The sequence below is a fragment of the Streptomyces axinellae genome, assembly GCF_039532135.1.
GTDB classification, from domain to species: domain Bacteria; phylum Actinomycetota; class Actinomycetes; order Streptomycetales; family Streptomycetaceae; genus Streptomyces; species Streptomyces axinellae.
The window spans coordinates 1-112,102 of the sequence record NZ_BAAARJ010000023.1; the positions used below are offsets into that span (position 1 = coordinate 1).

At 72.0% G+C, this 112,102-nt stretch carries 97 protein-coding genes and 5 pseudogenes (1 of these 102 cut by a window edge); 52 read left to right on the forward strand and 50 right to left on the reverse strand.

Annotation, left to right across the window (positions count from 1 at the left end; genetic code table 11):
• Positions 1–234: 234 nt before the first annotated feature.
• Complete coding sequence (locus ABD339_RS28355) at positions 235–1,002, forward strand: creatininase family protein (RefSeq protein ID WP_344569990.1); 768 nt, start codon at positions 235–237, stop codon at positions 1,000–1,002.
• 13 nt (positions 1,003–1,015) lie between these two features.
• Here the strand turns inward: ABD339_RS28355 and ABD339_RS28360 are convergent, their stop codons facing one another.
• The 4 genes from ABD339_RS28360 to ABD339_RS28375 form a co-directional block, all read right to left on the reverse strand.
• Entirely contained in the window at positions 1,016–1,903 is an 888-nt protein-coding gene (locus ABD339_RS28360; RefSeq protein WP_344569991.1) for a LacI family DNA-binding transcriptional regulator, read from the reverse strand.
• A gap of 254 nt (positions 1,904–2,157) precedes the next feature.
• Entirely contained in the window at positions 2,158–5,286 is a 3,129-nt protein-coding gene (locus tag ABD339_RS28365) for a discoidin domain-containing protein (RefSeq protein WP_344569992.1), read from the reverse strand.
• Between the two features lie 316 nt (positions 5,287–5,602).
• Positions 5,603–5,779, reverse strand: a complete 177-nt coding sequence (locus ABD339_RS28370) for a hypothetical protein (RefSeq protein ID WP_344569993.1) — start codon at positions 5,777–5,779, stop codon at positions 5,603–5,605.
• Positions 5,776–5,973 (reverse strand): hypothetical protein, encoded by a 198-nt coding sequence (locus ABD339_RS28375; protein WP_344569994.1) that lies wholly within the window; start codon positions 5,971–5,973, stop codon positions 5,776–5,778. The genes ABD339_RS28370 and ABD339_RS28375 overlap by 4 nt, the downstream gene beginning before the upstream one ends.
• 105 nt (positions 5,974–6,078) lie before the next feature.
• Between ABD339_RS28375 and cas2e the strand changes: the two genes are divergently transcribed.
• Positions 6,079–6,393 (forward strand): type I-E CRISPR-associated endoribonuclease Cas2e, encoded by a 315-nt coding sequence (gene cas2e / locus ABD339_RS28380; protein WP_344569995.1) that lies wholly within the window; start codon positions 6,079–6,081, stop codon positions 6,391–6,393.
• A gap of 1,057 nt (positions 6,394–7,450) precedes the next feature.
• Here the strand turns inward: cas2e and ABD339_RS28385 are convergent.
• The gene (locus ABD339_RS28385; protein WP_344569996.1) at positions 7,451–7,747 is read right to left on the reverse strand and encodes a DUF5133 domain-containing protein; all 297 of its coding nucleotides are present in this window, start codon (positions 7,745–7,747) and stop codon (positions 7,451–7,453) included.
• 272 nt (positions 7,748–8,019) lie between these two features.
• Between ABD339_RS28385 and ABD339_RS28390 the strand changes: the two genes are divergently transcribed.
• Together ABD339_RS28390 and ABD339_RS28395 are read left to right on the forward strand one after the other, a co-directional pair.
• On the forward strand, positions 8,020–8,781 hold the full coding sequence (locus ABD339_RS28390) for a VOC family protein (RefSeq protein WP_344569997.1): 762 nt from the start codon (positions 8,020–8,022) through the stop codon (positions 8,779–8,781).
• Between the two features lie 133 nt (positions 8,782–8,914).
• Positions 8,915–9,964 carry an SDR family oxidoreductase gene (locus ABD339_RS28395; protein ID WP_344569998.1) on the forward strand — a complete coding sequence of 350 codons (1,050 nt, stop codon included), beginning with the start codon at positions 8,915–8,917 and terminating at the stop codon, positions 9,962–9,964.
• 62 nt (positions 9,965–10,026) lie between these two features.
• Here the strand turns inward: ABD339_RS28395 and ABD339_RS28400 are convergent, their stop codons facing one another.
• Entirely contained in the window at positions 10,027–10,248 is a 222-nt protein-coding gene (locus tag ABD339_RS28400; RefSeq protein WP_344569999.1) for a DUF2180 family protein, read from the reverse strand.
• 257 nt (positions 10,249–10,505) lie between these two features.
• Between ABD339_RS28400 and ABD339_RS28405 the strand changes: the two genes are divergently transcribed.
• Positions 10,506–10,868, forward strand: coding sequence for a DUF4180 domain-containing protein (locus ABD339_RS28405; RefSeq protein ID WP_344570000.1), 363 nt, complete (start codon positions 10,506–10,508; stop codon positions 10,866–10,868).
• Positions 10,869–11,030: 162 nt separating this feature from the next.
• On the opposite strand, the gene ABD339_RS28410 is transcribed toward ABD339_RS28405, so the two are convergent.
• Positions 11,031–11,219, reverse strand: a complete 189-nt coding sequence (locus ABD339_RS28410; RefSeq protein ID WP_344570001.1) for a hypothetical protein — start codon at positions 11,217–11,219, stop codon at positions 11,031–11,033.
• A 374-nt stretch (positions 11,220–11,593) separates the two neighbouring features.
• Between ABD339_RS28410 and ABD339_RS28415 the strand changes: the two genes are divergently transcribed.
• The gene (locus ABD339_RS28415) at positions 11,594–12,268 is read left to right on the forward strand and encodes an AIM24 family protein (protein ID WP_344570002.1); all 675 of its coding nucleotides are present in this window, start codon (positions 11,594–11,596) and stop codon (positions 12,266–12,268) included.
• A 72-nt stretch (positions 12,269–12,340) separates the two neighbouring features.
• On the opposite strand, the gene ABD339_RS28420 is transcribed toward ABD339_RS28415, so the two are convergent.
• Both ABD339_RS28420 and ABD339_RS28425 read right to left on the reverse strand, forming a co-directional pair.
• Positions 12,341–13,570: an NAD(P)/FAD-dependent oxidoreductase gene (locus ABD339_RS28420; protein WP_344570003.1), complete on the reverse strand. Its 1,230-nt coding sequence runs from the start codon at positions 13,568–13,570 to the stop codon at positions 12,341–12,343.
• Complete coding sequence (locus tag ABD339_RS28425; RefSeq protein ID WP_344570004.1) at positions 13,567–13,914, reverse strand: bifunctional 3-phenylpropionate/cinnamic acid dioxygenase ferredoxin subunit; 348 nt, start codon at positions 13,912–13,914, stop codon at positions 13,567–13,569. The genes ABD339_RS28420 and ABD339_RS28425 overlap by 4 nt, the downstream gene beginning before the upstream one ends.
• 251 nt (positions 13,915–14,165) lie before the next feature.
• On the opposite strand from ABD339_RS28425, the gene ABD339_RS28430 reads away from it, so the two are divergent.
• From ABD339_RS28430 to ABD339_RS28450, 5 genes are all read left to right on the forward strand, one after another.
• Complete coding sequence (locus ABD339_RS28430; protein ID WP_344570005.1) at positions 14,166–14,969, forward strand: IclR family transcriptional regulator; 804 nt, start codon at positions 14,166–14,168, stop codon at positions 14,967–14,969.
• Positions 14,970–15,179: 210 nt separating this feature from the next.
• Positions 15,180–16,265: an S-(hydroxymethyl)mycothiol dehydrogenase gene (locus ABD339_RS28435; protein ID WP_344570006.1), complete on the forward strand. Its 1,086-nt coding sequence runs from the start codon at positions 15,180–15,182 to the stop codon at positions 16,263–16,265.
• Positions 16,262–18,802, forward strand: coding sequence for a GcvT family protein (locus ABD339_RS28440; protein ID WP_425576123.1), 2,541 nt, complete (start codon positions 16,262–16,264; stop codon positions 18,800–18,802). The genes ABD339_RS28435 and ABD339_RS28440 overlap by 4 nt, the downstream gene beginning before the upstream one ends.
• Before the next feature lie 226 nt (positions 18,803–19,028).
• Complete coding sequence (gene solA, locus ABD339_RS28445; RefSeq protein ID WP_344570007.1) at positions 19,029–20,216, forward strand: N-methyl-L-tryptophan oxidase; 1,188 nt, start codon at positions 19,029–19,031, stop codon at positions 20,214–20,216.
• Positions 20,213–21,334 (forward strand): aromatic ring-hydroxylating oxygenase subunit alpha, encoded by a 1,122-nt coding sequence (locus tag ABD339_RS28450; protein ID WP_344570008.1) that lies wholly within the window; start codon positions 20,213–20,215, stop codon positions 21,332–21,334. Before solA ends, ABD339_RS28450 begins: the two co-directional genes overlap by 4 nt.
• A gap of 5 nt (positions 21,335–21,339) precedes the next feature.
• Here the strand turns inward: ABD339_RS28450 and ABD339_RS28455 are convergent, their stop codons facing one another.
• Positions 21,340–22,059, reverse strand: coding sequence for a nucleoside/nucleotide kinase family protein (locus ABD339_RS28455; RefSeq protein WP_344570009.1), 720 nt, complete (start codon positions 22,057–22,059; stop codon positions 21,340–21,342).
• 202 nt (positions 22,060–22,261) lie between these two features.
• Between ABD339_RS28455 and ABD339_RS28460 the strand changes: the two genes are divergently transcribed.
• From ABD339_RS28460 to ABD339_RS28475, 4 genes are all read left to right on the forward strand, one after another.
• On the forward strand, positions 22,262–23,002 hold the full coding sequence (locus ABD339_RS28460; protein WP_344570010.1) for an HAD family hydrolase: 741 nt from the start codon (positions 22,262–22,264) through the stop codon (positions 23,000–23,002).
• Between the two features lie 97 nt (positions 23,003–23,099).
• Positions 23,100–23,417 (forward strand): DUF3311 domain-containing protein, encoded by a 318-nt coding sequence (locus ABD339_RS28465; protein WP_344570011.1) that lies wholly within the window; start codon positions 23,100–23,102, stop codon positions 23,415–23,417.
• A complete protein-coding gene (locus tag ABD339_RS28470) occupies positions 23,414–24,985 on the forward strand; it encodes a sodium:solute symporter family protein (protein WP_344570012.1) in 1,572 nt (523 codons plus the stop codon). Before ABD339_RS28465 ends, ABD339_RS28470 begins: the two co-directional genes overlap by 4 nt.
• 1 nt (position 24,986) lies before the next feature.
• Positions 24,987–27,362 (forward strand): penicillin acylase family protein, encoded by a 2,376-nt coding sequence (locus tag ABD339_RS28475; protein WP_344570013.1) that lies wholly within the window; start codon positions 24,987–24,989, stop codon positions 27,360–27,362.
• 35 nt (positions 27,363–27,397) lie between these two features.
• Here ABD339_RS28475 and ABD339_RS28480 read toward each other — a convergent pair whose 3' ends face one another.
• On the reverse strand, positions 27,398–28,078 hold the full coding sequence (locus ABD339_RS28480; protein WP_344570014.1) for a DoxX family membrane protein: 681 nt from the start codon (positions 28,076–28,078) through the stop codon (positions 27,398–27,400).
• A 333-nt stretch (positions 28,079–28,411) separates the two neighbouring features.
• On the opposite strand from ABD339_RS28480, the gene ABD339_RS28485 reads away from it, so the two are divergent.
• A complete protein-coding gene (locus tag ABD339_RS28485) occupies positions 28,412–29,164 on the forward strand; it encodes an SDR family NAD(P)-dependent oxidoreductase (protein ID WP_344570015.1) in 753 nt (250 codons plus the stop codon).
• Positions 29,165–29,222: 58 nt separating this feature from the next.
• Here ABD339_RS28485 and ABD339_RS28490 read toward each other — a convergent pair whose 3' ends face one another.
• Both ABD339_RS28490 and ABD339_RS28495 read right to left on the reverse strand, forming a co-directional pair.
• Positions 29,223–30,191: a dihydrodipicolinate synthase family protein gene (locus tag ABD339_RS28490; RefSeq protein ID WP_344570016.1), complete on the reverse strand. Its 969-nt coding sequence runs from the start codon at positions 30,189–30,191 to the stop codon at positions 29,223–29,225.
• Between the two features lie 40 nt (positions 30,192–30,231).
• Positions 30,232–31,830: a sialate:H+ symport family MFS transporter gene (locus ABD339_RS28495; RefSeq protein WP_344570017.1), complete on the reverse strand. Its 1,599-nt coding sequence runs from the start codon at positions 31,828–31,830 to the stop codon at positions 30,232–30,234.
• A 188-nt stretch (positions 31,831–32,018) separates the two neighbouring features.
• On the opposite strand from ABD339_RS28495, the gene ABD339_RS28500 reads away from it, so the two are divergent.
• Positions 32,019–32,720 (forward strand): FadR/GntR family transcriptional regulator, encoded by a 702-nt coding sequence (locus tag ABD339_RS28500; protein ID WP_344570018.1) that lies wholly within the window; start codon positions 32,019–32,021, stop codon positions 32,718–32,720.
• Positions 32,721–32,830: 110 nt separating this feature from the next.
• Here the strand turns inward: ABD339_RS28500 and ABD339_RS28505 are convergent, their stop codons facing one another.
• Positions 32,831–33,964: an MFS transporter gene (locus ABD339_RS28505; RefSeq protein WP_344570088.1), complete on the reverse strand. Its 1,134-nt coding sequence runs from the start codon at positions 33,962–33,964 to the stop codon at positions 32,831–32,833.
• A gap of 264 nt (positions 33,965–34,228) precedes the next feature.
• Positions 34,229–35,461: a baeRF3 domain-containing protein gene (locus tag ABD339_RS28510; RefSeq protein ID WP_344570019.1), complete on the reverse strand. Its 1,233-nt coding sequence runs from the start codon at positions 35,459–35,461 to the stop codon at positions 34,229–34,231.
• A gap of 193 nt (positions 35,462–35,654) precedes the next feature.
• Between ABD339_RS28510 and ABD339_RS28515 the strand changes: the two are divergent.
• Positions 35,655–35,900 (forward strand): annotated as a pseudogene (locus ABD339_RS28515) (type B 50S ribosomal protein L31); the annotation flags it as partial.
• A 242-nt stretch (positions 35,901–36,142) separates the two neighbouring features.
• Here the strand turns inward: ABD339_RS28515 and ABD339_RS28520 are convergent.
• Entirely contained in the window at positions 36,143–36,805 is a 663-nt protein-coding gene (locus ABD339_RS28520; protein WP_344570020.1) for an NAD(P)-dependent oxidoreductase, read from the reverse strand.
• Positions 36,806–36,945: 140 nt separating this feature from the next.
• Between ABD339_RS28520 and ABD339_RS28525 the strand changes: the two genes are divergently transcribed.
• Positions 36,946–37,968, forward strand: a complete 1,023-nt coding sequence (locus ABD339_RS28525) for a helix-turn-helix domain-containing protein (RefSeq protein ID WP_344570021.1) — start codon at positions 36,946–36,948, stop codon at positions 37,966–37,968.
• Between the two features lie 151 nt (positions 37,969–38,119).
• Complete coding sequence (locus tag ABD339_RS28530) at positions 38,120–38,614, forward strand: hypothetical protein (protein ID WP_344570022.1); 495 nt, start codon at positions 38,120–38,122, stop codon at positions 38,612–38,614.
• Positions 38,615–38,745: 131 nt separating this feature from the next.
• On the opposite strand, the gene ABD339_RS28535 is transcribed toward ABD339_RS28530, so the two are convergent.
• The 3 genes from ABD339_RS28535 to ABD339_RS33900 are packed head-to-tail and all read right to left on the reverse strand — an operon-like array spanning position 38,746 to position 42,237.
• Positions 38,746–41,565: a beta-glucosidase family protein gene (locus ABD339_RS28535; RefSeq protein ID WP_344570023.1), complete on the reverse strand. Its 2,820-nt coding sequence runs from the start codon at positions 41,563–41,565 to the stop codon at positions 38,746–38,748.
• Positions 41,566–41,599: 34 nt separating this feature from the next.
• Positions 41,600–41,866, reverse strand: coding sequence for a hypothetical protein (locus ABD339_RS33895; RefSeq protein ID WP_425576124.1), 267 nt, complete (start codon positions 41,864–41,866; stop codon positions 41,600–41,602).
• Between the two features lie 32 nt (positions 41,867–41,898).
• Positions 41,899–42,237 carry an alpha/beta fold hydrolase gene (locus tag ABD339_RS33900; RefSeq protein WP_425576128.1) on the reverse strand — a complete coding sequence of 113 codons (339 nt, stop codon included), beginning with the start codon at positions 42,235–42,237 and terminating at the stop codon, positions 41,899–41,901.
• Between the two features lie 407 nt (positions 42,238–42,644).
• Here ABD339_RS33900 and ABD339_RS28550 point away from each other — a divergent pair, with 407 nt between their 5' ends.
• Entirely contained in the window at positions 42,645–43,700 is a 1,056-nt protein-coding gene (locus ABD339_RS28550) for a cation diffusion facilitator family transporter (protein WP_344570024.1), read from the forward strand.
• A gap of 516 nt (positions 43,701–44,216) precedes the next feature.
• Here the strand turns inward: ABD339_RS28550 and ABD339_RS28555 are convergent.
• The 4 genes and pseudogenes from ABD339_RS28555 to ABD339_RS28570 all read right to left on the reverse strand — a co-directional run bounded on the left by ABD339_RS28555 (position 44,217) and on the right by ABD339_RS28570 (position 48,257).
• Positions 44,217–45,128: a YceI family protein gene (locus ABD339_RS28555; protein ID WP_344570025.1), complete on the reverse strand. Its 912-nt coding sequence runs from the start codon at positions 45,126–45,128 to the stop codon at positions 44,217–44,219.
• A gap of 228 nt (positions 45,129–45,356) precedes the next feature.
• A complete protein-coding gene (locus ABD339_RS28560) occupies positions 45,357–46,253 on the reverse strand; it encodes a lytic transglycosylase domain-containing protein (protein WP_344570090.1) in 897 nt (298 codons plus the stop codon).
• A 126-nt stretch (positions 46,254–46,379) separates the two neighbouring features.
• Positions 46,380–47,465: pseudogene (locus ABD339_RS28565) on the reverse strand (MCE family protein); the annotation flags it as partial.
• Positions 47,462–48,257, reverse strand: a pseudogene (locus tag ABD339_RS28570) (MlaE family ABC transporter permease). The pseudogenes ABD339_RS28570 and ABD339_RS28565, both read right to left, overlap by 4 nt.
• A gap of 337 nt (positions 48,258–48,594) precedes the next feature.
• Here ABD339_RS28570 and ABD339_RS28575 point away from each other — a divergent pair.
• From ABD339_RS28575 to ABD339_RS28585, 3 genes are all read left to right on the forward strand, one after another.
• Complete coding sequence (locus tag ABD339_RS28575; RefSeq protein WP_344570026.1) at positions 48,595–49,305, forward strand: PucR-like N-terminal domain-containing protein; 711 nt, start codon at positions 48,595–48,597, stop codon at positions 49,303–49,305.
• On the forward strand, positions 49,253–49,690 hold the full coding sequence (locus ABD339_RS28580; RefSeq protein WP_344570027.1) for a hypothetical protein: 438 nt from the start codon (positions 49,253–49,255) through the stop codon (positions 49,688–49,690). Before ABD339_RS28575 ends, ABD339_RS28580 begins: the two co-directional genes overlap by 53 nt.
• A 121-nt stretch (positions 49,691–49,811) precedes the next feature.
• Positions 49,812–51,029, forward strand: coding sequence for an acetyl-CoA C-acetyltransferase (locus ABD339_RS28585; RefSeq protein WP_344570028.1), 1,218 nt, complete (start codon positions 49,812–49,814; stop codon positions 51,027–51,029).
• Positions 51,030–51,145: 116 nt separating this feature from the next.
• On the opposite strand, the gene ABD339_RS28590 is transcribed toward ABD339_RS28585, so the two are convergent.
• Positions 51,146–51,601 carry a VOC family protein gene (locus ABD339_RS28590; RefSeq protein ID WP_344570029.1) on the reverse strand — a complete coding sequence of 152 codons (456 nt, stop codon included), beginning with the start codon at positions 51,599–51,601 and terminating at the stop codon, positions 51,146–51,148.
• Between the two features lie 193 nt (positions 51,602–51,794).
• Positions 51,795–52,751, reverse strand: coding sequence for a helix-turn-helix domain-containing protein (locus tag ABD339_RS28595; protein ID WP_344570030.1), 957 nt, complete (start codon positions 52,749–52,751; stop codon positions 51,795–51,797).
• A 318-nt stretch (positions 52,752–53,069) separates the two neighbouring features.
• Here ABD339_RS28595 and ABD339_RS28600 point away from each other — a divergent pair, with 318 nt between their 5' ends.
• Complete coding sequence (locus ABD339_RS28600; RefSeq protein WP_344570091.1) at positions 53,070–54,455, forward strand: type I glutamate--ammonia ligase; 1,386 nt, start codon at positions 53,070–53,072, stop codon at positions 54,453–54,455.
• Positions 54,456–55,730, forward strand: coding sequence for an amidohydrolase family protein (locus ABD339_RS28605; RefSeq protein WP_344570031.1), 1,275 nt, complete (start codon positions 54,456–54,458; stop codon positions 55,728–55,730). It begins immediately after the preceding gene.
• Positions 55,731–55,879: 149 nt separating this feature from the next.
• Here ABD339_RS28605 and ABD339_RS28610 read toward each other — a convergent pair whose 3' ends face one another.
• The 3 genes from ABD339_RS28610 to ABD339_RS28620 form a co-directional block, all read right to left on the reverse strand.
• Entirely contained in the window at positions 55,880–56,395 is a 516-nt protein-coding gene (locus tag ABD339_RS28610) for a lytic polysaccharide monooxygenase auxiliary activity family 9 protein (protein ID WP_344570032.1), read from the reverse strand.
• Between the two features lie 309 nt (positions 56,396–56,704).
• Complete coding sequence (locus tag ABD339_RS28615) at positions 56,705–57,799, reverse strand: PP2C family protein-serine/threonine phosphatase (RefSeq protein ID WP_344570033.1); 1,095 nt, start codon at positions 57,797–57,799, stop codon at positions 56,705–56,707.
• Between the two features lie 242 nt (positions 57,800–58,041).
• Positions 58,042–58,932 (reverse strand): NAD(P)H-binding protein, encoded by an 891-nt coding sequence (locus tag ABD339_RS28620; protein WP_344570034.1) that lies wholly within the window; start codon positions 58,930–58,932, stop codon positions 58,042–58,044.
• A 402-nt stretch (positions 58,933–59,334) separates the two neighbouring features.
• Here ABD339_RS28620 and ABD339_RS28625 point away from each other — a divergent pair, with 402 nt between their 5' ends.
• The 6 genes from ABD339_RS28625 to ABD339_RS28650 all read left to right on the forward strand — a co-directional run bounded on the left by ABD339_RS28625 (position 59,335) and on the right by ABD339_RS28650 (position 66,867).
• Complete coding sequence (locus tag ABD339_RS28625) at positions 59,335–60,705, forward strand: OFA family MFS transporter (RefSeq protein ID WP_344570035.1); 1,371 nt, start codon at positions 59,335–59,337, stop codon at positions 60,703–60,705.
• Positions 60,706–61,175: 470 nt separating this feature from the next.
• Positions 61,176–62,306 (forward strand): pyridoxal-phosphate dependent enzyme, encoded by a 1,131-nt coding sequence (locus ABD339_RS28630; protein WP_344570036.1) that lies wholly within the window; start codon positions 61,176–61,178, stop codon positions 62,304–62,306.
• The gene (locus ABD339_RS28635; RefSeq protein WP_344570037.1) at positions 62,303–63,331 is read left to right on the forward strand and encodes a diiron oxygenase; all 1,029 of its coding nucleotides are present in this window, start codon (positions 62,303–62,305) and stop codon (positions 63,329–63,331) included. The genes ABD339_RS28630 and ABD339_RS28635 overlap by 4 nt, the downstream gene beginning before the upstream one ends.
• Positions 63,332–63,354: 23 nt before the next feature.
• On the forward strand, positions 63,355–64,413 hold the full coding sequence (locus ABD339_RS28640) for an ornithine carbamoyltransferase (protein ID WP_344570038.1): 1,059 nt from the start codon (positions 63,355–63,357) through the stop codon (positions 64,411–64,413).
• A gap of 76 nt (positions 64,414–64,489) precedes the next feature.
• Positions 64,490–65,422: a methyltransferase domain-containing protein gene (locus ABD339_RS28645; RefSeq protein WP_344570039.1), complete on the forward strand. Its 933-nt coding sequence runs from the start codon at positions 64,490–64,492 to the stop codon at positions 65,420–65,422.
• 149 nt (positions 65,423–65,571) lie between these two features.
• Positions 65,572–66,867 (forward strand): hypothetical protein, encoded by a 1,296-nt coding sequence (locus ABD339_RS28650; protein ID WP_344570040.1) that lies wholly within the window; start codon positions 65,572–65,574, stop codon positions 66,865–66,867.
• Here ABD339_RS28650 and thpD read toward each other — a convergent pair.
• Entirely contained in the window at positions 66,845–67,756 is a 912-nt protein-coding gene (gene thpD, locus ABD339_RS28655) for an ectoine hydroxylase (RefSeq protein WP_344570041.1), read from the reverse strand. The two genes, ABD339_RS28650 and thpD, sit on opposite strands and share 23 nt — an antisense overlap.
• 395 nt (positions 67,757–68,151) lie before the next feature.
• Between thpD and ABD339_RS28660 the strand changes: the two genes are divergently transcribed.
• The 3 genes from ABD339_RS28660 (at position 68,152) to ABD339_RS28670 (ending at position 70,742) form a co-directional block, all read left to right on the forward strand.
• The gene (locus ABD339_RS28660; protein ID WP_344570042.1) at positions 68,152–69,141 is read left to right on the forward strand and encodes a glutamate ABC transporter substrate-binding protein; all 990 of its coding nucleotides are present in this window, start codon (positions 68,152–68,154) and stop codon (positions 69,139–69,141) included.
• A 32-nt stretch (positions 69,142–69,173) separates the two neighbouring features.
• Complete coding sequence (locus ABD339_RS28665; protein WP_344570043.1) at positions 69,174–69,821, forward strand: amino acid ABC transporter permease; 648 nt, start codon at positions 69,174–69,176, stop codon at positions 69,819–69,821.
• Positions 69,822–70,070: 249 nt separating this feature from the next.
• Positions 70,071–70,742 (forward strand): amino acid ABC transporter permease, encoded by a 672-nt coding sequence (locus ABD339_RS28670; protein ID WP_344570044.1) that lies wholly within the window; start codon positions 70,071–70,073, stop codon positions 70,740–70,742.
• 88 nt (positions 70,743–70,830) lie between these two features.
• On the opposite strand, the gene ABD339_RS28675 is transcribed toward ABD339_RS28670, so the two are convergent.
• Positions 70,831–72,075: an MFS transporter gene (locus tag ABD339_RS28675; RefSeq protein WP_344570045.1), complete on the reverse strand. Its 1,245-nt coding sequence runs from the start codon at positions 72,073–72,075 to the stop codon at positions 70,831–70,833.
• A gap of 4 nt (positions 72,076–72,079) precedes the next feature.
• Between ABD339_RS28675 and ABD339_RS28680 the strand changes: the two genes are divergently transcribed.
• Positions 72,080–72,409 (forward strand): NHL repeat-containing protein, encoded by a 330-nt coding sequence (locus ABD339_RS28680; RefSeq protein ID WP_344570046.1) that lies wholly within the window; start codon positions 72,080–72,082, stop codon positions 72,407–72,409.
• A 45-nt stretch (positions 72,410–72,454) separates the two neighbouring features.
• Here the strand turns inward: ABD339_RS28680 and ABD339_RS28685 are convergent, their stop codons facing one another.
• Positions 72,455–73,015 (reverse strand): DinB family protein, encoded by a 561-nt coding sequence (locus ABD339_RS28685; RefSeq protein ID WP_344570047.1) that lies wholly within the window; start codon positions 73,013–73,015, stop codon positions 72,455–72,457.
• A gap of 196 nt (positions 73,016–73,211) precedes the next feature.
• Positions 73,212–73,559, reverse strand: a complete 348-nt coding sequence (locus tag ABD339_RS33905; RefSeq protein ID WP_425576125.1) for a LysR substrate-binding domain-containing protein — start codon at positions 73,557–73,559, stop codon at positions 73,212–73,214.
• A 73-nt stretch (positions 73,560–73,632) separates the two neighbouring features.
• Here ABD339_RS33905 and ABD339_RS28695 point away from each other — a divergent pair.
• Positions 73,633–73,737 (forward strand): annotated as a pseudogene (locus ABD339_RS28695) (dehydrogenase); the annotation flags it as partial.
• Between the two features lie 360 nt (positions 73,738–74,097).
• The gene (trxA, locus tag ABD339_RS28700; protein ID WP_344570048.1) at positions 74,098–74,502 is read left to right on the forward strand and encodes a thioredoxin; all 405 of its coding nucleotides are present in this window, start codon (positions 74,098–74,100) and stop codon (positions 74,500–74,502) included.
• Positions 74,503–74,574: 72 nt separating this feature from the next.
• Here trxA and ABD339_RS28705 read toward each other — a convergent pair whose 3' ends face one another.
• The gene (locus tag ABD339_RS28705) at positions 74,575–76,002 is read right to left on the reverse strand and encodes a carboxypeptidase regulatory-like domain-containing protein (RefSeq protein ID WP_344570049.1); all 1,428 of its coding nucleotides are present in this window, start codon (positions 76,000–76,002) and stop codon (positions 74,575–74,577) included.
• A gap of 173 nt (positions 76,003–76,175) precedes the next feature.
• Here ABD339_RS28705 and ABD339_RS28710 point away from each other — a divergent pair, with 173 nt between their 5' ends.
• Positions 76,176–76,964: a TetR/AcrR family transcriptional regulator gene (locus ABD339_RS28710; protein ID WP_344570050.1), complete on the forward strand. Its 789-nt coding sequence runs from the start codon at positions 76,176–76,178 to the stop codon at positions 76,962–76,964.
• Here the strand turns inward: ABD339_RS28710 and ABD339_RS28715 are convergent.
• Complete coding sequence (locus ABD339_RS28715; protein WP_344570051.1) at positions 76,931–77,998, reverse strand: ATP-dependent DNA ligase; 1,068 nt, start codon at positions 77,996–77,998, stop codon at positions 76,931–76,933. The genes ABD339_RS28710 and ABD339_RS28715 overlap by 34 nt on opposite strands.
• A gap of 51 nt (positions 77,999–78,049) precedes the next feature.
• On the opposite strand from ABD339_RS28715, the gene ABD339_RS28720 reads away from it, so the two are divergent.
• Entirely contained in the window at positions 78,050–79,585 is a 1,536-nt protein-coding gene (locus ABD339_RS28720) for an ATP-dependent DNA ligase (protein WP_344570092.1), read from the forward strand.
• An 86-nt stretch (positions 79,586–79,671) separates the two neighbouring features.
• On the opposite strand, the gene ABD339_RS28725 is transcribed toward ABD339_RS28720, so the two are convergent.
• The 5 genes and pseudogenes from ABD339_RS28725 to ABD339_RS28745 all read right to left on the reverse strand — a co-directional run bounded on the left by ABD339_RS28725 (position 79,672) and on the right by ABD339_RS28745 (position 83,869).
• Entirely contained in the window at positions 79,672–80,079 is a 408-nt protein-coding gene (locus tag ABD339_RS28725) for an HIT family protein (RefSeq protein ID WP_344570052.1), read from the reverse strand.
• Positions 80,080–80,098: 19 nt separating this feature from the next.
• Complete coding sequence (locus ABD339_RS28730) at positions 80,099–80,884, reverse strand: aldo/keto reductase (protein ID WP_344570093.1); 786 nt, start codon at positions 80,882–80,884, stop codon at positions 80,099–80,101.
• Between the two features lie 304 nt (positions 80,885–81,188).
• Positions 81,189–81,494: pseudogene (locus ABD339_RS28735) on the reverse strand (cytosine permease); the annotation flags it as partial.
• A gap of 574 nt (positions 81,495–82,068) precedes the next feature.
• Positions 82,069–83,025 (reverse strand): universal stress protein, encoded by a 957-nt coding sequence (locus ABD339_RS28740; RefSeq protein ID WP_344570053.1) that lies wholly within the window; start codon positions 83,023–83,025, stop codon positions 82,069–82,071.
• 313 nt (positions 83,026–83,338) lie between these two features.
• The gene (locus tag ABD339_RS28745; RefSeq protein WP_344570054.1) at positions 83,339–83,869 is read right to left on the reverse strand and encodes a ferritin-like domain-containing protein; all 531 of its coding nucleotides are present in this window, start codon (positions 83,867–83,869) and stop codon (positions 83,339–83,341) included.
• A gap of 170 nt (positions 83,870–84,039) precedes the next feature.
• Between ABD339_RS28745 and ABD339_RS28750 the strand changes: the two genes are divergently transcribed.
• On the forward strand, positions 84,040–84,696 hold the full coding sequence (locus ABD339_RS28750; RefSeq protein WP_344570055.1) for a TetR/AcrR family transcriptional regulator: 657 nt from the start codon (positions 84,040–84,042) through the stop codon (positions 84,694–84,696).
• 70 nt (positions 84,697–84,766) lie between these two features.
• The gene (locus ABD339_RS28755; RefSeq protein WP_344570056.1) at positions 84,767–87,145 is read left to right on the forward strand and encodes a HelD family protein; all 2,379 of its coding nucleotides are present in this window, start codon (positions 84,767–84,769) and stop codon (positions 87,143–87,145) included.
• Here the strand turns inward: ABD339_RS28755 and ABD339_RS28760 are convergent.
• Entirely contained in the window at positions 87,083–87,280 is a 198-nt protein-coding gene (locus ABD339_RS28760; RefSeq protein WP_344570057.1) for a hypothetical protein, read from the reverse strand. The genes ABD339_RS28755 and ABD339_RS28760 overlap by 63 nt on opposite strands.
• A gap of 216 nt (positions 87,281–87,496) precedes the next feature.
• On the opposite strand from ABD339_RS28760, the gene ABD339_RS28765 reads away from it, so the two are divergent.
• Both ABD339_RS28765 and ABD339_RS28770 read left to right on the forward strand, forming a co-directional pair.
• Positions 87,497–87,739 carry a DUF397 domain-containing protein gene (locus tag ABD339_RS28765; RefSeq protein WP_344570058.1) on the forward strand — a complete coding sequence of 81 codons (243 nt, stop codon included), beginning with the start codon at positions 87,497–87,499 and terminating at the stop codon, positions 87,737–87,739.
• A 258-nt stretch (positions 87,740–87,997) separates the two neighbouring features.
• Complete coding sequence (locus ABD339_RS28770; RefSeq protein ID WP_344570059.1) at positions 87,998–88,906, forward strand: helix-turn-helix domain-containing protein; 909 nt, start codon at positions 87,998–88,000, stop codon at positions 88,904–88,906.
• Positions 88,907–89,057: 151 nt separating this feature from the next.
• Here the strand turns inward: ABD339_RS28770 and ABD339_RS28775 are convergent, their stop codons facing one another.
• Together ABD339_RS28775 and ABD339_RS28780 are read right to left on the reverse strand one after the other, a co-directional pair.
• On the reverse strand, positions 89,058–89,894 hold the full coding sequence (locus tag ABD339_RS28775; RefSeq protein WP_344570060.1) for an SAM-dependent methyltransferase: 837 nt from the start codon (positions 89,892–89,894) through the stop codon (positions 89,058–89,060).
• Between the two features lie 151 nt (positions 89,895–90,045).
• Entirely contained in the window at positions 90,046–90,498 is a 453-nt protein-coding gene (locus ABD339_RS28780; RefSeq protein WP_344570061.1) for an ATP-binding protein, read from the reverse strand.
• A gap of 324 nt (positions 90,499–90,822) precedes the next feature.
• On the opposite strand from ABD339_RS28780, the gene ABD339_RS28785 reads away from it, so the two are divergent.
• From ABD339_RS28785 to ABD339_RS28800, 4 genes are all read left to right on the forward strand, one after another.
• Positions 90,823–91,680, forward strand: coding sequence for a helix-turn-helix domain-containing protein (locus ABD339_RS28785; protein ID WP_344570062.1), 858 nt, complete (start codon positions 90,823–90,825; stop codon positions 91,678–91,680).
• Positions 91,681–91,683: 3 nt separating this feature from the next.
• Positions 91,684–91,944 carry a DUF397 domain-containing protein gene (locus tag ABD339_RS28790; RefSeq protein ID WP_344570063.1) on the forward strand — a complete coding sequence of 87 codons (261 nt, stop codon included), beginning with the start codon at positions 91,684–91,686 and terminating at the stop codon, positions 91,942–91,944.
• Positions 91,945–91,974: 30 nt separating this feature from the next.
• Positions 91,975–92,799 carry an SAM-dependent methyltransferase gene (locus tag ABD339_RS28795; protein WP_344570064.1) on the forward strand — a complete coding sequence of 275 codons (825 nt, stop codon included), beginning with the start codon at positions 91,975–91,977 and terminating at the stop codon, positions 92,797–92,799.
• A 115-nt stretch (positions 92,800–92,914) separates the two neighbouring features.
• Positions 92,915–94,726, forward strand: a complete 1,812-nt coding sequence (locus ABD339_RS28800) for an acyl-CoA dehydrogenase (RefSeq protein WP_344570065.1) — start codon at positions 92,915–92,917, stop codon at positions 94,724–94,726.
• 35 nt (positions 94,727–94,761) lie between these two features.
• Here the strand turns inward: ABD339_RS28800 and ABD339_RS28805 are convergent, their stop codons facing one another.
• Positions 94,762–96,312: an FAD-dependent oxidoreductase gene (locus ABD339_RS28805; protein ID WP_344570066.1), complete on the reverse strand. Its 1,551-nt coding sequence runs from the start codon at positions 96,310–96,312 to the stop codon at positions 94,762–94,764.
• 259 nt (positions 96,313–96,571) lie between these two features.
• On the opposite strand from ABD339_RS28805, the gene ABD339_RS28810 reads away from it, so the two are divergent.
• Both ABD339_RS28810 and ABD339_RS28815 read left to right on the forward strand, forming a co-directional pair.
• The gene (locus ABD339_RS28810; RefSeq protein WP_344570067.1) at positions 96,572–97,765 is read left to right on the forward strand and encodes a DUF6227 family protein; all 1,194 of its coding nucleotides are present in this window, start codon (positions 96,572–96,574) and stop codon (positions 97,763–97,765) included.
• Positions 97,766–97,969: 204 nt separating this feature from the next.
• Positions 97,970–99,379 carry a transglycosylase family protein gene (locus ABD339_RS28815; RefSeq protein WP_344570068.1) on the forward strand — a complete coding sequence of 470 codons (1,410 nt, stop codon included), beginning with the start codon at positions 97,970–97,972 and terminating at the stop codon, positions 99,377–99,379.
• Here the strand turns inward: ABD339_RS28815 and ABD339_RS28820 are convergent.
• The 5 genes from ABD339_RS28820 to ABD339_RS28840 form a co-directional block, all read right to left on the reverse strand.
• A complete protein-coding gene (locus tag ABD339_RS28820) occupies positions 99,336–100,097 on the reverse strand; it encodes an ABC transporter ATP-binding protein (RefSeq protein ID WP_344570094.1) in 762 nt (253 codons plus the stop codon). The two genes, ABD339_RS28815 and ABD339_RS28820, sit on opposite strands and share 44 nt — an antisense overlap.
• A 41-nt stretch (positions 100,098–100,138) precedes the next feature.
• On the reverse strand, positions 100,139–101,269 hold the full coding sequence (locus ABD339_RS28825; RefSeq protein ID WP_425576126.1) for an ABC transporter ATP-binding protein: 1,131 nt from the start codon (positions 101,267–101,269) through the stop codon (positions 100,139–100,141).
• On the reverse strand, positions 101,266–102,066 hold the full coding sequence (locus tag ABD339_RS28830; RefSeq protein ID WP_344570096.1) for an ABC transporter permease: 801 nt from the start codon (positions 102,064–102,066) through the stop codon (positions 101,266–101,268). The genes ABD339_RS28825 and ABD339_RS28830 overlap by 4 nt, the downstream gene beginning before the upstream one ends.
• 107 nt (positions 102,067–102,173) lie before the next feature.
• Entirely contained in the window at positions 102,174–103,142 is a 969-nt protein-coding gene (locus tag ABD339_RS28835; RefSeq protein WP_344570069.1) for an ABC transporter permease, read from the reverse strand.
• Between the two features lie 26 nt (positions 103,143–103,168).
• Positions 103,169–104,761: an ABC transporter substrate-binding protein gene (locus ABD339_RS28840; RefSeq protein ID WP_344570070.1), complete on the reverse strand. Its 1,593-nt coding sequence runs from the start codon at positions 104,759–104,761 to the stop codon at positions 103,169–103,171.
• 282 nt (positions 104,762–105,043) lie between these two features.
• On the opposite strand from ABD339_RS28840, the gene ABD339_RS28845 reads away from it, so the two are divergent.
• Both ABD339_RS28845 and ABD339_RS28850 read left to right on the forward strand, forming a co-directional pair.
• Positions 105,044–105,865, forward strand: a complete 822-nt coding sequence (locus ABD339_RS28845) for an SAM-dependent methyltransferase (protein WP_344570071.1) — start codon at positions 105,044–105,046, stop codon at positions 105,863–105,865.
• Positions 105,775–108,003, forward strand: coding sequence for a putative bifunctional diguanylate cyclase/phosphodiesterase (locus ABD339_RS28850; RefSeq protein WP_425576127.1), 2,229 nt, complete (start codon positions 105,775–105,777; stop codon positions 108,001–108,003). Before ABD339_RS28845 ends, ABD339_RS28850 begins: the two co-directional genes overlap by 91 nt.
• 66 nt (positions 108,004–108,069) lie before the next feature.
• On the opposite strand, the gene ABD339_RS28855 is transcribed toward ABD339_RS28850, so the two are convergent.
• Both ABD339_RS28855 and lacZ read right to left on the reverse strand, forming a co-directional pair.
• On the reverse strand, positions 108,070–109,005 hold the full coding sequence (locus ABD339_RS28855; RefSeq protein ID WP_344570097.1) for an alpha/beta fold hydrolase: 936 nt from the start codon (positions 109,003–109,005) through the stop codon (positions 108,070–108,072).
• Positions 109,006–109,054: 49 nt separating this feature from the next.
• On the reverse strand, positions 109,055–112,102 hold the 3' portion of the coding sequence (gene lacZ, locus ABD339_RS28860) for a beta-galactosidase, LacZ type (protein WP_344570073.1). 159 nt of this gene lie beyond the right edge of the window; only the last 3,048 of its 3,207 coding nucleotides appear in the window; its start codon lies off the right edge, out of view; the stop codon is at positions 109,055–109,057.

Genomic DNA, 112,102 nt, shown 5'->3' on the forward strand with positions numbered 1-112,102 from the left:
AGCAGCACCTCCTCGATCAGCTCCCGATAGCGGTGCTCATGCGTGAGCCCGACCGGGGTGTCCCCCTCAGTCATGAGGATGAAGTCCATAACGCCCCTTCCACCAAATGTTAATTGCCGATAACGTAAGACGTAGTTCAGTCATGGTCAAGTCCCCGTCTAGAGCCCAAGCAGCGTTAGGTGTTGGTAACAACGGGGGCCTGTCCAGACCTGCCGCAAGGAGGAGTGACCACACGTGAGCGAGTTGCGGATCGAGCGCTTGACCTCGCCCGACATCGCGGATGCCATCGCGAGCGGCATGCGTACGGCGGTCCTGCCTTTGGGAGCCACAGAACAGCACGGCGCGCACCTGCCGCTGTCGGTCGACAGCGATCACGCAGACCGCCTGGGCGTCCTTGTCGCCGAGCGGCTTGGTGACGCGCTCGTGCTGCCGACGGTGCGGATCGGCTGCTCCGCGCACCACCTCGGCTTCGCCGGAACGCTCTCGCTGCAGCCCGAAACTCTTGAGGCGATCGTCGCCGACTGCTGCGCAAGCCTTGCCGCACACGGCTTCCAACGTGTGCTGATCTTCTCGGCACACATCGGCAACTACCCGTTGCTCAGTGAGATCGAGGCGAACCTCGCCCCAAGGCTTTCTACCGACCTGGACATCATCGCGTTCGCCGACTCAGCAGCGGTCCTCCAGGCATGGCGGGACGCGGCTCAACGCGTCGCCAGCCTCGCCGACCATGTCGGCGGCCATGCCGACATCGCCGAAAGCTCCATTATGCTCGCCGTCCAGCCGGACGCCGTGAGGAACGATCGCGCAGCCGCAGGCTTCACCGGGTCGATGAACGACGAACTGCTCGCCCGCGTATTCACCGACGGAGTCAAGGCTGTCGCGTCCAACGGAGTACTCGGCAACCCGCACGGCATGTCCTCTGAGCTGGGGTTTGCCTGCCTGAACGCCGTCGCCGACCTACTCACCACACACGCAACGATCCGTTATCGACGACTCACGTAAGCTTCGTACATGACTAGTGCTCTGACCGCATAGGTTCGCCGGGTCGCTCAAGCCGAAGCGCCGAGGGGGCGTCCGCCCCAGCGGATGCCTTTCTCGCTGCGGAAGCGGGCGCGTTCCCGGCGTGCGGCGGCCAGGACGTCTCGGTGGCGGGCGTCGGCGTTGCGCCAGCGTAGGTAGGTGTGCGGAGTACGGGTGTGCACGGGCCGGCCGCCGGTCCCCGGCCGGACGAACACGTCGGGCAGGAACAGACGGCGGCGGGCCCAGCCGGAAGTCCCGCTTCCTCCAGGCCCTTGAGGAAGCCCTGTTCACGGTCGGTGGAGGCCGGGGCCTCGTCGTCCTCGCGTACGAGCACGATCCGGCGGTGTCCGAGTGAGGCGAGGTGGGTGACGACCTCGTGGCTGGCGCTGATGTAGTCGGCGCCGACCCGGGCCAGGTCCTCCGGTTCATCCCTGCGGCCCAGGTGTACGACGGGGAAGCCGTCGGCCACCCTGCGGCCCAGCTCCCCGGCCGGTGCCTGCCGGCCGGGGAAGAGGCAACCGTCAGCGAGCCGTGCCCTGTCGAGCGCTCCGGCCCCAGCGGCCCCGGCTCCGCCGCCGGTGCTGGAGCCGGTGAAGAGCGCCAGGTCGTAGCCGCGTACGGCGGCCTCCTGCTCGACGCCCACCAGGAAGGGGTAGTACGAGTGCTGCACCTCGGTGGGGAAGGTGGCAGTGAAGCTGAAGACGCCGAGCAGGTGGTTGCGCGCCGCGGCGAGCCTGCTGGCTGCCGGATCGGGGACGTAACCGAGGCGGCGTACGGCGTCGAACACCTTGCGCCGGGTCTCCTCGGTGATCGTGGCGCCCGCCTTCCCGGCCCCGAGCACCAGCGAGACCGTGGCCTGCGAGACCCCTGCCAGCCGGGCCACCTCCGCCTGCCGCGGCCGGGACGTACGAGCCGCGGGTGCGGGCGTCCGACCGGGCCTGCCCCGCTTCCTGGGTTCCTCCACCATGCTCCTCCGGATGCATTGATGCGTATTAGTGATGCGCATCAATGACTGCCCTGAACTCCCCGCCGACCGCCGTCAAGAGAGCGGACACAACTTCTTTCCACCACGTCCCGCGGCCCCCGGCACCCGCCGGAGACGGATGCCGCGTGACACCGATGAACTGCGGTGCGGCCCTACGAGGTGATGGTGAGGGCCGTCAGGGCGACGCGCTTCCCGGTGGCGGGGAGGACGTGGAGTGCCACGTAGCGCGCCGTGCGGTCGGCGCGCAGGCTTCCGCGCGTCGGGAGCGGTGCCGCGGCGTCGTAGGCGCGGCCGTCCCGACTGAACTCCACTCGCGCGTCGGGGGCCCGGCCGCCTTGCCATCGGGTGTGGATCTCACCGATGCGCCGCTCCGAGCCCAGGTCGACGACCATGCGACCGCCGGGCGCGGTGGTCCACGTGGTCGCCTCGTCCCCGTCGACGGCGGCCCGCGGGTCCGTCATGCCGGGCGGCAACGGCGCTGTGGGGAAGGTGGTACGGCCGAGTGCCAGGTCAGCGAGGGGGTAGGGCACGGCACGCGGCACGGTCACCGTGGTCACGCGGCCCGCCCGGACCGTGGCGCCCACGCTCGCGCCCTGGGCCGTGATGGTGACGCGGCAAGCAGGCCCGCTCAGCCGCACGGTGCCGCCGTCGATGACCTCGGCCCGCAGCCCGACGAGGCGGCGGCCCGTGGACAGGACCATACGCGGCGGCGCCAGCACGGCCGAGGCAGCGGGCAGTTCGGCACGGTAGGCCGTGCCCGACCCGGTGAGGGTCTGGGTGCCCTCGTAGAGACGGATGTCCTCGGAGGACGAGACCGGGATCGTCACGGTGGCGGTCACCTGGGAGGAGGACAGGTTGAAGAGGCTCAGATGATGTTCGGTGAGGGCCGCCTTGAGATGCGCGGAGTCGGCCACCGGCGTCTTGCGGGCGGCGGCGGCGCGCAACTGTCGCGGTGTCGCGCCCGGAAGTCCTTCGATCAGCAGGTCGCCGGGCGGCCCGTCGGAGAGGACGACCGTGTCGCCGTAGACGGAGACCGGGTTGGCGGCGGAGCCCCGCACGACGAGACCGGCACGGCCGTCGACGTCCAGCCAGCCGCCCCTGCTGGTGAGGTCGGGCCGCGGCCAGGCCACCAGGTCGGTCCACTGCTGTCCGTCGGCCGATCCCTGCAGCCGGTACGCGCGGCCCGCCGCGCTCTCCCAGCGCAGCGTCACCCGGTCCACGGGCCGGGACGCGCCCAGGTCCACGGCGATCCAGCTGTCCGCTCGTGAGCGATCCGCGCGCGATACCGCCCAGCGGCTCGAACCGTCGCCGTCGATCGCGCGTGCGGGCTCTTTGCCCGGGTCGGACGAGGAGGCGGAGGCCGTCGCCCCCGTGCCGCGAGCCAGGTCGTCGCCGGTGGCGCCGTCGCGTATCTCGAACGCGTGGAGCGAGTAGCCGTACGAGGGGTCGGGTCGCACGCCCCGCATGCGCAGATGGCGGAACTCGCCACGCGGAAAGGTGAGTTCGTCGACGCGCGGGCCGGTGGACGGTGAACTCGCGGTCTTCGCCTCGACCGTCACGCTTCCCTCGGCCGACCGGTAGGTGCGGCTGCCGTCGAGGCCCGGTACGCCCGGCATGGACAGGTTGCGCACTTCCAGGTGCCCCTCGCCGTCCGCCGTACCGGTCGTCGCGTACACCACAGCACCGGACGGCAGCGAGGTGAACCCCGCATACCCGTTCTCCAGCGTCAGCAGGCTCGCGCTCCCGTCGAAGCCGTCCCGCAGCCGCGCGTACGCGGTCACACTCCGCTCCACGACCTTCGCCCGGGTGCTCGGCAGGAACATCGGCGTCGTACCGCTGAGCGCGAACAGCCAGTCGTCGTGGGCCGGCTGCCAGGCGAACTTGACGAAGTCCGGCTTGCTGACGACGCCGGCCCACGCCCCGGACGACTGATGGGAGAGCAGGCCAGGACCCGCGCCGTGGTCCTGGACGCCGCTCGCCTCCGCGAAGAGTTCCGCCTGCGACAGGGGCCGCACACGAGCCCGTCCCGAGCGGGTCCGCCACTCGTGCAGGAGATAGCTGATGGCCAGTTCGGCGCGCGCCTCCGGCTCGTACTTCGGCTCACCGGAGAACTTCGCGAGACGGTACCGCGGTGGATACCTCTGATACGCCTCCAGACGTTCGGCGAGGGCGAGTTCGCAGGCGGCCGCCGCCCGGTCGCCGAGGACCTGGGCCAGGAAGGCCAGCGGGATGACGTCGCGGCCGTAGAGGTGCTCCCGATCGGCGACCATCGGCATCAACGGCTCGCCCGCGTCGCTCATCACGCCGAGCAGCGTGCGCCACAGCGGGCGGGCGTTGGGCTGGGCTGTGAGCACCTCGGGCAGGGCCTTGCCCGCGGTGTGGAAGTGGACGGCGTTGCGCGCGGACGTACGCCACAGCTCTGCCTGGTAGTGCGGGCCGAAGGACCCGTGGTTCTCGACGATGAAGGTGTCGTACAGGTTCTGCGCGGTGTTCGCGCTGACGGGGACCCCGTCCACGCGGGCCGGGTTGGCGAGGTCGGCGGCCGGCAGGCCGGCTTCGTTGCGGCTCCAGCGGCCGAAGGCGGCGCGCCACGCCGCGTGCCGCCCGTCGTCGCCCGCCCCCGCCCAGGCCAGTCCGGGGGCGAGTGCCTGGGCGTAGATGCCCATCTCTTCCAGTTTGGTGTCCCCCCGGTGGCCGCCGGTGAGCCCGCCCGGACTCCAGTCGCCGGAGTCGGGATCGTCGGCCGTGCCCAACTCAGCGGTGTACTGGGCCTGTCCGCGGGCGATGGTGTCGATGTCGCGCCGGGTCGCCTCGTCCAGATCGTCCCAGAGCAGACGCGCGGCCAGCACGAAGTAGGACTGGAAGGTGGTGTCGAAGAACAGCCTGCGGCCCCACTGGGTGCCGCCGGCGAGCCGGTTCGAGGACGCGAAGTGCTTCAGCGTGGCGAGCGTCCGTGTGCGCAGGGTGTCCTTGTCGATCCCGGCGCGCTCGGCGTCGAAGGGGCCGCGGGTCAGCAGGACGGCGTTGCCGAGCACGACGGCGAAGCCGAAGTCCTTGTCGGTGTAGTGGCCTCGGTCCGAGTCCCACCGGGTCTCGGACCAGCGGGTGTGCGCGAGCAGGACGCGGTAGTACGTCTCGGCGATCTCGTCCGGCCCTGCCATCGCGTCCGGCTCGGCGGCCGAGGCCGGGCCGAGGGCGAGCGGGAAGGCGGCCGCGGCACCGGAAGCACCGAGCAGCCCCAGTGCCTGACGGCGGGTGAATCTCCGGACTTGTTGTGGCATGGCGGTGCGGCCTCCCGGGCGACAACGTTGTCAGAGTGCGGTCATTCTTGAAGTGCCCCGTGGGCACGTCAAGAGTCGCGGCACATCTGGGGTCACACCATGCGGCCGACGGGGTTCCCAACGATTCACCCCTGCTGGCGTGTTGACCTCCCGCAAAACGAGCCCCACCACGTCCCGGAACAAGAGGTCGACCACTCCACGCCCTGCCGCACGGGTTGAAGATCAAGCTGAGCCGGTGGCATCAGAGTTCAGCACCATCAAGCAACGGGCTCGAACGCGAACACGACAGCCGCCCCGCCGCTGCAGACCTGGGCCTTCACTGGGACGGCGGACCGACCGGGACGACGTTGTCGGCATCCGAGGCCGCCGCGGGGCCGGCCGGAGCCGCCCTCTGGCGTATGAGGAAGGCGTTGACGAAGGCCAGGCGGGTAACCAACTGGCATAGTTCCGCGACCTCTTTGCCCTGATTGATGATGGTCGTCTTGAGTTTCATGACGGTCTTCCGCTGTCACCCCTGGGCTTCGGCGGTCTGCTTGTCTCGGCGCGTGCGCGGGCCCGGGGCTCGGCCATGGCCTGGCTGATGTAGGTCTTGGTGGTCGCCGGGCTGATGACCGGGCGGTCGGCGATCTCGTCGTCGGGCAGACCGTGGGCGGTCAGAGCGACCGCCTTGCGTTCGCCGCTGGTCACTTCCTCCGGCCCGCTGCCGATGTGGGCGGGCCGCAGCTGGATGACGCACCGGGCGATGAGCTTACGGCTGCGGACTGCTCACCCCGGCACCGGAGGGCTGAACCGATGGCCACCATCGGCAAGCGCGGCGCATCCTCTCCCCGCGAAGTCTCCCCCGGCGTCTTCATCGCCAGCCCGTCAGCTCGCATCCGCGACGCGCTCTGGGCAGAGGTACGGGCATACGCGCGCGAAGGCCGAGCCCTGCTGACGTACAGCACCAACACCGAGCAGGGTTACACCTTCGAGACGCACGACCACCACTGGCAGCCCCTGGACCATGAGGGCATCACCCTCATCAGCCGCCCCACCGAACAACCCACCGCCCGCCCACCCCGACAGGGCTGGAGCACCACCGCCGAACGCCGCCGCTATGGGCGTTGAGGGCCCGCCAGACGCACTGGGCACGTCTTGAGCCTTAACCCGGCGTTACCTGCTACGTGCTACCTGCTACGTGGCAGGTAGAGAAGCGCCATCGCCGGGCGTCTGTTCCTCGCGCACGCGGGAAGCAGACGCCCGGTTGGTACGGCACGGTGGTGTGGCTGGGACCATCCCCGCAGGCGCGGGGAGCAGTCTCCCGACGGTGCCCGAGGCAGAAGACGCTCGGGTCCGTCCCCGCGTGCGCGGGGAGCAGTTGCTGACCTGGGCGTTTATCGGGAGACGAGGCCGTTCCGAGCAACAATCAGGCATTCGGACATTTCCACCCCTCGGTCAATGAAGCTCCCCCACACATCCCACTGAACGCAGGATACAAACGAGAAGTTCGCCTGTGCGGCTGACCGCAGCGACGTTCAACCAGTCCTTACTTCGGGCGCTCGCCCGCATGGCCGCTATCGACTTCGGATCGAGCCCGAGGTGTTCCGTGACGACGACCACGAGGGCACTCATTCGCTCCCAGAGAATAGACAGACGTCCATATCGATTTTTGCCCACGGTGATCGCGCATCGTACTGGAGCAGGGGAGAGCGTACGGGCGACTTGAAGGTCTTCCGGACCAGAGGCGGCCGGGCGACGGAGATACCGGGTGCGTCGGTCGCGGCGGAGCGGGAGCCGCAGTCGCTGATCGCCTCCGTTGCAGGCGCCAGAGAGCCCTCCCCAAGGGCAAGGCACCGGCACTTTCGAGCACGGCGGTGCCGGTGCCGGTGGTGAGCGTGCCGCGGCAGCGGCTGGAGGGGGCGCGGGGGGAGTCGCAGCAGCTCTACTTCGTCTACCGGGAGGGGTTCCAGAAGTTCACTTCGGTGCGGGTGCCGCCGCGCAAGGCGGTCGTGGCGGTGCGCCGCGCTGGCCGCCACCTGGCGCCCCGTCCGCGCGAGGGCGGGGTGCCACGGATACGTGGGCGGACGAGCGGGCTCCGGCGCGGCCCTGAGCAGGGCGCGTTCGGGGGTCTGCCACAGAGCGCGGGCCTCGGTCTGCCACGGGCCGAGGCCCGCGCCCGGTCTCATCAGGCCACGGCGCTCCGCCGCGCCGGGCCCGCCTGGGCCGGAGGTGCCGCGGGGGCGCCAGAGGCGGAGGCGGCAGGGACAGCCGGGGTAGCGCGGACAGCAGTAGCAGCCGGGACAACGGGTGTCTGGTCTATGTGCGCGCGGGCCGCCGCGAGCGCCTCCCCTATCTCACGTGTGGCGGTGGAGACACACAGCGTGTACGAGACGTCATCCAGCTTCTGGCGCTCGGCCGGACGGCCGTGCAGCGCCTCATAGCGTGTGAGCAGCTCTCGCAGGGTGTCGGGGTGGGCCATCATGGCGACTCTCCTCGGTGGCGCACGGCGGCGCGCGACGTGGAACGTTCGGAAGGCACGGCGAGCACGGCTCCCGCACTCGGTGCCACCCGGCCAGTTCCCGCGCCCGAATCCAGCAAAACTCTTAAAGTCGGACATTTCCATATTCGTTTCGCGTTGCCCGGCTCGGGGCACCCCGGCGCGCGGGGACCGGAAACACGCACAGGCGAAGAAGCCGAACCGGAACGAGCACGAAAGCGAGAGAGCGGGAAACGCAGGAGGCTAGAGGTGACGTGATGGATTCCGTACCCGGAGTGCCCTGCTGGGTGAGCCTTACAACCCGCAACCGGCAGGCCACCGAGGAGTTCTACGGAGCCGTACTGGGCTGGTCCTTCGAGGACAGCACGCTGGGACCCGGATTCCGCGTGGCGACGCGGGAGGGCGAGCCGGTGGCGGGTTTCAACGAGGGCGCTGTCTCCTGGCAGTTGCCGGTGCGCTGGACCGTCTTCTTCTCGGTCGAGGACGCGGGACGCGCGGCCGAGCGCATCAACGAACGCGGGGCGACCGTCGCCGTCGGCCCGATCCGGCTGGGCATGGGCCGCGCCGCGATGGCCGCCGACCCCTACGGCGCCCCCTTCGGCGTGTGGCAGGGCGCCCTGCCGCGCGGCTGGGGGCTCGGCGCCGGGCACGCACCAGCCTGGCTGGAACTGGTCACCCGGGACGCCTTCGCCGCCGCACTCTTCTACGGCGAGGTCCTGGAATGGGCCAAGAACCCCAGCCACGGGGTCAGTTACGAGGAGCAGGACGACGAGGTGCACATCCTCATCGACGGGGAGACCGTCGCGGGGCTGCGCGGCGGCGGCGTCGAGGCCGCACCCGACCCGCAGGCCCGCACCCGCTGGGAGGTGTTCTTCCGGGCCCTCGACCTCGACGGGGCGCTCGCCGCCGCCGAGCAGGCGGGCGGTGAGATCCTCACTCCCCCGGAGCGGGTGACCCACGGCCATGTGGCCTCGCTCCGCGACCCGGACGGCGGCTTGTTCTGCCTGCTCGGGCCGTGACGACCGGTATGCCGCACCGCCGCGCGCGGTGCGGCATTCCGCTGCCCGCTTCCGCTGCCGTACGGATTCCGGCGCGTCCAGCGGGTACCCGGCGGACCGGTACACAGGAGAGCGCCGTGGAGGTGTGGTGGCGATGAGGCAGCGGAAGCCCGCGAAAGCGAACCGAAAAGTGGACGACGGTGGCCGGGTGGTCGTGGTCACCGGCGCGAGCGCCGGAGTGGGCAGGGCCACGGCCCGCGCCTTCGGGGCACAGGGCGCCGCCGTCGCACTGATCGCGCGCGGCGAGGAGGGCCTGGAGCGGGCCGCCGAGGACGTGCGGGAGGCAGGCGGCGAGGCGCTGCCGCTCAGTCTCGACGTCAGCGACCACGAGGCGGTGCGGGCGGCGGCCGACCGCGTGGAGCGGGAGCTGGGCCCGATCGACGTATGGGTCAACGCGGCGTTCACGACGGTCTTCGCGCCGGTCACCGAAGTGGAGCCCGAGGAGTTCCGCCGCGCCACCGAGGTCAGCTATCTCGGCTTCGTGCACGGGACCCAGGCGGCGCTGCGGCACATGCTGCCGCGTGACTCCGGAACCATCGTCCAGGTGGGTTCCGCGCTGGCCTACCGCGGCATCCCCCTCCAGGCCGCCTACTGCGCGGCCAAGCACGCCGTCCAGGGCTTCCACGAGTCGCTGCGCTGCGAGCTGCTGCACAAGGGCAGCCGGGTGCGGGTCACCATGGTGCAGCTGCCGGGCCTGAACACCCCGCAGTTCACCTGGGTGCGCTCCCGGCTGCCGCACAACCCCCGCCCCGTGGCGCCCGTATACCAGCCCGAGGTCGCGGCGCGGGCCATCGTGCACGCCTCGGCGCACGCCCGGCGGCGCGAATTCTGGGTGGGCGGCTCGACGGTCGCCACGCTGCTGGGCGACAAGTTCGCGCCCGGACTCCTGGACCGCTATCTGGCCAGGACCAACATCAAGGCCCAGCAGACCGAGTACGACCGCTCCCCGCTCCAGCCCGACAACCTGTGGCAGCCGCCGGACCGGGAGAAGGACTACGGCGCGCACGGCGAGTTCGACGCCGAGTCCTCCGCGCGCAGTCCCCAGCAGTGGGCCTCCCGTCACCACGGGCTGCTCGCGCTGGGCGCGGGGGCCGCTGCCGCCACGGCGCTCACGGCCGTACGGCGCGCGGCGCGGTCGAAGTAGAAGTAGGGGTCGAAGTGAGCCCGAAGGGGAAGTGAGCCCGAAGTGAGGTGGGTAGCCCAGCGTCACTCGCCGGGTTCACCCATCACCGTACGGTGGCACTTCAGGCACACGAGGCGACGGGAGTCCCGCTGGGACCACACCCGCCCCGGACCGCCCCCGCTGCCACTGCGTACGGGCTCGGGATCGTCATGCAGGTGACGGGCGCACACGGCCGCCCCGCAATCGACACAGACGGCGACCGCCGGGGTGTCGGTGCCCTCGTTGGAGCAGTCGTAGCAGTTCATGCCGGGTCCCCTTCTCTCGGTGCGCGAAGGCTGTCCTCGCACGACAGGCCGGGCGGCATCCGGGTTCCCCCGCGCGGGGCCCCGCACGCGTCCCCGGTGAGGCCGCGCGGGCCGCGCCCCGCACTGTGGGCCCGCCGCTTCCCGGCCCGTCCCCCGGCACCCTCCCCCGCCACCGGTCGTCACCGCCCGTCACCACCCCGCACCGGCCCCGGAAAATGCGGTGCTCGCGGGTCGGGCGCGCGGCTAGCCTCCCCCTCATGAGCACCCTGCGGACGATCCACGATGTGCCCGTTTTCCTGTGCGCTGCCGAGGGCGAGGCCATCTGCGGCGAGCGGGAGGCCCTGGATCTCATCGGAAACGCGTCCTACCAGGGTGCCCAGTGGGTCGTGCTCCCCGTTGAGCGGCTGGCCGACCACTTCTTCCAGCTCTCCACCCGCGTGGCCGGGGACATCGCCCAGAAGTTCGTGAACTACCGCATGGGCCTCGTCGTGCTCGGCGACATCTCCCGCCACACGGCGTCCAGCACGGCGCTGCGGGACTTCGTCCGCGAGTCCAACCGGGGGCGGCAGCTGTGGTTCCTCACCGACCTCGACGAGCTGCGCGAGCGGCTGAAGCCCTAGCGTCTCTCCTGGCGAGCTTCTGCTGACGAGGTCCCACGGTCGATGTCCGGCCGGCGGTGGCCGGTCACTCGCCGGGATTCTCCGAGGGCGCCGTAACCGCTCCCAAGAGCGGCTCCGGCTCATCCCCCCGGCCCGGCGGGGCGCGGGGGATGAGCGGCTGCGCTACGGCTGGACGATCTTCCAGTGGCCGACCTCGCGGTAGGCGGAGTCGTAGATGGCCGAGCCGTCGCCCGGCACCAGCTCGTAGTGGTGGAGGTTGCCGCCCCAGTAGCGCAGGACGCGGCCGAGTTCGGCGACGGTCCGCCCCTTGTCGTGCGGGGTGTCGATGTCGACTTCGAGTACGAACTTCACTTCGGTCGCCTCCGGGGAAAGGGGAAAGGGGTCGGCATACGGGGATGCACGGGAAAGGGGCGGCCCGGTGGCGCCCCGGGGCGTGCCCGCTGCCGTTGCCTGCTTGCTTGCCTTCTATCGTTTCATTGAACTTCCCTTGGAGACTTTGAAGAGACATCGACGAGAGTCCGGCTTCCTGGGCGGGCTGATCGGTGCGGAGGCGGCCAGTGACTCCGGGGAAGGTCTCAAAGGCGGGTGACGGCGGCGTGGCACGTCTGGCGATGCGGGAGGTCTTCCGGGGCGAGGGCGGGGGTGTTCGCGCGCGGTGGCCTGGATAGGGTGCCGGAGGACGGGTTTGCCCTTGTTGACGACCGAGGAAGACCGGGGGAGCGTAGATGCAGAGTGAACTTTTCGCCTCGAAGAACATGGCCGAGCCCAGCACCATGGCGGGGATGGTGCTGCAGAACGACAAGTGCGTGAAGTACGCGGTGAACGGCGAGTGTTACGCCCGGCAGGGCTCGATGGTCGCCTTCCGCGGTGACCTGCGCTTCGACAAGAAGGGCCAGGGGGTCGGCAACTTCCTCAAGCGGCAGGTGACCGGTGAGGGGCTCGCGCTCATGACGGTCAGCGGCCAGGGTGAGGCGTGGTTCGCGCACGAGGCGGCGAACTGCTTCATCGTGGACATCGCCTCCGGGGACTCCCTGACCATCAACGGCCGCAACGTGCTGTGCTTCGACGCGGGCCTCCACTACGAGATCGGCGTCGTCAAGGGCGCGGGAATGAGCGGCGGCGGGCTGTTCAACAGCGTCTTCAGCGGGCAGGGCCGGCTCGCGGTGATCTGCGAGGGCTCGCCCGTCGTCATCCCCGTCTCGTCGCAGGCCCCGGTGTTCGTGGACACGGACGCGGTGGTGGGCTGGAGCGCGCAGCTGCGGACCTCGCTGCACCGCTCCCAGAGCATCGGCTCGATGATCCGGGGCGGCTCCGGTGAGGCCGTGCAGCTGCGGCTGGACGGAGAGGGCTTCGTGATCGTCCGCCCGAGCGAGGCCAAGCCGGCGCCCACCACCAACTAGCCCCGCCGCGCGGCGCGGGCCTGCCGGGCCGGTGGGGGCGGGCCTGCCCGGGCCCGCCCCGTGCGGGCTCTCTCAGACCGCGGCCAGGCCGCCGCTGCGCGACAGTTGGCGGCGCAGGCGGGCGAAGGGGCGGGGGCGGTTGGCGGCGAGGACGGCGGTGGTGGCTCCGTCGCGCTCGTAGACGGCGAGGAAGCTGCGGTCCTCGGGGGCGCCCTCGACCAGCCGTACGGTGTCCTCGGGCTGCGGGTGTCCGGCGAGTTGGAGGCGGATGCCGTACTGGTCGGACCAGAAGTACGGCAGGGCCGTGTACGTCTCAACGGTCGCCCCGGCCAGCAGGTTCCGCGCGGCGACGGCGGACTGTTCCATGGCGCTGGTCCAATGCTCGGCCCGGTGCCCGGCGCTGCGGGCGACATCGCCGACGGCCACGACTCCGGGAACCGTGGTCATGCCGCCGGCGTCGCAGAGCACGCCGTCGTCGAGCGGGATCCCGGAACCTTCGAGCCATCCGGTGGCCGGGCGTACGCCGATCCCCACGACGACGACGTCGGCGGGCAGATGCCGGCCGTCGGCCAGTTCGACCCAGGCGACCCGGGTGCGCCCGCCCTCGCCCCGCACGGCGCCCCCGCCGTGTCCGTCACCGGCGCGGTGCCCCTCCCGGCGACCGTCGCCGTGCAGCGCGCGCACCCCGGTTCCGGTGAGCAGGGTGACCCCGTGGTCGGTGTGCAGGTCGGCGCAGAACGCGGCCATGCGGGCGCCGAGTTGGGGCAGCAGCGGCTGCGCCGCGGCTTCGACGACGGTCACGTTGTGGCCCAGCGTGGCGCAGGAGGAGGCCACTTCGGCGCCGATGAAACCGGCGCCGATGACCACGACCCGCACCTGGCCCCGGCTCAACTCCTCGCGGAGCGCGGCGGCGTCGTCGAGGGTGCGCAGGGTGTGCACCCCGTCCAGCGGCTCGCCCGGCAGGGCGCGGGCCACGGCGCCGGTGGCCAGGACCACGCCGTCGGTGGCCAGTCTGCGGCCGTCCGCGAGCACCACGGTGCGCTCCGGGGGGTCGAGCCCCTCGGCGCGGGTGCCCAGCAGCCAGTCGGCGTCCAGCTCGCCGATCTCCCCGGCGTCGGCGAGGGCGAGCCGTTCGGCGGTGAGCGCGCCGGTCAGGAACTCCTTGGACAGGGGCGGGCGGTCGTAGGGGCGATGACGCTCTTCCCCTACGATCACCAGCCTGCCGTCGTATCCCTGCGCGCGCAGCGACATGGCAGCGTGCAGTCCGGCGAGGGAGGCGCCGATCACGGTGATGGTCCTCATGCGGCGGTCTCCTGTCCGGCCTCGGCGGCCTGCGCTGTTTCTGCGGGGGCGGCGTGCACCCACACGGTGCCGTCGAGCACGCTCACCGGGTAGGTGCGCAGGGCGCGGCGGGCCGGGAGACAGGTGGGGGTGCCGTTGCGCAGGTCGAATGAAGCCGCGTGGAGCGGGCATTCGATCAGGCAGCCTTCCAGCCATCCCTCGGAGAGTGACGCGTCCTGGTGGGTGCAGGTGTCATCGACGGCGTACAGCTCGCCGTCGGCGTTGAAGACGGCGATGGGAGGGTCGAGGTCGAGGCGGATGGACTCACCTGCGGGCAGGTCGTCAAGGCGGCAGACGGGTATCACTGTGAATCACCTCGCGAGCGGGTGCTGGATTCCCGGCCGGTCGGGGCCGGAGTATGCCGGGATGCGCTTCGCTACCATCCGAGTTCCGTATCGCGCACGATGGAGCGTGATGCGCAACAGAATCCAAGCGGGGAGGCTTCACGTCAAGCACTCGCCGATGACCTCCATCGATACTCCGGGGAGGGCGGCCCCCAGCCGTGCACCACGAACCGGGAACCACGACCAGGCCACCAGGCGGTGACGTTGAGCAGATGAGCGAAAAGACGGAGGACACGGGATCGGTAAAGCAACCGAGAGCCGCGGCCGGATCGGTCCAGTCGGTGGACCGGGCCGTCAGCGTGCTGGAGATTCTCGCCCGGCACGGCGAGGCCGGAGTGACGGAGATCGCCGAGGAGTTGGGGGTCCACAAGTCCACGGCCTTCCGCCTGCTGGGTGTGCTGGAGGCCAGAGGGCTGGTCTCCCAGGAGCAGGATCGCGGGAAGTACTACCTGGGCCCCGGGGTACTGCGGCTGGCGGGCGCCGCGGCCTCGCGGCTGGACATCTCGCAGGAGGGCGCGCCTGTCTGCCGTGAGCTGGCCGAGGACGCGGGCGAGACGGCGAACATCGCCGTCCTCGACGACGACGCGGCGGTCAACATCATGCAGGCGCGCGGCTCCTCGTCGGTGACGGCGCAGAACTGGCTGGGGCGGCGCACCCCGCTGCACGCCACCTCCAGCGGCAAGGCGCTGCTGGCGCACCAGCCCAAGTCGCTCCAGGAGAGCGTGCTGTCGCGCAAGCTGCCACGGCTGACGGATGCCACCGTCACCTCGCCCGCCGAGCTGCGCGAGGAGCTGCGGGGCGTGGTCAAGGCGGGGTTCGCGGTAGCGAGGGACGAACTGGAGATCGGTTTGCACGCGGTCGCGGCTCCGGTGCGGGCCCACGACGGGAAGGTGATCGGCGCGATCAGCGTTTCGGGGCCCTCCTACCGGCTGGAGGAGGAGCGCCTCCAGGAGGTGGCCAAGCGCACGATCGCGGCGGCGCAGGACCTCTCGCGCCGGATGGGCTACGCCTACTGACGTCCTGCACCAGCTTTCTGACGGGGCGTCAACCACGCTCCGACCACCGACAAGCGCGGGTACCGGCCTCGCCCGTGCCCGCGCTGTCGTTTCTGACGACCCGTCATGAACAGCTGATCCACAACTCTTGACGCGGCCCGTCCGGCATTCTCACTATGTTCCTCATAGCGCAACCAGTCGTGCACTACGCAACAACTGCGAGGTCTGGGAATGCCACACGAGGTCCGCGCTGTCATCGCGATGAAGAAGGACGCCCCGGCTGAGGTGCACACGGTCCTGGTACCGGACCCCGGCCCCGGCGAAGTCCTCGTATCCGTCCAGGCATGCGGCGTATGCCACACCGATCTGCACTACCGGGAAGGCGCGGTCAGCGACCAGTTCCCGTTCCTGCTCGGCCACGAGGCCGCGGGCATCGTGGAGTCCACGGGCCCCGGCGTCACCGACCTGCGCCCCGGCGACTTCGTCGTACTCGCCTGGCGCTCCCCCTGCGGCAGCTGCCGCGCCTGCCGCAAGGGCCGGCCGTGGTACTGCTTCGACTCCCGCAACGCCCGCCAGGCCATGACCCTGCTGGACGGCACCCCGCTGACGCCCGCGCTCGGCATCGGCGCCTTCGCCGAGAAGACGCTCGTGGACGCGGGCCAGGCCGTCAAGGTCGATCCCGCCGCGCGGCCCGAGGCCGCCGGGCTCATCGGCTGCGGCGTCATGGCCGGCTGGGGGGCCGCCGTGCACACCGGCGGCGTCACCAACGGCGACACCGTCGCGGTCATCGGCTGCGGCGGCGTCGGCAACGCCGCCATCGCCGCCGCCTCCCTCGCCGGAGCCCGCCGGGTGATCGCGGTGGACATCGACGACTCCAAGCTCGACACCGCCACCCGCTTCGGCGCCACGCACAGCGTCAACTCGCGCGGCACCGACCCCGTCGAGGCCGTACGCCAGCTCACCGGAGGCCACGGCGCCGACCTGGTGATCGAGGCGGTCGGCCGGCCCGAGACCTACCTCCAGGGCTTCGCCATGCGCGACCTGGCGGGCGTCCTCGTCCAGGCCGGGGTCCCCTCGCCCGGTGTCCACATCGAACTCCCCCTCCTGGAGCTGTTCTCCCGGGGCGGGGCCCTCAAGTCCTCCTGGTACGGGGACTGTCTGCCCAGCCGGGACTTTCCCGTACTGATCGACCTGTATCTGAGCGGCAAGCTCGACCTGGGCGCCTTCGTCACCGAGACCATCGAGCTGGACGAGGTCGAGATCGCCTTCGAGCGGATGCTGCGCGGCAAGGTCCTGCGATCGGTGGTGGTCCTGTGAGCACCCTCCCCGCCGGCTCCGCGACCGGGGGCGCCCCCTGCGCGGAACGCCGCACCGGACGCGTCGTGATCATCGGCGCGGGAATCGTCGGCTGCGCGCTGGCCGACGAGCTGACCGCACGCGGCTGGCGCGACGTCACCGTCCTCGAACAGGGCCCGCTCGCCTCCCCCGGCGGATCCACCTCCCATGCGCCGGGCCTGGTCTTCCGCACCAGCCCGTCCAGGACGCTGACGGCCTACGCGGCCTACACCGTCGAGAAGTTCAGCTCGCTGCGAGTCGAGGGGCGCTCCTGCTTCTTGCCGGTGGGCGGTCTGGAGGTCGCCGCGAGCGAGGAGCGCTGGCTCGACCTGCACCGCAAGGCCGGGCTCGCCGCCTCCTGGGGCATCCAGGGCGAGCTGGTCGGTCCCGCGCGGTGCGCCGAGCTGTTCCCCCTGCTCGACCCCGGCCGGGTGCGCGGCGGCTTCCACACCCCGGGCGACGGCCTGGCCCGCGCCGTGCTCGCCTGCCACGCGCAGACCGCGCGCGCCCAGCGGCGCGGGGCCCGCTTCCTGGAGCGGCACACCGTCACAGGTATCGAACGCGAAGGCGGCCGGGTCACCGGAGTCGTCACCGACCGGGGCGCCTTCCCCGCCGACCACGTCGTCTCGGCCGCCGGCTTCTGGGGCCCGGTCATCGGCGCCATGGCCGGAGTGGACGTACCGCTGCTGCCGCTGGCACACCAGTACGCGAAGACCGCGCCGCTGCCCTCCCTCAGCGGAGCGAGCGCCGGAATCGGGGGCGGGGGCGGGGGCGGACCGCGCGGCGCCGAAGCCGTCCGGCCCATCCTCCGCCACCAGGACCACGACCTGTACTACCGCGAGCACCTCGACCCCGCCGGCGGCGCGGGCCGCATCGGCATCGGGACCTACGCGCACCGCCCGCTGCCGGTCGATCCCCACGCGATACCCGCCTACGACGAGGCGCCCGTCATGCCCTCCTCGCTGCCCTTCACCGAGGAGGACTTCGCGCCCAGTTGGGCGGAGACCGGCCGGATGCTGCCCGCGCTGGCCGCCTCCCGGGTGGCGGAGGGCTTCAACGGCGTCTTCTCCTTCACCCCGGACGGCATGCCGCTGCTGGGCGAGTCCCGTGAGCTGCGCGGATTCTGGCTCGCCGAGGCCGTGTGGGTAACCCACTCCGCGGGGGCGGCGCGCGCCGTCGCCGAGTGGATGACCGACGGCCGCACGACCGTGGACGCGCACGAATGCGACCTGCACCGCTTCGAGAAGGCCCAGCGCTCCCCCGCGTATGTGCGCGAGCGCGGGCAGCGCAGCTTCGTCGAGGTCTACGACGTCATCCACCCGCTCCAGCCGCCCGAGCGGCCCCGGCCGCTGCGCACCAGCCCCTTCTATCCACGCCAGCGCGAACTGGGCGCCCGCTTCCTGGAGTCCGGCGGCTGGGAGCGCCCGCACTGGTACGAGGCCAACGCGCCGCTCGTGGCGGAGCTGGGCGTGCAGGTGCCCGAGCGGGACGCCTGGGCCGCCCGGTACTGGTCCCCGATCGCCGCCGCAGAGGCGAAGGCCACCCGCGAGAAGGTCGCGCTCTACGACATGACGCCGCTGCGCAGGCTGGAGGTCTCGGGGCCCGGGTCGCTCGACTTCCTCCAGCGCATGACCAGCAACAACCTCAAAAAGCGGGTCGGCTCCGTCACCTACACCCTGCTCCTGGACGAGACCGGCGGCATCCGCAGCGACCTGACGGCGGCCCGGCTCGGCCCCGAGCGCTGGCAGCTCGGCGCCAACACCCCGGCCGACCTCGACTGGCTCATCCGCCGGGCACCAGAGGGCGTACAGGTACGCGATGTCACCTCCGGCACCTGCTGCGTCGGGGTGTGGGGCCCGCTCGCCCGTGAACTGGTCCAGCCGCTGACCCCCGCCGACTTCTCCCACGAAGCCTTCGGCTACTTCAAGGCCCGCGAGACCTATGTCGGCCACGTCCCCGTCACCGCGCTGCGGCTGAGCTATGTGGGCGAGCTGGGCTGGGAGCTGTACGCCGACGCCGATGTCGGGCTGCGGCTGTGGGACACCCTGTGGGAGGCCGGGCAGCGGCTGGGGGTCGTCGCCGCGGGGCGCTCCGCCTTCAACAGCCTCCGGCTGGAGAAGGGGTACCGCGCCTGGGGCGCCGACATGACCGCCGAGCACACCCCGGAAGAGGCGGGGGTCGGCTTCGCCGTACGGCCCGCCAAGGGCGAGTTCACCGGGCGGGAAGCTCTCGCCGCACTCGGTGCCCCCGCGCGGCGGCTGGTGTGCCTGACCCTTGATGACCCTGCGGCGGTCGTGATGGGCAGCGAACCCGTCCATGTGGACGGCGTGCCCGCCGGCTATGTGACCAGTGCGTCCTACGGCTACAGCGTGGGGCGGTGTGTGGCCTACGCGTGGGTCCCGGCCGGGGCGGCTTCACCCGGGACACCCGTGCATGTGGAGTACTTCGGCGAGAAGGTCTCCGCGACGGTTGCGGCAGAGCCGCTTTTCGACCCCGAGATGGCCCGGATCCGCTGCTGAGTGCTCCACCGGAAGTGCCGAGGGTTCCGTCCCGGCTGCGACGCATCGTGGCTGGTCGCGCAGTTGCCCGCGCCCCTTCGGGGGACGGCCGAACCGCACCGGATTCCGGCGGGGCCGCTCAGTGCCCTTGTCCCAGCTGACTGGATTTCAGCCCGTCCGGGTGCACGAGCGCACCTCCCGGCCGAAGGCCGGCTGAGCGGACCGGGAGCCACAAGAGGAGGCTCAATTGAAGACGTCCCGCGACATCATCGTCATCGGCCTCGGCGGCATGGGCAGTGCCGCCGCCTGTCACCTCGCGGCGCGCGGCCAGCGCGTCCTGGGCCTGGAGCGGTTCGGGCCCGCGCACAACCGCGGCTCCAGCCACGGCGGCTCCCGCATCACCCGCCAGTCCTACTTCGAGGACCCGGCCTATGTGCCCCTTCTCCTGCGGTCCTACGAGCTGTTCGCCAAGCTGGAGCGCGACACCGGCCGCGACATCGCCACGCTGTGCGGCGGCGTCATGCTGGGGCGCCCCGACAGCCGGACCGTCGCGGGCAGCCTCCGTTCCGCCCAGGAGTGGGGCCTCCCCCACGAGCTGCTGGACGCCAAGGAGGTGCGCCGCCGCTTCCCGACGCTGACACCGGGCGAGGACGAGGTGGCGCTGTACGAGGAGCGGGCCGGGTTCGTACGGCCCGAGGCAACGGTCACCGCGCATGTGCAGCTCGCCCTCCAGGCGGGCGCCGAGCTGCGGTTCGAGGAGCCGGTGACCCGCTGGGAGGTGCTGCCCGGCGGCAAGGGCGTACGGGTGCACACCGCCGACGACGTCTACACGGCCGGGCATCTGGTGGTGTGCCCGGGGGCCTGGGCGCCGCGGCTGCTGGCCGGTCTCGGGATCGGCTTCGCCATCGAGCGGCAGGTCATGTACTGGTTCCAGCCGCCCGGCGGCACCGCGCCCTTCGAGCCCGGGCGGCATCCCATCTACATCTGGGAGGACGCCGAGGGCGTCCAGATCTACGGCTTCCCCGCCATCGAGGGCCCGGACGGCGGCGCGAAGGTCGCCTTCTTCCGCAAGGGCAGCGACTGCGACCCGGAGACCATCGACCGTACGGTCGCCGAGGAGGAAGTGGCGGCGATGGCCGCCCAGTTGGCGCCCCGGATACCGGCCCTGCCCGGCCGCCTGCGCAAGGCCGTGACCTGCATGTATACGACGACTTCCGACGAACACTTCGTACTGGCCCGGCATCCGGCGCACCCGGACTCGGTGACGGTGGCGTGCGGGTTCTCCGGGCACGGCTTCAAGTTCGTCCCCGTGATCGGCGAGATCGTCGCCGATCTCGCGCTCAACGGCACCACCGAGCATCCCATCGCCCTGTTCGACCCGCTGAGGGCCCCGCTGGGGCAGTCCGCGACTCCCGAGGGAGAGACCACGACATGACGACCGCCGTCGGCAGCCTGCTGGCGACCCTGCCAGGACACCGCTACACCGACCCGGAGACCTTCCGGCGCGAGCAGGAGCGCATCTTCGAGACCGACTGGTACTGCGCCGTGCGCGCGGCCGACCTGGACAAGCCCGGCGCCTACCGCACCGTCCAGGTCGGCCGGGAGAGCGTGCTGGTGACCCGCAACCGGCGAGGCGAACTGCGCGCCTTCTTGAACGTGTGCCGGCACCGGGGTGCGCGGCTGTGCACCGCGGAGTCCGGCGAGGTGCGGCGCAGCCTGCAATGCCCGTACCACGCCTGGACCTACGACCTGGACGGCAGGCTGACGGCCGCGCCGAACCTGACGCGGATGCCGGATGTGGACCGCGCCCGCTACGGGCTGCACTCCGTGCGGCTGCGCGAGTGGCTGGGCTACGCCTGGGTGTGCCTGGCCGGGGAGCCGCCCTCGTTCGAGGAGACGGTGATGAGCGAGGTGGCCGAACGGCTGGGCGGCGCCGACGTCATCGGGCACTACGCCATCGAGTCACTGGCCCTGGGCAAGCGGCACACCTACGACGTGGCGGCCAACTGGAAGCTGATCATCGAGAACTTCATGGAGTGCTACCACTGCGCCACCATCCACCCCGAACTGACCGAGGTGCTGCCGGAGTTCGCCGACGGGTTCGCCGCCCAGTACTACGTAGGACACGGGCCCGAGTTCGCCGAAGGGGCGGCGGGCTTCACCGTGGACGGCAGCGCCGGCTTCGGACGGCTGCCGGGCCTGCCCGACGCACACGACCGCCGCTACTACGCCCTCACCATCCGCCCCCAGGTCTTCGTGAACCTGGTGCCCGACCATGTGATCGTGCACCGGATGTTCCCGATGGCCGAGGACCGGACGGTCGTGGAGTGCGACTGGCTCTACGCCCCCGAGGTCGTCGCAGGAGGCGCCGACCTCTCGCGCTCGGTGGAGCTGTTCCACCGCGTCAACCTCCAGGACTTCGACGCCTGTGAGCGCACCCAGCCGGCCATGGCCTCCCGCGCCTACCGGGACGGCGGGGTGCTGGTGCCCAGCGAGCACCACATCGGCGAGTTCCACGAGTGGGTCACGGCCCGGCTCACCGCGGAGAGCTGACCGGGTCAGCGACCCGCGGTGTCCGGCCGGACGAGCAGATCGGCGCGGGCCCGGGTGCGGGCGATACGGACGGCGTTGGCCTGGTCGGGGCCGTGCGCCCAGGCGTGTGCCCGCTCCGGCGGCTTGCCGTAGGCGATGTGGCGCTCGACCAGGCGGCCGAGCCGCACCTCCTCCCCGGGCTCGACGTACCAGACCTCGTCCAGCAGCGGGCGCACCCGCGCCCAGGGGCCCTCGTCCAGCAGCAGGTAGTTGCCCTCGGTGATCACCAGTGCGGCGTCCGGGCCGAGGGCGATCTCGGCGGCCAGCGACTCCTCGAACTCGCGGTGGAAGCGCGGCGCGTACACCGTCTCGCCGGTGCTCCACGACTCGCGGATACGGGCCAGCAGCGCGGCGTAGCCGGCCGCGTCGAAGGTGTCGGGGGCGCCCTTGCGGTCGCGGCGGCCCAGTGCGGCCAACACCTCGTTCGACAGGTGGAAGCCGTCCATCGGCAGCAGTCCCGCACCGGGGCCCAGCGCGTTCACCAGCGCGTGGGCCAGTGTGCTCTTCCCGGCGCCGGGGGCGCCCGTGATGCCGAGTACCGCCCGCCCCGGCCGGTCGCGCAGGGCGCGGGCCCGGTCGAGGAGTGCGCCCGGTACGGCGGCGGCGTCGGGAGGTGCGGCGGCGGCGGCGGTGCCGGATGCCTCGGATGCGGTGCCGCCGGGGGGTTCGCTCGCGTGGTCGGGCATCAGCGCAGATTAGCCGCCCCACGCCCGCGCGCCCCACCCGGCCCGCACGCTCCGTTCCACGCTCCACACGGCCCCCGCGCACTCGGCCCGCGCCCGCGTGCTCCGGCCGGGGGCTCGGCGCGGGCCGGGGCAGGGCACATGGTTGAGTGGCGGGGTCAGCATCCGACGGCGGCAACGCGCCCCGCACCTTCCGGAGTCGCCCATGAGCAGCACCCCGCGCCGGACAGCGGATCCGGTCCCGGAGCCGGCCCCGACGCCGGCCCCGTCCCGCTCCCCCGCCCAGGTCCTGGCCGAGACGAAGCTGGTGGTCTTCGACTGCGACGGCGTGCTGGTCGATACCGAGCGGATCGGGCCGGAGGTGGTCGCGGCGATGACGACCGAGGTGGGCTGGCCGCTCACCCCCGAGGATGTGCGCGAGCTGTTCCTCGGCACCCCCGAGCCGTATCTGCTCGCGCAGGTACGGGCGCACACCACGGTGCCGGTTGACGAGAGCTGGCTGGCCGAGTACCGGAGGCGGGTCGCCGCCGCGTTCGACGCCGCGCCGCACACCATGCCCGGGGTCCGCGACCTGCTGGACGCGCTCGACGCGCGGGGCCTTCCGTACTGCGTCGCCTCCAGCGGCAGTCACAGCCGCATCCGTCACTCGCTGACGGCGACCGGCTTGTGGGAGCGCTTCGAGGGGCGGGTCTTCAGCGCCGAGGACGTGGCGCACGGGAAGCCGGCGCCCGATCTGTTCCTGTACGCGGCTGCCCGGTGCGGCAGCGCGCCGGCCCGCTGCCTGGTCGTCGAGGACAGTCCGGCCGGGGTTCGGGCCGCGCTGGCCGCCGGGATGCCCGTCCTCGGCTACACCGGCGGGCCCACCCCCGCCGACTGGCTGACCGAGGCCACCCACGGTGTCACCGACGACCTGCGCGCCCTGATCGACGGCGGAAGCGCGGCGTAACGCTCCGGCCCCGGTAGACCGCTGTGGCCGCCGGACACGGCGCTACGGTCGCCCGGTATAGCTTCGTTGATGTGACCCCCTTCAAGGAGCGCGTGCCATGCCTGAGCCCCAGCCGCCGGAAGGCGCTGACCCGCCGCCGCAGGGCGCGGACTTCCCCCGTGTCCGGGCGAGGCGCCCCGCGCTCTGGCTCCTGCTCGTCCCGGCCGTCCTCTACTGCGCGGCGCCCCTCGTCGCCAACCGCGTCGAACCCCGCGTCCTCGGCCTGCCCTTCCTCCTGTTCTGGATCGTCGCGGCGACGGTCGTGAGCCCGCTCGTCATCTGGCTGGTCTCGCGCCTGGATCCGGCCTTCCGGGCGGGCGCCGTCGAGCCGCTTCCCGTGGACGACCGGCCCGACGACCCGGGAGAGGGCCGATGAGCGGGTCCGCGGCAGTGGCGACGACGATCTTCGGGCTGGCGATGGCGGCGACGCTCGCGATCGGGGTGCTGAGCGCGCGCGGCAGGAACAAGGGGATGGCCGAGTGGTCGCTCTCCAGCCGGGGTCTCGGGGTGCTGTTCATCTGGCTGCTGATGGCCGGAGAGACCTACACGAGCTTCTCCTTCCTGGGCACGGCCGGATGGTCGTACTCCTTCGGCGTGCCGATCCTGTATCTGGTGGCGTATCTGACGGTCGGCTTCGCCGTGGCGTATGTCGTGGGTCCGGCGCTGTGGACGTACGCGAGCAGGCACAAGCTGCTGTCGATCGCGGACATGGCCGAACACCGGTTCAGATCACGGCCGGTGGGGATCCTCGTCGCGATCGTGGCGACGGTCTTCCTCGTCCCCTACATCCAGGTGCAGATCCAGGGCATGGGCGTGGTCGTCAACGCGATGACGTACGGCAGTGTCGGCCTGCGGGTGGCGGCGGTGGTCTCCTTCGTCGTCGCGGAGGCGTTCATCCTGGTCTCCGGGCTGCGCGGCTCGGCGTGGGTGAGCGTGCTGAAGGACGTCCTGGTGATCGCCGCCGTGGTGTTCCTCGCGGTGTGGGTGCCGACGCACTATCTGAACGGCCTGGGCGATTTCATGAACCGGATGGTGCGGGAGAAGCCGGAGTGGCTGACCTTCCCGGGCCACGATTCCGGGGGCCTGAACGGCACCTGGTTCGTCTCCACACTGCTGCTGAACGCCGTGACGATCTCCGTCTTCCCGACGACGGTCGCGGGCTATCTGAGCGCCAGGAGCCCCAACGCGCTGCGCCGCAACGCGCTGCTGCTGCCGTGGTATCAGCTGCTGCTGTTCATCCCGATGATGGTCGGCGCCGTCGCCCTGTTCGCGCTGCCCGCGCTGGACAACCCGGACCTGGCACTCTTCCGGCTCGTGACGGACTCGCTCCCGGCGCCGCTCGTCGCGGTGATCGGGGTGGCGGGCGCGCTGTCGGCGATCGTGCCGATGAGCGTGTTCATGCTGGCGATCGGCACGCTGTGCGGGCGCACCCTGCTGGGCGGCGGCAACGGCACCGACCCGCGCAGCCGCGCCCGCGGCCGGACCCACCGCGACACCGTGCCCGGCAGTCCGGAGGACGTACGCGTCAAGCGGCTGTCCCAACTGGTGTGCTTCCTGGCCGGACTCGTGGCGCTGGCGGGCAGCCTCTTCCACCCGGACACGCTGGTGCAGCTGTCCGTCCTCTCCTACGAGGGGCTGGCCCAAGTCGTGCCGCTGGCGCTGGTGTCGCTGTTCTGGCGGCGGATGACGGCGGCGGCCGGTGTCGCGGGGCTGTTCACCGGGCTGGGCGTGGTGCTGCTGCTGTGGGCCACCGACAACGACCCGTACCACGGAGTCAACGGCGGCGTCCTCGGCCTGGCCGCCAACTTGCTCGTCGTCCTCGCCGTCACCCGCGCACGGCCCGGCACCGTCCCGGTCCGGCAGGCGGACCAGCGGGACAGACGGCAGGCGGGCCGGCAGGACACGCGACCGGTGCCGCCGGGAGCGCGCGGCGAAGGAGAGTGAGATGACCACCCGTTTCGAGGTGCCCGGCCTCGCGGAACCCGTCGAGATCCTCGTCGACCGCTGGGGAGTGCCCCATCTGTACGCGAACTCACGCGCCGACCTCTTCCTCGCCCAGGGCTTCAACGCGGCCCGCGACCGCCTCTTCCAGCTCGACCTGTGGCGCCGCCGGGGGCTGGGGCTGCTCGCCGAGGTGCTGGGCGAGCGCTACGTCGAACACGACCGGGCGGCACGGCTGTTCCTCTACCGGGGCGACATGGCCGAGGAGTGGGCCGCGTACGGCCCCGGCACCGAGGAGATGGCCCGCTCGTTCGTCGCGGGTATCAACGCGTACGTGACCCTGTGCCGCGATACCTCCGGCGCGGGAGCCGGAATGCTGCCTCCCGAGTTCGCGCTGCTGGGGTACGGGCCCGCCCTGTGGGAGGCGGCGGATGTGGCCCGTATCCGCAGCCACGGCCTCTTCTACAACCTGCACGAGGAGGTGCGGCGCGCCCTGACGCTCCGCGACTTCGGCCCCGCGGCCGAGGAGTTGCGCAAGGTCCGCGAGCCGCACGGCCCGCTGAAGGTCCCCGAGGGCCTGGACCTGGACGTCATCCCGGACGACGTGCTGCGCGTCTACGAACTGGCCACCACAGCACCCTGGTCGCCGAACGCGCCCCGCCAGGGCCTGGACGGCAGCAACAACTGGGCGCTCGCCCCCTCCCGCACCGCGACCGGCCGCCCGCTGCTGGCGAACGACCCGCACCGGCCGGTCACCGTGCCCTCGCTGCGCTACCTCGCCCACCTGTCGGCACCGGATCTGGAGGTGATCGGCGCGGGTGAACCGGCGCTGCCCGGCGTGTCGATCGGGCACAACCGGCACCTCGCGTTCGGCTTCACCATCTTCCCCGTGGACCAGGAGGACCTGTACGTCTACCGCACGCACCCGGAGGACCCGCACTCCTACGCGTACGGGGACGGCTGGGAGCCGATGACGCGGGTGACCGAGGCGATCCCCGTACGGGGACGGGAGCCGGTCGCGGCCGAGCTGTGGTTCACCCGGCACGGGCCGGTCATCCGTGAACGCCCGGAGCGGCAGGCCGCGTTCGCGGTGCGGGCCGCCTGGCTGGGAGCGGGCATGGCGCCGTACCTGGGCAGCGCCGGCTACATGGACGCGCGGACCCCGGACGCCTTCACCGAGGCGATGCGCGGCTGGGGCGCTCCCGGTGAGAACCAGGTGTACGCGGCCCCCGACGGCACCATCGGCTGGCGCCCGGCCGCCCGGGTGCCCGTCCGGCGCGGCTGGGACGGGACGCTGCCGGTGCCGGGCGACGGGCGGTACGAGTGGGACGGCCTCCTCGCTCCGGAGGAGCTGCCGCAGGTGCGGGATCCGGCGGAGGGCTGGCTCGCCACGGCCAACCAGTTCAACCTTCCGCCGGACCACCCCCACGAGGAGCATCCGGTCACCTTCGACTGGTACGCGCCCACCCGCTACGAACGCTGCGCCGAGGTTCTCGCGGAGGCCCGGGAATGGACGGCAGCGGACTGCGTGCGGCTCCAGACCGACTACGTGAGCCTCCCGGCCCGCCGCGTCCTGCCGCTGCTGGCTGACTCGCACAGCGAGGAGCCGGGGGTGCGCGCGGGCCTGGAACTGCTGCGCGGCTGGGACGGCACGCTGTCGGCCGGATCGGGGGCCGCGGCCCTGTTCGAGGTGTGGTTCCGCCGTCACCTGCGCCCCGCCCTGCTGAGGCGGGCGCTTCGCCCGCTGGTCGGATCCGGGCGGGTGGAGGAAGCGCTGGCGAGGATACTGCCCGCCGAGGGCTCGGCGGCCGATCCGCGGGTGGAGCTGCGGCTGCTCGCCGCGCCGGATCCGGACGGTGAGCTGGAGGCGCTGCTGCTGGAGAGCCTCGGGGAGGCGGTGGACGCCGTGGCCGGGCTGCTGGGTGACGACCCGTCGGACTGGGCGTGGGGCACGCTGCACCGCGCCGAGCTGCGGCATCCGGTGGCGGCGCTGCTGCGCGCCGCGGGGACGGGGGGCGGGACGGGGGCAGGAGGCGAGGCGGGAGACAGGGCCGAGGCCGGGGCCGGGGGGACCGGGGTTCCCGGCTGGTGCGGGCTGGGGCCGCTGCCGCGCGGCGGCAGCGGGGACACGGTGGGTGCCGCCGCGTATCTCCAGGACTTCCGGCAGAACGGGGGCGCCAGCTTCCGGATGGTGATCGATGTCGGGGACTGGGATGCCTCGCTGGTGATGAACTCCCCCGGCCAGTCCGGCGATCCGCGCAGCGCGCACTACGCGGACCTGTTCCCGGCGTGGGCGGCGGACGAGGCGTTCCCGCTCGTGTGCAGCCGCTCCCGGGTGCGCGAGGAGACAGCGGCCACCATCTGGCTGACACCGCCGTGACCGGCCCCGTACGAACGCGGCGGCCGAGGCTGCCGCTACTTCCCGCGTCCGCCTGCACGGGCGAGGAGCTTGGGGGCACGCGAGCCGCCAGAGCCGCCGGAGCTTCCGGAGCTGCTTGAGCCGCTGGAGTTGCGCGTGATGCGTGAGCTGCCGGGGATGTGTGAGCCGATGGGGCCGTGTGCGGCACGTGGGCCATGTGCGCCGTGCGGGCCGCGGTGGACGGGGCAGCCGCTCTTGCAGTGCGGTGTGCCGCACTGCTTGCCCTGCTGCTTCGTCCGCGCCTTGCGGGCCCGCTCGTGCCAGGCGTGGGCGCGCGCCTGGTGGCTCGCGTCGCTGACGACGGCCAGCAGGCCGCCGAGGATGGCGACGTTCTTGCCGAGGTGGATCTGGTGACTCGCCCGCTCTCCCGGGTCCTCGTGCTCCCAGAAGGAGTGCCCGGCCAGCGTGGTCGGGAGCAGCGAGGCGGCCAGGGCCAGCGCCGAGAGCCGGGGCAGCTTGCCGAGGGTGAGCATCGCACCCGCCGCGACCTGCACGCCGGCGTTGATCCGGACGAGGAGCACATCGTCGTCCGGCAGCACGGACACCTGCGCGCGTGCCTTGTCCAGCAGCGGCTTCGCGACCTGGGCACGGGGGTCGGGGTCGCGCAGCGAGTCGATCCCGGCACTGACGAAGAACAGGCCGAGGAGCGGGCGGGAGGCCAGATTGAGCGGTGTCATGGGTGTCCTTGGGGTGCGCGGGTCCGGGGTCCGTCTTCAGCCATGTCACGCGGGACGGCGCCCGTACGCAAGCCGGACCCGCCGTACGGCTCAGTTCCCTCCAGTCCCGCACGCCTGGGCGGCGGCCGGGTGGAGGCTCACCCGTGCACGTGAATCAGGTCGTGCACGTGGATCAGCGCGTGGGGCGGAGTCCGCTGATGTCCCGCTCCTCCCTGCGGCCGGCTCGTCCGCCCGGCTCGTCCGCCCGGCTCACTTGCCGGCTCACCCGCTCGGACCCCGCCGCCCTGCGCCGTGGCATGCGGGCCGGGAGGGTGAGGGCGGGAGGTCGAACCGATGAGTGGTGAGTTCGAAGGCAGGGCAGCGCTGGTGACCGGCGCCGCCTCCGGGATCGGGCTGGCGATCGCGCGGCGGCTGGCCAGGGCGGGGGCCGCGGTGGTGGTGGCCGACTACGACGAGGACGGCGCCCAGCTCGCGGCCGGCGAGCTGGAGACCGCCGGGGCGCGGGCCGAGCCGGTGGTGGTGGACGTGACCGACCCGGACTCCGTCCAGGCCGCCGTGCGCTTCACCACGGACACCTTCGGCTCGCTCGACCTCGCCGTGAACAACGCGGGCGTGGGCGGACCCTCGCTGCCGACCGGCGAGTACGACGTCGCCGCCTGGAACCGTGTCATCGCCACCAATCTCACCGGCGTCTTCCACGGGCTGCGCTTCGAGCTGCCCGTGATGGCCAAGGCGGGAGCGGGCGCGATCGTGAACATGTCCTCGATCCTGGGCACCAACGGCTTCGCCGGCTCACCCGCGTATGTCGCCGCCAAACACGGGGTGGTCGGCCTCACCAAGTCGGCCGCGCTCGAATACGCCGAACAGGGCGTACGGATCAACGCCGTCGGCCCCGGATTCATCGACACTCCGCTGCTGCGCGAGACGGACAACCCGATGCGGGAGCGGCTCATCTCCCTGCACCCGCAAGGACGGCTGGGCGAGGCGAAGGAGGTGGCGGAGCTGACCGCCTTCCTCCTGTCCGACCGCGCCTCCTTCATCCAGGGCAGCTACCACCTCGTGGACGGCGGCTACGCGGCGCAGTGAGGCCCGTGCCGACTGCCCGGATCAGATCGGTGTGACCGATCAGGTCAGTCCGCCCGGATCAGACCGGGCCCAGCCCGGCCTCCGCCAGAAAGCCGGTCACGCGTTCGCGCTCGGTGACGGACAGCGGGCGCATCGGGAGCGGCGTGGCGGGAGAGGCGATCACTCCGCGCTGGTGGAGCGCTTCTTTGAAGGCGCCGATCGCGGAGGAATAGGCGCCGATCCGCCCCGGGTCGCCGACCCGGACCAGGCCGAACAGGCGGCGCAGGCGCTCCTGTTCGGCTGCTGCCTCCTTGAGGCCGCCGTGCCGCGCGGCGCGGTGAAGGGCGAGGAAGCCGTGCGGATCGACGTTGCCCAGGCCCGGAACGATGCCGTCCGCGCCGAGCGCGAGCGCCGTGTCGGCCATCGTCTCGGAGCCGGTGAGGACGGTGAAGCCGCCGCCGCGCGCGCCGTTGGCCTCGGTCAGCTCCAGCAGGGTGCGCAGGCCCTCCAGGTCGCCGCTGCTGTCCTTGAGCCCGGCGAGTACGCCTTCGGCGGCGAGTTCGGCCACGACCTGCGGGGGCAGCTTGTGCTGGACGTTGCCGGGGATGTCGTACGCCCACAGCGGCAGGTCCACGGCCTCGCGCACCGCGCGGAAGTGGTCGGCCATCTCGCCGGGGTGGGTGGGCGAGTAGAAGGGCACGGTCGCCACGACGGCGTCGGCGCCCGCGGCGCGGGCCGCACGGGCCTGGTCGATCACGCGGTTGGTGGTCAGGTCCACCGCCCCGGCGAGGACGGGTACGGAACCGGCGGCGACGGAGCGTACGACGCGCAGGGCCGCCAGCCGCACCTCGTCGGTGTGGTAGGCGAGTTCACCGGTCGAGCCGTTGACGAAGAGGCCGTCGACGCCTGCTTCCAGCAGGAAGGCGCACAGGCTTTCCAGCGACGCCGTATCCAGTTCGCGCTCCGCGGTCAGCGGGGTGCACAGGGGAGGGATGACGCCGCCGGAGACCAGGGGCCCGGTTCCGGCGGAGGTGGGGTGGGCGGGCATTGCGTCAGTCTCTCCTAGCGGTGCTCGTGCTCATGCTCGTTCATGGTGCGGGGTGGGGCGATCCGGGCCCGGCGGCGCCGGAGTCGGTGGCGGCGGACCCGGTCGCGGGCCCGGTCGCGGGCCCGGTCGCGGGCCCGGTCGCGGGCCCGGTGGCGGCGGACCCGGTGCCCGTACGGGCGGCCGGCCGTTCGGTCAGATCGCCCTCGGGCGCGGTCTCGCGGCCTCCTGCCAGCCGCTGGACGCGCAGCGGGGCGTTCACGGCGATCAGGATGATGACCACGAAGGTGAGCGCGAAGGTCAGCCACGCCAGCGAGGGCCCGAGGCTGCGCCCGCCGGCCAGGGAAGCGCCCAGGACGGGGGCGACAGCGCCGCCGAGCGAGCCGACGTTGTAGGTGAAACCGAGACCGGCCGCGCGCTCTGAGGTCAGGAAGTAGCCGCCGATGAGCTTGGGCAGCAGACCGGAGATGCCCTGGGCGAACATCTGCTGGAAGAACAGCAGCAGCGCGAGCCCGGCGGTCTGGCCGCTGTCCATCGCGAAGACCGGCAGGACGAAGACCACGGAGACGCACAGGGACAGGACGTAGGTGCGCTGGGTGCCCCAGCGGTCGCCGAGGAAGCCGACCAGGACGCAGCCGAGGACGTTGCCGAACCCGGCGAAGAACAGCACATCGCTCACCGTGCCCGGTGAGAAGTGCAGGTCCTCCTTGAGGTAGGTGGGCAACAGCGCCTGGATGGGCCAGGAATAGAGGAAGGCGCAGAAGACGGTGACCATGAGCGTCACCATCATCGGCGTACGCCGCCCCGCGAACTGCGCGGTGAACAGCACGAATCCGGCCGCGGTCAGCGCCACCAGGGGCTGGACGAACCCGCCGGCGCGCTCGGTGAACAGCAGGAACAAGCTCACGGCGACGACGGCGGTGGCGGCCAGGTTGAGCGGGGCGAGACGGCCCCGGTAGAGGAGGGTGATGAAGTCCCGTCGGGGTTCCGCCACCCCGCCTTTCCGGCGGCCCTCTTGCGCGCCGCTCCCGCCGTCACCTCCGCGGCCGCTCCGCGCTCCGGTCGCCTGCTGCCAGTCGTCGGACTCCTTGAGCCCGCGCCGCATCCACAGCGCCAGCGCGATCGGGATGACGCCGAGGAAGAACATCGCCCGCCAGCCCCAGGCGGGCACCACGAACCGGTACAGCTGACCGGCGATGATGGAGCCCACCGCGTATCCGGAGATGAGCAGGGCACTGGCGCGGTTGCGTGCCCTGGCGGGCCAGCTCTCGATCACATAGGTGGCGCTCGCGGCGTACTCCCCCGCCATGCCCAGGCCCAGCAGCAGCCGGGCCGCGAACATCGGCCAGTACCCCCAGGACAGGCCGCAGGCCAGGGAGCCGAGCGAGTAGAGCAGGATGCTGAGGATCATCGCGGGCTTGCGGCCGAAGCGGTCGCCGACGGCGCCCAGCGCCAGTCCGCCGAACCAGCGCGAGATGAACGCCGCCGAGACCAGCGTCGCGGCCGTCACCATCGACAGGCCGAAGTCGTCGGCGACCTCGGTCAGCACCAAAGTGATCAGGACGAAGTCGAACCCGTCCATCAGATATCCGAGCCAGGCGGCGAACAGCGCCTTCCCGTCCCGTCTCGTCAGCATCGCCATCGTTGCTCAACGCCCCTGTCTCGGCCGTCCCATGGCGCGAACCTCCTGCTTCCCGTCCCGGAAGTACGGGTGGTCTGTGCGCAGATGGGAGATGGGACATGGGATCTCTTACCCGCCAGACGGTACACTCGTCCCCGCGGACGAACAAGAGGTCGGCGCAACCACCGACATGAGGCGCGAGGGGCGACGTGGCACCAGGGATCCGGGAGCAGCTTGAGGACCGCATCACCGAGCTGATCTTCGAGATGGACCTCGCGCCTGGTGCCGCGATGCCCCCCGAAGCGCAGTTGATCGAGCGTCTCGGCGCGGGCCGCAACAGCGTCCGCGAGGCCCTGCGCGCCCTGCACACCCGCGGCATCGTGGACATCCGCCACGGCTACGGCACGTTCGTCGGCAGCGCCCCCCTGGCCACGATGGCCCCCGGCCTCCTCTACCGCACCCGGCAGTCCGTGCGGGCTGACCCCGGCGCGCTCCGCGACCTGGTGGCCGTACGCCGCGCCATCGAGTCCGGACTCATCACCGACGTGGTGGAGCAGGCCGACGAGCGGCTCTTCGACCGGCTGGACGCCGAGATCAAGGCCATGTCCGACCCGAACGGGAACGACACCGCCGACGCCGACCGGCACTTCCACCTCATGCTCTTCGAGTCACTGGGCAACAACCTGGCCACCCAGCTGATCGAGCTGTTCTGGGACGCGTTCCAGCGCGTGCGTGCCGACCTGGGTCCCGACAGCGACCCGGGCGACATCGCGCACTGGCACGGCGACATCGTCGATGCGCTGCGCGCCCGTGACGCGGACGCGGCCCGCCGCGCCGTCGTCGACCACTTCGACGACGTGGAATCGCGGATCGCCGCGCTGCCCCGCCCGGACGAGGGCGCCACGACCTGAAAACCCGGCTGCCGTACGGGTTTCGGACCGTCACCGGTTCAGCCGGTGACGGCCCGGACCGTCACCGGCCCAAGGGGTGACGGCTCAGCACCCGACCTCCGCACGGGAGGTCACGTGCGCCCGCTCAGCGCGGCGGCGTCCGCGTGGCGGGTGCGCCACAGATGGGCTCCCACCCCGGCGGCCAGCACGATGACGCAGACCGAGAAGACCAGGCCGGCGCCGCGCAGCCCCAGCCCCGTGCTCAGCGCGCCCACGCCGACGACCGGCAGCGAGATGCCGAGGTAGGCGACGACGAAGAGCGCCGAGATCGTGCCGCCCCTGTGCCTCTCGGGCGCGCGCCGGCTGACGGCCGTCATGGCGGAGCGGAAGGCGAGCCCCTGCCCGATGCCGCCGGTCACGGCCCCGGTCACCAGCAGCGGCAGCGAGGTGAGCAGCAGCGAGAGGCCCACCTGCACCATGCCCGCCACCAGCCCGAGGCAGCCCAGCGGCAGCGCCAGGACGACGCCCGCCTTGTCCATCAGCAACTGGCCGGCCAGCGAGGCGCAGAAGACCGAGAAGGCGACGGCACCGGACGCGGCCAGGTCGCTGATGTGCAGCGTCTCGGCCATGAATCCCGGCGAAACGGCGGTGAACAGGCCGAAGACGGAGAACCCCGTGAAGCAGGCCAGCGCCGCCGGGACGAAAACCGGCCGCACTTCGCGCGGCACCTCCATCCCGCGCGGACGCAGCGGCGGCCGGGGGGAGGCCCGGCGTACGGTCTCCGGCAGCGCGAGGGTCAGCGCGCCGGCCACCGCCAGCAGCCCCAGGTGCACGAGAAAGGGCAGCTTCAGTGGCGAGGGCGCGAACTGCGCGAGGATCCCGGCCAGCAGCGGTCCGCAGCCGAGGCCACCCATGTTCGCGGCGGTGGCCGCGAACCCCCCGCCGCGCGGCGCGAGTTCCAGCACCGCCGCCGTGGCGGCGCCGCTGAAGAGTCCAGCGGCGAAGCCGGACAGCAGGCGCCCCGTGAACAGCAGCGGCAGGCCGCCCTCCAGCAGGAAACAGACGGCGCTGGCAGCCGAGAGTCCCAGCGCGGCGAACAGCACCGGGCGCCTGCCCAGCACGTCGGAGAAGTCCCCCGCGACCAGGAGGGCGACGATGACGCCGACGGCGTAGACGGCGAAGACGACCGTCACCATCAGCTCGGAGAACCCGATCTGCTGGCGGTAGAGCCCATAGAGCGGCGTGGGCAAAGTGGTGCCCGCCATGCCCACGGCGAACACATAGGTGGCGGCGGCATACCACCGGCGCCGCCCCGCCTGTGCCGCGTCCGTCGGCGCCCCGTGGTCGTCCCCGTCGCTCCCGCCTGTGCCGCCTATGCCGCCCGTGCCGCCATCGGCGTCGTGACGCGCCTCGTTCGCGGTGCCGCGCTCGTTGCTCACGCTGCCCTTCCCACGCTCCTGTCGCTGCCCTCGTCCGGCCGGTCCGCGACCCTGGCCAGGTGTCTGCGGCTGGTGATCCGAGTCAGAGCACTAGGCCCGCGACCAGGCGTAGCGGACGGCGCCGGCGATCCTGCCGTGCTCCTCCAGCGTGCCGTCGGGCACGAAGACGACCTCCGCCTCGGTGGACAGCGCGAATTCCACCGTCTCGTCCACGATGTCGTCGCGCACCTCGCCCGCGTCGTCCACGTCGGCCTCGTCACCCACCTCGTACGGCTCGCCGCTCCCCACCGACTGCCCTGCCACCCCCGTCCCACTCCCCCCGGCCCCCTCCTCGCCGGCCTCGCCGCCCTCCTCGGGCAGTGGCTCCAGATGGCCGCCGGCCAGCCGTACCCGCTGGCGGAACGGCTCCTCGACGACCAGCAGCGCCAGTCGGCCTTCCTGCGCGGCCTGCCACACCTCGTCGATCCCGGCGACGAACTCCTTGCGACCGCGTGCCTGTCCGAGGCGTTCGAGCGCGCTGTCGGTGCGTGCGGTGAGGAGTTCGGCGCGCGCGGGGGCGATCGCGTCGAAGACGACCGAGGCCCGCGCATCGGTCAGACCACCCTTCGGCACGGTGGCGAGCGCGGAGCGCGCCGCATGTGTACCGACGTCCTCCAGCGCGCTCAACCCCTGTGCCAGTCCGGCGATGATCAGCGGCCTGGGTTCGTGCTCCAGCAGCTTGGCCAGGTCCGCGTCCACGGCGCGCAGGTGCTGGAGGGCGACCTCGTCGCGGTATCCGGTCGGAAAGTCCCCGGTGCGCGGGACCCATTCGCGCGCGGGCAGGTTCTTGTCCTGCTCGATGGGGAAGCCCTCGCGCCGCTCCTCGGCGAGGTCCTCGCCCGAGCCGCTCCACAGCCTGGCCCGGTCCTCGGCGAAGGTCAGCACCCAGTACGGCCTGTTCTGGGCCTTGGCGGCGACGAGGTTGCGGGTGAGGAAGGTGTCACTGATGACGATGCGCTCCACCGGCGAGGAGCGGGGCAGGTGCCAGAACTGGTGCTCTCCCCGCGCCGCGAACAGGACGAGGGTGTCCAGGGTGTACACCAGATCGACCTCGGCCTCGGCCTGCTCCAGATGTCCGACGACCTCGGCCCGCACCCGTTCCGGCACGGCCGGGTCCTCGTGCAGCCGCCGGCTCGCTTCGGCGATGAGATTGCGCAGCCGCACCGGGTCCTGCGTCTTGGCGGGCCGGGTGCGGTGGGTGGGCAGGACGAGGGTGACGGCGGGGTAGGGCCGCGGTTCGCGCAGCCCGGCGAGCACCTCGTTGGTCAGGTCGTTGGTGCGCATCCGTACCTCGTTCCGACGGGGATGACGAGAGCACCCTCCAGCATCGCGCGCCGCGTGCGGCTCCGCACGTCGGAGCCGCACGCACCCCGGCGCCCGGCCGGGGGAGTACCGGCGCCGGTAGCGCGCGGGATGCCGTCAGGGGCGGCCGGACGTAGCCTGGGCAGTGCCCTGCACCTCGGGGAAGGAGCGACGCGTGAAGCCCGAGACCCACCCCGACTACCGTCAGGTGGTCTTCCGTGACCAGGCCGCCGGATACGCTTTCCTGACGCGTTCGACGGCCACCAGCGACACCACGATCGAGTGGGACGACGGGCAGACGTATCCGGTCGTCGATGTGGAGATCTCCTCCGAGAGCCACCCCTTCTACACCGGCAAGGCGCGGGTGGTGGACTCGGAGGGCCAGGTTGCCAAGTTCCGCCGCCGCTACGAGAGCCCGACACCGGACAGCGTGCTGCACACGGCGCCCGACGGCGATCCGGCGCCCGAGGATGTCGTCCTGGCCTCCGGCCGCGACCTGACCGAGGCGAACCTGGAGTGGGCCCGCCGCCGCATCGCCTCGGAGGGCCGCTCCGCACTGGACAGGGAACTTCCGTAGCGGTCCGCTTCCCCCTACGGTCCGCTTCGGGGGGCTGGGCTGCCGTACGGCGCCGTGCGGCGGCGTCGAACGGCAGCGGTGTGGCCTCAGTCCCCCACCGTGAAGCGCTCCCCGACGTGCCGGGGGTGCTCGGCCTCGTCGAGCAGTGCGACAGCGTAATCCTCCATCGAGATACGGCTGTTGCCCTCGTCGTCCACGACGAGGTCGTCCTTGCCGACCCGGTAGGTCCCGGTCCGGGTACCGGCCTCGATGGTGGCGGCGGGGCTGAGGTTGGTCCAGCGCACATCGTCGACGGTCCGCAGGAAGTCGAGGGCGTCGCCGTGCGCGTGCATGATCTGGAGCACCGCCTCCGGCAGCCCCGTGGTGTCCCAGACCCGCTTGCCGCCGGGTGTCCGCAGCGAACCGGCGCCGCCGACGAAGATCAGCAGCGGAGCCGTCCTCCCGGCGGCCCCGAGCGAGCGCAGCCCGGCGACCAGGGACTCGGCCGCAGGGCGGATCGTGGCAAGGTGCCCCGGGCCGTCGCCGCCGCCGACGGCGCTGACCACGACATCAGCGCTCTTGGCCACGGCGGCCACCGATTCGGGCGAGAGCACGTCCCCGGTCGTGACCGTGAGCTTGCCGTGCTCCTCGGCGACGAACTTGGCCGGATCGCGCACGACTGCGACCGTCTCGTGCCCCCGGTCCAGCGCCTCGCGGACGATCCTGCTGCCGATGTGGCCGTTGGCCCCGAATACGGCGATCTTCGTCATGGTGCTCTCCTCTTGCGCGTGCGCCTGTCCGGTGCGGATCGTGGGTGGCACATTCCGCCATTGCCGTCCCTCTTAACAGGACGACACCTTCGAAGCTAACCGGCCACGGGTGACCCCGCGAGGTAAGGTCATGACCACCTATGGTGAAAAACGGACACGCACACGAATCCGCCGCCACGATTCCCGAGCTTCCCTACGCCCCCGGACCGGGCGCACCGGCCACCGGCGTGGAGGTCATGACACTGAGCGATATGCGCTCCCGCGCCGAGGCGCACGGGCAGCTGCTGGCCTCCCCGCAGCGTCCCGTCTTCCATCAGCTGTTCGCGGTCGAGACGGGGACGCTGCGCCAGTCCGTGGACTTCACCGAGCACGCGACACCGGCGGGTGCCTGGCTATGGGTACGACCCGGTCAAGTGCAGCAGTACGGCGACTTTGAGGACACCGAGGGAACCCTCGTCCTCTTCCAGCCGGCCTTCCCCGACCCGGCAACCGCGGCGGCCGTGGGCCTGGACGAGGCTTCCGGCACCCTGACGCACCACCCGGTGGGCGAGCGGGCGCGCGCGGTCCGGCTGGCGCTGGAGCATCTGCGCTTCGAATTCGCCGCCGCGCACTCCGCCCACCCGGACCACCCGGCCCCGGCGGCACCGCACACGGAAGTGCTGCGCCACCTGCTGGCCGCACTGCTGCTGCGCCTCGTCCGGCTGACGGGGCGGTACGGCGCGGACGGCACCACCGGGGCGGACGGTACAGACGGTGCAGAAGGGGCGGATGACCCGAACGGTGCGGGCCTCGCGGGTGGGACGGGCCCGATCGGCGGGGTCGGCGGCGCCGAAGGCGGACCGGCGGAGACCTTCCGGCGCTTCCGGGCCGCCGTGGAACGGGACTTCGCCCACACCCGCCGCGTATCCGACTACGCCCGCGCGCTCGGCTACTCCCCCCGCACCCTCTCCCGGGCGACCCGCGCCGTGGCGGGCCTGGGTGCCAAGGAGTTCGTGGACCGCCGGGTGATCCTGGAGGCCAAACGGCTACTGGCCCATACCGACAGCTCCTCCGCCCTGATCGCCGCCCAGCTCGGCTTCGCGGACGCGACCAACTTCACCAAGTTCTTCCACCAGCGCACCGGTACGGCCCCCGGCGCCTTCCGCACCTCGGTCCGCAGCTGACCCATCCGGTGCCGTGGGCCCACGGCACCGGAGGACCACGGCACCGGAGGCCGATACGCGACAGGCCACCGGCCACGAATGGGCCGATGGGCCGACGAACTGATGGGCCGCAACCGAAGACAAGCCCCGTCCGCTGTGATCACCTGGTGCCGTGGAAGCCATATGGACCAGCGTGGTGGCGGTGGGAGGCACGCTCCTGGGCGCGGTCGTCACACACGTCTTCCAGCGCCTCGCGGCCCGGCGCGGTGAGCAGTTCGCGCGTTCCGAGGCGCTTCGCCAAGAGCGCATCGCCGCCTACAGTTCGTTCGCCGCCACGGTCGAGGAGTACCGGCACGGGCAGGCGGCCCGCTGGTACCGCAAGCAGGAGGCCCCGGATGGACCGGGTGGACGGGGTGGACCGAGCGACGAAGCCTTCCTCGCGGCGCGGGACGGGGCTCACCACCTCCGGACAGTGACCCGGCAGGCGCTCTACCGCGTCAAGCTGCTGACGGACGACCGGATGGTGGTGCTCGCCGCCGAGCGGGCCTATCGGTGTACGCGCGACATATCGACTGCCCAGAGTCGTACGGAGCACAAAACCCTCGACTCCGACGCGCGGCGGGCCATCGAAGCGTTCATCTCGGACGCCTCCCCCTTGACCCGCTGACCCGCTGCTCCGCCGATCCACACACCCCCGCCGCCGCGGTACGGACAGCGGCCGGCCGGCGGGCGGCGCCGGCCGGTCGGTCGGCGGTTGGTCCCCCATGTCTCAAGCGGGACCGTCTCAGGGGTGCCGTCTCAGGGGGCCAGGGCCAGTTGGGCGGTCAAGCGGAAGTCGGCCGCGCTGCGGGCGGCGGTGAAGATGTAGGGGGCGGGCAGGAGTTGCCAGGTCTCGTGGGTTTCGTCCCAGGTCTGCAGCGCGCGTAGCGGGACGGTAAGGCGGGCCTCGGCGGATTCGCCGGGCTCGGCCTCGACAACCGCGAAAGCCACCAGCTTGCGCTCCGGACCCTCGGGGCCGAGGTAGAGCTGGACGACCTCGCGGCCCGCGCGGGGGCCGCTGTTGCGCACCCGGACGGTGACCTCGGCTGCCGGGATGTACGGGTCCTCGGCGCCTGCGGTGTCGGCGGCGTCCGCAGCAGTGACACCGGCCCCGGACAGGTCCGGGTCGGGCGGGGCGATGTTCAGTGCCTCGTAGTCCCACTCCGTGTAGCCGAGCCCGTGTCCGAACCAGTAGGCGGGCTCGGCACCCGCACGGCGCCAGGCGCGGTATCCGATGTACGGCCCCTCCGCATACGGCAGTTGGCCGTCGCCGTCCGGGAGGACCTGGCGCACGGGAAGGTCGTCCTCCGCCTCCGGCCAGGTGGTGGGGAGCCGTCCGCCGGGCTCCTCGTGGCCGAGCAGGACATCGGCGAGCGCGTCCCCGCCCGCCTCGCCGGGGAACCAGCACAGCAGCACCGCCGCGACCTCGTCGCGCCACGGCATCAGCACCGGGGCACCCGCGTTGACCACGACGACGGTGCGGTCGTTGATCGCGGCCACCCGCGAGACCAGTTCGTCCTGGCGGCCGGGCAGGGCCAGGGTCTCGCGGTCCACGCCCTCGCTCTCGGAGTCGTCGGTGGTGCCGACGAACACCAGGGCGGTGTCGGCCTCTTCGGCCGCGAACACCGCGCGCTGGATCAGCTCCTCGTCGGGGACGGCGGGGGCACCGTAGCCCAGTTCGAAGGAGACGAGCCCGAAGAGCGCCCCCAGGCCCTGGACCGCCACGGAGTGCACGAGGCGGATGGAAACGGTCTGCCCGGCCTCGGCGTCCAAGAGGAAGACCCGCTGCGGCGGGTTGAGGAAAGCGGCGGCCGGATCCTCGCTCTCGGGCAGGAGTTCCGCGTCGTACAGAACTCGCTCGCCCGCCTCCAGGCGGAAGTGGCCGACACCGCGCACCGCCAGCCGGTGGGTGCCGCTTTCGGCGGGAGTGAACTCCCCGGTCAGCTCGACGCGTCCGAGATCGGCGAAGGGGGCGCCGCCGGGCAGGCTGCCCATCCAGCGCACGCTGCCGTCGGCCTGCCGCACCCGCGCGAGTTCGGCGTCGTCCAGCCCGTGCAGTTCGGCAGTGAGCGCGAAGCCGTCCTCGGGGGCGGCGGGGGCGAGCCGCGAGCGGGGGTCCGGGCCCGGCTCGTATGACAGCGCGACGCCTGCGGGGAGTGCCTCGCGTAGTGCGCCCAGCGGGGTACTGACGTGCCGGGGGAAGACCTGCGCGCTGCCTCCGCCGCCGAAGCGCGGCGCTGAGGCGGGCAGGCCCGAGACGGCGACCCGGCGCACCGTGCCCGCGCCGGGGGCCTCCCCGCCGCGCGGGACGTCCAGGGGGAGAGCGGAGCGCTCGTTGCGCAGCAGCACGAAGGAGCGGGCCGCCAGCTCGCGCACGGTGGCCTCGCCGTCCAGGGGGCGGGGCACAGCGTGCGGGGGGACGGCGGGGGGCGCGCCGTCCAGCACGCCGGCGCGGGCGGCCAGCAGGAGCACCCGCCGGACCAGCGTATCGACGGTCTCCTCGGAGACCCGGCCGTCGCGGACCGCGGCGACCAGATGCTCGCCGTAGACCGTGTCGGGGCCCGGCATTGCCAGGTCGAGGCCGCCCAGGGCGCAGGCGGTGGTGGAGCGGGCGCCGGTCCAGTCGGAGACGAGGACACCGTCGAAGCCCCATTCGCCGCGCAGGACACCGTTGTTGAGCGTGTCGTGCTCGCTCATCGTGACACCGTTGACGCTGTTGTAGGCGGCCATCACGCCCCAGGGGCGGGCGGTGCGCACGATGCGTTCGAACGGGGCGAGGTACTGCTCGCGCAGGGTGCGGCCGTCGGCGCGTACGTCCACGGTGTAGCGGTCGGTCTCCGAGTCGTTGGCGACATAGTGCTTGGGGGTGGTGCCGACGCCGCCTTCCTGAATGCCCGACACCAGCGCGGCGCCGATGACGCCGGTCAGCTCCGGGTCCTCCGCGTACGCCTCGAAGTGCCGGCCGCCGTAGGGGGTGCGGTGGAGGTTGACGGTGGGCGCGAGGACGACGTGTGCGCCTTTGCGGCGGGCCTCCTGTGCGAGCAGGAGTCCGGCCTCGCGGGCGAGCGCGAGGTCCCAGGTGGCGCCGAGCGCGGTGGGCGAGGGCAACGCGGTACTGGGGTCCTCGGGCGTCCAGTTCTCACCGCGTACCCCCGCAGGGCCGTCGGACATCACCAGCCTGCCGAAACCGGCGCCGGGTTCGGGACCTACCGACCACATGTCGGTGCCGCCGAGCAGCGCCGCCTTGGCGGGCAGGCTGAGTTTGGCGAGCGCCTCCTCGACGGCCGTGGCCCGCGCGCGGGCATCGTGCAGGTCACTGGCGCCATGGGCGTCACCGCTGTCCTCAATGCCACTGCCGGCGGGGGCCGCGCCCAAGGATCCTCTGCCGTCGGCGGGTGCCGCGCCGTGGGAGGCAGCGCTGTGGGACGTGGTGACGGAGGCAGGGCCGTCGGGATTGGCTCCGGTGACGCCGGGATCGGCTCCGTCGTGGGAGTCAGCTCCGTCGTGGGGCGCGCTTCCGGACGTTGGGTTCACACCGCTCACATCACTCACACCACTCGTGTCGCTCATGTCGCTCATGTCGCTTGTGTCCATCGCTTGGCTGCCCAGCCTGTCAGATCCAGCCGTCGAGAGCCCTGAGAAAGCCGCCGAAGTCGTCGCGGTGAACGACGTGGCCGGCGCCGGGAACCGTACGCACCTCGTAGCCGCGCTCCACCAGCAGCGCCGCACGGTCGGGGCCGACCATCTCGCTTCCGTCGGCGAGGACGACCAGCGGCGGCACCGGCGGCTGCTGGGGCAGCAGGTCGATGCCCCGGAGCGGGTCGCGGAAGGCCGCGGTCGCCGGGTCCCACAGGCGCAGGGTCTCGCGCTCGACCGCCACGTCCTCGGCGGGCCAGCGGGGTGCCGCGGCGGCTATCTGCCGGGTGGTGGCGTGCCGGAGTTGGCCAAGGTCCGCGCCGTCGAACGGCCGCGCGTCGGCGGTCCGCCACGCCGGGTGCTCGTATACGGCGCGGGCGGGGCGCAGCCGCGTGACGGCCCGGGAGAGCGCGAGGCCGCCGAGGGAGTGACCGAGTGCCAGTTCGGCCCCCTCGGGCAGATTCTCGGCGAGGTCGTCGGCATGTGCCTCCAGGGTGTAGGCGGCACGCTCTGCCCGGGGCTGGCTCCGTGGCCGCGCAGATCGACGGCGAGAACGCGGTAACCGTGCTCGGCGAGTGCCGGGCCCGTCCTGCGGAATGTGCGGTGGTCGGCCATGATCCCGTGGATCAGCAGCGCGAGCCTGCCGCCCGAACCCCACTCGTGGAGATGCAGCTTCACTGTCGGCCTGCCCTTCCCTGGTGACGCCTGTACGGGTCAAGGGATAGCCGGTCGGCCCCCTCCCGGGGAAGCCCTGGTGAATGCGCCCGGCACGGTGCCGGACCGGGTCTCACCAGGCCCGCCACGTCCGGAGCGGGCCTGCGGCCCCCTCTTCGACATCACTCGTACGTGGGACTTCGCGCCGCTGCTCGCGACAACGAAAATCACTAAGAAACCGCAGGTCAGAGGCGTGTTATCGGTTTTGACAACGGTCACCGGTGCAGCCTTTGCACCTTTCGTCGCGGTGGGTTTCACTGCACTCAGCCGGCCGCCGCGTGGGCGGGTTCCGATGGGGAGGACGGACTGTGAGCGCAACGCACGAGAAGAGGGAGCAGACACCCGGCGGTGGGCACGCACACGGGCACGGACGGGAGGGTCATGGGCACAAGGGGCACGGGCACGGCGGTCACGGGCACGGGGGTCATGGACACGGGGTCTCCGCCGACGCCGACCGCCGCTGGTTGTCGACAGCGCTCGCGCTGATCGCCGTCTTCATCGTCGTCGAGTCCGTGATCGCCGTGCTGGCCGGGTCGCTGGCCCTGCTCTCGGATGCCGCGCACATGCTGACTGACGCCGTCTCGATCGTGCTGGCGCTGGTGGCGATGCGGCTGTCGGCCAGGCCGGCTCGCGGGGGCTACACCTTCGGTCTGAAACGGGCTGAGATCCTCTCGGCACAGGCGAACGGACTCACGCTGATACTCGCCGGGATCTGGCTGGGGTACGAGGCGGTGCGCCGGCTGATCAGCCCACCCGAGGTGACGGGCTGGCTGGTGCTGACGACCGCGCTCGTGGGGATCGCGGTGAATCTGCTGGCAACGTGGTGCCTGTCGAAGGCGAACCGCTCCTCACTGAATGTCGAGGGCGCCTACCAGCACATTCTCAACGACTTGTTCGCGTTCGTCGGCACTGCCATAGCCGGTCTCATCGTGCTGCTCACCGGCTTCGCACGGGCCGACGCCATAGCGACGCTGGCGGTCGTCGCGCTGATGCTCAAGGCGGGTTACGGACTACTCCGCGACTCGGGCCGCATCTTCCTGGAGGCAGCACCCGTGGGGCTCGATCCGGACGAGGTGGGCGACAAGCTGGCTTCGGCCCCCTCGGTGACCGAGGTGCACGACCTGCACATCTGGACCATCACCTCGGGCGAGCCCGCGCTGTCGGCGCATGTGCTGGTGGAACCGGGCGGGGACTGCCATCGAGTGCGCCGGGCGCTGGACCGGAGGCTGGCCGAAGAGTACGGACTGACCCACACCACGCTCCAAATCGATCACGTGCCCACCGACGCCCCGGAGCCCGTCGGCGCCGGACACTGTGCGACCCCGCACGGCCCCGTGCACCACGACGGCCCGCACTCGCACTGAACGGGCCCGGGGGCCGGGGCGGGGCAGAAGTCGGGGCGGGACGAACAGCGGCTGGAGACGCGGGAGCGGCGAGCAGCCGGAGAAGCCCAGTTGAAGGAGCCCAGGTGGAGGAGCCCAGTTGAGGATGCCTTCCCAGACAGGGCCGTTCGGCCCCTGCGGACGGGGGCTGCCCAAGGCACTCTGAGGTGCATCACCCCCGGGGGGCATGCCTCGGACCCCGGGACAGTGGGGGGAAGAAGGGGCCGGACCCGTTGCTGAGCGGCAACGGATCGGTCCCCGTACGTCCAGGCGTTACCCGTCGGCGCCTGGGCGTACGGCACCACAACCGCCGCCCGCGGCCCGTGGGGGGACCGCGGGCGGCCAGTACGAGGCGCGGGGAGGGCGGGCGGGTAGGGGCCGAAGGGGCTTCCGGCAGGCAGGACAGCCGGTCGCCCCCTGGTCCGAGAGCCGGGGGGATTCGGCCTGGTCCGAGGGCCGGTTGAGGGCCGACCCGCCCACCACCTGCCCGGAGAGGTCCTATTCCGGCGGGGTGGGCGTGCCCGCGTTGCGGTACATCGCCTGGATGTCCATCTCCAGCTTGACCGTGGGTCCGACGATGGCGATGCCCCGGGCGAGCATGTTGCGCCAGTTCAACGTGTAGTCCTCGCGGTGCAGTTCGGCCGTGGCCTGGGCGGCACAGCGCAGCTCTTCGGCGTAACCACCGTTGACGGCGCCGAGGTAGGTGGTGTCCAGGCTGACGGTACGGCTGACGCCGTGCAGGGTGAGCGTGCCCTGGACCGTCCACTTGGTGCCGCTGCGGTGGACGAGTCTGTTGCTGACGAAGTGCAGGTAGGGGAAGCGTTCGACATCGAGGAAGTCGGGGGAACGCAGGTGGTTGTCGCGGGACTTGTTGCCGGTGTCGATGCTGGCGGCGTCGATGGTGATCTCGATGTAGGAGTCCTCCATCCGCTCGGCGACCCGGATACCCCCGTCGAAGCGGGTGAAGCGGCCGTGCACATGAGCCATGCCGACGTGCCGGGCGACGAAGCGGATCGAGGTGTGCGGCGGGTCGAACATCCACACCCCGGTCTGCGGCAGCCCCGGTTGCTGGCCCGCCTCCATCCGCACCCGCTCGGGCACACCACGCGAGCCGGGGACGACCTCGACGGTGCGGTGCACCGGCTGGAGGCCCTCGATGGTCGCCATGAGCGTGTAGGAGCCCGGGGGCAAAGCGGCCGTTACCCGGCCGTAGGGGTCGGTGGTGGCCTTGACGACGCGCCTGCCGTTGGCCGCGTCGCTCAAGGTGACGTCCGCCCCGGGGAGGGCGTGTCCTGTCGGATCACACAGTTCTACGCTGAAGAGCCCTGCCCCTTCCGGGAGCCCGACCGCCTGCGGGCCCCCGGTGTCGGCGGTCTTCGGCTTCCTCCTCAGGAGTGTCCGGAGGCCCATAACTCTTCGCCCTACTTCCTGGCTGCTGTGCCGCATCGATGTGCGCGCCCGTGCGGGGACGGCCTGGTGTGGCCGAGTCCGATCGTACGTACGGCACTGATACTCCCGCACACCAGGTCCTGCCAGGCAAAGTTCCCGAACGGTTCGGCGATGTGGTTCAGCGGCGGCTCACCGGCGGCCGGGCCGGCTGCCGGTGCCCGACTCCCTGCCGTGAGCGGGGCGTTCGCGCTACGTACCGGGTGTCTCACAAGGGGGCTCGCTCGGGGAGCCGGTCGGAGTGGGCGTGGGCGACTCGGTGTCGGCCGGGCTCGGCGACGGGGATCCGGTGCCGTCCTGGCAGTCGGGCGGGTCGCTGGGATCGGTGTCTCCGGGGCCGGGGGAACCAGGATCCGCCGGGCCGGGTCCGTGGTCGCCCGGGCCGTGCTCGCCACCGCCGCCGCCCGTGCCCCCTCCCCCAGGCCCCTGGCCCCCCTTGCCCGTGCCCTTGCCGCTGTCTGCGTCCTTGCCCCTGTCTGCGTCCTTGCCCCTGTCTGCGTCCTTGCCCCTGTCCGGGGATTTTCCCTTGCCGTCCTTGCGGCTCCTCTTGCCACCGCCGTCGCCATCACCACCGCCGCTGCCCGCGCCGGGGCTGGAGGGGAGTACGCCCTTGCCGTCGGGTACGGCGTGGGTGCCCTTGCGGTAGAAATCCAGCCAGGCGAGGACGGTGTGCAGGTAGTCCTCGGAATGGTTGTAGCTGAGGATCGCCGCGCGCAGATCCGGCTTGTCGCCGAGATCACGGCCGCCAGCGCACAGGTAGCGGGCGGCGGCGAGGGCGGCGTCGTGGATGTTGTGCGGATCCTTCCGGCCGTCGCCGTTGCCGTCCGCGCCCCAGCCGCGCCAGGTGGCGGGGATGAACTGCATGGGGCCCACCGCCCGGTCGTACGTCCGGTCTCCGTCATAGACGCCGCCGTCGGTGTCGGTGATGCGGGCGAACGCTCCCCCGTTCAGTACGGGCCCGAGTATGGGTTTGCGTGTGGTCCCGTCGGCCCGTACGTCTCCGCCGCGCGCCTGGCCGGACTCGACCTTGCCGATGGCCGCCAGCAGTTCCCAGGGCAGGCGGCAGCCGGGTGACGTGGCCCGCATCATGCGCTCCGCGCGCTTGTACGCCTTCAGTACGGTGGCCGGGATGCCGGACTCGGTCTTGGCCTCGCTCCTCAGTGCGCGGACCGACAGCTTGCCCTTCGCGCCCTTCAGGGGCGGGAGTTCCGTGTGGTAGCAGCGTGCGGTGCCGCCGGTGTAGACGGGGGTGTCCTTGCCGGGCACGTACTTGCCGCGCGAGGGCACGACCTTCAAGTCCACGTGCAGGCCGGGCTCGTCCGTGCCCTTGCCGAGGGCCTTGTCCATGACGGGCACGAAGGTGGCCAGGGTGCGCAGAGTGCACGGGAAGGAGGGCGACTGCGCGGCCAGCGTGCGCAGGGTGGGCCGCCCCGCGCGGGCGAGGCGGATGATGTTCTCCTCGTTCTCCCGCAGGAAGGTGGTCAGCTCCCGTGCGGTGCCGGTGGTGGTGCCGTAGACGGTGGCCAGGTCGTCGGCCTTCTCCGCGAGGGTGCTGCTGGTGGTGGCGAAGTCGGAGAGGGCAGTGAGCACATCGGGCGCGGCCTCGGCGTACAGGTGGCTGACCTTGACGAGTTCCTTGATGTCCCGGTTGAGCGCGGGGAGTTGCGGGTTCAGCTTGCGCAAGTAGGCGTCCAGGGTGACGAGGTTGTCCCCGAGCTTGGCTCCCCTGCCCTCCAGGGCCTGTGCGACGGCGGTCAAGGTGGCGGAGAGCTTGTGGGGCTGCACGGCGGTGAGCGTGGGCAGCAGGTTGTCCAGGACCTGTCCCAGCTCGATGGCGTTGCGGCTGCGGTCCTGGGGGATGGTGGCGCCCGCCCGGATCGTCCGCCCGGTGGGGTGCTCGGGCGGTACGAGTGCGACGTAGCGCTGTCCGAAGACGGTGGTGGGCAGCATCTGCGCGGTGACATCGGCGGGAATCCCGTCGAGCTTGCCCGGCTGGAGCGCAAGGCGCAGCCGGGCGCCGGCCCCGTCCGAGTCGATCTCGCGCACCTGGCCCACCACGACGCCGCGCAGCTTCACATCCGCGGTGACGTGCATCTCGTTGCCCACCTGGGAGGTGCGCACGGTCAGTTCGGCCTCGTCGGTGAACTGCTTGTCGTAGACGGCCACCGAGAGCCAGATCAGCAGCGCCGGCACCAGCAGGAAGACGGCTCCCGCCAGCCTGCGTCGCACGACTCCCCCCGCCCCGGCGGCCCCCGCTGCCCCTGCCGCTCCCGCCCGTCGGCGGGGTGGCGCGGCGCTCATCCGGCCACCTTGACCGTGGTCGTCGCACCCCAGATGGCGAGGCTCAGGAAGAAGTCGGTGACGCTGATGAGCACGATCGCGTTGCGCACCGACCGGCCCACCGCGATACCGACCCCGGCCGGTCCGCCGGTCGCGCGGTAGCCGTAGTAGCAGTGGGTGAGGATCACCATGACGCTGAAGATGAGGACCTTGAGGAAGGAGAGCAGTACGTCGGTGGGCGAGAGGAAAGCCCGAAGTAGTGGTCGTAGGTCCCGGCCGACTGGTCGTTGTAGAAGACGGTGATGAAGCGCGAGGACAGGTACGAGCTGAGCAGACCGATGCCGTAGAGGGGGATGATGCCGACGACTCCGGCGATGATGCGGGTGGTGACCAGGTAGGGCATGGAGCGGATGCCCATGCTGTCGAGGGCGTCGATCTCCTCGTTGATGCGCATGGCGCCCAGCTGCGCGGTGAATCCGGCGCCGAGGGTGGCCGAGAGCGCGAGGCCCGCGACGAGGGGGCGATCTCCCGGGTGTTGAAGTAGGCGGAGATGAAGCCGGTGAAGGCTTCGGTGCCGATCTGGTTGAGCGCGGCGTAGCCCTGGAGGCCGACGACGGTGCCGGTGAACAGGGTCATCGCCGTCATCACGCCGACGGTGCCGCCGATGACGCCGAGGCCGCCGCTGCCGAACGCGACTTCGGCGAGCAGCCGTTGGACCTCGCGCAGGTAGCGCAGCAGGGTCTTGGGCACCCACAGCAGGGCGCGCAGGTAGAAGAGGAGCTGGTCGCCGGGCTGGTCGAGCCAGGCCAGCAGCCTGCCGGGGCGCGGGGCGCGCCCCGCTCGCCCGCCTGCGCCGCCGGGGCCGTTCTCCTGTGGGGTGGGCTCGGGCTCCGGGGCCCCGGCCCGGCCCGGCCCTTGTCGAGGAGCGCCATCTCAGGCTCCCTTCGGCGGGACGAGTCTGCGGTGCACGAGCACCCCGGGCCGTACCCCCCAGCGGCTCAGGTGTCGCCCCGCGCGGGCGCCCGGGAGAGGGGCACCGCGTCCGATCGGAACCGGCCGGCCGCGCAGGCCGCGTCCACACCGGACTCGTCCCCCACCCTGGCCGGTTGGCTTTCGCCACGCCCCGAGGCCGGCAGTGGAGGGTACGTCCATGGTGCACACAGCAGTTCCCCCGGTCCTCACCGAGGCGCCGGGTCCGCTCCCCCAGGAGCTGGCGGCCATCATGTGGCCCGAACTCCCCGCCGTCGCACAGGAGATGGCGCACGAGATCGGCCGGGCGGTGCCCGAATACCGCCCCTTGCTCGCGGGCCCGTACCGCACCGTCCTCCTGCACTGCGTGCAGCGGAACCTCACCACCTTCGTCGAACTGGTCGCCGACCCCGCCGCTTCCACCGCCCAGCGGGGCGCGATGTGCCGCAGGCTGGGCCGCTTCGAGGCGCACGAGGACCGGGGGCTGCACTGCCTCCAGTCGGCACTGCGCATCAGCGCCCGGGTGGGGCTGCGCCGCGCCAACAGCGTCGGCACCCGCTACAGCCTCCCGGCCTCGCTGATCATCTCCTTCGCCGACGCGGTCTTCGCCTGTACGGACGTGATCGAGTCGCTGTGCCGCGAGGGATATGTGGAGGCCAAGGGCGGCGGGGACGACGAGTGGGAGTCCCAGCGCGGCCGGCTGCTGCGGCTGATTCTGGCGAGCCCCCGCGTACGAGAGCGCCGGTCCTGGGCCGTCGTCCGCGGACGCCGGGCCGCACCCCACGCTCCTGGATCTGGCACAGCGCGTGGGCTGGCGCGTGCCGGAACGGGTGACGCTGGTGGCGCTCGCACCGCCACAGGAGCGAAGACGCTTACAGCTGACCGGACTTGACGACGACGTACTCGCCGACCTGGACGACCAGCGGCCCCACCTGCTGGTGCCCGGTGAGGTGGACGAGGCGCGGCAGGCGAGGCTGGATGCCGCGCTGGAGGGCCGGCGCACGGTCATCGGCGCGACGATCCGGCTGGGCGGCGCCGCCGACTCGCTGCGCTGGGCGCGGCGGACGCTCTCCCTGGTGGAGACGGGCGTCATCCAGGAGGCGCGCACCACGCGCTGCGAGGAGCACAAGGACGTCATTCTTGTCTGTGCCCGAGCAATTCACCGGGATTCTTCATCGGCCGCTGAGTACACGGAGCTCCCTTGTTCCCGCCGCGACGGCGAGCCACCTCGGCACGGACCGGCGGCGCCTACCCACCCGCCCCGACAGCTCACTTGACGCCGCCGTAGGGCGCCATTGATCCGGATCTCCTGCCGAATTACAGTCACTTCGCGACGGCCGACCGAGCCGCCGGTACGGGCCGGTGCCCATGGCCGGCCGGCGCCCAGGAAGGCCCCGCATGTCCGACATCGTCATCTGTGAGCCGCTGCGAACGCCCATCGGCGCGTTCGGCGGCGGGCTCGCCGGTCAACGGCCCGAGCGGCTGGCCGCGTTGGTGATCTCCGAGATCGTGTCGCGTACGGGCATCGAGCCCGAGCGGGTGGATGAGGTGATCCTCGGTCAGGCGTACCCCAGCTCCGAGGCACCGGCCATCGGCCGCGTCGCCGCGCTGGACGCGGGGCTGCCGCCGACGGTGACCGGCACCCAGATCGACCGCCGCTGCGGCTCGGGGCTCCAGGCGGTACTGGATGCCGCGATGCAGGTGCGCGCGGGCTTCAGCGAGGTCGTCATCGCCGGGGGCGTCGAGGTGATGAGCAGTGCGCCGTACTACACCCACGAGGGCCGCTGGGGCATCAAAGGGCCCGGCCTGCGATTCCACGACTCCCTCGCCCGGGGCCGTGTGACGGCGGGCGGCGTCAACCACCCGGTGCCCGGCGGGATGATCGAGACGGCGGAGAACCTGCGCCGGGAGTTCGCCATCAGCCGCGAGGACCAGGACGCGCTGGCGCTGCGCTCCCAACTGCGGGCAGCGCGCGCCCTGGAGGAGGGCCTGTTCGCGGCGGAGACGGTGCCGGTGACCGTCCGTACCCGCAAGGGCGAGACCGTCGTCGCTGCCGACGAGCACCCGCGTCCGGACACGACGGCGCAGAAGCTGGCCGGGCTGCGGCCGGTGCTGGGCAAGGAGGACCCCGGCGCGACCGTCACCGCGGGCAACGCGAGCGGTCAGAACGACGCCGCAGCCGCCTGCCTTGTCACCGGCGCCGGGACGGCCGAACGACTGGGCCTGACGCCGCTGGTGCGGCTGGTCTCCTTCGCCCGTGCCGGGGTCCCCGCGCGGACGATGGGCCTGGGGCCCGTCCAGGCGACCCGGGACGCGCTCGCCAAGGCGGGGCTCTCGCTCCCCGACCTCGATCTGATCGAGTTGAACGAGGCGTTCGCCGCCCAGGTCCTGGCCTGCACCCACGCCCTCGGGCTGGGCGCGGAGGACCACGAGCAGCGGATCAACGTCAACGGCTCGGGTATCTCACTGGGCCACCCGGTCGGCGCCACCGGAGCCCGCATCCTGACGACGCTCGCCCACGCGATGCGCCGCGGTGGTGCCCGCCTCGGTCTGGAGACGATGTGCATCGGCGGCGGCCAGGGCCTGGCGGCGGTCTTCGAGCGGGTGGCGGACTGAGCCCGGGGGCCCGAGAGCGCCGCCGGGGGGCGGTTGGTGCCCGCACGGGACGGACCGCGCCGGGGCCGACAGCCGGCAACGCGCCGATCCGGGCGCGGCCGGACCGGCCGATCCGGTCAGCCCGAACGGCCGGAGGGATCGGCGAAGATGCCGTCGAGCATTCCGGTGGCCTGCCCCACCTCGATCAGATAGCCGTCCGGGTCGCGGAGGTAGCAGCGCAGTTCGGCCTTGCGGTCGAGCGGCTCGGTCAGGAATTCCGCACCCAGCGCGACGGCGTTCCGATAGAAGGCACTGATGTCGGCGACCCGCACGTTGAGAAAGGACGAGACGGGGTCGCCCGGCTCGGGCGGGGCGAGGGTGACTCCTGGTTTGTCGGGGGTCGGGCCGCCGCCGGGGTTCATGATGATCCAGCCGTTGGCGATCTTCACAATGCAGGGGTTCTCGGCCAGCACCACCTCGCCACCGAAGACCTCGCTGTAGAAGCGGCGCGAGGCCGGCACATCGCGGACGGTGAGAAAGTGTGTCAGGACCAGGCCCTCGGCCGGTGCCGGCCAGTCGTCGCTCCGCGCCATCGGTGTCTTCCTTCCGGTCCGGCTGCGCCTCGCGTCCGGGACCGTCCGCGAGCAGCCCGCCTCACGGGGAGCAGCGGTGCTCCGGTCCCGTGCCGCTCTCCCGACACACGATCCCCGAAGCCGCGAAATCGCGCACAGCGGCCGGGGCCGAACGGGACACCCGCGCCGAACGGAGCCTCTGGCGGGCGGGGTGTCAGCTGCCGAGCAGGTCGCCGGCCGGAGCGGCCGGCGTCTCCTCCGCGATCTTGCGCAGCACCTCGCGGGTGGCGGCCGGCGGCAGCGAGCGCGTCACCAGCCGGTCGGTCACCCGCCGGTAGAACTCGATGTCGTCGGGCTCCTCCAGATAGCGGGCGCTGTCGAGCTGCTCCAGGAACACCACGTCGGGCAACTCGCTCTCCGGCAGCCGCAGCAGGGTGACGGGCCCGCCGGCCGCCGGGTGGCCGCCCGCGCTGAACGGCATGATCTGCACTGTCACATGGGGCAGTTCGCTCAGCGCCACCAGGTGGTTGAGCTGGGAGCGCATCGTCTCCGGGCCTCCGACGGGGCGGCGCAGCGCGGCCTCGTCGAGGACGGCCCACAGGTGGGGGGCGCGCGGGCCGAACAGGATCTGCTGGCGCCGCATGCGCAGTGCCAGGCGCCGCTCGATGCCCGCCTCCGGCTCTTCCTCGTGCGCCAGTTCGATCACGGCTCGTGCGTACTCCCTGGTCTGCAACAGACCGGGCACGAACTGCACCTCGAAGGTGCGGATCACGCTCGCCGCCTGCTCCAGGCCGATGTACGTGTGCAGCCACTCGGGCACCGCACCCTGGTAGGAGTGCCACCAGCCGGGGGTGTTGGCCTGCTCGGCAAGCGCGGTCAGCACCGCGCGCTCGTCCTCGTCGTCAACGCCGTAGATCGTCAGCAGGTCGCCGACGTCGCGCAGCGCGCAGCCGGTGCGGCCCTGTTCCAGTTCCTCGATCCGCTCGTGTGTGACCCGGATGGCCTCGGCCGCTTCCTGGCGCGATATGTACTGTGCCTCGCGGAGCTTCCGCAGCCTGGTGCCCAGCACCATCCGCGGGACCGCGGGGGATGCCGGGCCCCCCTCCCACGTGCCGTTCTTCGCGCCGTCCCTGGCATCCGCTTGGCTGCCGGAGACGTCAATGATGCGCATGCCACCGCTCCCGTACCGTAGCCGCATAGGTCTCGCCACCCTCCAAGTTTCCCTCCCCGCTCCGATGTCGTCACACCCGGGTACCTGCCCAACTGGCGCCGAAGTCAGGCACCTCGCCGCTCAGGTGCCTTGCCGATGGCACATCCACGGCCGAATCCCGTGGTCACACGCACGGCGGCTTGCCCCGGCCGCGCGGGCGGAGTAAACGCTCCGTGCATGGGAACCACACGGCGGACGCCCGAGAGCGACGCGGAGACGACAGCGAGCCCGGTGAACCCGGCGACCGCGGCAGATACTTCCGGCCACCGGCCGGACCGGATGCGGGAACAGGCGCACGGCGCGCACGGGCGGGCCGGCACCGCCGAGGAGGACGCGCGCGCCGCCGCCCGCCGGCTCGCGGAGGCAGGCGTGCACGGTACGGCGCTCACTTGGGTGGACAACGCGGGCATCACCCGCGTCAAGGCCGTCCCGGTGGGGCGGCTCCCCCAGGCGGTGAGCGCGGGAGTGGGCATGTCCCCGTGCTTCGACGTCTATCTCGCCGACGACTCCATGACCTCCAGCCCGCACGTGGGCGGCCCGGACGGCGATCTGCGGCTGGTACCCGACCTGGAGCGGCTGACCACGCTGGCCGCTCAGCCCGGCTGGTCCTGGGCGCCGGTCGATCGCTACGAGCAGGACGGCACGCCCTACGCCGCCTGCCAGCGGGGCTTCGCGCGGCGCATGGCCGCCAGGGCGCTGGACGAGCACGGCGTCGAGGTCCGGATGGGCTTCGAGACGGAATGGGTCCTCACCCGTGGTCCGCTGCCGCACGCGGGCGCCGCGCCCGAGTACGCGGGTACCGGGCCCGCCTACGGCATGGCGCGGCTGGTGGAGATGTCCGACTGTCTGCGCGATGTGCTGGCGGCGCTGACCGCGCAGGGGGTGGAGGTGCTTCAGATCCATCCCGAGTACGCCCCGGGCCAGTTCGAGGTGTCGGTGGCACCCGCCGATCCGGTGGGCGCGGCCGATCTGGCGGTGCTGGTGCGCGAGACCGTGCGTGCCGTCACGATGGGGCACGGGCTGACTCCGTCGTTCGCGCCCGTCGTGGAGCCGGACGGGGTGGGCAGCGGCGGCCATGTGCACCTGAGCCTGTGGCGGGAGGGGCGGAGCCTGTGCGGAGGCGGCGAGGGACCGTTCGGCATGAGCGCGGAGTGCGAGGCGTTCTTGTCCGGTGTGCTGCGGGAGTTGCCCGCGCTGCTGGCGCTGGGCGCCCCCACCCCGGCCAGCTATCTGCGGCTGCGGCCCTCCCGCTGGGCGGGGGCCTTCCAGTGCTGGGGCCTGGAGAACCGGGAGGCGGGCCTGCGCTTCATCGCGGCGGGCGCCCGCTCCCCCGAGGGGGCCAACGCGGAGGTCAAGTGCGTGGACGCGGCGGCCAATCCGTATCTGCTGGCCGGCGGGGTGCTCGCGGCGGGGCTCGCGGGGATGCGCGCGCCAAGGCCGCTGCCGCCTCCGGTGGCGGGCGATCCGGTGCACGCGGGTGTCCAGCCCCGGCTGCCCGCCTCGCTCGCCGAAGCGCTGGGCCACTTCGAGCGCTCCGGGGTACTGCGTGAGGCCCTGGGCGAGACGCTGTTCGGAGCGGTCGCGGCGGTGCGCCGCGCGGAGATCGAACTGTTCGAGGGGGCGTCTCCCCAGGAGATCGCCGCAGCAACCCGAGGGAGGTACTGAATGCCGGGATTTCCGCCGCTGATCGACCAGCACTGCCACGGCGTGCTCAGGTCGGGGCCCAGCCACGCGGCGTTCGAGACGTACTTGACCGAGGCGGACGTGCCGCCCCCGACGGCCCCGCCCCCGCACGCCGGCGGCCCGCCGCCGCCCCGAGGCGTGCCTCCGTACGACGGCGCGCTCCTGACCGGTGGCCCGCCCCCGTACCCCGGCGCGCCCCCTACCTCGGCCTACCCCGGCGTGCCCGCTGCCTCGGCGCACTCCCCCGCGCCGGGCACCACGGGGCCTTCCGTCAGCTACTTCGACACCCAGCTCGGCTTCGCCCTGCGCCGCTGGTGCGCGCCTGTGCTGGACCTCGCGCCACACTGTCCGCCGGAGGAGTATCTGGAGCGGCGGACGGAGCTGGGCACGGCCGAGGTGACCCGCAGAATGCTGCGGGCGAGCGGCATCTCCACCTTCCTCGTGGACACGGGACTGCCCGGTCCGCTGCTCACCCCCGGCGAGCTGGCCGAGGCGGCGGACGGCGAGGCCCATGAGGTCGTCCGCCTGGAGCGGCTCGCGGAACGCGCGGCGGACGTGGCGCGGGACACCCATACCTTCCTGGCCGAACTCTCCGACGGCGTACGGGAGTCGGTGCGCACGGCACGCGGCTTCAAGTCGGTGGTGGCCTACCGCATCGGCCTGGATTTCGACCCGGGCCCGCCGGGCACCTCGGAGATCTACTCCGCCGCCGAGCGCTGGCTGGACTCGCGGGTACCGGGCGGCCGGCTCTCGGACCCGGTGCTGCTGCGGCACCTGCTGTGGTCGGCGGTGCGCACCGGGCTGCCGCTCCAGCTGCACACCGGCTTCGGCGACCCGGACCTGCGGCTGGATCGCTGCGACCCGCTCCTGCTGACGGACTTCATCCGTGCGACGGCCCCGTACGGCACCCCGCTGGTGCTGCTGCACTGCTATCCGTATCACCGGGGTGCGGGCTATCTGGCGGCCGTCTTCCCGCATGTGTACGCCGACTTCGGCCTCTCCCTCTCGCACACGGGTGCCCGTGCGCGCGATGTGCTGGGCGAGCTGCTGGAGCTGGCGCCGTTCGGAAAGCTGCTGTTCTCCACCGACGCCTACGGTCTGCCGGAGCTGTACGTGGTCGGCGCCCGGCTGTTCCGGGAGGCGATGACGGAGCTGACACAGGGATGGACGCGGCGGGAGGAGTGGTCGCACAAGGACGCGGAGCGTGTGACGGCGATGCTCGCGAACGGCACCGCGGCCCGCCTGTACGGCCTCTGAGCGCGGGCTACGGGCTCCGAACGGGGCCCGCCAGGGCGCTTGGTCGCACCGCTGCCCGGCGCGGCGGGAGCGGGCGGCGCCCCCTCTGCCGCCGTGGGGAGCGGGGAGGGGGCGCGTGGGGCGTGGCCCGGTGGGCGGGAGGTGACGGGTCAGCCGATGTTCACGTCCACGCAGGCGTAGAACGCGTTCGCCGTGTCGGCGACGTTCCAGACGGCGAGCACCGTCTGCTTGCCGGAGAAGCTGCCGAAGTCCACGTTGTGCGACAGCTGCGAGGGCGGCTGCTGGCCACCCTGGTCGAACTCGGCGATCTTCTGACCGTCGATGTAGTACTGCCAGGTGGTGGTGCGGTGGGCGGCGGTCAGGGTCCAGTTGAAGGTGGCCGTCTTGCCGACGTTCGCGACGTTCCAGCCGTGGTTGTCGTCCCGCAGTTCGGCCCACTCGTCGTGGCCGCCGGCGCAGTCCTGGAGCCCCTTGGGCCCTTCGACGCTCTGGGGCTCGTACTTGATGGAGCCGCACTCGACGACCCCGGCCGCGCACTGGGCCTGCCTGCTCGCGGGGTCGCTGATGTATCCGTGTGCGCTCGCGGGGGTCACGGACAGTCCGAGGACGAGCAGCGGGGAGAGTCCCGCACCGATGAGAGCGGCCAACTTCCTCTTTTTGTGCATGTCAACTCCTTCACGGTCGAGGCCCGCACACGTCGCGCGTCGCGTCGCTGCGGCCTCGGTGGGGGGTCGCGGGTGCGAAGGCGCTTCCGTCGCCGGCACCGGCCGCAGCAGTCCCGTGAAGTTCTGACCAGCCGCGATCTGGCCGTAACGGCCCGCACTCGCCAATTGGTCTAGACTTTACTCGCTGTCTGTCCACGGTCAAGAGGCCAGGCACGGGGCAGAGTTGAGCAGGGAGTGACCCGAGAGGCCAACGCCCCCCGGAGACCCCAGGGGCCTGGCGCCCTGACCCCCTGGGGAGCCGGGAGAGCGTCACGCCTCCGGTTGTCCGGGGGTGCGGGTGAGGACGAGCACGGCCATGTCGTCCTGACGCTGTCCGCCCGTCCACCGGGTGACGGCCTGCACGACGCCGTCCGCCAGTTCGTCCGGCTTCCGCCGTCCGAGTTCCGAGAGCGCCCCGACGACGTCGAAGAACACCCCCCGCTCGTTGCGGGCCTCCGTGACGCCGTCGGTGACCAGGACCAGGGAGTCGTGCTCGGCGAAGGCGAAGGTCTCCTCGACGGGGGCGCCGTGCGCGGGGCCCAGGCCCGTGGACAGCGGAAGCTCCGGGTTGGCGGGCTCCAGACAGCTCACCTTGCCCTCGCTCACGAGATAGGGCGGCGGGTGGCCCCGGTTGAGCACGGTGACGGTCTCGCCGCTCGGCGGGATCTGCACCAGCAGCGCGGTCACGAACCCCTCGATGTCATCCAGGGTGGCCTGGCGGCGCGCGCCCTCCCGGTCGAGCGCGCGGTCGAGGCGGTCGGCCAGGCCGTGCAGGCTCGGCGCGTGTTCGGCCGCCTCCCGGAAGGCGCCCACCGCGACGGAGACCGCGGAGACGGCGCGCAGCCCTTTGCCGCGCACATCCCCGATGAGGGCACGGATGCCGAAGGGTGTCTCCTGAAGCGCGTAGAGATCCCCGCCGATGGCGGCACCCACCTGCGCCGCCACATATCGGTCCGCGACGGCGATCGCCCCGACGGCGGGCGGCGGCGCCGGGAGCACGGCCCGTTGCGCCGCCTCCGCGACCGTCAGCGCGAGGGCCAGATCCCGCCGCTGGCGGTCGGCGAACCATTTGATCCACAGCCCCACCAGGCCGATCACCAGCACCACGAGGACATCGGTGGCCTGCGCCGACTTCTCGCGCCCCGCGTACTGGGCCACGGCACCCGCCACCCCGCAGGCCAGCAGGGCGAACAGGGCGCTCGCCCGGAACGAGTACACCGTCCCGGCCACCAGCGGAGTACAGGCCAGCAGCGGCAGCCCGTAGTGGGGCCGGGGGGCGAACACATCCACCGCCGCACCCACGAGAAGGAGCAGCGGCGGCGCCAAGTACGGCAACTTGACCAGCGCGACCTCGGGGCGACCCACCCGGCCCTCCCTGTTTCCTTCTCGACGCGGGCGCGGAGTTCGTCTCTCCGTCTTGGCAATTCTCCCATTTGCTTATATTTCTGCACGTTCATGGTCAAGTCGGAAGGATGCGCGAGCGCCGCGGGGCGGACGACGGCGGCCGGGCAGCCCGGGAATTCATCCGTTCGGCCCCCGGCCCGTGGCGGGGAGGCCAGGGCGGAACGTCCAGCCGCCGGCCGCGCGTCGTCATGAAGCAGGTGGCGTCATGCGGCGGGCGCCGCCCGGAGCGCGGGGAGCAGGTGGGCGTGGGCCCAGGCCGCCAGCGTGGTGGGGGTCGTGGTGAGCACGGTGCGGGGGTCCTCCGCGCGGAAGCCGTCGCGCGTCCAGGCGGTCATCCCGACGACGCCCTCCACCTGCGCGGGGCCCAGCCCCGCCGCCCGCAGCCGCTCGCGCAGCGCGTCATCGGAGATCCGCTCGGCGCGCACCCGCCGCCCGAGTGCGCGGGTGAGGACCTCGGCGGCGCCGGAGAAGGAGAGGTCCTCGGGCCCGTGCACCGCCTGCACCCGCCGCCCCGTCCAGACGTCCGAGAGCAGACGGGCCGCCGCCACGTCGCCGATGTCGCGGGGATCGACCCACGGCATCGGCTCGTCGATGTCCATCGCGGTACGCAGCACGCCGTCCGTGCGCAGCGATTCCAGTTCGCCCAGGAGGTTGCTGAAGAAGTAGCCGCAACGCAGGTGGAGCACGTGGGCACCGGTCTCGTTCAGCAGTTCCTCGGTACGGCCGAGGCCGTCGATCTCCCCCGCGCCCGAGCGTTTCTCCGCTCCGACGCTGCTGAGGAAGACGGTGCGCGCGATGCGGTTCTCCCGTACGGCGCGCGCGGCGTTGGCCCCGGCCAGCGCATAGCCCTCCACCGGATTCTCGGCGCCGGTCGGCGGATCGACCCAGAAGAGCGCACCTACCCCCTCAGTCGCCCGCACCACCGATTCGGCGTCGCTCTGGTCGCAGCGCACCGTCGAGACGCGGTCGGCCAGTTGTGCGTCCAGCTTTGCCGGATCCCTCATCAGCAGCGTCGGCCGGACGCCGGCTTGGAGCAGCAGGCGGACGACCCGCGAGCCCACCTGTCCGTTGGGCGTGGTCACCGCGATCTTCATCGTTCTCCTTCTTCTCCTCGTGCTCTTCGCGCATCACATGCATCACACGCACGACATACGCCTCGTCACCTCGTGCTTCTCGTACAACGCGTGTGCCTTCAACCGTCGCCCGCCGGCTCACCGGAGTGCCGGGGCACCGGGGGTACTGGTCACGGGCAGCGCGACGAGCCGGGCCGCGCGGCGATTGTCCCGCCGGGCCCCGCCTCGCGCCGCACCGCTCGCCGTACGCCGCACCATCTTTCACGCGCGTACGTCCCCTGGACAGCGCGCGCCCTTTGCGGGATAACGAATTCCATACAGTATGAGTCGACTGTATGCGATCCATCGCTGCCCTCCCGCGACCACGGGGCCCGGCAGCCGCACTGCACGAGGCAGCACAACCTCCATGCGAAGGGTCAACAGATGGCACAAACCCACGATCCGTCGGCGGCAGTCGCCTACCGTGAGGTGACCGACCAGAACGGCCGCGTCTACCGGATCGGCGAAACGGACCGCGAACTGCTGGGCCACTCCCGCAAGATCATGGTGTATCTCCCGTGGATCGCGATGATGGCCATCAGCGTGTTCGAGTACGCGTACGGCTCGGCGGAGGACACCCTCTCCGAGGCACATCACTGGACGCAGAGCGACACCTTCTGGATCCTCAGCGTCTGGGTGTTCTTCCAGGCGGGCATCGCCTTCCCGGCCGGCTGGCTGCGCGAGCACCACATCCTCAGCCCGCGCCGGGCCATGTACATGGGCGCCGCGCTGGCGCTGGTCGGCTTCTTGTCCCTGTCCCACACCTCCAACGTGCTGCTGGCCATCCTCGGCTTCGGCCTGCTGGGCGGGGCGGGCTCGGGGTTCATCTACGCCACCTGTATCAACACGGTCGGCAAGTGGTTTCCCGAACGCCGGGGCGGCAAGACGGGGTTCGTCAACGGCGGCTTCGCCTACGGCGCCGTCCCGTTCATCTTCTTGTTCAACTACGCCTTCGACACCAGCAATTACCAGGGCATCCTGGACGCGATCGGGGTGTACGTGCTGATCGTGGTCGCGGTCTGCGCCTGGTTCTTCCGTGACCCGCCGCGCAACTGGTGGCCCGCCGACCACGATCCGCCGGCCCGCACAGGCAGCGCGAAGACGGTGGCGGCGCTGGAGAAGAACCCCCCGGCGACCCGGCAGTACGCGCCGATGGAGGCGATGCGCACCGGCATGCTGCCGCTCATGTGGTTACTGGTGGTGATGACGGCGGGAGTGTCGATCTTCGGTATCTCCTTCCAGGTGCCGTTCGCCAAGGAGGTGGGCTTCGGGCCGATGGTCGCCGCGTCCTCGATGGGCATCATGTCGATCATCAACGGCATCGGCCGGGCCTTCATCGGCTGGCTGTCGGACCGGTTGGGGCGCAAGACCACGCTGATCTTCGTCATCGTCGTGCTCGGCCTGTCCCAGTTCGGCGTCCTGTGGGCCGGAAACATCCACAATCAACTGCTGTTCCTTGTCTTCGCGTTCATATCCGGCTTCGGCAGCGGCGCGTTCTACCCGATGTTCGCGGCGCTGACCCCGGACTACTTCGGCGAGAACCACAACGCCACCAACTACGGCATCGCCTACAGCGGCAAGCTGATCAGCGGCCTGTTCGGCGGGGGTCTCGGCGCGATGGCCGTGGACTCGTGGGGCTATGACGGAGCGTATGTGCTGGCGGGGGCCATTTCGCTGCTCGCCACCGCGCTCGCGCTGCTGCTGCACCGTCCCGGGGCTCCCCGACCGCGCGCCGGGCAGCTCGCCGCGCGCTGACCAGCGGCACCCGCGAAGCAACGGCCCGGCCGGGCTCCCCCTCCCCGGCCGGGCCGTGCCGTATGTGCCGCGTGGTGGGTGCCGTGCGTGCCGTGCGTGCCGTGTATGCCGTGGGGTGCGGCGCGTGCGGCGCCAGTTCCAGTGGCATAAAGCCCATGCGCATATTCCGAATGCATCATGACGCGCCTGCCGCGTCGTCAACTCCCGTCAGCGAATGGCCAGAACGCGTCCTTGTGGGCGTCGAAACGAAAAACTACCGTAGGTAAAGTGACGCGCTCCCTCTACGGCTCGCGAGGAAATACCTCCGGACGATGGAATCAACGCACGGTGAGAAATTCACGCACTCTTCCCGTGCCATAGCACTACGTGCAGCGCAGTACGGTACGGCAGCGGGGCCACCGATCCGTGGAGTTGCCTTGGAACGGAGTTCTCGTACTCGACCCGCCCCATTGACAATACCGCTCACGCATATGCCGCCCACTCCGGTCATTCCGGTCCGCCTCTTCGTCGAGGGAGTGCCCCGGACGCTCTGGCTGAAGCTGGAGTCCTACAGCCCCTATGGGTCCATCAAAGGGCGTACGGCGCTGGCGCTTTGGGACGATGTGGCCGAACGGGTGGACCCCGACGCCGGCATCATCGAATCGACCTCCGGCAATCTGGGGCTGGCGCTGGCCGCCGTCACAGCCGCGCACCGCGTGCCGTTCACCGCGGTGGTGGATCCGCGGGCCAGCGCGTCGGTCCTGCACTCCGTACGGACCCTCGGGGCCCGCGTCGTCACCGTGGACAGACCGGACGGGGCGGGCGGATATCTGCTCAGCAGACTCGCCTACGTCGAGGGACGGGTCCGCCGGGAGCGGCGGCTGGTGTGGCCCAACCAGTACACGAACCCCGCCAACCCCCGGGTGCACGCCCTCTCGACAGCGCCGGAACTGCACTCGCAGGTACCGGAGGAACCCCTCGACGTCCTCATCGCGGTCTCCACGGGAGGCACCCTGGCCGGCTTCCGGGACTTCGCCGCCACCACGGCCACCGGCTGGCGGCTGACCGGGGTGGATCTGGCGGGTTCTGCCGCGCTGGGCGGGGATCTGGGGCCGCGTCTGCTGTCGGGCATCGGTGCCAGTCGGCCCTCCCGGTATCTGCCCGAGGATTTCGGCCCCGCTGTGCGCGTCACCTCGGGGGAGGCCGTACGCGCCTGTCTGTGGCTGCTGCGGACGACCGGACTCGCCCTGGGCCCGAGTTCGGGCGCCCTGGTGGCCGCCGCGCTCGCGCTCTTCCGCGCGGCGCCCGAGCGCGCGGACATCGCCTGCGTCTGCCCCGACGGCGCCGACCGCTACGCCGACACCGTCTACTCCCCCGCCTGGCGCCACCGCAACGGACTCGGCGGCACGCCGACGGGCCACGGCGACGCGTCCGCCGGGGCGGCGGAGGAGCAACGGGCGAGCGCTGTGGCGGACGGGAGGACGGAGGGCACGGCGGAGGACGGCGGAACGGGGCGGGGCGTCGAGGTCGTATCGCCGCTGCCGTATCCGCCGGGGGCCACGGAATCGGCGCAGGACGCGGCACAGGACGCGGTCAACGGCGGCGAGGGGGCACCGCGATGACGCCGGACGACGAGACCCGCGACTGGTACGCCAGAGCGGGGGTGCGCAGCGACCCCAGACGGCTGCTCGCCGGCGAACTGGCGGCCGGGCAGCTCTTCTTCCCCCCTGACCTGATCCCCTACGCCCGGCACCCGGCGGTACTCGCCCTGCCGCAGCCGCGCAGAGCGGAGCTGTTCACCCGGCATCTGTACCAGTACCTGGGCTTCACCGCGCAGTTCGAGACCCAGGTGGTCAACCGGGCCACCGAGCGCATCGCGGGCGGACGCAGCGGCCTGGAACTCCCCGGCGCCGTACGGCTGGACGCGTACCGCATCTACTGCGACGAGGGTTACCACTCGCTCTACAGCTTCGATGTCATCCAGCAGCTCTCCGTGGCCACCGGAACGACGCCCCTGCCCTACGATTTCGCGCCGTTCCTGGCCCGGCTGGACGACATCGGCGCCCGCGCGCTGCCCGGCGAGCCGGCGCTGGCCCAGCTGCTCCAGGTCGTGGTCTTCGAGACGCTGGTGACCGCCCTGCTCAACGACATCCCCCGGGACGGCCGTGTACTCACCGTCGTCCGGGACATCGTGCGCGACCACGCGCGCGACGAGGGCTGGCACCACGTCTTCTTCTCCCGGCTCTTCCGCCGGCTGTGGGCACAGCTCCCGGATGCCACGCGCGGTCGGGTGGCGCGCTGCCTTCCGGAGCTGATCCGCGCGAGCCTGCTGCCCGACCTGCGCCCCGTGCGGGCGTCGCTGACGGCCGCGGGGCTGGCGCCCGCCACGGTCGAGGAGGTCGTACACGACGCCTACCCCCGGGCCCAGGTGGACGCGGGAATCCGCAGCTCGGCCCGGCACTCGGTACGGCTCTTCGAGGAGACGGGCGTGCTCGAAGCGGCCGGCGGCGCCCGGGCGTTCGAGGCGGCGGAGCTACTGCCCCCGCCGGGCATGGGTACCGGCGCCAGGGCCCGCCACGGGCCGCCCGGTCCGGACGCACCCGGCCGGCCCGCGCCCCCGGGGAACCAGGGAACAGCGAGCACCTGACCCGCCGACCGAGAGAGGCACAGATGGACCAGGCAGCCAAGGGCGCGAGGGGCCGGGCACGTGAAAACGGCGCGGTCGAGGACGGCGCGCGCGAGGAAGAGGTGCGGCGGACCGGCGCACATCAGGGCCGGCCGCCCGGAGGCGGCGAAGGGCACGCCGCACGCGGGCTCTTCTCGCTCGCCGACCTGGCGGCGCCGGCCCTGCACAAACTGGTCAGCAGATCGGTCGAGCTGTTCCACAACCCCAAGGCCCACGAACTTCCGCTGGCGGGCCAGGCCGTCGGAGTGCTGTTCACCCGCACCTCCACCAGGACCCGTACGGCCTTCACCGTCGGCGCGCTGCGGCTGGGCGGCGCGCCCATCGGCTACGGGCCCGGTGATCTCCAGCTCAACACCGGGGAGTCGGTGAGCGACACCGGCAGGGTTCTGGGCGCCATGCTCGACACGCTGGTGGCGCGTACGGCCGGGCCCGTCGAGGAGCTGAAGACCCTCGCCCGGGCGGGCTCACTGCCGGTGATCAACGCGATGTCCACCGAGGAGCACCCGACCCAGGGAGTCTGCGACCTGGCCACCCTCGCCCTGGAGTACGGGGATCTGAGCGGCATCCACGTGCTGTACATCGGCGAGGGCAACAACACCGCCGTGGCACTGGCCCACGGGCTCGCCGCGGTGCCGGGGGCCCGGGTCACCTTCGCGGTCCCGCGCGGCTACGGGCTGCCGGAGGGGGCGTTGGCGGCGGCCGGTCGGCGGGCCGCGCGGACCGGCGCGACGCTCCAGGAGATCCACGATCTGGCCGAAGCGCCCGACGAGGCGGATGCCGTCTACACCACCCGCTGGCAGACCACGGGCACGGCCAAGGCCGACCCCGGCTGGCGGGAGGTCTTCCGCCCCTTCCACGTGGACGCGGCCTTGCTGCGGCGCTGGCCGCACGCGCGGTTCCTGCACGATCTGCCGGCGCACCGGGGCGACGAGGTGGCCGGTGAGGTTCTGGACGGCGACAGCTCGCTGGCCTGGACGCAGGCGGCGATGAAGCTCCCCAGCGCGATGGCGGTGCTGGAGGAGGTGGCGGCGGCGCCCCGCTGACGTATGCCGCGCGAGCGGCGCGGCCCCCGCGAGCCCGGACCCCCACGGCGCCCGTACCGACCGGAGTGAGGACCGTATGACGGACATCTCCTACGTCTCCCGCTACGAGCATCTGACGGCGGACGATCTCGTACCGCCCTCCCCCGGCATCTTCTTCGAGCCGGCCGACACCGAGATCGGCGTCTGGGTCGTCAAGGACCTGCTCCCGGCGCACGGCGGGGGCAGCGTGCTGGACCTCGGCTCGGGCAGCGGTGCCGCCGCCGCCGGCATGGCCCGCGCGGGGGCCGCCAGGGTGCACGGGGTGGACGCCAGCGAGGCGAGCGTCGCCTGGGCACGCAGGCATCACGCGGTCAACAACGGCGCCACCCATGTCACCTTCGCGCACGGCGACTTCGCCCAGTTGAGCGCCGAGCGGCTGCTGTCCACCGCCGGAGGGCCGCTGCCCCGGCCGCTGATCGTCACCAGCAACCCCCCGTATGTGCCGCTCACTCCGGAGGCCGACGCACAGCGCCGCTCCATCAGCGGCGGGCCCGACGGCCTCAAATGGGCGGAGGCCATCATCGGCCACGCCGAAGCGCTGGGCACGGACCTGGGGTTCACCTTCGGCAGCTACTCCAGCCCCAGGCGGGCGGTGGAACTGCTGGCGGACGCCGGCTACCGCGTCGCGGCGGTGACGCTGTGCCCGCTGCCACTGGGCGACTTCACCCGTGAGCATCCCGAGCGGATGACGGAACTGGAGCGGCAGGGAGAGGCCGTGGTGTGGCGCAACGGGCCCGAGGCGTCCGGGTACTTCATCGTCGGCCTGGCCTGCCGCCGGGCCGGTCCCGAACCGGTGAACGGTCATGGGCCCCTGACCGGCGACGGGCTGATGGAGCTTCTGCGGGCCGCCGCGGCCTCGCGCTCCACCCGGCTGGAGGCGCTGCACGGCGCCGCCGCCGCACCCTTGCCCTGGTCCGGCCCGCTCCGGGTCTTCGACCCGCCCGCGCCGCCGGCCCGCCATCACTGGTGACGTCACTGATGACGGGGCGTCAGAAGATCGCTGGTGACGAGGTGTAAGCGCCCGTACGAGTCGGCTGCCCCCTTCCCCCCTTTCTCCGCCGTCCTCGCTGCCCGTAACACCCACCCGTTCCCACAGGCCCTCCGTGGAAAGAGGCCCGCATGCCCGGATTCAACTCCCCCGACGCCCCCACCCCGCTCACCTCGTCGATCTCACCGCCCCGTCCCGCCTCACCGCCCCGTCCCGCCTCACCGCTCCGGCCCATCTCGCCCGTCTCGCCCGTCTCGCCCGTCTCGCCCGTCTCGCCCGTCTCGCCCGTCTCGCCCGTCTCGCCCGTCTCGCCGGTGAGCGTCACGGCCGGTGCCGTGGAGCACAGCATCGACTTCATCGGCCCGCAGCTGCGCGCCCGAACGCCTGAGCGTCTGGCGCTGTATGCCGGCGTCCAGATCAACGGGGCCCCGCACCTGGGCACCAATGTCATGCAGACGGCGGCCTTCCTGCTGGCCCGCGCCGCGAGGGAGCGCTTCGGCACACCGGCCGTAGTGCGGTTCGGCGCACTGGACAACACGGCGTACGAGACCCGGCGCTGCCCCGCGACCGGCACGCTCTACGAGCTGTCGTACCACCACGCGCTGGGCCCCGACCGGGTGGCGGAGCTGGTCGAGCGCTTCTACGGCGGCCTGTTCGACGCGCTCTCGGCCGCGACCGGGGTGCCGTACGAGGTCGAGACCTACACACGGCAACAGCGGAGCCGGACCTTCCGCGAGGAGCTGGCCGCCTCCCTTATCCGCCGCGAGCAGCTGCGCTGGGTGCTGGCGCCTTCGCACGGCAGAGTCCCGGTGAGCTTTCCCTGCCCCAGGTGCGGCTGGCTGCAGAAGTACGGGGAGCACACGGAACTGCTGTCCCTGGACAGCGACGGCGCCCGGTTCGCAGCGGTCTGCCTCGACCACGGGCGGTACGTGGCGGAGGCGGGTCCGGGCACGGACGCGTGGGTCGGGCTGACGACGCTGCACCGCAACCTCGTCAAGGAGCGGGTGGCGGCCAGGGACGCGGCGATGCCTGTCATCGTCAAGGGCGCGGACTGGGCGCCGGGCTGCCGCCTGGTGGACGAGGCGTTCTCGTACTACCCGGACGCGGCGGCGCCGCCGCGGGTGTTCACTCCGGTGATCCTCTCCGAGTCGGGGGCCAAGCTGTCCAAGACCCTGATCCGCGAGGGCGCGGCGCAGCTGTCGCCCGGCACCCGTCCGTGGATGCTCGACACCACGGCCTGGCCGGGCCCGGCCGGGGACTACGCGCACCTGCTGCACGAGCTGGTGTCCGGGATGCTGAGCGAGCCCCGCCACTTCGAGCGGGGCTACACCACGCTGGAGGTGGCCCGGCTCGTGCGGGAGTACGGCAGCGGCACGGATCGGGACCGCCCGCCGGGCACCTCCCTCACCGGCGGGGTACCGGAGTGAACCGGCGGTCCGCCAGGAAGCCGGGCCGGGGGGCCGGGGCGGCGAAGGGCGGGCCCAGTGTGTTGTCCACGCTGTTGTAGACGACGAAGAGGTTGGTGCGCCGGAAGGGGGAGACGTTCCCGGCCGAGGCGTGCAGACAGTTGCAGTCGAACAGGACGGCGGAGCCGGCGGACGCGGTGAGCTGCTGGATGCCGTTGTTCAGCGCGAGTTCGGTGACCACGGTGCGGTCGGCGGGCCCCGCCGGGAGAGCCTTCCCCAGCAGCGAGAGCTTGTGGTAGTCGGCCGGGGTCTCCCCCACCGAGGGCACGAAAGTGCGGTGCGAGCCCGGGATGACCATGAGGGGCCCGTTGACCGGCTGGTTGTCGGTGAGCGCGACGGAGAAGCTCAGCGCGCGGGGCGCCGGCATGCCGTCCTCGGAGTGCCAGGTCTCGAAATCGGCGTGCCAGCCGAATTTCGAACCGTCGAAGGCGGACTTGAGGTTGACCCTGCTCTGGTGCACGTACACCTCGGAGCCCAAGAGCTGCCGGGCCACGTCGGCCAGCCGCGCGGAGCCGACCACACGGGCGAAGACCTCGCTGAACGCGTGCACCTCGAAGACGGACCGGATCCCGTCCGCGTCCGGCTCGGGCGCCACCCGCCCCGAGGCCCGCATTTCGGGGTCCCGGCCCAGGCGTTCGGTCTCCTCCAGGCAGCCGAGGATCTCCTCGGCGCTGAGCAGCGCCTCGAAGGAGAGGAACCCGTCGCGGTCGAAGGCGGCCAGCTCCCCCGCGTCCAGCGGTCCGTCCGCCTCCGTGCCCCACACCACCGGGTGCCGCCGGGCGAAGGGGACCGACTCGCGCACGGCGCGGGTGGGGTACAGGTCCTCCACGGGCTCTGCAGCTGCGGTCATCGTCCTCCGCGCCCCCTTTCCGGGCTGACTGATGAGTCCCCGGAAACCTGCCCGTTACCTGATGCGAAAAACTCGGCGAATATCTGTGGCCGAATCGGCGGAATGATTTCCGCCAAGGTCGGAAATTCCGCTGGAGCAGTCCGTTCCGCACCTCGGCAGCCTTCTTCGAAAATGCCCCCGGCAATACCTGTTCCGTCGCTCTGAACCGGTCATGAACCGTCCGAAGACGTCCCGTTGAGCCGCCCGCCGCACACGAACGGCCGAATCGCGCCAGCGGGCCTGACAGCCTGTCACTGATACGATTACCTTCCTTCACCTGACTTCCGCTTCCGCCCTTTCCTCTTGCTCCGTCCTCTTGCTCCGCCGTCTTACACCGTCCGGCCCCGAGGAGTGACGTGACAGCCAGCAGGCGTCGATGGCCGCGCTGCGGGGCGGTGGCGATGACGGCGTGCGCGTTTTTGGCCATGGGGCTGGTGAGCAGCGGGTGCGGCAGGGAGGGCACGCCGGCGGGCAGCGTCGGCAAACTGATGCGCGGCGGCGGAAGCGAACCGGTCGCCTACCCCGTGGCATCCGGCGTGCGGGTGCCCGGCTCGCGCGCGTACGCTCGCGCCCAGAAGCGGGGCAGCATCCGCGTGGGGGTCAAGTCCGACCATCCCTTCCTCGGGTTCGAGGACCCGGTCACCGGGCAGCGCGCCGGCTTCGACATCGAGATCGCCAGCATGGTCGCCGCCGACCTGGGCTTCCCCCGCGACCGGATCGACTGGCAGACCGTCCCGCCCCAAGGCCGCGAGACCGCCATCGCGCAGGGCGACGTGGACTACTACGTCGCGGCCTACACCATCAACGACGAGCGCAAGAAACAGGTCGCCTTCGCCGGGCCCTACTACGTGGCGGGCCAGGACCTCCTCGTGGCGAAGGGCGAGGGCAAAGGCGAAGGCGAAGGCGCGGGCGCGGGCGCCAAGAACGGCGCACGCCATATCAACGGCATCAACGGCCCCCGCGACCTGCGGGGCAAGCGGGTGTGCACGGTGACCGGATCCACGCCCTACCAGCGCATCAGCAGTCCCACCTACGGCGCGCACGTCATCTCCCACGACAGCTACGCGCAGTGCGTGCAGGACCTGGTGACCGGGGTTGCCGACGCGGTGACCGCCGACGACGCCATCCTCAAGGGCTACGCGGCGCAGAACGAGGGCCGACTCCGGGTCGTGGGCCACCCCTTCTCCAAGGAGCCCTACGGTGTGGGCCTCGCACGCGGCGATGCCGGGCTGCGCCGCGCGATCGACGCCGCCTTGGAGCGCCATCTCCGAAACGGCGACTGGCTGCGCGCCTACCGGGCGACGCTCGGCCGCTCCGGTGCCCCGCCCCCGCGCCCGCCGCGCTGAGGTCCGCCTGAGCTGTCCACCGCGGAGGTGCCGTGCACGTACTGCTCGACAATCCCGACCTGTTCCGCCGAGGGTTCGTGGGGACCCTGGAGCTGACGGTGGTGAGCGCGCTGATCGCCGCCGTCCTCGGCGGGGTACTGGCGTTCTTCCGCGTCGGCCCGGTCCCCGTGCTGCGCGGCTTCGGTCGGGTGGCCGTCACGCTGCTGTGCAACACCCCGCTGACGCTGCTGTTCTTCGGAGTCACCGTGGGCCTGCCGCTGCTGGGGCTGACGACTCTGAGCTATTTCACCCTCGCGGTGGTCGCGCTCAGCGCCTATTCGGCCGCGTTCTTGTGCGAGGCGCTGCGCTCGGGCGTCAACACGGTCGATACCGGCCAGGCCGACGCGGCGCGCAGCCTCGGGCTCACGTTCGCGCAGACGGCCGTGCTGGTGGTGCTTCCCCAGGCGGGCAGGGCGGTGCTGCCCGCGATGAGCAGCGTGGTCATCACGCTCGCCAAGAACTCGGCCCTGGCAGGCGGTTTCAGCGTCTTCGAGCTGTTCAGCGTGGAGAAGACCCTGGTCGAACAGGGGTATGCGGTCGTGACGGTGTTCGTGTGGGTCGGACTGGCCTATCTGGTGGTCATCGCGGCGATCAGCACGGTCTTCCGAGTGCTGGAGAGCCGGCTGGCGGTGCCGAGGTGAGCGGCGCCGCCCCGGTCCTCTTCGACGCGCCCGGCCCCCGCGCACGGCGGCGGCACCGGCTGTACGGGGTACTGGCGCTGGCGGCGGGGCTCGCGGTGGCGGCTGCGGTGGTCCTCCGGCTGAAAGGGGTCGGTCAGTTCGCCGCGGACATGTGGGAGCCCTTCACCTACCGCGGGGTACAAGAGCGGGTGCTGCGGGGGGGCGCTGGACACGCTCAAGGCGTTCGGGCTGGCTGTCGTGGTGTCGCTGGTGCTCGGCGTAGTGCTGGCGACTGGGCGGCTCTCGGCGCACCGGCTGTTGCGCTGGCCCTCCTCGGCGGCCGTGGAGATCTTCCGGGCGCTGCCTCTGCTCATCCTCATCTTCGCGCTCTACAACATGGCGGGCCTGCGCGATGTGGTGGAGTCCGTGGCCGGCGCGATGCGTGACGGCCTGGGCGCGCCGGGCGGATGGCTGGCGACGCACTTCGCCTCCCCGACGCTGTGGGCCCTGGCGCTGGGAGTCGCGCTGTACAACGGGGCGGTGCACGCGGAGATCCTGCGCGCGGGCGCGCGGGCCGTTCCGCTGGGGCAGTACGAGGCCGCCTACGCACTGGGGATGCGCAAGACGCAGGTGATGAGCACGGTGGTACTGCCGCAGACGGTGCGCGCGATGCTGCCGGGGCTGGTGAGTCAGATCGTGGTGACCCTCAAGGACACCTCTCTCGGGTTCATCATCATGTACGAGGAGTTGCTGTACGCGGGCAAGCTGCTGGCGCAGAACATCGCGACGCCGCACGGGTATCCGTATCTGCCCGTGCTGTTCGTCGTGGGCACCTTGTACGTGGGCATGTGTCTGCTGCTCTCCCTGGTGGCCCACCGGCTGGCCGGCGAGCGCCGTCGGCGGATGGCCGGCCTCCACCGACGGCGCCCGCACCAGCGGTGACCCCACCCGGACCCCGCCCGCGGAGCTGACCTCCGGCCGCCGGGTGACAGTCCGCGGCACCCCGGATGGCGGAAGGGAGCCGGCCTGGTCATCTGTCCGGAGGCGGGCCTTCCGCGCTGCCGCTCGCCGCTTCGTCCGCCGGGCGGGCCGGAAGGGCCGGATGCGGTACGTGCGCCGTCCGGCGGCCGGAGACCGGCTCTGCGGGTGGGACGCCAGCGGCGGTGTGGGGCAGCCGGCCGAGACGGCCGAGCGCGGCCAGGGCGAGGGCCGACAGGAGTCCGATCGCCGCGCAGCTCGCCCAGGGGAGTCCGGGCCAGCCCGTGCGGCCCAGGTCCATCGTCCATCCGATGAGGCTGTTTCCGGCCGCCGCGGTCAGCCCTGAGACGACGTAGAAGAGGCCGAAGTAGGTGCCCGTCAGGCGCTCGTGGCCGAAGTGCGGGATCAGCTCTATCACCGGCGGGTGCAGCACCATCACACCGAGGTAGAGCAGCAGCGTCGCGGCCATCAGCGGGAGCAGCCACAACGCGGCCTGGCCCAGTCCGCCCGGCTCGCTCTTCCCCGCCGTCAGCAAGGGCGGCAGGAACCCGGCTGACATCACCAGCAGCCCTGGCACCATCCAGCGCGCGGTGCCGCCGCGCCGTTGCAGGCCGCGGGTGAGGCGCAGTTGGAGTGCCATGTTGGCCACGGCCCCCGCCGCGAGCAGCACGCTGACGGCCTCGGCGCGGCCGGTGGCCTGATGGGCGCCCTCGGAGATGAGCAGGTAGAGCTGGTTCTCCAGCGTGGTCATGCCCGCCATGGCCAGGGCGAAGGGGAAGAAGCCCCGGCTGCCCAGTGCCTCCCGCCAGTCCTGCCACAGCGCGGTGCCGCGCCGGCCCGGCTGGCGCTGGGGCATCGCGAACAACTGGGCGAGGAAGAGCGCCGCGAAGACTCCCGCCGCCACCAGGGCGCACACGCGGAAATCGAAGAGCAGCAGCACGCTGCCCAGCAGCATGCCGAGGAGTGAGCCGGTCATCGCGAAGACGTTGAGCAGGGCGAACGCCTCCGCCTTGCGGTCGCCTGCCTCGTGGGCCAGGTAGGAGCGGACGGCGGGGTAGAACAGGGCGCCCGCGAGTCCGCTGAGCGCGGAGGCGGCCACCAGCACCGGCAGGGAAGTGCCCAGCCCGAACAGGCCGAAGCCGAGGACGCGCAGTCCGCAGCCGGTGATGATGACGCTCCGTGGCCCGAACCTGTCGGCCGCCGAACCGCCGAGCACGAACAGGCCCTGCTGGCTGAGATTGCGCACACCCAGGACGACGCCGACGGTGCGGGCGCTGGCACCCGATGGGATGCTCACCACGGTGCTGGGCACCGGTGAGGCCGGGTACGACGAGGCGGGCACGGGCACCGCCACCCGCCTCGACCAACCACGCGGCCTCGACATGGACGCGGGGGGCACGCTGTATGTCGCGGACTCGCTCAACCGGCGCGTCTGCGTGCTCACTCCGGACGGCGCGGTGTCCACCGTCGCCGGTGGTCCGCCGGGCCACGAGGAGGACGGGGGCCCCGCGCTCGGCGCCGCGCTCGTTCTGCCGAGGGCGCTGCTGCTGGGCTCGGGCGGCGACTTGTTCGTCGCGGAGTCGGACAGCAACCGGGTGCGGCGTATCGCGCCCCGCCCCCGCCCCTCGTAGACGCGGGGCCGCGTCCGCCGGCCCCGCTCACCGGCTCACCCCGGCTCACTGGCCCACTCGTCCGTCGATGCGCTCGCGCAGCAGGTCGGCGTGGCCACAGTGCCGGGCGTACTCCTCGATCCGGTGCACCATCAGCTCCCTGCCCGCGATCCTCTCTTTCCCGAGGCGTTCGCCCAGGTCCGGATGGTCCGCCAGCGCGGCGTCCGTCGCCGCCTGTTCGCGCGCCAGCGCGGCGTAAGCGGAATCGACCACCTCCTGCTCGGCGACGGCTCCCTCGAAGTCCCCGTCGTTCTCGCCATACAGCTTCGGGAGCGGATCGCCGTCGCTGATCCAGTTGCGCCAGTCCCGTTCGGTCTCGGCCAGGTGCCGGAGCAGGCCCAGCAGTGACATCGTCGACGGGGGCACCGACCGACGGGCCAACTGCTCGGGGTCCAGGCCCTCGCACTTCATCCGCAGGGTCATCCGGTAGTTCGTCAGGAAGTCCTGGAGCGTGGCCAACTCGCCGTCCGGGCTGGGGCCTTCGCTGTTGCGGGGGTCGTCGTCCGGGTCGGCCCACATGTCGGGGTAGATGTTTGCCCGGCTCCATCGTCCGGGTTGCTCACTCATACGGCTCATGTTCGTCCGCGCCGACCCCCTGCGCCAAGGCCCCGTCCGGCCAGGGCCTCAAGGGCGAGGGCCGTCGCTCCACGGCAGTTCGATCGAGCGGAGAGTGAGGCGACCGTCTGGGAGCGGCTGCTCGGCGGCCACGCGATCACCGTGGTGACTTCCGGCGCGTCGAGGACGGGCACCGCGAGTGTTCGGGTCACTGCCAGGCACGGCTGGAGGCGGGGATGACCAGCAGGGTTTTGCCGGGCGCCACGAGCTGAGCGAGCTGCGACCGGGTGTGCACCTCCGGTCCGGGCCCCTCAGGGTAGGAGCCGTCGAGCCGGGGCCACCGGGCGATCGGGAGGTCCGGCACATCGCGGACGTCCGCCATCGTGAGCTGGTCGCGGGACGCGAGCGGATGCCCCGCGGGAAGGATCGCGACCTGGCCTTCGACGCAGAGGTCTTCGGTGTCGAACCCGGCGAGATCGTCGAACGGACGGTGCATGAGTGCCACGTCGGCGTGGCCGTCGCGCAGCAGCCGTGCCTGCTCGCCGACCTCGCACAAGAGGACTTCGTCGGTACCGCACCGGGTTCGCCCGCGAACCCGAGGAGCCGCCGCAGCGGCGGCGATCGTCGAGCGGACGCCCGGACAAGGCGCCGCGATCGCCATCCGGCTCGCCACTCTGCCGGATGACGGACCGCGCGGCGGCTTCTTCGACGACGAGGGCCCCGTCCCCTGGTGAGCCGGGTGAGCCGGCCGCTCGGCGGCTTCCGCGGCGTGGTCACCGTGGTGGAGCGGGCCCCGAGGAGGCGGGCGAAAAGCGTCACCGGTTCAACCGGTGACGCTTTGAGCACGGGGCAGGCCGTACCGAGGATCTACGGCAACCGAGGACGCGCACCGTGCGATCGGATGCTGACCGTGCGTTCCCGGCCCGCCTCGCATGGCCGGTCCGCTCGTCCCGGCAGGCAGGGATTCCGGCGTTCCGGCGAGAGTTTGCCCCGACCGTCCGGGGAACGCGGTACGGGAATGGCGGGCCGGCCCGCGATTGTTGCCACCGGCACCAGGGCGCGGCCCGCTCTGATGCCCCGTCGCAGGAGAGAACATGAGCACCATCGAGCTGACCAAGGACAATTTCGACGAGATCGTCCAGAAAAACGACTTCATCCTGATCGACTTCTGGGCGTCATGGTGCGGTCCCTGCCGTAGCTTCGGCCCCGTGTACGAGGCCGCCGCCGAGCGGCACGCGGACCTCGCCTTCACCAAGGTGGACACGGAGGCCCAGCAGGAGCTGGCCGCGGCTTTCGAGATCCAGTCCATTCCGACGCTGGCGATCATCCGGGACCGGACGCTGGTCTTCGCCCAGCCCGGCGCGCTCCCCGAGGCCGCGCTGGAGGACCTCATAGGCCAGGCTCGCGACCTGGACATGGACGAGGTACGCCAGGCCGCGGCCCAAGCCCAGGCCCAGGAAGGCGAGGTCCCGGCCCAGGAGGGCGGCGCCGCCGGCTGAGGCAGCGCACGAAGGCCGCCCGGTCACCGACCGGGCGGCCTTCGCATGTTCCGTCGCTTCTCCTGGGCGGGGTCAGTACCGCGCGGCGGCCTGCGCCCCCACCCCCGCCGGCGCGGGGCGCGGGGCCAGACGGAAGTCCTGGCGGACCGGGTGGCCGTCGCGCGCCTGGACGCGGGCGACGGCGGCGAGCCGGTCGGGGCCGCTGGCGATCACGTTGACGAAGTGATCGGGCAGACCGGTGGCCGCGTATTCGCCCTGCTCGTCGGTGCTGGCCCGCAGCAGTTCCCTGCCGTGGGTGCCGGTGACGGTGATCGCGACGCCCCGCAGCGGCCTGCCCCGCTCGTCGGTCACCCGGCCCTTGAGCGTGGGCTCCTGCTGGAGCAGCCGGTGGGAGTGCGGCGGGACGGCGCAGGGCTGCGGCAGCTCGAACGAGGGGTCCTCGACGGGCGGCTCCGCCTCCACCTCGGCCCCCGTCCGGCCGTCCTCGGCCTCCTTGCGGGCCTCGCGCCGCTCCTTCCAGGCGCCGAGCGCGATCAGTGCGATGCCCCCGACGACCCAGGCGCAGATGACCAGGACATGGCGTCCGACATCCTTCCCGTCGAAGTAGAACTGCCCGCGCAACGCCTCGATCAAATTGCCCATCGGCATGATCGGGTGCAGCGCCCGGAAGAACCCCGGCACCATCTGCACGGGTATCGCCCCGCCGCTGGACGGCATGCTGAGCAGCACGAACAGCCCCATGGCGACGCCCGGGAAGAACTGCTTGAAGAACGGGACCAGCCCGTAGGAGGTCAGCGCGACGGCCTGGGTCATCAAGAAGATGAAGGGGATGGCCAGCGGCTCGTTCGGTATGACGTCCATCGAACGGGCCACGAAGTAGGCCACCAGGCTCTCGACGACGCCGACGGAGACCAGGGTGAGGACCTTTTTGCGCCGCCCGAAGGTGGTGGCCCTCAGCAGCATCATCACGCTGATGTACGAGGGGATCGTGCAGGCCAGGACGAGGTAGAAGAGCCCGGTCCCCATGCCGTCACCCGGCGCCGTGGGTGCTGCCTCGTGCACCTGGAGCTGGCCGCCGCTGTGCTGGGCGACGGAGGTGAAGGTCTTCTGCAGCACCGACTCCAGCGAGTATCCGTCGGCCTTGGCGACGAAGAGCTGGGGGTGCTTGGCGTCCGGCGCGTATCCGGCGGTGACCTCGCGGTTGGTGACCGCGTCGTGAGCGGCGCCTGCGTCGGCGACGGGGTGGATGTCGAAGGCGCCGGGGCTCTTCTGTTCGAGCGCCTGCTCCAGCTGCCCGGCCGACGGTCCGGCCACGGCCACGTCCACGTGATGCGGGACGGGGTTGTGGAACGGCAGCAGATAGCAGACGAGGAAGCCGGTGAAGAAGAACGCCGGGAACCAGAGAGTGGACGCGAGCGTGCGCACGGTCGCGCCGAGCGAGGAGGAGGTGCTGCCTTCCTCGCCCTGCGGGCTCTCCGGTTCCGCCTTGTGTTGCGCCATGGACGTGGTCCGCCTCCCTAGGTGCGTACGGCTGGGTGGGATGGCACCTGAGCAGAACTGCATGTCAGGGCCAATGATTAGCGAGGCTAACAGAAAGATGCAGTGCTGCAAAAATGCACTACTGTAGGGAACGAGTCGGAAGAGGCACCTGAGCACGGAGCACGGGAGCGCGCATGACCGCCGAGACCCCCGAGAGCGCGCACGGCCTCCGGGAGCGGAAGAAGCTGGAGACCCGCACGGCGCTGCGCGGCGCCGCCGTCCGGCTCTATCTGGAGCGCGGCCCCGCCGCCGTGACGGTGCAGGAGATCTGCGAGGCGGCCGGCGTCTCCCCGCGCACCTTCTTCAACTACTTCGACACCAAGGACGACGCGGTCTTCGACTGGGACCGCAGGCTCACCGGCCAGCTGGTCGCGCTGCTCGCCGCCCGGCCCGGCGCGGAACCGCCGCTCGAAGCGCTCCGCCGGACGCTGCGCACCGCCATCCCCGCCCTGGTCGCCGATGCGGGCTGGCGCGACCGGCGCCGTCTGCTGGGTGCCCACCCGGAGCTGATCCCCAAGCTGGTCCACAGCAACAGCCATATGGCCGAGGCCCTCACCGAGGCCGTCGCCGCGCGCACGGGGCTGCCCCCGGAGGCCCTCTACCCCCGGCTGGTGGCCGGCTCGGCCCTCACCGCGTTGCGTGCCTCGATCCGCGCCTGGGACCCGGAAAGCTCCGCCGAGCAACTGCTGGCCATGCTGGACGAGGGCTTCAACTCCCTCGCCGCCGGGCTCCCCGCGCCCGAGCCCGCCCAGCGGGTGGAGGCGGAGGCGGGCGCGAACTCGGGCACAGACAAGGGCGCGAGCGCGGACACAGGCGCGGACTCGGGCACAGGCGCGAGCGCGGACTCGGGCACAGGCGCGAGCCGGCCGACGGCGCCGGGCCCCGGCGGTCAGCGTCCGCCGAGGGCCGCCTCCAGGTCGTAGCGGACCGGCTGTTCGAGCTGCTCGTAGGTGCACGAGCGCGGCTCGCGATCCACGCGCCAGCGCCGGAAGAGCACGGTGTGCCGGAAGCGGTCGCCCTCCATGTGGTCGTAGGCCACCTCGCACACCCGCTCGGGGCGCAGCGGGATCCAGGAGGCGTCCTTGCCGCCACTCCACCTGCTCGGCGCCCCCGGCATCCGGCCCTCCTCGTGCGCCGCCTCCTCCTCCCAGCGCGCCCACGGGTGCCCCTCGGGCCTGGCCATCCGCAGCGGCGCCAGCTCCCCCATCAGCTCCCGTCTGCGCGCGGCGGGAAAGGAGGAGGAGGCGCCCACGTACTGGAGGGCGCCGGTCGCGTCGTAGAGCCCCAGCAGCAGGGAGCCGACGGCCTCGCGGTCGGCGCGGTGCGGACGCAGCCCGGCCAGGACGCAGTCGGCCGTGCGCTCGTGCTTGATCTTCAGCATGACGCGCTCGCCGGGGCGGTAGGGCAGCTCGGGCCGCTTGGCCACCACGCCGTCCAGCCCCGCCCCCTCGTACTGCGCGAACCACTCCCGCGCCTCATCCCGGTCCTCGGTGACCGGGGCCAGATACAGGGGCGGACGGGTGCCCTTCAGCGCCCCGGTCAGCCGTCGGCGGCGCTCGCTCAGCGGTTCCTCCATGAGCCGCGCCTCTCCCAACGCCAGCAGGTCGAAGGCGACGAACGAGGCGGGGGTGCGCTCGGCCAGCAGCCGCACCCGGGAGGCCGCCGGGTGGATGCGCTGCTGGAGCGCCTCGAAGTCCAGTCGTCCCGCGGTCGGCAGCACGATCTCGCCGTCCAGCACGCAGCGTTCGGGCAGCCGCTCGCGCAGCGCGTCGGCCAGCTCGGGGAAGTAGCGCAGCAGGGACTTGCCCGTGCGGCTGCCCAGCTCCACCTCGTCGCCGTCGCGGAAGACCAGGCAGCGGAAGCCGTCCCACTTGGCCTCGTATCGCATGCCGGGCGGGATCGATGCGACGGGCTTGGCGAGCATCGGCTTCACGGGAGGCATGACGGGAAGATCCACCTCTCGATTCTGCGCCGGGCACGGCTTGCGCGCATGGGCGACCATGGGGCCATGCTGCTGGCCGACATCGCACACACATCCAAGGACGTCGCGGCGGCCTCCGCACGCAACGCGAAGGTGGCGCTCCTGGCCGGGCTGTTCCGGCGCGCCGAGCCGGCCGAGGTGCCGGTGGTGGTCACCTATCTCGCGGGACGGCTGCCGCAGCGCAGGACCGGAGTCGGCTGGAGCGCGCTGCGGGAGCTGCCGCCACCCGCCCCGGAGGCCACCCTCACCATCGCCGGGGTGGACGAGGCGCTGAGCCGGATCGCGGCCATCGGCGGCAAGGGCGCGCAGGCCGAGCGCAGGCGCCAGGTGGGCGAGCTGCTGTCGGCAGCGACAGCCGAGGAGCAGCATTTCCTCGTCCGGCTGATCGGCGGCGAGCTGCGCCAGGGCGCGCTGGACGCCTTCGCCGTCGAGGGTCTGGCAGCCGCCGTGGGCGCCGAGCCGGGCGAGGTGCGGCGGGCCGTGATGCTGGGCGGCTCGCTGGGTGCCGTGGCCCGCGCGCTGCTGGCCGAGGGCCCCGGGGCACTGGCGCTCTTCCGGCTGGAGGTGGGGCGCCCGGTCCTGCCGATGCTGGCGCACACCGCGAAGGACGTGGACGAGGCGCTGGACAAGCTGGGGCCGTGCGCCGTGGAGGAGAAGCTGGACGGTATCCGCGTCCAGGCCCACAAGGACGGCGAGGACGTACGGATCTACACCCGCACCCTCGATGAGATCACCGGCCGGCTGCCCGAGGTGGAGGCGGCCGTACGGCGGTGCGGCGCGGTGCGCGCGGTGCTGGACGGCGAGGTGCTCGCGCTGAAGGAGGACGGCTGGCCCCGGCCCTTCCAGGAGGTGTCGGGACGGGTCGCCTCCCGGCTGGATGTGGCGGGCGCGAGCAGCGAACTGCCCCTCTCCGCCGTCTTCTTCGACCTGCTCTCCCTCGACGGCCGCGAACTGCTCGACCTGCCGTACATCGAACGGCACGCCGCGCTCGCCCGGGTGCTGCCCGCCGGACTGCGGGTGCGCAGGCTGCCCGTTACGCGCCCCGGGGACGCGGAAGTGCGGGCGGAGGCGCGGAAGTTCGCCGAGGAGGTGTTGGCGCGCGGACACGAAGGCGTGGTGGTCAAGGGCCTGGATGCCGGGTATTCGGCCGGGCGTCGGGGTGCCTCCTGGCTGAAGGTGAAGCCCGTGCACACTCTGGACCTGGTGGTGCTGGGCGCCGAGTGGGGGCACGGGCGGCGCGCGGGGAAGCTGTCGAATCTCCACCTGGGGGCGCGGCGCGCGGACGGGACCTTCGCGATGCTCGGCAAGACCTTCAAGGGTCTCACCGATGTGCTGCTGGCCTGGCAGACCGAGCGGCTGCGCGAACTGGCGGCCGTCGAGGAGCCGTGGGGGGTGCTGGTGCGGCCCGAACTGGTCGTGGAGATCGCCTTCGACGGGGTGCAGCGCTCGACCCGCTACCCGGAGGGTGTGACGCTGCGCTTCGCCCGGGTGCTGCGCTACCGCGACGACAAGCGGCCCGAGGAGGCCGACACGGTGGAGGCGGTCAGCGCGCTGCTGCCGTGACCGCCCGCCCCCAGCCGGTTCTCGCGGCCGGCTCCCGGCGGCTGAACGTCATCGCGTGCGGGCCTCCCGAACGTGCCCGGGCGCCTTCAGAACTGTGCGCGGATCTTCGCGGCCACCCGCCGCGCCTCCGTCGCATCGGTGTAGGGGTTGCGCGGCCAGAAGAAGCCGCGCAGCCCGTCCTTCTTTCTGCGCGGCACCACGTGCACGTGCAGGTGCGGCACGGACTGGCTGACCTTGTTGTTCGTCGCGACGAACGACCCGTCCGCCTCCGTACCCCGCTCCACGGCGCCGGTCACCCGGCGGACCGCGCTGAAGTACGGGCCCACGGACTCCTCCGGCAGATCGGTCAGCGTCTCCACGTGGGCGCGCGGCACGATCAGCGTGTGGCCGGAGAAGACGGGCCGCTGGTCCAGGAAGGCGACGACGGCCCCGTCCTCGTAGACCCGGTGGGCGGGCTGCTCACCGTCGATGATCTTGCAGAAGGCGCACTCCATACCGCTCCCCGCCCGCCGGTCAGTTCTCGGTGTTCGGATCGGGGCCGACACGCTCGCCCGTCTCCAGCCCCTGGAGGGCGCGCACATCCTCCCCGTCCAGCTCGAAGTCGAAGACCTCGATGTTCTCCTTGATGCGGGAGGGGGTCGCGGACTTGGGGATGACGACGTTGCCCAGCTGGAGGTGCCAGCGCAGCACCACCTGGGCGGGGCTCCTGCCGTGCTTCTCCGCGGCCCGGAGCACCACCGGGTCGTCCAGGACCCCGTTTCCGCGGCCGAGCGGCGACCACGCCTCGGTGGCGATGCCGTGCTCGGCGTCGAAGGCGCGCAGCGCCGACTGCTGGAGCCTGGGGTGCAGCTCGATCTGGTTGACGGCCGGTACGACGCCGCTCGCGTCGAGGAGCCGCCGCACGTGCTCCGGCTCGAAGTTGGAGACGCCGATGGCCTTGGCACGGCCGTCCGCGTGGATCTCCTCCAGCGCCTTCCAGGTCTCCACGTACTTGTCGCGCCGGGGCAGGGGCCAGTGGATGAGGTACAGGTCCACGTAGTCGAGACCGAGCCGTGCCAGGGAGGCGTCGAAGGCGCGCAGCGCGGTGTCGTGGCCGTGCTCGGTGTTCCACAGCTTCGTCGTCACGAACAGTTCGCCGCGCGGGATGCCCGACTCGTGCAGGGCCCGGCCGGTGCCCGTCTCGTTCTGGTAGAGCGCGGCGGTGTCCACGCTGCGGTATCCGGCCTCCAGCGCCGTGGAGACAATCGCCTGGGCCTCGCCGTCGGGCACCTTGAAGACGCCGAAGCCGAGTTGCGGCATCGCCGCTCCGGTGTTGAGCGTGACGGCGGGGACGCGTGCGTTACTCACTGTGACCTCGGCTCACTCGGGGCTCCGCTTGCCCCTCCATTCACTCATACGGAACCCCTGGCCACACCCGGGCGAGCCCACCTCCTGCGGCCGGGCGCGCCCGGCGCCCTACGCTCCCGGTGCGTTCGCGCGGGCGACACCTTCGCCGACCACGCTGTCCGCGGCCCGGGCGGTCGCGGGCCGGGCGGTCGCCGACCCCGCTCCCGGCGGACGCGTTCTCGCGGGGTGCGTTCTCGCGCGGCGCGGGCAACACGGCGAACAAGACCATGCCGGGGAAGTAGTTGCCCCGCACCCCGAACGTGGCCCGCGAGAGCATCGCCCCCGGCGCGCCGCCCCACTTACCGGAGACGGCCAGCAGCCCCACCAGCCCGAAGGAGACCGTGCCCGCGACGGCCGCCGCGAGCAGGACCTGCCAGAAGTTGAGGCCGTTGAAGACCACGAGTCCCGCGCCCATGGTGAGCAGCAGCACGCTGATGTCGGCGGCGACCCAGGTCGGAAACAGCTCCCGGACCCCGCCGCGCCGCTCATGGCCGGGCACGGGCTCGATGCCCCGCGTCTCCACGGCACGGCGGACCGGGGCGGGGGTGCCGGTGGCGTGGGGAGAGCCGGGGGAATGCGGCGGGTTCGGAGAGTGCGCCGAGGAGGCGTCATCGTCGCCGGCTACGCCGGGGGCAGCTGCCGTGGGAGGGGCTCCGTGCGTGGTTCTCTGGTGCGTCGTGCGTCATTGCCTGGCCCTGACCAGGACCGCGGCGACTACGCGCGTTGCGGGGCCTGCTCCATCGCACATACCCACACGATCGGCTCCGGGCCGCTGGGGCGATCCTCCGAGCGGGGACGCGGGGCGCCGCCGTGGACGCTGTGAGCCCGCGCGTGCCGGGGATCGCGTGCTGTAGCTCGCGCGGGTTGCGGGGTTGCGGATCGCGGGCCCGCACGCGTCGGCGGGCGGGCCCGCAACCGTGGGCGCGGCGACAGCGGGCGGAGCTGGAGCCCCGCCGCGCCCCGGACAGGCGGCACGAGCACCCCGTAGGCCGGTTCGGCACCGCCGGGCACCGCCCGACGCCCGCCCGCCAGCGTCGTCGGGACACTCTCCGTCGCGGCGGAAAGCGGCGGAAAGCGGCGGAGAAGTGGGGACAGGGCTATGTGCGGGGGGCCTTTGTGGGGGCCGGGGGGACGGGAACCAGGGCCACGGAGCAACGGGCGTGCTGGAGGACCGCGTTGACGACCGGTCCGACCTGGAGACCGAGGCGCCGGTGCTCGCGCCGTACGCCGAGCACGATCAGCCCGGCCTGCGCACTCAGCTCGATGAGGTGCTCCGCCGCCGGGCCCCGGTGCTGCTCGGGGACCGTCCGCACCTCGGGGTGCCGTTCCTGGAAGGGGGCGACCGCCTCGCGTACGAACGTCTCCGCGGACTTGCCCGCCTGTGCCGACTCCCTCTCGCGCTCCCGCTCTTTCGGCGGCCTCTTCATCCCGAGGGCGGGCAGGACGGGGTGGGTCCAGGCGTGGACGACCCGCACGGCCGAGCCGTCGCGTGCCGCCTCCTCGAAGGCGAAGCCGACCGGCTCGGTCGCGCCGGACCACTTGAGCCCGACGATCGTCTCCCCCGGCGTCCCCTCGGTCTCACGCTCCTCCCCTCGTACGACCAGCAGCGGTCCGGCGGCGTGGGCGGCGAGCCGGAGGCTGACGGAGCCGAGCAGCAAGCCCCGGAATCCGCCGTGGCCGCGCGTGCCGACGACCGTGAGGGCCGCGGTGTGGCTGGCGCGTACCAGCGCGTCGGGCGCGGGCTCGCTCACTCCCGAGGCGGTGACCAGAATGCCGGGCACCCGGGCGCGGGCCCGCTCCGCCGCCGCTTCGGCGACCTCGTGACCGGCGTGCCGCATCCGTTCCCTGTCGCTGTCGGTCTCGGGGACCACGCTGCGGCGGGGCGGTACGGCGCCGCACAATACCTCCAGCTCGACGCCTCGGCGCCCCGCCTCGTCGGCCGCCCTGTCCAGGGCGCGGAGCGAGTGGGGGGAGCCGTCGACTCCCACCACCACCCGTTCGGAGGCGGGGGCGTGCGCGGGCGTCCCGCCGGGGCGCTCGTTGGTCTCCGTCATGTCCGTCCTCTCCTCGCGGCCTCGCGTCGCTGCGCGGGTACCCCGCCAGTGTGGGACACACGGGGTCGCTGCGGGAGGAGACGCGGTGAATTCGCGACGGCCGTCCGTCCGGCGAACACCCGGCCGCAACGGCGTGTCACGACGACCCGTCAAGGGGCCATGGCCGCCCGTCCGTTGGCCCTCCCCTCGGTGGTCCTTCGCACGGTGGGTTCCCGTCCGGCGGGAAGGTGGGGGGCGTGGCGGAGTGCGAGGGCGTGGCGGAGGCGGGGCCTACCGGGGCGCGCCGTCAGGCGCCGGTGCTGCGGTGCGGGCGTCAGCGCTGCGGTTCGAGGAAGGTGAGCATGTCGTCGGCGTGCTCTTCCTCCTTCTCCAGGACGTTCTCCAGCACCCGCCGGGTCGTGGGGTCGGCCGTGCCGATCCAGTTGATCATCTCGGTGTAGGAGGCGATGGCGATCCGCTCGGCGACGAGATTCTCGCGGATCATCTCGGTCAGGTCCGTCGAGGTGACGTACTCCGAGTGCGAACGGTCCAGCAGGCGGGAGGGGTCCATCAGCGCTTCGCCGCCGAGTTGGTAGATGCGCTCGGCGAGCTGGTCGGCGTGGCCTTGTTCCTCGTTGGAGTGCTCCAGGAACTCCGCGGCGACCGGCTCCGAGTCCAGCCCCTTGGCGGCGAAATGGTGCTGGCGGTACCGCAGTACGCACACCAGCTCGGTGGCCAAGGCAGTGTTCAGCAGGTCGATGACCTTCGCGACGTCGGTGCCGTATGCCGTGGTCACCGGGCCGTTCATGATGCCGTCGCGCGCGCGTTCCCGGAGCGTCTGTACGTCGGTGAGGAAGTCAGGCATGGCCATGTCCCTGTCGTTCGCGAGCGGTCCGCTGGGTGTTCCCTCACGGGTTTCCGTCCACTACAGCAGCACCGGTAACAAGCCGCAAAGGGAGAGGAACGGTACATACACGGCTCACGTAACCGAGGAATAAACTTAACTCGGTTATATTTCCTGCTACCCTGCGCACCATGAGCGAGAACCCCACGGGGCTGCGCGAGCGCAAGCGGCAGCGCACCTACCGGACGATCTCCGAGGCCGCTATCGCCCTCTTCCTGGAGAAGGGCTTCGCCGCCGTGTCCGTCACCGAGATCGCCGAGGCGGCCCAGGTCTCCAAGCCCACCCTGTTCCGCTACTTCCCCTCCAAGGAGGACATGGCGCTCTACCGCTTCGCCGACCACGAGGACGAGGCCGCCCGGGTGGTCGCGGCCCGCGCCGGGGGCACCGCGCCCCTCGACGCGCTGGAGACCCACTTCCTGACCGGACTGGCGGCCCGCGACCCGGTGACAGGTCTGTGCGACGCCCCAGAGGTGCTGGCCTTCCACCGGCTGCTGTACGGCACGCCGAGTTTGGTCGCCCGGCTGCACTCCTACACCGCGCGCTCCGAGGAGGCGCTGGCCGGCGAGCTGGCGAAGGCGGGCCCCGGGCACGCGGCCCCCCGTGCGGACCTCCGGCTGACGGCGCGGCTGGCGGCGAGTCAGATCGTGGCGGTCCAGCGGGTGCTGGCAACCGAGAACTGGCGCCGGATCTCCGAGGGAGCGAACGCCGAGTCCCTGTACGCCCAGGCCCGCGCGGACGCCCACCACGCCTTCGCGCTGCTGCGCTCCGGCCTCGCTCCGTACGCCTGACCGGCGGACGCCGAGCCACGAACAGCGGAGTCGGGGCGACGGACAGCTACCGGAGAAAGGAGAAGACCCCATGACCGGGGAGCACGCCGCGCGTGACGGCGACACAAGTCCGCGCGGCGAACTGGCCGCCGAGCGCGCCTATGCGACCTTGTGCCGCGCCGCGCTCGACCGTACATCCGAGCTGGCGCAAGACCGCGTCGAGGAGGGAGCCGGCGTCCTCACGGGCCGGCACTCGGGCGAGAGCGCGGGGGAAGGCGTGGCCGCCGACGGCGCGAGCGCCGAGGCTCTCGGCCGTCAGCTGCGCAGCCGGGCCGAGGAGTGGCGGGAGGAGCCTCCGGGGCCGCCCTTCTTCGGACGGCTCGACTTCGTCGAGGACGCCCCGGACGGAGACGAGGACCACACCGGGGAGAGCGGAGAGACCGGGGAGAGCGAGCCGGCGGGGAAGGCTACCCGGGGAGGGCAGGACAGGCAGGGCGCGGGCGAGCACCGGGGGCAGCGCTACTACATCGGACGCCGCCGGGTCAGCGAACATCCCGCCTCGCCGCCCCTGGTGCTGGACTGGCGCGCTCCCGTCTCCCGGGCCTTCTACCAGGCAACAGCCCTGCACCCGCGGGGCGTCAAGGTCCGCCGCCGCTTCGGCTGGGCGCCGGGCGGCACGGGCGAGGCCGCAGACCTGACGGGCATGGAGGACGAACCGCTCGCGAACGCCTCCCTCGGCGACGAGCCGGAGTCGGGCACGGAAACGGGCAAAAGCACGGGCGCCGATGCGGCGGCGGGCGACGGCAGTTCGGGGGCGCTCGTCCGTGCGAGCCGGATCCTGGCCGGCGAGATCGAGCGGCCCCGGGTCGGGCCGATGCGCGACATCGTCGCCACCATCCAGCCGGAACAAGACGACCTCGTCCGCGCGGAGCCCGGGAAGTCGCTGTGCGTCCAGGGCGCGCCCGGCACCGGCAAGACCGCCGTCGGCCTGCACCGGGCCGCGTATCTGCTCTACACCCACCCCCGCAGGTTCGAGCGCGGCGGCATGCTGGTGGTCGGGCCCAACAGCGCCTTCCTCGGCTACATTTCCGCGGTGCTGCCCTCACTGGGCGAGGTGGGCGTGCGCCAGTGCCGGGTGGAGGACCTGCTGCCCGGCCACCCCGTGCGCGCCGAGGACAGTCCTGAGGCGGTGCGGGTCAAGCACGGCGCGGCGATGGCGGCCGTACTGCGCCGCGCGCTCTACTCACGAGTCCGGCTCCCGCGCGAGCCGCTGGCCGTGCCCGACGGCTCCTACCGCTGGCGCCTGGGTGAGGGCGAACTGCGCGCCGTCGTCGAGGAGACGCTCGCCCAGGCACCGCCGTACGAGGTGGGCCGGGAGCGGGTGCGGGCCCGCACGGTGGCGCTGTTGCGGTCGCGGGCCGAGCACCGCGCCGGGCCACCGGACGGGGCCTGGCTGCGCAAGATGGGCAGGTCGAAGGCGCTCAGCGGCTTTGTGGACGCGGTGTGGCCCCGGGTGAGACCCGAGGAGGTCGTCGCGCAACTCCTGGGCGACGCCGAAGTGTTGGAGTCGGCGAGCGTGGGCCTGCTCAGCATCCCCGAGCGCGAGGCGCTGTTGTGGAGCAGGCGCCGTCCGCGTTCGGCCCGTACGGCGCACTGGTCGCGGGCGGATCTGCTGCTGCTGGACGAGACGGCGGGGCTGCTCGCACACCCGGCGGAGAGCTTCGGCCATGTGGTGGTGGACGAGGCCCAGGACCTCTCCCCCATGCAGTGCCGCGCCCTGGCACGCCGCAGCCGCTTCGGCTCGCTGACCGTGCTTGGCGACCTGGCGCAGGGCACCACGCCGTGGGCGGCGCGCGACTGGCCCACACAGCTCGCGCACCTGGGGGTGCCGGAGGCGCGGGTGGTCCCCCTGACCACCGGGTTCCGGGTGCCGGCCGTACTCGTCGAGGTTGCCAACCGGCTGCTGGCCTCCCTGGAGGTGCGGGTACCGCCCGCGCGGTCCCTGCGCCGCGACGGGGAGCTGACGACGTCGCGGGTTGCGGGCGATGCCGCACTGGTGCGGGCGGTCACCGAACGGGTCGAGTCCGCGCTCGGGCGGGAGGGTTCGGTCGCGGTGATAGCGGACCGGGAGCGCGTGGAGCCGCTGCTGTCCGCCCTGCGCGGCGCGGGACTTGCCGTGGGCGGCCCCGGCGGGCGGGGCAAGGACGGGCCCGGAGCGGCGGCCGGGGGCGGAGTACTGGAGCGGGTGGTGGTGCTGCCCGCCGACCTGGCCAAGGGGCTGGAGTACGACCACGTCGTACTGGCGGAGCCCGCTCAGATCGCGGAGAGCGGCCCGCGGGGCCTTGAGCTGCTCTACGTGGTGCTCACCCGCGCGGTCTCACGGCTGGACGTCCTGCACGCGCGGGAGCTACCCGAGGCCATGGCGGGCCGGGGCGGGCCCGGCCGAGGGCACAACAGTGGGGCCGGCTGAGACGAAGTCCCGCAACCAGTCGGGCCGTTCGGCGATCTCCAGCAGCAGGAGCAGCCGCGCCAGCGGGTGTTCCAGACCGAGGTCATCGTCCACCGGGCCCTCCTGCGCGGGGCGTGCGGCGCCTTGTGTGGTCACTGTGGCTCCTGTTGACGGGGGGCAGCGGTGCGCGAACTCCGCTGATTCAGGGGGGAGTTGCGTAATGGCTGGACTACAGAGGGCATTGTCGCGGTACCGCACTTACTTCTGCAAGTACATCTGCACTTACAGATGCAAGCACGTCCGACTGTGAGACGCTTCCCCACGTCGCAACCGCCCACGGGGGCAGAGCAAGTGATGTAGGGAGAGACGTACATGCAGATCGAGAACGGCATCGAAGCCACCCGGATCGAAGGCGCTGTGTGGCGCAAGAGCCGTCGCAGCAATCCGAACGGCAACTGCGTCGAGGTCGCTTCACTCCCGGGCACGGGGGTTGCCGTGCGCAACTCCCGGTTCCCCTCGGGACCGGCCCTCGTCTACACACCCGCTGAGATCGCGGCCTTCGTCCAAGGCGCCAAGGACGGGGACTTCGACGATCTTCTGAACCCCCAGGACTGACCGGGCCGGACCGGCCCGCCTGTCCGGTCAGGCGGGCCGGTCCGGAGCAGTCCAGAGACAACGGCCGCGCACGGCGGCGTCATCGCCGCCGCCACATGTCACGGGCATGTGGCGGCGGCACTCGTATCCAGCACACTCAGTCGGCACACACAAGCGGCATGCGTCATCGGCACACGTAACCAGCATGTCTGTACGCCCGGATGGCCTAGTGGGACACTGAGCATCCGGTCAGTCACTCAGGGAAGCAGGGCGGGCGCGATGTCAGCAGAGCCGCGGCGCGAGGCGTCGGTCGGACGCATCCTCGACCACCCCAGGGGCGGTCCCACGATTTTGCGTATCGTCCTGGGCACTCAGCTGCGGCGGCTGCGCGAGGCACACGGGATCACCCGCGAGGCGGCGGGCGAGGCAATTCGCGGCTCGCACGCGAAGATCAGCCGACTGGAGCTGGGCCGGGTCGCCTGCAAGGAGCGGGACGTCGCCGACCTGCTGACGCTCTACGAGGTGTGGGACCCGAAGGAGCGCGAGGAGTACCTGGCCCTCGCGCGCCAGGCGGGCACCCCGGGGTGGTGGCAGAAGTACAGCGATGTGATGTCGCCGTGGTTCGACCGTCTCATCGGTCTGGAGGAGGCCGCCTCCGTCATCCGCATGTATGAAGTGCAGTTCGTTCCGGGACTGCTCCAGACGCGGGATTACGCACGCGAGGTCATCAGACTCGGCCATCCCAGAGACGACAAGCGCCAGTCCGAGCGCCGGATCCAGCTGCGCATGGAGCGCCAGTCGATCCTGGAACGGCCGCACGCGCCCCGGCTGTGGGCCGTGATGGACGAGGCGGCGCTGCGGCGGCCACTGGGTTCGCGCGAGGTGATGCGCGAGCAGCTGCAACACCTGATCAAGGCCACGCGGCAGCCCAACATCACGCTCCAGATCGCCCCGTTCAACATCGGCGGCCTCGCCGCAGCGGGCGGGCCGGTGACGATACTGCGCTTCCTGGAGCCCGATCTGCCCGACATCGTCTACCTGGAGCAGCTGACCAGCTCTCTCTACCTGGACAAGCGCGAAGAGGTGGAGGGCTACATGGTGGTGATGGACCGGCTGTGCGCGATGGCCGAGCCGCCCGCCAGGACGGCGGCCTTCCTGGAAGGGCTGCTGAGCGAGTACGACGGCTGACGCCACTTCGAGTACGCACGGCCGGGAGTACGCACGCCGGCTCAGGCCCGCCCCGGGTATGGCCGACTCCGGTCCCCCTCCGCGCAGGGCAGCTCGCGACCGCCCCCGAGCGTGGCCCGCTGTCCGGCTACAGTCCGCGGGCCACGCCTCGCTACGGCTTGCGGGCCACTCCCCCGTACTCGAACCACTCGTCGGTGAGCTGACGCGGCCCCACCTCGGAATCCCGCCGCCAGTCGTCGATCCTGCCGAGGCCCGGGTCCAGCACTTCCAGGCCGTCGAAGTAGGCGTCGATCTCGTGCGGTTCGCGCACCCTGCCCCACTGTCCGCCGGTGCTGCGGTCCATGAACTCGGTGACGAAATCGCGGGTGCTCTTGTCGTGGCTCACCAGCTGGTTGACGACGACGAAGCTTCCCCGGGGGAGCCGCTCCATGACGCGGCGCACCAAGGCGGCCGGGTCCGAGGCGTCGGGGATGCAGTGCATCACGGAGACGAACAGCGCGGCCACCGGCTGGTCGCGGTCGAGCAGTCTGCGCACTTCCGGATGCTCGAAGATCTCGTCGGTGGCCCGCATGTCGGCCTGGATGACGCTCGTCAACGCGTTCTCCTCCAGGAGCGCGCGGCCGTGTGCCAGCACGATCGGGTCGTTGTCGACGTAGACGACGCGGGATCGGGGGTCCACGCGCTGGGCGACCTGGTGGACGTTGTCCTGCGTGGGAAGCCCTGATCCGTGGTCCAGGAACTGGCGTACGCCGTAGTCCTCGGCCAGGATGCGCACCACGCGCTGGAGGAAGCGCCGGTTGTTGAGCGCGAGGGGCTTGGTGCTGGGGACCTTCTTGTCCAACTCCGCCACTGCCTCGCGGTCCACAGCGTAGTTGTCCTTGCCGCCGAGGTAGAAGTCGTACATCCGTGCCACGCTCGGCACGGTCACATCCACTGACTGCTGCGGCTCTCGTCCTTCGGGACCGGAACCGTCTTCTTCTTGCCGCATGCGCGCCCCACCGTTGATTCACCGCACGACCGTTTCACCGCACACCCTCCCCCGGGTGTGCCACGGGTGTGCGTGCCGTTACGCGGAAGCATCCCACGCCGAGCAGGTCCAGGCCACGCCAACTGGCGTTTACCTGACCGGAGATGGCGGATCAGCAGGTGCCCAGCTCGGCCCACACCACCCGGCCGCACCTCGCGCCGCCCACTGTGACCCCCCACCGCTCGGCGAGGGCGCCGACGAGCTGCAGGCCGCGGCCGTTCACCTCATCGGGGGTGGCGCTGCGGGGCTGGGGGGCGCAGTGCTCGGCGCCTTCGTCGCTGACCTCTATGCGCAGCCGCTCCCCGTCCAGGTGGAGGCTGCAGCCTATGCGTCCGCTGTCGGTGTGCAGGACGGCGTTGGTGACGAATTCGGAGATCACCAGCTGTGCCGTATGCCCCAGATCCTCGGGGAAGCCCCAGCGGCGCAGCTGGCCGCCGACGTGGGCCCGCGCCTGGGAGACGGAGGAGGTGTGCGCGGGCAGCTCGAAACCCTCCCGCCGTACTGCCCCGGCCGGGTGGGCCGGGTGCGGCGGAGCGAGCTGCGCGGGGGGAAGCGAGGAGGCCACGAGCGGTACGCCTTCCGTCTACCTGTGGAGGGAGGGGACGGCTGCCGGTTGACACCGCGCACATCGTCTCGTCGTGCGGCACGCGTGGGGAGGCCGGGGGGCGGCTGGCAGGCCCTCCGGCGACGCGGACGATACGGTGCGGCTCCGGTGCCGCAGCCTCATGAGCTGGGTCACGTTGTTCACTATGCGCCGCATCCTTCACAGATGGCAAGAGGAGTTCTGCAATTCGCAGAATCGGATGGGCAGTATGGCTGCTGCACGGCAGCCATGGCACACTTCTGACGCGACAGGGTCCGCTAGGGGAGGCAATCAGAGGAGGGCACAGTGGCCGAGGCCCGTTCCGCACCAACTGTGGGGCAGATAGTTCTCGGCCTGCGGCTGCGGGAGCTGCGCGAGCGCGCGGGATGCTCCTTCAACGAGGCCGCGTACGCACTGAGTGTCAACACGACCACTGTGCGACGCATGGAAAAAGCCGAGGTCGGCCTCAAGCCGCCCTATGTGGAGAAGCTGCTGAAGGTCTACGGCCTCTCCGAGGAGGAGACCGATTCCTTCCTCTCCCTGGTGGAGGAGGCCAACCGTCCCGGGTGGTGGCACGGCTTCCGCGATGTGCTGCCGGCCTGGTTCAGCCTCTATGTGAGCCTTGAGGGCGAAGCCAGCCTGATCAGGGCCTATGAACCACACTGCGTACCCGGGCTGCTCCAGACCGAGGACTACGCGCGCGCACTGCTGCGCACCGGGTTCCCCGGAGCCGACGAGGAGGAGCTGGACCGCAGGATCGCGCTCCGTATGGGCCGCCAGCGGCTCCTCGATGGACCCCAGGCCCCGGTGCTGTGGGCGGTGCTCGACGAGCAGGTGCTGCGGCGCCACGTGGGGTCGCCCGCGGTGATGCGGGCGCAGATCGACCGGCTCATCGAGCTGATCGCCCGGCCGAACATCACGCTCCAGATCATCCCCTTCACCTCGGGTCCGCACCCCGGCATGTTCGGGCCCTTCCAGCTCTTCCGCTTCGACATCCCGGAGCTTCCGGACATCGTCTACACGGAGAACCTGACGGGCGCCGCGTATCTGGACGAGCGTCCGGACACCGCCGCCTATCTGGAGGTGCTGGACCGCATGGGCGCGCAGGCCGCGCCGGTACCACACACCGAGGCCGTCCTCGGTGAGATCCGCAAGGAGTTCTGAACCATGGGTCACACAGGCCACACACGCCACATATACAACGGCATGCCTGCGAAGGACCTCGGCACCGAGGGCTGGCAGAAGCCCTGGAGCGGCACCAACGGCGGAAGCTGCGTCGAGGCGATGAAGCTCGGCGACGGGCGCGTCGCGCTGCGGCAGTCGACGGACCCGGAGGGGCCGGCGCTGATCTACACCACCCACGAGTTCGAGACCTTCCTCCGGGGCGCCAAGCAGGGCGTGGCCGATTTCCTGCTGGCCTCCGACTGACCGTCACCACCGGAGAACGGAGAGGCCCGCATGACCGCACAGGAGAACGCCCCGGGGATCGACACGACCAAACCCCACTCGGCACGGATGTACGACTACTACCTCGGGGGGAAGACCCACTACGAAGTGGACGTACGGGCGGCGGAGGCGGTCATCGCCACCGTGCCGTTCGCCGGGGCCATGGCCCGCGCCAACCGGGACTTCATGATCCGCTCGACCCGATGGCTGGCCGCCGAGCGCGGTGTGCGGCAGTTCCTGGACATCGGCAGCGGCATTCCCACCGAGCCGAACCTGCACCAGGTGGCACAGGCCGTCGCCCCCGACTCGCGGGTGGTCTACACCGACAGCGACCCGATCGTGCTCCAGTACGCGCAGGCGCTGCTGCACAGCACCCCGGAGGGTCGCACCACCTACCTCCAGGCGGATGCCGCGAATCCGGAGACGATCCTGGACTCGGACGAGCTGCACTCCACCCTCGACCTGACCCGCCCGGTGGCCCTGTCGGTCAACGCGCTCTTCCACTTCGTCCCCGACGAATGGGGCCCCTACGAGATCCTGCAAGGGCTGTTGCAGCGGCTGGCGCCGGGCAGCTTCCTGTGCCTCACGCACGCCACGGCCGAGGTCGAGGACGTCGAGCTGGCGGCCCTCGGCAAGAAGGTCGAGGAGATATACGCCAAGGGCGGTACGGCGCTGCGGCTGCGCGAGCGCGCCGAGATCGCGCGCTTCTTCGAGGGGCTGGAGCTGGTCAAGCCCGGGATCACCATGGCGCACGACTGGCGCCCGGAGCCCGGCATGGTCTCCGAGCTGAAGGACGGCGAACCCAGCATGCTGGCGGGGGTCGCGCGCAAGCCGTGATCCGCAGCCCCGCACGGCGGCCGGGGCCCGTTGACAGGGCGGGCCCGGCCGACCGAGCATAAGCGAGCGCTTAGGAATTGCCCTGAGTGCCTCGCCCCGGGATCGGATCACCGTCATGGCCACACCCTCGCTCCTGCTCTCCCGCCGCGATCTCGACTTCCAGCTCTACGACTGGCTGGACATCGAGGCGCTGACCCGGCGCGAGCGCTACGCGGAGCACTCCCGGGAGACTTTCGGTGACGCCCTCGACCTGAGCGAGCGCATCGCCGAGCGGCACTTCGCCACGCACAACAAGAAGAACGACCAGGAAGAGCCCTGGTTCGACGGGGAGCGCGTGCACACCCTCCCGGAGGCGGCCGAGGCACTGAGGGTGTTCGCCGAGTCGGGGCTGCTGGCGGCCTCCATGGACGAGGAGTCCGGCGGCATGGGCATGCCGCACACCGTGGCGACGGCCTGCTTCAGCTACTTCCAGGCGGCCAACGTGGGCACCGCCGCCTATCCCTTCCTCACCCTCGGCAACGCGCGCCTGCTGTGCGCGCACGGCTCGCCCGAGCAGATCGACACCTATGTGCGGCCCATGCTGGAGGGGCGGTTCTTCGGGACGATGTGCCTGTCCGAGCCGCAGGCGGGCTCCTCCCTCGCCGATGTGGCGACCCGGGCCGAGGAGCGGCCGGATGGCACCTACCGGCTCTTCGGCACCAAGATGTGGATCTCCGGCGGCGATCACGAACTGGCGGAGAACATCGTCCATCTCGTGCTCGCCCGCATCCCCGGCGGGCCGCCCGGGGTCAAGGGGCTGTCGCTGTTCATCGTCCCCAAGTACCTCGTCGGCCCGGACGGCGGCCTCGGCGAGCGCAACGACGTGGTGCCCGCCGGGCTCAACCACAAGATGGGCTACCGGGGCACCACCAACGCCCTGCTCAACTTCGGCGAGGGCGCCCGCCACCGGCCCGGCGGTGAGGCCGGCGCCGTGGGTCACCTGGTGGGCGAGCCGCACCGGGGCCTCGCGTACATGTTCCACATGATGAACGGCGCGCGGATCGGCGTGGGGGCGGGCGCGATGGCGCTCGGCTACACCGGATACCTCAAGTCCCTGCGCTACGCGCGCGAACGCCCCCAGGGCCGCCCGCCGAGTGCGGCCGGCAAGGACGCCTCCACCCCGCAGGTGCCGATCGTCGAACACACCGACGTACGCCGCATGCTGCTCGCGCAGAAGTCGTACGTGGAAGGGGCGCTCGGGCTGCTCCTGTACTGCTCGCGGCTGGTGGACGAGCAGCAGTCCGCCGCCACGGAGGAGGAGCGCGCCCACGCGGGGCTGCTGCTGGACGTGCTGACCCCCCTCGCCAAGAGCTGGCCCTCCCAGTGGTGCCTGGAGGCCAACAGCCTCGCCATCCAGGTGCACGGCGGATACGGCTACACGCGGGAGTACGACGTCGAGCAGCACTACCGGGACAACCGCCTCAACCCCATCCACGAGGGCACCCATGGCATCCAGGGCCTGGACCTGCTGGGCCGCAAGGCGGTGATGCGCGACGGGGCCGGCCTGCGCGCGCTGGGGGCCGCCATCGACCGGACGCTGGAGCGCGCGACGGCGGCAGGCGGCGAGGCGGAGCGGCTCGGCGCCTCGCTGCGCGCCTCCTGGGAGCGGGTGACGGCGGTGACGGCCCGGCTGTGGGAGAAGGGCGACCCGGCGGTGGCGCTGGCCAACTCCTCCGTCTATCTGGAGGCGGTCGGCCACGTGGTGGTGGCCTGGATCTGGCTGGGACAGTTCCTGTCGGCGGGAGAGGGCGAGGAGGACTTCCTGCGGGGCAAGCGGCAGGCGGCCCGCTACTTCTTCCACTCCGAACTCCCGCGCACCGGCCCGCAGTTCGACCTGTTGGCGGCGCTGGACACGGTAGCGCTGGAGACCGACCCGGCCTGGCTGTGAGGACCCCGGTCCGTCCTCCCGGAGCCTCACTCGCCTCACTCCTCGCCGAGGTCGCGCTGCTCCAGCGGGCGGGTCGCCGGGCCCTGGATCACCGAGCCGTCCGTACCGAAGCGCGAGCCGTGGCAGGGGCACTCCCATGCCGCCTCCTCGTCGTTGAACCGCACCAGGCAGCCCAGGTGGGTGCAGCGGGGGGAGACGGCGCGCAGTTCGCCCTCCGGCGTACGGTGCACGGCGCACCGGCGACCGCGTACCCGCACGATCGCCCCCGTACCGGGCGGGATCTCCTCGACCGAGTCCAGGTACGAGGGGCGCAGCCGGTCGCCCACGAAGCGGCGTGCCACGGCCGACTGGAACCGCAGCAGCGCGGGCGCCTCGCTCGGGCGCAGCCGGACAGGGTCGTACAGCCGTGCCCAGGGCGGCAGTTGTCCGCCCGTGATGTGCGCGGCCAGCAGCTGTCCCGAGAGCACGCCCGAACTCATCCCCCAGCCGCCGAAGCCCGTGGCGACATAGGCGTGCTGTGCCGCCGGGTGGAAGCGGCCGATGTAGGGCACACGGTCGGAGGTGTCGTTGTCCTGCGTCGCCCAGCGGTGGGCGAGCCGCGCACGGGGGAAGTGCTCGTACGTCCAGGCGGCGAGGCGCTCGTAGCGCGCTCCGACCGACCCTATCCCGGTCATCCCGGGGGTGAATTTCTCGCCCGTGACGATCAGCAGCCGCTGCCCGTCCTCGAAGGGGTAGGGCGCGGTGCGTACCGAGCGCGTGCTCCGTTCGGGGGTCAGGTAGGTGCCGCCCGGGTCCTCCGACTCGGGAAGCAGCGCGGAGATGACCAGTTCCCGGCGCGGCTCAAGCCGGGAGAACATCAGTGCCCTGTCGAAGACCGGGTAGTGCGTGGCCACCACCACGTCGCGGGCCACGACCTCGCCGCCGTTCTCCGCCAGCAGCCGGCAGGGCTCGCCCTCGTCCAGTGCGACGATCCGGGTGCGCTCGTAGAGCAGTCCGCCGGCGCCCTGTATGGCGGCCATCAGGCCCAGCAGGTATTTGCGGGGGTGGAACTGCGCCTGGTCCTCGACCCGGACGGCCGCGTGTACCGGAAAGGGGAGTCCGGTGCTGGTCACATAGGAGGCGGCCAGCCCCGCCGCCGCGGCGGCCTCCGCCTCCTCCCGCACCTCCTCCTCGTGCTCCCCCGACTCGACGTAGGTGTAGGCGGGCACCCGCTCCAGCTCGCACTCGATGTCCAACTCCCGTGCGGTCGCGGCGAGATGCTCGACCGCGCCCTGCTGGGAGCGCGCGTAGTGGCGCGCCTCCTCCTCGCCCCTGCTGGAGCGCAGCCGGCCGTAGAACAGGCCGTGCAGTGCGGAGAGTTTGGCGGTGGTGTGCCCGGTGACGCCCGCAGCCATCCGGTCGGACTCCAGGACCGCGACGCTCCGGCCGGCCCGTGACAGCTCCCAGGCCACCGAGATACCCGCCATTCCGCCGCCCACCACGGCCACGTCCACCTCGACCGAGCTGTCGGAGGGCAGGGGTGGGCACATCGTTCCGGTCGCTGAGAGCATCCAGTAGGACTCGTATCCGACGGGCAGTGTCGTCACCGCCGTGCTCCCTCCGTCGCCCGGCCCGGTCTCGGCCGAGAGATCACGCGTTCGTGTCCACAGTGTCGTTCCCTCTGGGGGGTTTCTCACCCACAGTGAACTGTTCTTCGAGCTACCCCAATCCGGCCGAAAACACCCTTGCCCTGGGGTTTTCTCCGCGAGAATTTGCCGAAACCGGCCCCCGCACGGCTGTTGGGCGCTACGGTGTGTGCCCGCGGGGATCGATCGGTTGTTGGCTGTACACCGGGAGGGTTCCGCGATGGGCGAGGGAAGGCACCTGTCTCCTGCTCACCACCTCGACAAGCTGCTGACGCGCGCACAGAATCCCTTCGACGTCTCGGACGGGGTCCTCGAACGGCTGCGCGGCGCGGTGATGTTCCAGGTCGAACTGCACAGCTGGCGGCACCGCAACACCCCGTCGCCCGCGCTCCGTTGCAGCAGCTTCCGCCATATCTTCCTGCTCGCCGACGGCAGCAGCCTCGTGCTGTGGGAGCTGTGTCACGACAGCGCCGGGGCGGGCGACGCCGGCAACACCGTGCTGTACGAGGTGTACGACAGCGCGGAGGCGCTGCACCGCTCGGAGCGCCGGGTGCACTCCTGGATGGGCCGCGAGGAGTCCGGCGCGCCGGACCACCCGGGCACACCCGGTGCGCTCGGCAGGACGGATCCAGGCGGCGAGCCTGCCGACGGCGGCGAGGGCGCTCACGGCGGACCGGGCCGCCTGGCCGGCATGGGCGGTCCGGGGGACGCGGGGAGCCCGAGCGGCATGACGGGCGCCGACCCGTACGGCTTCGAGGGCGAGGACGGGGACGGGGACGGCCCGCCGGAGCACGGCCTCGGAGCGCGGGACCTGGAACACGGCTGGGAGGCGCACGCTCAAGAGGGCTTCGGCATCGAGGATTTCGGTCCTGCGGATTCCGGCTTGGCGGGGCACGAGCGGCACGAGGGGCCCGACGGGCCCGGGGACACCAGCGGGGGTCACGGCCGCACCGGCTCCGCCGACCCGTTCGCCTCTCCGGACCCCCTCGACCCCTTTACCGGAATCGGCCACGGCCCGGCGCACGTCTCCTACGACTTCCTCGACTGGGCGGGTCCGGCCCACGAGCGGCACGAGTACACCGAGGGCAACTCCCCCGAGCACGCCCGTCGGCTGCTGCGCCGCGCGGAGAACTCCGACCGGCCGGGCGAGGAGACGCTCAGGCTGCTGGCCACGGCGCTCGGCCACCACATCCTGCACGTCCCCAAGCCCCAGGCGCCGGACGCCGAGTGCCACGTGTGGTGTTCGGTCTACGAACACGCCTTCCTGCTCGCCGACGGCACCAAGGTCAGCCTCTACGAACTGGAGCACAATCTGACCGGAAGCGGACACCTGGTGTGCGAGGTGTACCTGGACGAAACGGTCGCGGATCAGGCGGCCCAGCGCCTCGCCAGGGACCGTGGCATCGACCTGTGAGCCCCCGTGCGATCCCGGTGAACCCGTGAGCCCCTCGGTGCGCCGTACGCATCCTCATGAACACCGCAGGTGGTGAACGCGCCCTCGCCGCATGCGCGTTGCCCCCCTTCGCACCCCCTTGTGACGCCGAAACCGGCGCCTCTATCGTGGGCCCGCCTCGCCCACGCCTCTGCCGTGGGCCGCCAACCACCGGAGGGACCGGCCATGTCCGCTCGTGGGCGCCACCGCCGCTACAAGCCCAGCTCCGTCCAGCGCGTCTCCCTGCGGGTGACGGCCGGCGGCGCCGGGATCGCGATCCCCTTCGCCGCGGCCCAGATCGCACACGCCGCCCCCCAGGACGCCTGGGAGAAGGTCGCGGCTTGTGAGAGCAGCGGAAAGTGGGAGATCAACACGGGCAACGGATACTTCGGCGGGCTCCAGTTCACCCAGAGCACCTGGCAGGCATACGGTGGCGGCGCCTATGCCCCGCGCGCCGACCTGGCCTCCAAGAGCGAGCAGATCGCCGTGGCGGAGAAGGTGCTGAGGGCCCAGGGCCCGGGGGCATGGCCCAACTGCGGGCCGCGCGCGGGACTCTCCCGTAGCGCCGCCGAACCGGGCAGGGCCCCGGCGCGGCAGGCGTCCGATGAGCACGAGAGCGCGCCCCGGCCGCGATCCGCCAAGGCATCCAGCCCCTCGCAGGCCGAGAAGGCCGGGGCGGCGAAGGCCCGAGCGGCGAAAGCGGCAGCGGACAAGGCGGCCGACAAGGCACGCTCGGAGCGCGCCGCGCGCGCGAAGGCCGAGCGCGGGAAGAAGCTGACGACCTACGAGGTGATCGGCGGCGACACCCTGTCGGGCATCGCCGACTCGAACCGCGTGAACGGCGGCTGGCAGGCCCTCTACGACGAGAACCGCTCGGAAATCGGCTCGGACCCCGATCTGATCCTGCCCGGCCAGCAGTTGCGCATGACGGGCTCGCCGCGCAGGACAGCGGCCGGGAGGCCCGCGCGGCCTGCCCCCGAGGAACAGCCGCGCACACCGCGGTCCCGGTCCACGGCACAGGACACGGACACGGACACGGCGCGGGATACGGCACAGAGCAAGCAGCGGGCCGACAAGGCCGAGGCCCATCAGCGCCGGTCCCAGCACTCCCAGCCGCGGAAGGCCCAGCCCCGCGAGACGCACCGGCAGGCCGACAAGGCCCCAGCCAAGGCTCCGCGGAAGGCGAGCCAGAGCGTGGTCGCCCCGGTGAACGGTGTCAACCCGACCACGGGCTACCGTGCGTCCGGCGGCAGTTGGTCATCCGGTCACCACACGGGCATCGACTTCCCCGTGGGTACGGGCACCACCGTCAAGGCCATGTCCGGCGGCAGGGTCGTCACCGCCGGCTGGGGCGACGCCTACGGGTACCAGGTGGTGCTGCGCCACAGCGACGGCAAGTACAGCCAGTACGGGCACCTTTCGGCGATCTCGGTGCGCGCGGGGCAGACCGTGGCGGCCGGCCAGCGCATCGGCCGCTCCGGCGCCACCGGCAACGCCACCGGACCTCATCTGCACTTCGAGGTCCGCACGGGTCCGGAGTACGGCAGCGACATCAACCCGCTGACGTATCTGCGGGGGCGCGGCGTCCGGATCTGAGAGCTTCGCCGCCGGCTTCGACTTCGGCGGACGCGTCGCCCGCTCCGTGCCGCTCGTCCTCCTGCCCGCCCTGGAGCGTCCGGTATGCGACCGTACGGTCGCACCAGCGCTCCAGGAGGGTGCGGTCGTGGCCCACAGCCAGCAGGGCGGCCCCGGTGCGCTGCCGGTAGTCCTCGACGACGGCCACCAGGGCCGCCGTGGTCGAGGCGTCCAGCATCGCCGTCATCTCGTCGCAGACGAGGATCCGGGGCCGCAGTGCCAGGGCGCGGGCCACGCAGGCGCGCTGGAGCTGGCCATCGCTCACCTCGTGCGGGCGGCGGGTCAGCAGCTCGCCCGTGAGGCCGACAGCAGCGGCCAGCTCCTCGGTGCGCCCGGCGGTCTCGGTCTTGCGTCCGGTGGCACGCAGGGGCTCGGCGATCAGTGCGGCGAGGGTCAGTCCGGGGTCGGCGGCCAGGCGGGGCTGCTGGAAGACGACACCGACAGCGGTGCGCTGGGCGCGGGGTGCCCGGTGCCGCCAGCCGGCCGCCCGCTCGCCGAGCAGGTGCACGGTGCCCGCGGAGGGGCGGTGCAGGAGGGCGGCGACCCGCGCCAGGGTGGACTTGCCGCAGCCGCTCGGCCCGAGGAGCCCGACGGCCTCGCCCTCCCGGACGCTGAGCGAGACGTCACGCAGTACGGGCGCCCGCCGGTCGTATCCGGCGGTGATGCCGCGCAGTTCCAGCCCGGGGCCCCCCGCAAGGGGTGCCGCCGCATCCGCGTTGCTCACGCCGCGCTCCCTTCGCCTGCGTTCTCCCGCTCAGCCGCGCCCGTGGGCCCCGCGCCCGGCGTGGTCGGCGCGCCGGGCGCCACCGGATGGTGGCAGGCCACCCCGTCCGTCAGGGCGGGTACGGTCGCGCAGGCGGCGCTCGCCCGTGCGCACCGGGGCGCGAACGCGCAGCCCTCGGGGAGGTCGCCCAGCTCGGGCGGTATGCCGGGGACGGGCACGAAGGCGCGCTCGGGCAGCGCCTCCAGCAGCCCGCGCGCGTACGGGTGCCGGGGGCCGGGCCGGCCGAAGAAGGCGTGCGCGTCGCAGAGTTCGACGATCCGTCCGGCGTACATCACCGCGACCCGGTCGGCGACGCGTTCGGCCGCCGCCAGGTCGTGCGTGATGATCAGCAGGCCCCGTCCGTCGTCCGCGTGTCCGCGCAGTTCGTCCACGGTCCGCTGGACCAGTTCGCGGTCCAGGCCCGTGGTGGGCTCGTCGGCCAGGAGCAGCGGCGCGTCCGCGACCAGCGCCAGCGCGGTCGCCGCGCGCTGGGCGAGGCCGCCGGAGAGCTGGTGGGGGTAGCGGTCCAGGTGTCCGGCGGGGAAGGCCGCCCGCTCCGCCGCGGCGCGGGTCGCCTCCGCGAGCGCCGGGCCGCGCGCTCCGGTCAGTTCGCGCACGGTCTCGCTCAGCTGGGCGCGTACGGTCCGCACGGGCGTCAGGTGGGCGGCGGGGCTCTGCGGCACGAGTCCGACGCGGCGTCCGCGCACGGTGCGCGCGAGCGTGGCCTCGTCGGCCGCCAGCAGGTCGAGCCCTCCGGACGCCGTCCCGCCGCCCGGACCGCCGTCGGTGTGGCGGGCGGCGCCGCCGTACAGCAAGGCCCGTCCTCCCGTGCGGGCGTTGCCGGGGAGCAGCCCCAACAGGGCGGAGGCGAGCACGGACTTGCCGCAGCCGCTCTCGCCGACCAGCGCGAGGCACTCCCCCGCGGCCAGGTCGAACGAGGCGTCCGTGACCGCGGCGATCTCGCGTCCGCCGCGCATCCGGAAGCGCACGGTCAACTCCCGTACGGCCAGCAGGATCCCGTCCGCCCGGCCCTCCTGCGGCGCCGTCTCACGTGCCGTCGTACGCGCGGGTGCCGTCCCCTGGGTCACAGCATCAGCTCCGATCGGCGGCGCGGGTTGATCCGCTCCCGCCACACGCCGGCCAGGCCCGCGAGGGCGAGGGTGGGCACGATGATGAACAGGCCGGGGAAGAGCGTGGGCCACCAGTCGCCGGCCAGCAGCGTGCCGCGCGCGTCCTGGATCATGTTGCCCAGGCTCGCCCGGTGGGTGGGCAGTCCGAGCCCGAGGAAGGAGAGCGCGGACTCGTGCCAGATGGCGTGCGGCACCATCAGGACGGCCGCGAGCCCGGCCTGGGGCAACACCCCGGGCAGCAGATGGCGTACGGCAACCCGCAGGCGGGATGCCCCGCCGGATATCGCCGCGTCGATGAAGGGCCGTGAGCGCAGCGAGAGCATCTCGGCCCGGACGATCCGCGCGGTGGACAGCCAGTGGGTCAGCCCCACCGAGACGACCACGGGCCAGACCCCGGGCCGGAACATGGCCACGATGAAGATGCCCAGCAGCAGGTGGGGCACGGAGGAGAAGACGTCCACGACGCGCATCACCATCCGGTCGGTCCTGCCGCCCGCCGCACCGGCCGCGGCGCCGACGGCCGTGCCGATGACGGTGGAGGCCAGCGCGGCCACGACGCCGACGAGCAGCGAGACGCGCAGCCCGTAGACGCAGCGCAGCAGCACATCGCGGCCCACGTCGTCGGTGCCGAACGGGTGGGCGGGGGACGGCGGCCGGAGCTTGTTCGCCATGTCCACCGCCTGCTCGTCCAGCGGGAAGAGCAGGGGGACGAGCACGACGGCGAGCACGACCGCGACGGCGACCGCCCCTGGCATCCACACCCGCAGGCCACGGCGGCCCCGCTCCGCGCGTGCCGCGCGGGCACCTCGTCCCTTGCGGGTGCCGCGCCGCCCCGGCGGCGCGGACCGCTCGCGTACGGTGCTCACATCTCCTCCCAGGCGACGCGCGGATCGGCCAGCCCGTAGAGCAGGTCGGACAGCAGGTTTCCGGCGAGCACGGCGGCGGTCGCCAAGGTGGTCAGCGCGGCCAGCAGCGGGAAGTCCGCCGCGGTGGCGGCCTCCACGGTGGCGGAGGCGATGCCCGGCCAGCTGAAGACGGTCTCCACCAGCAGTGCGCCGGTGATCAGTTCGGGCACCCGGGAGCCGATGAGCGTGAGCACCGGCAGCAGTCCGGAGCGCAGGGCGTGTCCGAGCAGTACGGTGCGCTCGGCCAGTCCTCTGGCCCGTGCGCCGCGCACCGCGTCCTCCTCCAGCGCGTCACCGACGCCCTGGCGTACGTACAGCAGGAACCACGGCACCTGGGAGATCCCGAGCACCAGTGCGGGCAGCGCCAGGTGGCGCACCAGCGCGCCGGTGGTCACCGCGTCGCTCCCGGAGTCGGTCAGCCCGCCGGCCGGCAGGACGCCCAGCTGGACGGCGAACAGCCAGATGCCCAGCAGTCCCAGCCAGAAGGGCGGCGCGGCCTCCAGGGTGTAGGAGACGGAGGTGACGGCCCGGTCCAGCAGCCCTCCCCGGCGGCGCGCCGCGGCCACGCCGAGCGCGGTGCCGGCCAGCACGGCGAAGGCGAAGCCGACGGCGCACAGCAGCACCGACCAGCCCAGCCGTTCCCCGATGGCCTGGGTGACGGGCTGGCGCAGCGCTGTGGAGTCGCCGAAGTCGCCGCTCAGCGCGCTGGTGAGCCAGTCCCACCAGCGCTGCGGGAAGGGGCCGTCCACGTTCAGGTTGTGGCGCAGCTGGTCGAGGGTCTCCTGGGAGGCGCTGAGCCCGGCGGAGCCCGCGTACTGCTGTACGGGGTCGAACGGCGAGGCGGCGGCGACGGCGAAGACCCCGAAGGTCACGGCGGCCAGTACCGGCAGGCAGGCCAGCAGCCGCCGCCCGATGAGACGCGCCATGGGCGCCCACAGAGCGCGGCGGGCGGTCACTTCTCGGGCTGCCAGTCCTGGACGTTCCACCAGGGTCCGGCGCCGATGCCGTGATCGTGCGGCTCGACCTGGGTGGTCAGGCCCCGCCACTTGTCGTCGAGGACGTAGACGTGGTCGATGTGGGTGAGGAAGGTGTAGCCCGGGTTCCTCTCAAGAGCCTGCTGGGCCTTGTCGTAGGCGGCCTCGCGGACGGACTTGTCGCGGCTGCGGCGGCCCTTGTCGAGTTGCTCGTCCACGGTCTTGTCGCGGTAGTGGCCGAGGTTGTTCCAGCCGTCGCCGATCTGCGAGGAGTGCAGGGTCGGGTAGAGGTCGAAGTCGGGGTCGGCGGGGAAGCCGTTGCCCATCAGCATCGCGTCGTGCTCCAGCTTGGGGCGGATGACCTCGCGGCTGCCGGCCTGGACATGGACGTCGATACCGGCCTTCTTCGCGTCGGAGGCGTAGGCGAGCGCGTGGTCCTGGCGCAGCTTGTCGCCGGAGAAGTACCAGAGGGTGAAGGCGGCGCGCCTGCCGTCCTTGACCCGGATGCCGTCCTTGCCCGGCTTCCAGCCCGCCTTGTCGAGGATCTTCTTCGCGCCGCCCAGGTCGTGGGGGCGTTCGGTGCCCTTGGCGAACCAGGGCTCGTCCACCGGCAGCGGCCCGTAGGCGGGCTTGCCCGCGCCGTTGAGGATGGACTTGACCATGGCCGCGCGGTCCACGGCCACATCGAGGGCGCGGCGGACGGCCTTGTCGCCGGTCACCGGGTTGTCGGTGGGGAGCGTCACGGCGCGGTAGTCGGCGGTCTTGGCGCTGAAGACGCGCCTGTCGCCGTCCTTCTCGTACGCCTTGGCGAGGTTGGGCGGCAAGATGGCGCCGTCCAGGTCGCCGGAGCGCAGCCGGGTGGCGCGTACGTCGTCGTCCTCGATGACCGCGACGGTGAACCGCTTGATCTTCGGCTTGCCGCCCCAATAGTGCGGGTTGGCCTTGAAGCTGAGCTTCTCGCCCTTGCGCCAGCTGGTGAGGATGTAGGGCCCGGTACCGACGGGCTTGGTGTTGTACGCGCCGGTGTTGACGTTGGTGCGGCTCGCGACGGCCTGGGAGGCGATGGGCAGGACGGTGCGCTCGGCGAAGGCCGCGTAGGGGTACTTCAGGGTGAAGACGACCTTGTGGTCGCCCTCGGCGCGGACGCTCTTGAGCGCGTCCAGCTCTCCCTTGGAGGCGTTGTTGGTCTTCTTGTCGAGGATCGTCTCGTAGGTGTAGACGACGTCCTTGGCGGTGAAGGGCTTGCCGTCGCTGAATTCGACGCCCTTGCGGAGCGTGTAGGTGTAGGTCCGGCCGTCGGAGCTGACCTTGGGCAGGTCCTCGGCGAGGGCGGGCTTGAGCCGCATGCGCGCGTCGTGGGTCAGGAGGCCGTCGAAGATCTTCGAGTTGCCTTCCTTGCCGTAGCCGAGCAGCGGGCTGAGGGTCTCCGGCTCCTGTGCGACGCCCACGGTGAGGGAGTCCGTGCCGCCGCCCGGACCGCCGTCGCTGGGCGCCGAGCAGGCCGCCACGCCCGCGAGGACCGCCGCGGCGGTCGCTGTCGCGGCGGCTGTCCGTACGGTCCGGACCGTCATGGGTGGCACACTCCTTGTTCAAGATCGCGAGTTCTTGCGAACGATTCGCAATTAAATCATGGGCCGAAGGATCACCCTCCGGCTACCTTTGTGCCGTCTTCGAGCCCGACCGCGGCATGCGCCGGAGTGCTATGCACCGATACCTCCGGTAAGCACCGACAGGATCCCGATGAGATCCGGTCGCAGAACCTTCGTTTCCTTCCGCCCGCCGCACCCGGGTCAGTAGCCTCGTGCACCCGACCGGAACTCCCCGGTGAACTCAGCGAGCTGGAGACCCCCTTGATGGAACGTCCCGCCTGGGCCCCACAGGGCATCGATCTCAACGTGCCGAGCGTGTCGCGGATGTACGACTACTACCTCGGCGGCTCGCACAATTTCGAGATCGACCGGGAGACCGCGCGGCGCGCGATCGACGCCTGGCCGGGACTGCCCAGGATCATGCAGGCGAACCGGGCCTTCATGCGCCGCGCGATCCGGTTCGCGGTGAGCGAGGGCATCGGGCAGTTCCTCGACATCGGCTCGGGCATCCCCACCTTCGGCAACGTCCACGAGGTCGCCCGCGGCCTCGACCAGGACGCCCGGGTGGTCTATGTGGACAACGACCCGGTGGCCGTCGCGCACAGCCGCGCGGTACTGGAGGGCGACCCCAAGACCGGCATCGTCTCCGCCGACTTCCGCTCGCCGCAGGACATCCTGGAGAGCCCCGAGGTCGAGTCGCTGCTGGACCTGCGCAAACCCGTCGCGCTGATGCTGGTGGCCCTCCTGCACTTCATCGAGGACCGCGACGAACCCCGCAAGACCATCGCCGACCTGGCCCGCGAACTGGCCCCCGGCAGCCTGCTGATCGTCTCCCACGGCTCCGCCGACAACGCCCCGCGACGCGACGGGGGCAGCGCGCTGCGGAAGGTCTACGAGTCGGCGAGCGCGCCCCTGATAGCCCGCTCCCAGGACGAAATCGCCCCATTCTTCGAGGACTTCGAGATGATCGACCCCGGGCTCGTCCCACTCTCCAGATGGCGCCCCGACAACCCGTCCGAACAGGAGGACACCGCCGTCCTCGCCGGCGTCGCCGGAGTGGGCCGCAAGGCAGGATTGTCCGGGTGACCTGCGAGGACGAGCGCGAAGGGCTCGACGACAACCAGGACGGGCTACGCCGCTTCGCCAGGATCTGGAGCCGCGCCATCTACCCGGCCACCCAGACCTCCTTGACCCGCGCGGAGCTGGAGGACTACCTCTACCCGCTGGCCCGCCGCCTGGCCGACGCGCTGCACGACCACCCGTTCACCCCGGCGCCGGGCCGCGAGGTCGGCGAAGCGCTGGTCGCCGCGCACTGCACCAGCCCCGACGCGCTCCCCCACATCCTCGGCGTCATCGAGTCCTACCTCGTGCTCTACGGCAGCACCCCGGGACTGCTCAGCGTGGACGACGCCAGATCGCGCAGTGCCAGGCTCCAGCACGCCATGGCAGCCGGCTTCACCCGCGCCGTGCGCGAGCGCACCCTCGCCGAACAAGAGGCGCTCTCCCGTGCCGCGCTCGCCGCCCAATCGGCCGTCGGAGAAGCGCTGCACGCCTCGGAGACCCGCTTCCGCACCGTCTTCAAGGACGCCACCATCGGCATCGGCATCGCCGACATGAACGGCCGGCTGCGCGACGCCAACGGCGCCCTCGCCCGGATGTTCGGCCACTCGGAGGAGGAGATGCGCCGGCGCAACATCAACGACTGGGTGCATCCCGACGACGCCCCGGAGGTGTGGCGGCTCCACCGGGAGCTGGCCCGGGGCGAGCGCGACCACTTCCGCGTCGAGAAGCCCTACCAGCGCCCGGACGGCACGGTGTTGTGGACCAACCTCACCGTCTCGCTGCTGCGGGACGCCGAGGGCGAGCCCCGCTACCAGCTCGCGCTCATGGAGGACATCACCGAGCGCCGCCTGCTCCACCTGCGGCTGCGCTACGAGGCGACCCACGACGAGCTGACCGGGCTGCCCAACCGCACGCTGTTCGCCGAACGCCTCGACCGGATCCTGGCGCCGGGCAGCGGGATGAAGCGCTTCGGGCTGTGCTACCTCGACATCGACGGCTTCAAGACCGTCAACGACAGCCTGGGGCACGCCGTCGGGGACCAGCTCCTCATCTCCGTCGCCGAGCGCCTCCAGTCGTGCACCACCGTGCCCGCCCACCTGGTGGCCCGCATCGGCGGGGACGAGTTCGTCATCCTGATCTCCGACCCGGCCGACCGCGAGGAGGTCACCGCGCTGGCGCGCGCCGCGCTGGCCGCGCTGGCCACCCCCATCGCCGTGGACGGGCGCGAGCTGTCGGTGCGCGCCAGCATCGGCATCGTCGAGGGCCCCTCCAAGGAACTGGACCCGGCCGAGGTGATGCGCAGCGCCGACATCACGATGTACCGCGCCAAAGACGCCGGCGGCAACCGCTACGAGCTGGCCGACCCCGACTCGGACGCGCGTGCCATAGACCGGCACAGCCTCACCAACCACCTGCCCGCAGCGCTGGAGCGCGACGAGTTCTTCCTGGAGTACCAGCCGCTCATCCGGATGAGCGACGGTCATGTGGACGGCGCCGAGGCGCTGGTGCGCTGGAAGCATCCGGTGCACGGCAGGCTGGGCCCCGACCGGTTCATCCCACTGGCCGAACACACCGGGCTCATCGTGCCGTTGGGCCGCTGGGTGCTGGAGCAGGCCGTGGCCCAGACCTCCACCTGGGCGGGCGGACAGCCGCTGCGGGTGAACGTCAACCTCTCGCCGCGCCAGCTGCACCACCCGGACCTGGTGCCCGACACCATCGCCGTCCTGGAGGCCGCCGGGGTCCCACCGTCCTCACTGTGCCTGGAGGTCACCGAGAGCGCGCTGATAGGAGCGGACGAGGACGAGCTGAAGCCGCTGTGGCAGCTGGCGGAACTGGGCGTGGACATCGCCCTGGACGACTTCGGCACGGGCTACTCCAACCTCGCCAACCTGCGCAAGCTGCCCGCCACCACCCTCAAGCTGGACCGCTCCTTCACCCAGGGGCTCCAGCGCCACCCCTCCGACCCGGTGGACGTCACCTTCGTGGAGGGCATCGTCTCGCTGGCGCACGCGCTGGGGCTCGCGGTGACCGTGGAGGGCGTGGAGACCGAGCATCAGGCCGACCAGCTGCGCGACCTGGGGTGCGACACCGCGCAGGGCTGGTACTACGCGCGGCCGTCCGCCGCCGCCGAGTTCGCCAAGGACTGGGCCACCACAGGGTGAGCGGGTGAGGCGGGTGCCGCGCCCGCGGTTCTCGCCGTGGCCGCCGCGGGCCCCCGGCGTTCCCGCTCAGCCGCCTGCCGTCAGGTGCGCCTCGAACCACTCCAGCAGGTCGGCCCGCACCGTCTCCCGGTCGGTCTCGTTGAGGATTTCGTGCCGCGCCCCCGGGTAGCCGCGCCAGGTCAGGTCGCGCAGCCCCGCGTAGCGGTAGTCCTCCAGGAGTTCGTAGACGAGCGTCATGCCCTGGTTGCACGGGTCCAGTTCGCCCACGGCGATATGGACGGGCAGCTCGCGCGGCACCCTGGCGAGCTGGGCCGGGTCGTTGATCTTGCGGGAGCCGAGGACCCAGTCGCGCGAGAGCCCCGCGCTGAAGGCGAAGCCGCACCGCTCGTCCTGGGCGTAGCGATCGACCTCGGCCTCGTCGCGGGAGAGCCATTCGAAGCCGGTGCGGTGCGCGAAGGCGTCGTTGAAGGAGCTGAACAGCTCGGCGGTGAAGTCACTGGCCGCATCCCGGCCGCCCTCGGCGATCTCGGCCTCCAGCCGGGCGAGGTCGCGCTCGGCCTCGCTGCCCGGCAGCGAGCGGAACGTGCCCGAGAGCACCAGCCCGCTCAGCCCCTGCCCGTGCTCCTGGGCGTAGTCGCGGGCCAGTTGGGAGCCCATGCTGTGCCCGAGGAAGAAGAACGGGGTGCCCTCGGGGATCTCGGCGCGCACCCGGTCGCCGATCTCCTTGAGGTCGGCGACCGTGCTGCGCCAGCCCTCGGCGCCCACGGCGCCGTAGCCGCCGGTGTGCTGCGCCGTCGCGCCGTGGCCCCGGTGGTCGGAGGCGACCACGGCGTAGCCGCTGCCGGTCAGGAAGCGGGCGAACCCGTCGTAGCGCTGGGCGTGTTCGGCGGCGCCGTGTGCGATCTGGACCAGGGCTCGCACTCCGCCCCCGGGCAGCCACGTGTAGGTGGCCACCCGCGTCCCGTCCGCCACGGTCGTGAAATCGTCGCGCCGTTCCCTCACATCCAGCACAGCAAGCCCCTTCGCGCTTCCGCTCCCCGGCCGCGGCGGATCATCCCGCCGCGCGCAGCCGGTAACCGTAGCGGTAGGTCCGGTCCGCGTGAAGGAGGTACTCCTCCAGCGGCGGAGCACCCCAGGAGTCGTTGCCGCCGACGCCCATCTGCCGGTGGTTGACGCCCAGGACGGTTGCCTCGCGCGGCTTCAGCTCGTAGGGGTGCCCGGGGCCGTCCAGGTCGAACGGGGTGAACCGCAGTGCGCTCAGCTCCAGTTGCTCCCCTTGCCCCCTGCCCTCGGACTCGACGCGCAATCCGGTGCCGTCCTTGGCGGTGAGCGTGGCCCAGCGCACATCGGTGACGTTGCCGCACTGCTGCGGGCGCACATACGGCGTGAACTGGTCCGCCACGCTGGAGCGGTAGTGCCCCACCCTGGCCCCGGTCTTCCGGTCCTGGTAGTTCTCCTGCGGCCCGCGCCCGTACCAGCCGAAGGCGCCGTAGCGCTCGGGAAGGGTCAGCAGCGCACCGACCATCGGCAGATCGGGCAGCCCCTTGCCCGGCTCCAGCGTGTGCGCGACGCGGACCTCGCCGTCTCCGCGCACCGTGAAGACGGTGGTGTACGAGGAGGTCGCGGGCGCGGTCGGCAAGGTGGCGCGCACCTCGATCCGGACGACGGAGCGGCCCTCGCGGGAGGTGCGCACCGAATCGGTCGTCCGCTTGCCGCCCGCCTCCTTCCAGGTCTTCGCCGTCTGGTGGAACTTGCGGCCGATGTCGTTGTCGGTCGGCCCCCGCCAGAAGTTGGGCACGGGCCCCTCGGTGAGCAGCCGGGTGCCCCGGTGCCGGAAGTCGGTGAGTGTGCCGGTGGACTTGTCGAGGGTGAGGGTGAAGTCGCGTCCGCTGACGGTCACCGCGTCGCCGGTCTCCGCCACCTCGACCGGTGGCAGCCCCTCCGGGTCGGGCTCCCCGGGTGCGGGCCGCTGCCAGTCGGTGAGCTGGAGCTGCCCTCCGGCGACCTCGTGCCCGGCCTTCGCCCAGGCGGTGTCGCGGCGCAGGACGAGGGAGAGGTCGAGCCAGTACTCGGCGCCGGGAGCCGACCGCGCGGGGCGCTGGAGCGGGAGGTGCACAGTGCTGCTGCCGCCGGGTTCCGTGCGGGGCGGGCGCAGGCCGCCGTGCTGGAGGCGCTCGCCGTCGCGGGTGACCTGCCAGCGCAGTTCGTAGGCGTCGAGCCCGGTGAACAGCTGCTTGTTGCTGATCTCGACCTCGCCGCGCGCCACCGCGCCCCCACCGCCGCCTCGGAAGGAGACGCGCTGGTAGACGTGCTTGACCTCCTGGAGTTCGGGGTCCGGCTCCCGGTCGGCGCGCACGACGCCGTTGCAGCAGAAGTTCTTGTCGGTCGGATATCCGGGCACCCAGTCGCCGCCGTAGGAGAGATAGGTGCGCGAGGGGTCTCCGGGGACGGGGCGGGTGATGGCCTGGTCCACCCAGTCCCAGATGAAGCCGCCGTGGAGGTTGGGGTAGCGCTCGAATATGTCCCAGTATTCCTGGAAGTTGCCGGTGCTGTTGCCCATGGAGTGCGCGTATTCGCACAGCAGGAACGGCTTGGGGTTGCCGGATTTTCCGTACTTCTCGACCTCGGCGGGCGGCGCGTACATGCGGCTCTCGATGTCGGCCACCGCGTTCATGCCCTCGTAGTGCACGGGTCTGGAATCGTCCCGCTCGTGGATCCAGTCGGCCATCGCGCGGAAGTTGTCGCCCTGGCCCGCCTCGTTGCCCAGGGACCATATGACGACGCACGCGTGGTTCTTGTCGCGCTCGACCATGCTGCGCGCCCGGTCGAGGCAGGCGGCTTTCCACTCGGGCAGCGAGGCGGGCAGGTCGTCGCGGACCTCGTGGGACTCCACGTTCGCCTCATCGACGACGTAGAGGCCGTACTCGTCGCACAGCTCCAGCCAGCGCGGCGCGTTGGGGTAGTGCGAGGTGCGGACGGCGTTGATGTTGTGCTGCTTCATCAGCCGGATGTCGCGCAGCATGACCTCCTCGGGCACGGCCTGACCGTGCACCGGGTCGGTCTCGTGCCGGTTGGTGCCGGTCAGCACGAGGGGCTTGCCGTTGATCTCCAGGGCGCCGGGCCCGAAGGTGATCTCGCGGAAACCGAAGCGCACCCGCTGGACCTCGGTGCGCTCCCCGCCGGGTGCCCGCACACTCAGGACGAGCGTGTAGAGGCTGGGGCTCTCGGCCGACCACAGCTTCGGCCCGCGCACCTTCCCGGTCAGCACCACCGCCGCCGTGCCGGAAGCCGGCGGCTCCACGCTGCCGCTGAGCGGGCCGGCGTCGGTCTCCCGGCCCTCGGCGTCGTAGAGCGTGCCGGTGACGGTGTACGCGCCCGCGGCCCCTCCCGTGGTGTCGCGCACCCGCACATGGACGTTCAGGCCGGCGCGGGTGCGGGCGCCGTCGAAGGCGGTGCGCACCTCGACGTCGTGCAGGTGGACACGGGGGACGGAGTAGAGGTGGACCTCCCGGAAGATCCCGGACAGGTCGATCATGTCCTGGTCCTCCAGCCAACTGCCGTCCGACCAGCGGTAGACCTCGACGGCGAGGGTGTTGTCGCCCTCGCGCAGCCACTCGCCGATGTCGAACTCGGCCGGGGTGTAGCTGTCCTCGCTGTATCCGACGCGCTGCCCGTTCACCCACACGAAGAAGGCCGACTTCACGCCCTGGAAGGACAGGAGGGTGCGGCGCCCGCGCCAGTCGTCCGGCACGGTGAAGGTGCGCCGGTAGGAGCCGACGGGGTTGAAGTCCTGTGGCACGTGCGGCGGTTCGGGCCGCTCGTAGCCCGTCCACGGGTAGGCGATGTTGAGGTAGATCGGCTCGCGGTAGCCGTGCATCTCCCAGTTGGACGGTACGGGGATGCGGTCCCAGTCGCTGTCGTCGAAACCGGGGAGGTGAAAGCCCACGGGCCGCTTGTCCGGGTTCTCGGACCAGCGGAAGCGCCAATTGCCGTTCAGTGAGCGGTAGTAGGGCGAGGCGGCGCGATTTCCCCGGAGTGCGGAGGCAGTGTCCTGGTACGGCACGAGCGCCGTGCGCGCCGGTTCACGGTTGACCGCGAA

Excerpts from the sequence above, each read along its gene's own strand:
- ABD339_RS28365 (WP_344569992.1), bottom strand. The coding sequence starts at position 5,286 with ATGCCACAACAAGTCCGGAGATTCACCCGCCGTCAGGCACTGGGGCTG.
- ABD339_RS28370 (WP_344569993.1), bottom strand. The coding sequence starts at position 5,779 with ATGAAACTCAAGACGACCATCATCAATCAGGGCAAAGAGGTCGCGGAA.
- cas2e (WP_344569995.1), top strand. The coding sequence starts at position 6,079 with ATGGCCACCATCGGCAAGCGCGGCGCATCCTCTCCCCGCGAAGTCTCC.
- ABD339_RS28385 (WP_344569996.1), bottom strand. The coding sequence starts at position 7,747 with ATGATGGCCCACCCCGACACCCTGCGAGAGCTGCTCACACGCTATGAG.
- ABD339_RS28390 (WP_344569997.1), top strand. The coding sequence starts at position 8,020 with ATGGATTCCGTACCCGGAGTGCCCTGCTGGGTGAGCCTTACAACCCGC.
- ABD339_RS28395 (WP_344569998.1), top strand. The coding sequence starts at position 8,915 with ATGAGGCAGCGGAAGCCCGCGAAAGCGAACCGAAAAGTGGACGACGGT.
- ABD339_RS28400 (WP_344569999.1), bottom strand. The coding sequence starts at position 10,248 with ATGAACTGCTACGACTGCTCCAACGAGGGCACCGACACCCCGGCGGTC.
- ABD339_RS28405 (WP_344570000.1), top strand. The coding sequence starts at position 10,506 with ATGAGCACCCTGCGGACGATCCACGATGTGCCCGTTTTCCTGTGCGCT.
- ABD339_RS28415 (WP_344570002.1), top strand. The coding sequence starts at position 11,594 with ATGCAGAGTGAACTTTTCGCCTCGAAGAACATGGCCGAGCCCAGCACC.
- ABD339_RS28420 (WP_344570003.1), bottom strand. The coding sequence starts at position 13,570 with ATGAGGACCATCACCGTGATCGGCGCCTCCCTCGCCGGACTGCACGCT.
- ABD339_RS28430 (WP_344570005.1), top strand. The coding sequence starts at position 14,166 with ATGAGCGAAAAGACGGAGGACACGGGATCGGTAAAGCAACCGAGAGCC.
- ABD339_RS28435 (WP_344570006.1), top strand. The coding sequence starts at position 15,180 with ATGCCACACGAGGTCCGCGCTGTCATCGCGATGAAGAAGGACGCCCCG.
- ABD339_RS28450 (WP_344570008.1), top strand. The coding sequence starts at position 20,213 with ATGACGACCGCCGTCGGCAGCCTGCTGGCGACCCTGCCAGGACACCGC.
- ABD339_RS28455 (WP_344570009.1), bottom strand. The coding sequence starts at position 22,059 with ATGCCCGACCACGCGAGCGAACCCCCCGGCGGCACCGCATCCGAGGCA.
- ABD339_RS28460 (WP_344570010.1), top strand. The coding sequence starts at position 22,262 with ATGAGCAGCACCCCGCGCCGGACAGCGGATCCGGTCCCGGAGCCGGCC.
- ABD339_RS28465 (WP_344570011.1), top strand. The coding sequence starts at position 23,100 with ATGCCTGAGCCCCAGCCGCCGGAAGGCGCTGACCCGCCGCCGCAGGGC.
- ABD339_RS28470 (WP_344570012.1), top strand. The coding sequence starts at position 23,414 with ATGAGCGGGTCCGCGGCAGTGGCGACGACGATCTTCGGGCTGGCGATG.
- ABD339_RS28475 (WP_344570013.1), top strand. The coding sequence starts at position 24,987 with ATGACCACCCGTTTCGAGGTGCCCGGCCTCGCGGAACCCGTCGAGATC.
- ABD339_RS28480 (WP_344570014.1), bottom strand. The coding sequence starts at position 28,078 with ATGACACCGCTCAATCTGGCCTCCCGCCCGCTCCTCGGCCTGTTCTTC.
- ABD339_RS28485 (WP_344570015.1), top strand. The coding sequence starts at position 28,412 with ATGAGTGGTGAGTTCGAAGGCAGGGCAGCGCTGGTGACCGGCGCCGCC.
- ABD339_RS28490 (WP_344570016.1), bottom strand. The coding sequence starts at position 30,191 with ATGCCCGCCCACCCCACCTCCGCCGGAACCGGGCCCCTGGTCTCCGGC.
- ABD339_RS28495 (WP_344570017.1), bottom strand. The coding sequence starts at position 31,830 with ATGGCGATGCTGACGAGACGGGACGGGAAGGCGCTGTTCGCCGCCTGG.
- ABD339_RS28505 (WP_344570088.1), bottom strand. The coding sequence starts at position 33,964 with ATGGCGGGCACCACTTTGCCCACGCCGCTCTATGGGCTCTACCGCCAG.
- ABD339_RS28510 (WP_344570019.1), bottom strand. The coding sequence starts at position 35,461 with ATGCGCACCAACGACCTGACCAACGAGGTGCTCGCCGGGCTGCGCGAA.
- ABD339_RS28520 (WP_344570020.1), bottom strand. The coding sequence starts at position 36,805 with ATGACGAAGATCGCCGTATTCGGGGCCAACGGCCACATCGGCAGCAGG.
- ABD339_RS28525 (WP_344570021.1), top strand. The coding sequence starts at position 36,946 with ATGGTGAAAAACGGACACGCACACGAATCCGCCGCCACGATTCCCGAG.
- ABD339_RS28535 (WP_344570023.1), bottom strand. The coding sequence starts at position 41,565 with ATGAGCGACATGAGCGACACGAGTGGTGTGAGTGATGTGAGCGGTGTG.
- ABD339_RS33900 (WP_425576128.1), bottom strand. The coding sequence starts at position 42,237 with ATGGCCGACCACCGCACATTCCGCAGGACGGGCCCGGCACTCGCCGAG.
- ABD339_RS28555 (WP_344570025.1), bottom strand. The coding sequence starts at position 45,128 with ATGGGCCTCCGGACACTCCTGAGGAGGAAGCCGAAGACCGCCGACACC.
- ABD339_RS28560 (WP_344570090.1), bottom strand. The coding sequence starts at position 46,253 with ATGATGCGGGCCACGTCACCCGGCTGCCGCCTGCCCTGGGAACTGCTG.
- ABD339_RS28575 (WP_344570026.1), top strand. The coding sequence starts at position 48,595 with ATGGTGCACACAGCAGTTCCCCCGGTCCTCACCGAGGCGCCGGGTCCG.
- ABD339_RS28585 (WP_344570028.1), top strand. The coding sequence starts at position 49,812 with ATGTCCGACATCGTCATCTGTGAGCCGCTGCGAACGCCCATCGGCGCG.
- ABD339_RS28590 (WP_344570029.1), bottom strand. The coding sequence starts at position 51,601 with ATGGCGCGGAGCGACGACTGGCCGGCACCGGCCGAGGGCCTGGTCCTG.
- ABD339_RS28595 (WP_344570030.1), bottom strand. The coding sequence starts at position 52,751 with ATGCGCATCATTGACGTCTCCGGCAGCCAAGCGGATGCCAGGGACGGC.
- ABD339_RS28600 (WP_344570091.1), top strand. The coding sequence starts at position 53,070 with ATGCGGGAACAGGCGCACGGCGCGCACGGGCGGGCCGGCACCGCCGAG.
- ABD339_RS28605 (WP_344570031.1), top strand. The coding sequence starts at position 54,456 with ATGCCGGGATTTCCGCCGCTGATCGACCAGCACTGCCACGGCGTGCTC.
- ABD339_RS28610 (WP_344570032.1), bottom strand. The coding sequence starts at position 56,395 with ATGCACAAAAAGAGGAAGTTGGCCGCTCTCATCGGTGCGGGACTCTCC.
- ABD339_RS28620 (WP_344570034.1), bottom strand. The coding sequence starts at position 58,932 with ATGAAGATCGCGGTGACCACGCCCAACGGACAGGTGGGCTCGCGGGTC.
- ABD339_RS28625 (WP_344570035.1), top strand. The coding sequence starts at position 59,335 with ATGGCACAAACCCACGATCCGTCGGCGGCAGTCGCCTACCGTGAGGTG.
- ABD339_RS28630 (WP_344570036.1), top strand. The coding sequence starts at position 61,176 with ATGCCGCCCACTCCGGTCATTCCGGTCCGCCTCTTCGTCGAGGGAGTG.
- ABD339_RS28635 (WP_344570037.1), top strand. The coding sequence starts at position 62,303 with ATGACGCCGGACGACGAGACCCGCGACTGGTACGCCAGAGCGGGGGTG.
- ABD339_RS28640 (WP_344570038.1), top strand. The coding sequence starts at position 63,355 with ATGGACCAGGCAGCCAAGGGCGCGAGGGGCCGGGCACGTGAAAACGGC.
- ABD339_RS28645 (WP_344570039.1), top strand. The coding sequence starts at position 64,490 with ATGACGGACATCTCCTACGTCTCCCGCTACGAGCATCTGACGGCGGAC.
- ABD339_RS28650 (WP_344570040.1), top strand. The coding sequence starts at position 65,572 with ATGCCCGGATTCAACTCCCCCGACGCCCCCACCCCGCTCACCTCGTCG.
- thpD (WP_344570041.1), bottom strand. The coding sequence starts at position 67,756 with ATGACCGCAGCTGCAGAGCCCGTGGAGGACCTGTACCCCACCCGCGCC.
- ABD339_RS28685 (WP_344570047.1), bottom strand. The coding sequence starts at position 73,015 with ATGAGTGAGCAACCCGGACGATGGAGCCGGGCAAACATCTACCCCGAC.
- trxA (WP_344570048.1), top strand. The coding sequence starts at position 74,098 with ATGAGCACCATCGAGCTGACCAAGGACAATTTCGACGAGATCGTCCAG.
- ABD339_RS28705 (WP_344570049.1), bottom strand. The coding sequence starts at position 76,002 with ATGGCGCAACACAAGGCGGAACCGGAGAGCCCGCAGGGCGAGGAAGGC.
- ABD339_RS28710 (WP_344570050.1), top strand. The coding sequence starts at position 76,176 with ATGACCGCCGAGACCCCCGAGAGCGCGCACGGCCTCCGGGAGCGGAAG.
- ABD339_RS28720 (WP_344570092.1), top strand. The coding sequence starts at position 78,050 with ATGCTGCTGGCCGACATCGCACACACATCCAAGGACGTCGCGGCGGCC.
- ABD339_RS28725 (WP_344570052.1), bottom strand. The coding sequence starts at position 80,079 with ATGGAGTGCGCCTTCTGCAAGATCATCGACGGTGAGCAGCCCGCCCAC.
- ABD339_RS28730 (WP_344570093.1), bottom strand. The coding sequence starts at position 80,884 with ATGCCGCAACTCGGCTTCGGCGTCTTCAAGGTGCCCGACGGCGAGGCC.
- ABD339_RS28740 (WP_344570053.1), bottom strand. The coding sequence starts at position 83,025 with ATGACGGAGACCAACGAGCGCCCCGGCGGGACGCCCGCGCACGCCCCC.
- ABD339_RS28745 (WP_344570054.1), bottom strand. The coding sequence starts at position 83,869 with ATGCCTGACTTCCTCACCGACGTACAGACGCTCCGGGAACGCGCGCGC.
- ABD339_RS28750 (WP_344570055.1), top strand. The coding sequence starts at position 84,040 with ATGAGCGAGAACCCCACGGGGCTGCGCGAGCGCAAGCGGCAGCGCACC.
- ABD339_RS28755 (WP_344570056.1), top strand. The coding sequence starts at position 84,767 with ATGACCGGGGAGCACGCCGCGCGTGACGGCGACACAAGTCCGCGCGGC.
- ABD339_RS28765 (WP_344570058.1), top strand. The coding sequence starts at position 87,497 with ATGCAGATCGAGAACGGCATCGAAGCCACCCGGATCGAAGGCGCTGTG.
- ABD339_RS28770 (WP_344570059.1), top strand. The coding sequence starts at position 87,998 with ATGTCAGCAGAGCCGCGGCGCGAGGCGTCGGTCGGACGCATCCTCGAC.
- ABD339_RS28775 (WP_344570060.1), bottom strand. The coding sequence starts at position 89,894 with ATGCGGCAAGAAGAAGACGGTTCCGGTCCCGAAGGACGAGAGCCGCAG.
- ABD339_RS28790 (WP_344570063.1), top strand. The coding sequence starts at position 91,684 with ATGGGTCACACAGGCCACACACGCCACATATACAACGGCATGCCTGCG.
- ABD339_RS28795 (WP_344570064.1), top strand. The coding sequence starts at position 91,975 with ATGACCGCACAGGAGAACGCCCCGGGGATCGACACGACCAAACCCCAC.
- ABD339_RS28800 (WP_344570065.1), top strand. The coding sequence starts at position 92,915 with ATGGCCACACCCTCGCTCCTGCTCTCCCGCCGCGATCTCGACTTCCAG.
- ABD339_RS28810 (WP_344570067.1), top strand. The coding sequence starts at position 96,572 with ATGGGCGAGGGAAGGCACCTGTCTCCTGCTCACCACCTCGACAAGCTG.
- ABD339_RS28815 (WP_344570068.1), top strand. The coding sequence starts at position 97,970 with ATGTCCGCTCGTGGGCGCCACCGCCGCTACAAGCCCAGCTCCGTCCAG.
- ABD339_RS28830 (WP_344570096.1), bottom strand. The coding sequence starts at position 102,066 with ATGCCAGGGGCGGTCGCCGTCGCGGTCGTGCTCGCCGTCGTGCTCGTC.
- ABD339_RS28835 (WP_344570069.1), bottom strand. The coding sequence starts at position 103,142 with ATGGCGCGTCTCATCGGGCGGCGGCTGCTGGCCTGCCTGCCGGTACTG.
- ABD339_RS28840 (WP_344570070.1), bottom strand. The coding sequence starts at position 104,761 with ATGACGGTCCGGACCGTACGGACAGCCGCCGCGACAGCGACCGCCGCG.
- ABD339_RS28845 (WP_344570071.1), top strand. The coding sequence starts at position 105,044 with ATGGAACGTCCCGCCTGGGCCCCACAGGGCATCGATCTCAACGTGCCG.
- ABD339_RS28850 (WP_425576127.1), top strand. The coding sequence starts at position 105,775 with ATGGCGCCCCGACAACCCGTCCGAACAGGAGGACACCGCCGTCCTCGC.